This is a genomic window from Pedobacter nototheniae (genome assembly GCF_032678625.1).
In the GTDB taxonomy this organism is placed as follows: Bacteria; Bacteroidota; Bacteroidia; order Sphingobacteriales; family Sphingobacteriaceae; genus Pedobacter; species Pedobacter nototheniae_A.
This window is the reverse complement of sequence record NZ_JAVTSO010000005.1, coordinates 173,015-288,357: the sequence shown is the minus strand read 5'-3', so window position 1 is coordinate 288,357 and position 115,343 is coordinate 173,015. Positions and strand designations below refer to the sequence as shown.

The window sequence follows — 115,343 nt, the reverse complement described above, 5'->3', positions numbered from 1 at the left end:
CCGCCGTTTTTGGAAGGGCGAAATGACAGACGACAAACGTGCTGCTTATGAAACGCTTTATACTTGCTTAGAAACGCTTACACAGTTAATGAGCCCTGTAGCGCCATTCTTTGCCGACTGGTTGTACAGAAACTTAACCGTAACAGATAAACATGCCGAACAATCTGTACATTTAACTTTGTGGAACAATGCAGATGAAAGTTTAATCGATCAGGCTTTGAATGAACGAATGCTTTATGCACAGGATATTTCTTCGATGGTTTTATCCCTGCGTAAAAAATCAGGTATCAATGTTCGCCAGCCATTAGAAAAGATTTTAATTCCTTCTTTAAATGGAGATTTTGAGCAAAAAATATCAAAAGTTGCCGATTACATTTTATCTGAAACAAATGTTAAGCATATTGAGTTTATAACCGATACGCATGGGATTGTTAAGAAAAAATTAAAACCTAACTTTAAATCTTTAGGCAAAAAAGTTGGCAAGGATATGAGCATCGTAAAAGAAGCTTTGGAAAACGCCAGCCAGGACGATATTCAGCGTTTAGAGACTGAAGGTTTTTTAAACGTTACAGGAAGTAATGGTGCAACTTATGTTATCGATTTAAATGATGATGTAGAAGTATTTGCAGAAGACATTCCGGGATGGCAGGTAACAAACATTGGCAATCTTACTGTTGCACTGGATGTTACCATATCGGAAGCACTGAAACAGGAAGGCACTTCGAGAGAACTGGTTAACCGTATTCAGAATTTGCGTAAAGAATTAAACTTTGAAGTGACCGATAGGATTAAAGTTAGGTTACAAAATGATAACTTAGTGGCAGATGCAGTTGCTAAAAACAAAGACTACATTTGCGCGGAAATCTTAGCAGACGAATTTGAATTAACAGATGCTGTAAATGATGCAAACAAAATCGTTATCGATGATGTTGAGTTAAGCATTTCAGTAAATAAAATATAAAGAAATCCATTAATTAGTAAATTAGAGAAACAACATGGAAAACAGTAATAAAACACGCTACTCAGACAGTGAACTACAGGAATTTAAAGAATTAATCCAAGATAAATTACGTGTTGCCAAAGAAGAACTTAACTCGTTAACAACTTCATTAAGCAGCCCTAATGCAAATGGTACTGAAGATACTTCTGGAGCTTACAAAACATTAGAAGATGGTTCTGCCACGATGGAAAAAGAGCAAATCAATCAATTGGCTGCCCGTCAGAAAAAATTTATTGATAACCTTGAAGCTGCCTTAGTACGCATTGAAAACAAAACTTATGGCATTTGCCGCGAAACCGGTAAATTAATCCAAAAAGAACGTTTACGTGCAGTTCCGCATGCAACTTTAAGTATGGAAGCTAAATTAAAGCAAGGTTAATGAAAGGCTATACAAAACCTTTAATTCTGATTTTTCTGGTTTTATTAGCCGATCAGGCGCTTAAAACCTGGATTAAAACACATATGTACCTTGGCCAGGAATTTAATATTATCGGCAAGTGGTTTATCATCCACTTTACCGAAAATAACGGAATGGCCTTTGGAATGGAATTTGGAGGTGAGTTTGGGAAACTGGCGCTATCCTTATTTCGCATTGCAGCCGTAGCCGGTATTGGTTATGGTTTACATTATCTGGTTAAACAAAAATACCATCGCGGTTTAATCTTAAACGTTGCTTTGATTTTTGCCGGTGCTTTAGGCAACATTATTGATTCTGTTTTTTACGGAAAAATATATGGCTACGAAAGCTGGTTTCACGGTCGTGTAGTAGATATGATTTACTTCCCGATTGCACAAGGTCATTTCCCAACCTGGCTACCCATTTGGGGAGGTGAAGAGTTTGTGTTCTTCAGGCCTGTTTTTAACCTTGCTGATGCCGCAATTTCGGTTGGTGTAATACTTATCCTGATCTTTCAGAAAAACTACTTTAAAGAAGACGTGAAGGATGATGTGAGCATTAACAGCGAGATTGTAGAAGATTAATCCTAAAGTTGATGAATTTATTTAGGCCCATTTCTTAACTGAGATGGGCTTTTTTATGGTCACCTTCCCACCTTATTTTCGTTTCGGGCAAAGCCCAGCGGGTTGAGAAACCTATTCAGATAAGATTTCTCTGTTTCGCTATGCTCCTATGTTCGAATAATAAACTTTCCATAGGTTTATTAACTTTACACATTAAACCTTAAATATTGATCAACTTCCTTTATATCACATATCTTCAATCCGGGACAGCAAAGCAGGCAGAAGCATATCATGTTCTAACGGAGCATGGGGTTTTAGAAAAGCTTTCGGCCTACGCCCCTATTTTAGTTGGCACCATTCCAATTAATATCGATATTGAAAGCAGCGATTTAGATATTATTTGCTACGCTAAGGACGAAGAAGAATTTAAAAAAGACTTAAATCATTATTTCAGCAAGGAAAAAGGCTTTTCAATTTCAGAAAATGCACAGCTTCGCGCCATTAAGGCTAACTTCTTTATAGATGGTTTTGAGCTCGAAATTTTTGGACAAAATAGGCCAACCCAGGAACAAAATGCATACCGTCATCTGCTAATTGAATATAAATTACTCTTAGAAAAAGGGGATAAATTCAGACAGGAAGTTATTGACCTAAAAAAACAGGGCTATAAAACTGAACCTGCTTTTGCAAAACTACTGAACATGACAGGAAATCCTTATGAAGCCCTCTTGAAGTTTGGGGAAACAGACTTTTCTTAACTAAACCGTATTGCAGCGGTATCTCCCGATTTCTTCAATCGGGAATTTAGCGGAAAGGCGGGCTGCAGAAAGCGATTAGCAGTAAAATTGCTTTCCAAATTCTTGATCTTTGAACATAAAAAATGCCCCGATTTACATCGGGGCTTTGATATTTTTAGCTGATTATTAAAGACTAAACGCCTAATAATAATCTCGCCGGATCTTCTAACAATTGTTTAACGCGAACTAAGAAACCAACCGACTCACGCCCGTCGATAATTCTATGGTCGTAAGATAAAGCTACGTACATCATCGGACGAATTACAACTTCTCCTTTTTCAGCTACCGGACGCTCAACGATGTTGTGCATACCTAAAATAGCCGATTGTGGTGCATTGATAATTGGAGTAGACATCATTGAACCAAATACACCACCGTTAGTGATTGTGAAAGTTCCACCAGTCATTTCTTCAAGAGTCAATTTACTATCGCGAGCTTTTAAAGCCAGTTCTAATACCGATTTTTCGATTTGCGCAAGGGTCATGCTTTCCGCATTGCGGATAACCGGAACGACTAAACCTTTTGGTGCAGATACTGCTATAGAGATATCAGCAAAGTTATTGTAAACCAATTCTTCGCCTTCAATGCGTCCGTTTACTGCAGGAAAATCTTTTAAAGCTTCAGTTACCGCTTTGGTAAAGAAACTCATAAAACCTAAACCAACACCAAATTTCTCTTTAAACTGATCTTTATACTTTCCGCGTAAATCCATAATTGGTTTCATGTTAACTTCGTTAAACGTAGTTAACATTGCGGTTTCATTTTTAACAGCAACTAAACGTTTTGCTACCGTTCTGCGTAAAGGCGACATTTTTTCACGACGTTCAGTACGGCTTCCTGCTGGTGCAGCAACCGCTGCCGGAGCCGCAGTTTTAGGTGCTTCTGCTTTTTTACCAGCTTCTGCCTTAACTGCATCTTCTTTGGTAATGCGACCATCCACACCTGTGCCTTTTACACTGGCAGCATCAACACCTTTCTCTGCAAGAATTTTACCTGCAGCTGGCGATGGAGTTCCTGTAGCATAACTATCGCCAGAGCGCTCAGCTACCGGAGCAGAAGTTTTATCTTCAGCAACGGCTGCTTTTTCTTCAGCTTTAGGTGCATCTTCTTTTTTAGCTGGAGCAGCGCCACCATCTTCAATTTTACAAACTACTGCACCGATTGGTAAAGTATCACCTTCGGCAGCTATGGTTTTTAAAGTTCCGGCTTGTTCTGCGGTTAATTCAAAAGTAGCTTTATCCGATTCTAATTCGGCAATTACTTCATCCATTTCTACGGCATCGCCATCGTTTTTTATCCAGCGTGATAAAACAACTTCGGTTATCGATTCGCCAACCGGCGGAACTTTTATCTCTAAACTCATATTTTTATTTTTGTAATTTTCTTTTTTATTAATGTTTGAAGGTTTAAATATTAAAGCATAAACCTTCTACTTTTTAGTCTATCTGAACCAGTTTTTTACCCGATTTTTTAGCAATCTCTTTTACTTCTTCGGTTACTTCAACCTCTAAAGCTTTTGCTAAAATATAAGCCTGTTGGTTGGCATGTTGTTTTGCAAAACCTGTTGCCGTACTGCTGCTTTCTTTTCTCGAAATTACATCAATACCTTTTAAAGCCGTTTTATATAACCTGCGGAACAAATACGGCCATGCACCCATGTTTTCCGGCTCTTCCTGAACCCAGAAAATAGATTTAGCATTTTTATATTTCTTCTGGATAGCTTCCATCTGATCAACCGGCGTTGGATACAATTGTTCTACACGAACAATCGCTACATGTTTCAACTGATCTGCTTGTTGTTTCTCCAGTAATTCGTAATATATTTTACCACTACAGAAAACAATGCGGGTTACATCTGCAACTTTAACGTTTACATCATCAATTACCTCTTTAAATCCACCTTCTGTAAAATCAGTTAATGGACTTACGCACTTAGGGTGGCGCAATAAACTCTTAGGTGTAAACACAACTAATGGTTTACGGAAATCGCGTTTAAACTGACGGCGTAAAACATGGAAGAAGTTTGCCGGAGTTGTACAGTTTGTTATCTGCATGTTATAATCAGCACAAAGTTCCATAAAACGCTCAATACGTGCCGATGAATGCTCAGGTCCTTGTCCTTCATAACCATGAGGCAACAACATAACCAAACCATTTTCGCGTTGCCATTTTGTTTCGGCACTTGCAATATACTGATCGACAACAATTTGCGCACCGTTAAAGAAATCACCAAACTGTGCTTCCCAAATGGTTAAAGCATTTGGATTTGCCATGGCATAACCATATTCGAATCCTAAAACACCATATTCTGATAAATGCGAATTGTAAATATCAAATGGTGCCTGCTGATCTGAAATATTTGCTAATGGCACGTATTCTTCTTCACTATCTTCGAGGGTTAAAACTGCGTGACGGTGAGAGAAAGTACCACGTTCTACATCCTGACCACTTAAACGAACACGTTTACCTTCTGATAACAGGGTACCATAGGCAAGTTGCTCACCCATTGCCCAATCAAATACATTGGTATCATTTACCATCTTACGACGTTCGTCAAATAATTTCTCGATTTTTTTGAAGAACTTTTTATTTGACGGTAAAGTGGTTATACGTTTACCAATTTCCAATAAAGTAGATTTTTTAACTGCTGTAACCGGCGAAGTTTCAAAATCCTGAGGAGTAGCAATACGTAAATCAGCCCATGCACCACCAAACTTAACTTCAGCATTGGTAGAAACAAATTCTTTGGCCTCATTTAAACGTTCCTGCAAAATACCGCGGAATTCTTTTTCCATTTCTTTAGCCAAACCAGCTTCCAACTTACCTTCTTTAGTTAATTGCTCAACATAAATTTCTCTGGGGTTAGGGTGTTTCTCAATCGTTTTGTATAATAATGGTTGAGTGAATTTTGGCTCATCAGCCTCATTATGTCCAAAACGACGGTAACATAAAATATCAATAAAAACATCGTTTTTATATTTCTGACGATATTCCATTGCCAAATTAATCGCATAAACCAATGCTTCCGGATCATCTCCGTTTACATGGAAAACAGGCGATAAAGTTACTTTTGCGATATCCGTACAGTAGGTACTGGTACGGGCATCTTTATAGTTTGTGGTAAAACCAATCTGGTTGTTAATCACCAGATGAATGGTTCCTCCGGTTTTATAACCTTCAAGGCCAGCCATCTGAATTACTTCATAAACAATACCCTGTCCTGCAACAGAAGCATCACCATGAATTAATATCGGTGCTAAACGGCTGTTATCACCACCATATTTAAAATCAATTTTAGAACGGCTCATTCCTTCAACCACACCATTCACAGTTTCCAGGTGAGATGGGTTTGGACATAAGCTTAAGTGAACACTTTTACCGGCCACTGTAGTTACATCAGTTGAATAACCCAGGTGATATTTCACATCGCCACCAAAAGGGGTATCTGCATTATAACTTTTACCTTCAAATTCGGCAAAGATATCTTTATACGTTTTTTGCATGATGTTGGCCAACACGTTCAAACGACCGCGGTGTGCCATACCAATTACAAATTCTTCGATTCCTAAATCTGCACCTTTTTCAATTACCGAATCTAATGCCGGGATTAAGGCTTCTGCGCCTTCTAATGAGAAACGTTTCTGACCTAAGAATTTGGTTCCTAAAAAGTTCTCGAAACTTACCGCTTCGTTTAATTTTTTAAGGATACGTTTTTTCTCCTCAATAGAAAAGTTTGGCGTGTTGCGTACACTTTCCATTTTTTGCTGAATCCAGTTCAGCACTTCCGGTGTACGTAAGAATTTAAACTCAGCACCAATTGAGTGTGCATAAGTTTGTTTTAAAACGGCAACAATATCTTTCAGTTTAGCCGCTCCGATGCCAATTTCAACACCTGAGTTGAAAACAGTTTCCAAATCAGCGTCAGACAGGCCGAAGTTTGCCAGATCCAAAGTTGGAAGGTGTTTCCGGCGTTCACGAACCGGATTTGTATGCGTAAATAAGTGACCGCGACTGCGATAGCCATCAATCAGATTTAACACATTAACTTCTTTAAGAAATTGTTCTGGTGTTTCTACGGTTGCTGAAGGAGCTTCAGACCCGCGCCCGAAATCAAAACCTTCAAAAAATTTTTGCCAGCCAAACTCAACCGATTCCGGATCTTGTTGATATGACTGATATAAAGACTCTATATAATCGGCGTTTGCGCCATTAAGATAAGATAATTTATCCATTATTAACTGTTTACTATAAGCATTACAAAATTAGAATTTTACCTTATATAAATGGCAAAAATCTCGATTAAAAATAGAATGATTTAATTTAGAATGATTCAATTTCAGAATGACATAAATAACCACCACAAATGCACAAAAAACACGGCACTTTAACCCCATCAAAATCGACTTATTTAGTCATTACAATTATGATGCCCAGGTTAAAGCATAGTTTCCTTTTGGATCAAGGCTTTTAATGTTCTTATCCAGATCGAAAACACTTTTTGTTTTCTGATCGTTGCCAACACCAGCAATATTTGCCCAGTTGCCCCAGTTACTTGCCGGATTATAATCAATCAGTTTTTCTTCAAAATAAGCAGCACCCAAAACCCAGCTTACTTCCAGGTTATTAATCAGGTATAGTGCCGTAGTTTGGCGCGCAATATTGGTAATATATCCGGTTTTGTTTAACTCGGTCATAACGGCATCAACAACTGCAAATCCGGTTTGGCCGTTCTTCCACTTATTGAAATTTTCTTCTTCATTGGCTGCATCAACAATTCCCTGGCTACCAAATCCATCCGGATTAAAAAATGTATTTCCATACTTTTTAAACATAAAGCGAAAGTAATCTCTCCACAGCAGGCCTAATAAAATATGATTGAACATGGCCTTGGTATTTGGAGTGCTCTCCATTTTTTTAATTTCCCAATAAACTTTACGTGGAGATAAATTACCCATAGCCAACCAGGCCGATAATTTTGAGGCTAAAATTAAATTTTTTGTGCTGGCTGCCTGTTGCATGGCAACAATAATTTTTTGCAAATGGTTTATACCCGCTTGCTCACCGCCAATAAATTCAAACTCTGCACGGTGATCTATAGCTTGCGGTTCAAGGGCAAGATCAGCAAGAACAGGCATTGCGCCCCAATCTATAACTTCGGCTACATTAATCCTGTCAGGGGCAGCAAAGCAGGGCTTAATAATGGCATCACGTTCAATTTTTTTCTTGAACTGATTAAATGCATCAGGAATATCTTTAATTGGAAAAGGTAAATCTTCTTTATTATATAAGGTGTGCCCTATAAAATGTTTTAAGTTAATGCGTAGTTTCCAAAGTCCGTTTTCTACTAATGCAGAAATATGGGTTTCTTCTTCTGCTACTTCGCGATGGTGATACACTTCGGTAATTTCATACTCCTGAACCAGCTGCGGAATAATATCTTCAGGCTGCCCTTCTGCAATTAATAAATTACCACCAATTTGTTTTAAAGAATTTCTTAAGGCTTCTACACTTTCTAAGATAAATTTAGCCCTGATGTTTCCAGTTTTTAAGGTACCGTATTTTGTTTCACCAAAAAGGCGCTTATCAAGAATATAAACTGGCAAAATTGTATCGGATTTAGCAATCGCTTCAACCAGCATTTCATTATCGTGCAGACGAAGATCGTTTCTAAACCAAATTAGAATTTTTTTGGACATCTTTTAAGGAAAAAGGGTATTAAGAACGCAATTACAAATCTATCTTATTTTTCTCTCGGGAACAAAAATGAGTGCCATTCTTTACAAATAGCCAACAAAAAGCACTTTAGTTATGGAAAATCGCCGTCTTATTCATCCTCTTTTTAAAATATTGATTTTCACAACACCATAATAATAAAAATAAATGAAAAAGCTACTATTTACTTTGCTATTCCCCTTGAGTTTGTTTGCACAACAACAGGTAAAATCAAAAGCCATATTGGAAAGTGTAACCATTTATAATAATGGTGCGCAGCTTACACATAAAGGAAGGATCAATCTTCCTTCAGGCACATCAGAAATTGTAATTAACAACTTGTCGGGCAGCGTAAACGAAAACTCGGTGCAGGTTGGGGTTTCTTCCGGTGTTACCATCTTATCCGTACAGTTTAACCGTGATTTTTTAACTACGGATGCAGAAAACCCAACACTAAAAAAATTAACGGACAGTATAAAAATTGTTTCGGCTGAATTGGTTAAAACCAAAAACAGCAAAACCATTGAAGAGCAAACATTGGTATTGTTAGATGAAAACAGAAAATCAGGCGGAACAAATACAGGTACCAACGTTGCCGAACTGATGAAACTTGCCGAATACTACCGCAGTAAAAATGCTGAAGTTAGAAATACAATTGCAGCACTAACCTTGGTTGAGGACAAGCAAAATCAAAAGATACAGGCTTTTCAGCAGCAAATTGCAGAACTTAGAAATAATCCGAACCAGCAACTGGGTCAATTGGTTTTGCAGGTAATGGCCAAAGAAAATACGGATGCCAGTTACAACATTTCTTATGTAACACCCAATGCAAACTGGAAAGCAAGCTACGACATAAAGGCTTTAAATATTTCTAATCCTTTAGCGGTGGTGTATAAAGCTGCAATTACACAAAACACGGGTTTAGACTGGAAAAAGGTAAAACTTTCTTTATCTACCGGAAACCCAAGCTACAACATTACTGCCCCAAATTTAAATCCATGGTTTGTTTCTGCTTATTCTCAAATGCAGCAATCTTTAAAAGGAAGAGTGGCAGGAATGTATGCTGATGAAAAAATGTTGCAGGAAGTGGTTGTTGTACGAGGCTCATCGAGCTTTCAAAAAGTTGCCCAGCCTGCTCCCGCCCCTTCTACAGTCAATAATTATACAACCGTAAACGAAAGCCAACTGGGTGTAACCTTTGATATTGATATTCCTTACGACGTTAACAGCGACAACAAACCGCATACAATAGCTTTTAAAGAATATGAAGTGCCTGCAAAATATAAATACTATGCAGCGCCAAAATTAAGTAGCGATGCCTATTTGCTTGCTGATGTAACCAATTGGGAGAAACTCAATCTGCAGGCTGGCAACGCGAATATCATTTTCGAAAACACGTATACAGGCAAATCTTATATTGACCCGGAGAGCATCAGAGATACGCTAAGTTTAAGTTTGGGTAAGGATAAAAAGATCATTATCAAGAAAGAAAAACTTGCAGATTTTAGCAGCACCAAATTTATTGGCAGCAATAAGAAACAAACGTTTACCTACACCATTACCATTCGCAATACCAAGAAAGAAAGCATAGAACTTTCACTTAAAGATCAGTATCCGCTATCAACAGAAAGTGACATTGAAACTGAATTATTAGAAAGCAATGGTGCCGAAGTAAATAAAGAAACCGGGATGCTTTCCTGGGTACTTAAACTGGCTCCAAACGAAACCAAAATCATAAAATTAAGCTATTCGGTTAAAGCACCAAAGAATAAATTAATTGCAGGACTTTAAAAATAATGCGTAGCACGGGCATGAGGCCAAAAAGACCTTTATGCCCGCTCCTGTAAACCTTTTAGTATCTTTAGTGTTTTAAAATTATGGCTAAAAAGATTCTGATTACTGGCGCGACAGGTTTGGTGGGTACGGCACTTAAAAAGCACCTTTTAAGTTTAGATTATACCGTTAACACTTTATCCAGAAGGAAAGAGAATAACGATCCTAATGTTTTTTTATGGGATGTTTATAAACAGGAAATAGACCCAACGTGCATAGCAGGTGTTGATGCTGTTGTGCATTTGGCTGGCGAAGCTGTTGCAGATCAGAAATGGACCGATGAACGCAAAAAACAGATTATAGATAGCCGTGTAAAATCTACTGAACTGCTTTTCAAAACCATTAGGGCAAATCCCGATCATCAGATAAAATCTTTTATCTCTGCTTCTGCAGTTGGTTATTATGGCGATTGCGGTGATGAAATATTAACGGAAGACAGCCCAAATGGCTATGGTTTTTTAGCCGAATGCTGTAAGCTTTGGGAAGATGCCGTAGATGAAGGAAAAAGATTAAGCTTGAGGATTGTTAAACTCCGCACCGGAATTGTAATTACCAAAGCGGGTGGTGCTTTACCGCAGCTCGATTTACCCGTTCGTTTATTTGCTGGCGCGGCCTTAGGTACCGGCAAACAATGGACACCATGGTTGCATTTAGACGATATGGTTGGAATGTATATGGATGCCATAGAAAATCTTAAAATAGAAGGAAGCTATAATGCTTGTGCACCCAACCCGGTAACCAATACCGGCCTTACTAAAACCATTGCCATAGTATTACACCGCCCATTCTGGCCAATAAAAGTTCCTAAAACTGTTTTAAGTTTAATTCTGGGCGATAGAACTGAAGCGGTATTGATGAGCAACAATACTTCTGCTCAGAAAATATTGGATGCTGGCTTCAAATTTAAGTTTACGCAGTTAAAAGAGGCTTTGGAAGATATTTATAAATCTTAGTTTATTGCTTTGGCTCTATTCTGTTTCCGTTTTCTAATGGTAATACCTGTATAAATTGCCCCACCTCCAAAAAGAAGAATAAAAACAGTAAGCCCTGCCGACCAATAAATAATGTTTAACATATACCTTTTGTAAGAAACGTATTTATCCAGCATATACTGGGTCAAAGGCAATAACCTTCTGTTATCATCTGTAGGATGTGCAGCACTATCTGTATAAAAATCTACCTTATTATTTTGTTTTGAATACCAAACTTTACCTAAAGAATTACTCGTTAAGGTATCGGGTATCATAATCTTTTCAAAATTATCAAACACCTGTTTATTTAAAGGAATTTTAGAAACAACAATCCCTTTCTGATCGCATTCCATCTGTTCGTAATGATTGCCAGCCCAATACATACATTTTTGACTGGCGAGAATCGGGTTAATAGAACGTTTCGTTTGGTCTCCCCAAAACTGAATTATACATATTCCTACAAATGATATTACCACAAAACCGCAGGCTATTATAAATTTCGGAATGGATACCGGAATATTTCCCACCTGCTCATTTATCCCCCCTGGAATTAAAGTGTTAAGTGCACTTTCTTGTCCACCATTTTCACTATTTGAAACACCTCCTCCACCCGAAGTTTCACTTCCAACGTCATCCGCATCTATCGTCTCACCCCTTGGTATTTCTTCTTCTATGATGCTCTGTCCACCCTTATTGTCCGCGTCGCTTCCAGTTGAGTGAGTGGGCATAACTAAAGGAGGTTTTAATGGGGCGTCCTCATTCGTTAATTTTAATTTTTCGGGCTTATCTACAGGCATCCGATCTCTTGATTCAAAATCGATCAACCACGCTATGAGTTTTAGATTTTTGTCTTTAGTATTCCCAGTTGCCCCAACCAAAAAATTTACTAAAGGTCTGAATTTATCAATATCAAATTTTCTAATTTTCTGTATATAATCTTCTGCTTGATCTACCGTACCAAAAAAAGATCTTAATGCAGGAGTGTCTTTGATCATCCCCTTTTCTTCGTAAACGATGAGACACTCATCACGTAAATTTCCAGGAGTTGGTTCTGCTAAATGAATCGAAAGTGAATCTTCTTCCTTTCTTTTTTGATAGTAATCAAATACTTGCTTGGTATAGGTATCTGCCATTTTTAAGGGATTAAAGTGTAAAAATAGACCGGAATTTGCGGAATTTTTACGGTTTTCCGGAATTACTTCGGAATCATACGAATCTACGGAATCGTTTGATATCTAATCACTTGAAGCCCCATACATTTGTTCAACACAATCAGCAAGGGTAACGACTTATGACCGATACCTAAACAAAAGCTGATTAATAATAAGAGTGAAAATCGCGGTGGTTTATAGCCGGTTTGGGAAGCAGTTATAAGCTCCCGCGACAGACACTCACACTTCCCAAAAATTTCAGAAGGCCTTCTGATTTACAACCCGTAGCAACGCCGCGCACGATTCGCGGTGGCCTACCATGTAATTCACTTTTAAATTTTTGAACAATGTTTATACCTTATTTTATAGCGATTCTTTTAGGATTAATTAATCCTTCCAATACCAATCATTCTGGAAATTGCAACGGCACAACAACAGTGAGTGCTGCAAATACTAACCCTGACGATCCAGGTGTACCTGATGATGGCTCAACACCTGGCCCAGGTCCGGGCACGGGTACTGGAGGAGATACAGGACAAAATCCTCCACCAAAAATTAATTAATAGTAAAAATAAGGCGATTACATCGCCTTATTTTTTTTGTAATAACCCATAATTCCCTATAAATTTCAATATTATTAGTTTCCTCACTCAGTATCCTACCAATACAACTGGTTACTTAAAAAACATTATTGTTTATTTTTTTAACTTAGTAGAAAACTAAAACAGTGAAACGCATCTCCCTTTTACTATTCTGCTTAATCTTTTTATCTGCTTGTACCAAACACAAAGCAGAAGTTAAAAAGAAAAAAGAAAACCCTTATTATGATAAAGCATTCGAGTATAGAGAACTTGGAGAAGTTGATAGTGCTTTTAAATATTTCAACTTAGCTAAGGATTTGTTCCTTGAACAAAAAGATAGCTTAGGTACTGGAAAATGTTTGGTAAACATGGGCATCATATCTGAAAACAAAGGTGATTATTTCGGAGCTCAGGAAATCGCTTTAAATGCATTATTTTATTTGAATAAAGCAAAAAAAAATCAACTTACTTTACTCAGTTCAAATTATAACAGCCTTGCAATTGCAACATATAAGTTAAAAGATTACGATAATGCACTAAAATTTTATGATTCTGCTATAAAATTCGCGCAAAACATTGCGGATACACATCTGTACCTTAACAATAAGGCTAAAGCTTACCAGGAACTCAAAAGATATGATGAAGCCTTAAGCATATTCAATCGCATTTTTAATGAAACAAATATACCTCCAAAGGAATATGCGAGGGCCTTAACAAATATTGCTTTTACTAAATGGCTGAAGAATCCAGCTTACAATCCACGTTCTGAGCTTCTAACCGCTCTTAAAATTCGTCAAAAAGAAAATGATAGGTGGGGATTAAATTCCAGCTATGCTAATCTTTCTTATTATTATAGCAAAACAAATAGGGATTCTGCTTTTATCTATGCAGATAAAATGTATCAGGTTGCCAAAAGAATAAATAGCCCCAACGACAAATTGCAGGCATTAAACAAACTCATCAACCTTGGCCCTTCTGAAAAAATCAAACAATATTTTGAACTTTATGATAACTTAAATGACAGTTTGCAAACTTCGAGTAATAGTGCAAAAAATCAATTTGCATTAATCAGGTACGAAGCAGAAAAGAATAAAGCAAACCTTTTAAAAGCTCAAGCTGAAAACATAGAAAAACAAAAAAATATCCTCACTATAGGAACCTTACTTGTTATCGCAATTATACTGTTAATAGGTGGTTATTTCTTTTACAGAAGGCGACAAAAAATACTGAAACAGGAAAAAGAAATTGAGGTAAAAAATACCGAAATAAAATATGTGAAAAAGGTTCATGACCATGTTGCCAACAGGATATACCAGGTAATGGATGAAATAGACAACCGGCCTGAAATGGAAAAAGATGAAGTAGCCGAAAAACTTGATGTAATTTATCACATTTCGAGAGACCTTTCTTACGAAAATATTGATACAAAATATAAACAGGATTTTGCGAAAGCACTTTCAACAATGTTTTCTTCTTATCAATCGGCAAAGGTTCATATTGCTGTAAATGGCAATGAAGAAAAACTTTGGGATACCGTACAGGAAGCGGCCAAATCTGAAGTTTTTGCTGTTCTACAGGAATTGATGACTAATATGAGCAAACACAGTAAGGCTGATTATGTACAATTAGATTTTCAGCACGACAATCAGCGCATCACAATTTTATATATGGATAACGGAAAAGGTATACCACATTTTTCGCCTGGAAACGGATTGAGAAATACGGAAACCCGTATTAAAAGTATTTCGGGCATAATTACTTTTGACACTAAGCCTGATGAGGGGCTAAAAGTTAAATTCTCTTTTCCTATATAATAAAACATCATATGTTCAAAAATGTATTAATCGCCGAAGACCATGAAATGGCGAACCTTTCGCTCCGCAACGTCATCAGCAATCTCGGCATTACGGTAGTTGATAAAGATTATGTATTTCAATGCGATGATGCATTGGCGAGGGTACAAAAAGCCATTCGTGATGGCCAACCTTATGAGTTAATAATCACCGATCTTTCTTTTGACGATGATTATCCAAAACAAAAAATTGCTGGCGGTAAAGAACTAATAAAAGCTGTAAGAGAAATACAGCCAGACATAAAAGTGCTCGTATTTTCAGGTGAAAACCGGGCAATGATTGCCAACTCACTTTTTAAAGAATTAAACATTGATGCTTATGTTCCTAAAGCACGCCATGATGCTAAAGACCTTAAGCTGGCTATAGAAAGCATTTATAAAAACAAAAAATACGTTTCGGCTAACCTCAGACAAAAAGAAGAAAATATTCATCATTTTACTGAATACGACAAAATGATTGTATCGCTGCTTTCAAGTGGGAAAAGCCAAAAAGAAATGCCCGATCTTTTAAAAGAAAAAAAGATGGAACCATCAGGATTAAGCAGCATTGAAAAACGCCTTAACCTGATTAAAACATCCTTGAATATGACCAACAACGGGCAACTAATTGCGCACTGCATTGCAAATAAAATTATCTAACCTAACCGATGTAAATTCACCTTTAATTAAAGATCTGTTTCCCTTCGATTTTTAATCCGATTTTATCAGGCAAACCAATATTTCTGATTTTTCAAAAAACCGCCCACTTTATGGCTTCCCGTAAGGAAAGGATTTTTCTTGTCTATACTTTTGAAATGAATTATGAAACAGCTTTACATAGTCATTTTATTGCTATTGATAACAGGAAGAGCTGACGCTCAAAAAGTTAAAACCTACCAGTTGATGGAACCAAATTTTAACGCTAAATCTATTCATGGAGCCATAAGCGAGGTTTATTATACCCAACGTTTTGGCAAAACCTTTTGGTGGGTAAAAATTGGAAGCGATACCATTATTCACGTTTGGGCTAAAGACCTCGACACCAATACAATGAAAGCTGGAATAACCCGATTATTTACTTCCATAAAATCGCTCGACAATAACTGGTGGCGCAAAGAAAAATCGGAAAAGAAAAGCAAATCCAGTAACGAATAAAAATATAAGCGCTCCAAAAAGAAATGAAGTGGGTTGTTTCCGAATAAAAATGGAGCAACCACTCATTTATCCAGCCTCACCAATCAACTGTTAATCAGTAAATAACATTAAAAAATATTTTCAAGAATAATTTGAAGCTTTACGGTTTCCCGTAAAAAAAGGCTGCCACCTCTGCATAGTTTTGAAGAGTTAAACCAGTAAAAACTAAAAATGGGAAAATTCATAATTACCAAAAGAACCAACGGCGAGTATCAGTTTAATCTAAAAGCCTCAAACGGACAAATCATCTTAACCAGCGAGGGTTATGTAGCAAAAGCTTCGTGCAAAAATGGAATTGAATCCGTAAAAACCAATGCATCAGCGGATGCCCGATACGACAGAAAAATTGCTAAAAATGGCACATATTACTTTAACCTAAAAGCTGGAAACGGCGAAATTATTGGCACCAGTCAAATGTATTCTACAATTAGCGCCAGAGAAGACGGTATAGAATCGGTAAAGACAAATGCTCTCCGCTCGGAAGTTATAGACGACACCATTTAATAAAAGATATGGAATTGAAATTAAAACTCGAGCAGTTGCATCAGCGTGTAAGTGGCTTAAAAGACCAGATTAATACCGAAGAAGCTACAAAAAACGCATTTGTATTACCTTTTATACAAATGTTAGGTTACGATATTTTTAATCCAACAGAGGTTGTCCCGGAACATATCTGCGACATTGGCACTAAAAAAGGTGAAAAAGTAGATTATGTTATCCGTAAAAATGATGAACCCATTATCATTTTTGAATGCAAACATTGGAAAGAAAATGCAGATGCACATAACTCTCAGCTTCACCGGTATTACCATGTTTCCAAAACAAGGTTTGGTGTGTTAACCAATGGAACCATTTACAATTTCTACACCGACCTGGAAAAACCAAACATTATGGATGAGAAGCCTTTTCTTACCATTGATATTGAAGACCTGAAAGATAGTTCTATTAAAATTCTGGAGAGTTTTACCAAAAACGAATATAACCTTGAAAGCATTCTCGACTCTGCTGAAGCTCTAAAATATATCAAAGCCATACGTAAAGAATTTGAGAAGGAAATTGATAACCCATCAGATGAAATAGTTAAACTTTTAGTGAACAGGTTTTTCGACAAGCCTTTAACGGCAAACCGAATGATTGCCTTTAAAGAGTACACCAAAAAAGCATTGGCTATTTCAATTAATGAATCGATTAGCCACCGCTTAAAGTCGGCTTTAAGTATTAACGAAAAAATAGAAAACCGGGAGTCATCAAAGGTTAATCCGGTTGATGAGAATAACGATGTATCCAAAATTATTACCACAGAAGAAGAAGCAGAAGCTTTCCAGATTGTAAAAGCCATTTTACGTGAAAAAATTCCTACAGCGAGAATTTCACCAAGAGATACTCAATCTTACTTCGGTGTTTTACTGGATGATAATAACAGAAAGCCAATTTGTCGATTTCATTTCAATACCGCAAATAAGTACCTGGAAACTTTTCATAATGGAAAAGATGCCGGAGAAAAAAATCAATTAAATAGCCTGGATGAAATATATAATTATAGAAGCCAGTTGCATCAAACCATAGAGAATTACAATTAAAAATGAAAACATTCTTTATTTTCTGCGCGCTGTGCTGTTTTATTGCTGCACTTAACTTCCCTATAGCTTATTACACTTTTTTAAGAGTCCTAATTTCATTAGGCTGCATTTTAGGTATATACAATTTTACAAAACAAAAAAAATATTCGTGGATAGCGGTATTATTCATAATGCTGCTTATTCTATTCAATCCTATCCTACCTATTTATTTACACAGGAAAGGATTTTGGATTCCAATGGACATAATAGCTGGATTGCTGTTTTTACTTATTGGGTTTTACTGTAAAATAGAATCAAAAAAAAATGAAGAAAAGGCACTTGACATTTTACCTATTGAAAAAATATACTCCAGAGACCGGATTGTTTAGGTGAAATAAAAATATAATAATGAAATAATAAATCAAACCAAGAATTTAATATTATGATTTCCCAAATAGAAGACTTTTTCCGTCCAAAGGTAACGGAAGCACCACAAGATGAAAATCTTGAAGTCAAGGAGCCAACTACTGAAGAAGTAGAGGAGGTTAGAAAAAGAACTTATCACGAAGCCGGATTTAGAGATGGATCAAGAAATAATGGTAGTCCATTAGCATTATCAATATGCCTAAATGCAATCTATGCTAAATTTCAAAATGAGGAAAAAGAGCTTGTGGAGAAACAATCAATTGCCAAGGAACCTTATATTAATGAACAGAAAAGCAAAGAAACAGAGATAAAGACCCTTTCGATTAGCAAAGAAAATAAAGAGCAGCAGATTGAGAAAATAGAAACTAACATTAGATCTGTAAAAGATAATATAGAAGAGCTAAAATTCGAGATCAATGATTTAGCAAGAAGTCCTGAAAAATATCATATCAACGCTACAAAAGGTTCTTCAACGAAGTTTTGGATTGGGTTAATTATTCTTTTGCCACTTAGTCTTTATCTATTTACCTTTTATATTTCTACATCTTATTCGGCTTTCTTCAAACCATTTGATGCTAATACTACGATCATCAAGAACGTTCTTGATTCGCAGGCCTTTGAAAAAGCTTGGCATGATGGAACACTCGAAGGTGCTTTCGTAACCTTTATTCCATTTGTATTTTTAGGCTTAGGCTATTTAATACATATGTTTGGTGAGGTTAAAAGCGTTAAAAATTACGTTAAGATAGCAGTACTTTTAGTCACCACCTTTGTTTTCGATGCCATTTTAGCTTACCAGATAGAAGAGAAAATATATAATTCAAACAAAACTTTTGAAGATTCTAAATTTAATGTTGCTGTTGCTTTCGGAGAAATTCAGTTTTGGGGAATTATCTTTGCCGGTTTTGTAGTCTATCTAATCTGGGGTGTAGTATTCGATTTTATAATGAAAGAGCACCGTGAAAAAGACAAAATAAAGTATGAACAACAGCGGAGAAGAAAAGACATCCAGATTCATCAAGATCGGATAACTGATGATGAAATCCAAAAAAACAAGTTGATAGAAGAGCTCAACAATATTAAAAAGTCTTCCATTGAGGCCCAAGGACGAGTTAATACACTCCAAAGAATCATTGATGCGGTTATTATTCCCACCAAAGAATATGTGCTATATGCTTCTGAGTACATGCAAGGATGGATTACTTTCATTAATCAGAAACTTTACATCTCTCAATATGAGAAAAGTGCTCTGCAAAATGAATGCATTACCTGCTACAATGAAAACCTTAAAAATGTAGGTGCTGACGAAGATTCTCAAAATTCTATATACATTTCCAGGTTATAAACGCATTGCTATGAAAACTAAATTATTAAACTCATTGATGTTCTTTTTAATTATCAGCGTTTTTGTGAACAAAAGCAAAGCACAACCGGCTCAAAATCTCAACATAAGTTTTTTGTTGGATTTATCGGATCGGATTGACCCTAAAAAGAATCCTAATCATTATCAACGAGACCTTCAATATATAAGATTGGTAGAAAAGGCATTTGTCAATCATGTAAAAGGAAAAAAGATAATGCTCTTAAAAGATCAGATGCAAATCTTTTTTGATCCCATCCCTGAAATAACAAATATTGATCAACTTAGCCAAGAACTAAAAGTGAGTTTTAATCCAAAAACTAATAAAAAGGATATACTAAACGTTGATAAAGTTTATACAGAAATCCCTCAAAAAATTTATCAACATGCGATTAAAGATGGTCATTATATTGGGTCTGATATATGGAAATTCTTCAAAAATAATGTTCAGCAATACTGTATTAAACCAGAATATAGGAATATTTTAATCATATTAACTGATGGTTATATTTACCATAAAAACAATAAAATTATGGTGGGTAATAAAAGCTCTTATATCACATCTTCCTTTATTGAAGCAAAAAAACTTACTACTGCAGATTATCAATCAATTATAAAAAAAAACAATTTAGGCTTTATTTCTTTTCCTTATAATTTAAAAGAATTGGAAATTATTGTTTTGGGCATTAATCCATCAGATAAAAACCCTTATGAGGAGGATGTGATAAAACAATTTTGGACTGATTGGTTTAAAACAATGAATGTAAAGAAATTCTATTTACAAACGACCGATTTACCTTCTCGGGTTGAACCTGTAATACAACAAATTATTAGAAATTAGATAATTATTATTACTAATTTTCAAGTACAACTATGTCAATATTTTTTTCTTAAAATTATCCTTAAATGAAAACGATCTCTATTTTATTATTTTTATTTATTTATCCCAACTTCAAAGAAACCACTGATGTTTACATCTGCAATAGCGGAAAAGCTCAAAAATATCATTACAAATCCAATTGCAAAGGTTTGAGTAGTTGTGGCTATAAAATTGTTGAAATAACTTTAGAAAATGCCAAAAAAGATGGAAAAACATTATGTGGATGGGAAAAGTAATTCCAATCGTTTTATTTTTAAAATTTAATTCGGCGTTAGTTCAGAAAAAGAATAACGAAAATCCAATCAATTTAAAAAATCAGATTTTCATTGCTAAAGTCATTCGGATTATGGATGGCGATACCATGGAAGTACTTTACAAAAACACTCCTGTTAAAATACGCTTGGCCCATATCGATTGCCCGGAAAAAAGAGGTTCGCAGCCATTTGGCAACCATGCTAAAAAAGCCTTGTCTGATTTATGTTTCGGGCAGCAGATAACGGTTTACGGGCAAAAATATGACCGTTATAAAAGACTGATTGCTGTTGTGCTGAATTACAAAAAACAAAACGTAAATCAGGAGATGATTAAAAGGGGAATGGCCTGGCATTTCAAAAAATACTCTACCGACCCGGTTTATGCGGCATTAGAGGTTGAAGCCAGGGAACACAAAGTGGGATTGTGGTACGACAACAATCCTACTCCACCCTGGGAATGGCGGAAAATGAGACACAACAGGAAGTTTTTAGCAGAACGTTAAGAATTATGCCATTAGAAATAAAACCAGTATTCTGATTCTCTGTTATTACCTTTGAACAATATTTCCGTTTAATAATGAAGAAGACAATTAATATCTGCTGGTTCCGTCGCGATTTACGTTTAGAAGATCATGCTGCATTTTATCATGCTTTAAAAAGTGGTAAGCCTGTACTCCCATTATTTATTTTTGACAAGAACATTTTAGATAAGCTACCAAAAGATGATGCAAGGGTAACTTTTATTCATCAGATTATTGAGCAACTTAAAGCAGAACTGCAAAGGCACGGATCTGATCTATTGGTTAAATATGGTAAACCCGAACAAATATGGTCGCAGGTTTTAGCTGAATATGACGTAAAAGAAGTATACATCAATCACGATTATGAACCTTATGCCCGCGAGCGTGATGATAATATGGCAGAGTTTTTAACCAGTGAAAAAATTGCATTTAAAACGTATAAGGATCAGGTTATTTTTGAGAAAGATGAGATTTTAAAAGCAGATAAAACACCTTATACTGTGTTTACTCCGTTTTATAAACAATGGCACGCTAAATTGAATAGTTTCTACATTAAAGCTTACCCCAATAAAAAATACTTTAAAAACTTATTTAAAACAGTACATCAAAATCTTCCTACTTTAAAAGAAATGGGATTTGAACGTAGCCATTTAGTTTTTCCTAAAATAAGTTACCTAAACAAGCTTGGTGATTATGCCAAAGAAAGAGATTTTCCGGCACTTGAAGGCACCACGCATATTGGTTTACATTTGCGCTTCGGCACCTTAAGCATCCGTAAAGCGGTAACTGATGCTATAGCCGCTAAGTCGAATGTTTGGTTATCCGAATTAGCCTGGCGAGAATTCTATATGTTTATCCTCTGGCACTTCCCCCATTCGGCTTTTGATTCATTTAAAAAACAATACGACAAAATAAAATGGCGCAATAATGAAGAGGAGTTTAAGGCCTGGTGCAATGGAACTACCGGCTATCCGATAGTGGATGCAGGCATGCGGCAGCTAAACGAAACAGGATGGATGCACAACCGCGTTAGAATGATTGTTGCAAGCTTTTTAACCAAACATTTGCTTATTGACTGGCGATGGGGCGAAACTTATTTTGCGGAGAAGTTATTGGATTATGAAATGGCAAGTAATGTTGGCGGCTGGCAATGGGCGGCGGGATCAGGAAATGACGCTGCACCTTATTTCAGGGTTTTTAATCCGGAGTTACAAACGAAAAGATTCGATTCTAAATTTGAATATATAAAGAAATGGGTACCTGAATTTGGGACCAAAAAATATGCCCAACCAATAGTTGAGCATATTTTTGCAAGAGAAAGGGTATTAAAAGTTTTTAAGGAAGCGCTTAATTCGTAACGCTTACAATTTCTATATCAAAATCTGCAGCCCTGCCGCCTGCTAAATCAGATGGAATAAATAATCTGATTTTTCCTCCTGCAGTTAAACGGCCCGGAAGGATTTTTTGCCATCCTTGATACAAGGTACTCAAAACACCACTAAATGCGCCATCTGTAGAGGTTTGAACCACAGTACCATCTAAATATCTTAGGGTATAATTTGCTACAATTGTAGAACTTAAGCTTATAGCGTCAGCACCTGTACCTGGTGTACCCATTATATAATATACACGTGAAGGATCTTTAACAGCGGTTAGTTTATTATCCGTTAAAAAAGTGTTGATGTAAAAATCATCCAACTGCCACTTAGTGGTATACGTATAGGTGTTAACATAAGTATCCAATACTGCATTTGAAGGTACATTATATGTTGTACTTCCGTTTTTACCATAAGCCAGGTTTGATGGAATCAGGATTCTCACCTTAGCCCCAAACCTTTGCCCTTTTAAAGCGCTACCCCACGAGCCACTAAAAGTATTGGTCATATATCCAAAATAGGTACCACTTGCATTGTAAGGAGTTGTATAGGCATATACTGTACCATCAGTAATGGATTTCTCCTCATAGGTAAAGAAAACAGAATCCTGGTTTGCAAATACATTACCTGTACCTGGTGTTACAACTTGATAATAAACACCTGTACCAGCAGGATCTTTTGTCATATTAAGATTATTTTTCTTAATATATGCCTGTATAGCTGCATCATCTACGCTTTGAATAGATTCATAATCCTTTTTACAGGCGGTAAATAATACGGCAGCTGTTAAAAGCGAAAATAAAGCAATAGTATATTTTTTCATTCTATGTTATTGTACGTTTATTAATTGTATGGTAAAATCCAAAGGAGAATTGGCAGGAATAGTACCAACAGCACGGCTTCCGTAACCTAAACCCGGAGGAATAATTAAGCGAATTTCTCCTCCTTTTTGAATTAAAGGAATTCCTATTTGCCAGCCTTCTATTAAATTAGCCAAAGGAAAATTTTGTTCTTGCCCACCGCCATTATCAAATACATTCCCGTTTAATAAACGGCCTTCGTATTTAATGGTAATTTTGGTATTGGAAGGATATGTAAATGTTCCGCTTCCAGGTTTTATAATCTGATAATATAAACCAGATTCGTGTTTAACGGCATTAATATTATTTGCCTTAATAAAGTCTGTCATTTGTTTGTCGTCACTTTCAGTTTTTTTACAGGCAGAGATTGCAATCATACCGATAAAAAGTATTAAAGTTAATTTAATTCTAACCATCATTCGCAAAAATAGGCTTTTAATACGGATGCACCAATTTTTAACCTATTTTAACAAATAAGACTGAGCATAAAAAAGATAGAGACTTGAGAAAAAGCCAATTCTGGTAAAAATTTAAGGCTCAGGTATATCAATACCCAAGCCTTAACCCCACTTCGTCAAAATCCGTTATATCTAAAAAATATATTTATTTGCTTCAATTAATTGCTGCGCAACTCTTTGACGGGCATCTTTTACGTTAAATGGTTCCATTTTTGTAAACCGGCGTAAACCAACCAGCATCATACGTTGTTCATCACCTTCAGCAAAAGCCCAAAGTGCTTCTTTACCTGCTTTGGCAATTCCATCAACAGCCTCAACCAAATAAATACGCAATAAATCCAACTGACCAGCAGTAGCCTCTTCGCCCCTCATGCTTACCAGTTTCTCTGTCCTAAGTAACGCCGATTCGACTACATAAACATAACTGGCCATATCGGCAATGTTCATTAAAATTTCCTGTTCTTTACTTAAAGTCATCATTAACTTTTGAACCGCAGCACCAGCAACCATTAATGTTGCCTTTTTCAGGTTAGCCAATACTTTTTTCTCGGCCGCAAATAAAGTTGTATCCTCCTCACCAAAATCAGGAATACTCATTAATTCTGCAGCTACAGCCGTAGCAGGCGTCATTAAATCCAATTCGCCTTTCATGGCACGTTTCAACATCATATCAACTGTTAATAGGCGATTAATTTCGTTCGTTCCTTCAAAAATCCGGTTGATACGTGCATCACGGTATGCTCTGTCCATTGGTGCATCAGCACTAAAGCCCATTCCTCCATAAATTTGAACGCCTTCATCAACGGTATAATCTAAAGCTTCCGAACCCCAAACTTTTAAAATGGCACATTCCACAGCAAATTGCTCTACTGATTTTAACCTGGCTTTACCAGATTCCATTCCACCGGCAACCAATTGATCGTAGGTATCATCAATATTTTGTCCGGCCCTGTAATTTGCCGCATCAACAGCATATAATTTAGATGCGATTTCTGCAATTTTAAAACGAATTGCTCCATATTTAGAAATCGGACGTCCGAACTGAATGCGTTCGTTTGAATAATTAATTGCCGTATTTAAGGTTGCTTTTGAAGCACCAATTGCTGCTGCAGATAATTTAATACGACCAATATTTAAAATGTTTACTGCGATTTTAAAACCGTTTTCTCTATCGCTCAACATATTTTCTACCGGAACAGGGCAATCGTTAAAGAAAACCTGACGGGTTGAAGAACCTTTAATCCCCATTTTATGTTCTTCGGGGTTCATCGTAATGCCACCGAAATCTTTCTCAACGATAAAAGCGGTTAAATTTTTATCGTCATCAATTTTAGCAAAAACAATAAAAATATCTGCGAAACCACCGTTGGTGATCCACATTTTTTGCCCGGTAATGATGTAGTGTTTACCATCATCGCTAAGTTTAGCTTTGGTTTTTCCGGAATTTGCATCTGAACCTGAATTTGGTTCAGTTAAACAATATGCGGCTTTCCATTCGCCTGATCCTAACTTAGGAATATATTTAGCTTTCTGCGCTTCGTTACCATAATATAAAATGGGTAAGGTTCCAATTCCGGTATGGGCCGAAAGTGCAACCGCAAAAGAATGACCGGCGCCAACCACATCAGCAACCAGCATTGAAGTGTTAAAGTTTTTTCCGAAACCGCCATATGCCTCAGGAACAGAAACACCCAAAATACCCAACTCGCCTGCTTTGGTTAATAGCGACGGCATTAATTCAGGATCTTCCTGTTTGTCTATTTTATCTAAATTGGGATAAACTTCAGAAGCTAAAAAATCACGGCAGGTTTGTGCAATCATCTGCTGTTCTTCATCAAATTCTTCCGGGATAAATACATCCTGATAAACGGTGTCTTTCACTAAAAATTCACCACCTTTAATTGTCTTTTTTTCAGTTGTTTCCATTGTTATGAGATTTGAGAAATGAGATTTGAGATTTGAGGCATGCTCAAGTTCAAATCCATATCATAATGTTTTAATTCATTTTATCGTCTCTGTGAGGCACGAAGTAATCTTGCTACTTTAGGTTAGATTATCTACTATTTTAAGATTGCTTCGTGCCCCGCAGCGATGTTGTATTTATTTACAAAAGCTCAAAAATACCCGCAGCCCCTTGCCCTGTACCTACGCACATGGTTACCATTCCGTATTTTTTGTTTTGTCTTTTTAATTCATTCATAATCTGAACGGTTAATTTAGCACCGGTACATCCCAGTGGGTGCCCCAAAGCAATTGCACCACCGTTAACGTTAATAATCTCTGGATTTAAATCTAAAGTCCTGATTACCGCCAAAGACTGGGAAGCAAAAGCCTCGTTCAACTCAATCAGATCAATATCATCTTGTTTTAAGCCAGCTTGCTTTAATGCTTTCGGAATGGCTTCAATCGGGCCAATGCCCATAATTCTTGGCGGTACGCCTGCAATACCATAACTTACCAACCTGGCAATCGGTTCGGCATTTAATTCTTTCATTTTCTTTTCAGAAACAACCAAAACAAATGCGGCACCATCTGAAGTTTGTGAGGAATTACCGGCTGTAATGCAGCCATTGGCATCAAAAACAGGTCTTAACTTTGCCAGTTTTTCTAAAGTTGTATCTGCCCGAGGCCCTTCATCCGTATCAACCACATAAGAACGGGTTTTCTTTTTCAGATTTGCATCCAGATAATTTTCATTAACTGTAATGGGTAAAACGCCATCTTTTAAATGACCGTTTTTAATGGCATGAACGGCTTTCTCATGAGATTTTAAAGAAAAAGCGTCCTGATCTTCCCTGCTTACATTATATTCTTTAGCCACGGCTTCGGCAGTTAAACCCATTCCCCAGTACCAATCTGGATTTTTTTTAGCAACATCGGCATTTGGCACCAGTTTCCAGCCACCAAAAGGCATTCCGCTCATTACCTCAACGCCGCCTGCAATAATACAATCGGCCATGCCGGCTTTAATTTTTGCAACCGCTGTAGCAATGGTATCTAAACCCGATGCACAATAACGGTTAACTGTTACCCCCGGAACTTTATCCGTATCCAGGCCCATCAGCGAAATCATGCGGGCTATGTTTAAGCCCTGTTCTGCCTCTGGAGTAGCGTTACCTACAATTACATCATCAATTTGTTCATTATCTAAATTCGGAACCGATGCCACCAAAGCTCTAATCACTTCTGCAGCCAAATCATCAGCTCTTGTAAAACGGAATACGCCACGAGGTGCTTTACCTACTGCTGTACGATATCCGGCTATAATATATGCTTCCATTGTTTTAGTATTTTCTATGGCGATAAGCCAATATTATCTTTTATTTAAGTGTTGTACTGCCCTTTGCTGTCATTGCGAAATTAAAGGCAATCTCAAATCACATTCCTAATTCCTCAACGGTTTCCCTTTGGTTATAATAGATTGGATTCTTTCAAGAGATTTTCTTTCCCCGGCGAGTGATAAAAATGCTTCTCTTTCTAAATCCAGTAAATATTGTTCGGTTACTTCTGTTGGGGAAGATAAATCGCCACCACACATAACATACCCTAATTTTTCAGAGATCTTTTTATCATGCTCAGAAATATAATGTCCGGCATACATACTATTGGCACCTGCATAAACAATTCCTAATCCTTGTTTTCCTAAAACCTTGATGTCGTTACGCGGAACAGGTTTGGTGTAACCCGCATCTGCCAGTTCGATTGCTTTGGCTTTTGCATCAGCCAATAAACGATTACGGTTCATAGAAATAGAAAATTTATCTTTTTGCAGATAACCTAATTCGTAAGCCTCATAACCAGAAGTAGATACCTTAGCCATTCCTATAGTTAAGAAACGATCTTTCAAAGCATTTTGAACAATTTGGTCATCTTTAAATTCATCAGAGGCGCGCAAAGCAAATTCTTTTGTTCCGCCACCACCAGGAATTACACCAACACCAAATTCAACAAGGCCCATATAGGTTTCAGCAGATAGCTGAACGTGATCGGCATGTAAGCTAAACTCACAACCACCACCTAAAGTTAAATTATGGGGCGCAACAACCACAGGAATGGAAGAATAACGAATGCGCATAGAGGTATTTTGGAACATCCGGATGGCCATATTTAATTCATCCCACTCTTGCTCCACCGCCATCATAAAGATCATGCCTACGTTGGCACCCGCCGAGAAATTCGCCCCGTCGTTCCCAATTACCAATCCACGGTAGTCTTTTTCGGCCATATCAATGGCTTTATTAATGCCCGATATCACATCTCCCCCGATCGTATTCATTTTGGTATGGAATTCAACATTCAGAATACCATCTCCCAAATCGATAATGGAAACACCAGAATTTTTCCAAAGGGTTTTGTTTTCCCGGATATTATCGAGGATAATAAATTCATCCGTTCCTGGTAAAGCTTTATATGCTTTTGATGGAATATCGTAGTACTTTTTAACACCACCCTCTACTTTATAAAATGAAGTATTTCCTGCATCAAGCATTTCGTGAACCCAGGCAGCAGCTTTATTTCCATATTGCTCCATACCCTCTATAGCTTCTTTTACACCAACCGCATCCCAAAGCTCGAAAGGGCCAAGTTCCCAGCCAAAACCTGCACGCATTGCATCATCAATGCGGTACAATTCGTCAGAAATTTCAGGAATCCGATCGGAAACGTATTCAAATAATCCGAAAGAAGAATGGCGGAATAATTCGCCTGCTTTATCTTTTCCTTTAGCAAAAATCTTCATGCGTTCGCGCAGATTTTCAACCGGTTTTGTCATTTCTAAGGTAGCCGATTTTACTTTTTGCTGAGGTTTGTATTCAAGTGTTTTTAAATCAAGTGCAAGGATTTCCGTTTTTCCTTCCGGTGTTTTGGTTTTCTTGTAGAAACCTTGTTTGGTTTTATCACCCAGCCATTTATTTTCTTCCATTTTTTGCACATACGAAGGAAGTTTAAATAGCTCGTGCGCTTTATCATCAGGGCAATTGTCGTATAAACCTTTTGCAACCTTAATCATGGTATCTAATCCAACCACATCCGAAGTACGGAAAGTAGCAGATTTTGGCCTGCCCAAAGCCGGGCCTGTAAATTTATCAACTTCTTCTACCGTTAAATCAAGCTTATCAACAAGGTGCAAAAGCGCCATGATGGAATAAACACCAACACGATTTGCGATAAATGCCGGAGTATCTTTACATAAAACGGTAGTTTTACCTAAAAACTTATCTCCATAATGCATTAAGAAATCAACAATTTCGGGCTGCGTATGTGGTGTAGGAATAATTTCAAGCAACTTTAAATAGCGCGGTGGATTAAAAAAGTGAGTACCACAGAAATGTGCTTTAAAATCATCGCTTCTTCCTTCGGCCATTAAATGAATGGGAATACCTGAGGTATTAGAAGTAATTAAGGTGCCTGGTTTACGAAACTGCTCAACCTGCTCGAAAACTTTTTTCTTGATGTCTAAATTTTCAACAACAACTTCAATTACCCAATCAAAGCCAGCAATTTTCGACATATCATCGTCGAAGTTTCCTGTTTTGATTTTGTTTAATACTTTTTTAGAATAAACCGGAGATGGATTGGTTTTTACAGCGGTTTGCAAAGCTGTATTTACAATCCGGTTTTTTACCGCCGGGTTATCCAGCGTTAGTCCTTTTGCCTGCTCTTCAGCGCTAAGTTCTTTGGGCGCAATATCCAACAGCAAAACCTCAACACCAATATTAGCGAAGTGGCAAGCTATACGCGAACCCATAATACCCGAGCCTAAAACAGCAACTTTATTTATGCTTCGTTTCATTATAAATTATTATTTAATCAACAGTATATGCTACAGTAATATCATTTAACTTAATTAGCAGATTAATGAATGTTTCTTTTTCCTTTTTAGAGAAGTGCTCATCGAGGTATTCATTAAATTTACGAACAACACCCTTTGCAAGATGTTTTTTTTCTTTTCCGAAATCGGTCAGAAATATTTTTACAGAACGCTTATCGCCGGCAGCTGTTTCCCGATAAATCAGGCTGCTTTCTTCCATATTATTTAACATTCTGGATAAGCTTGTTGCCTTTACACCAAGCAAAGCTGCCAAATTTGAAACTGCAGTACCCTGTTCATCATCAATATTGATCAGCATATAACCAATGGCCTGTGTGATGCCGAAACCGGCAGCCATTTGATTGTATTTATTAAACATATTTTGCCAGGCAAACTTAATGTGATAATCCAGTGTTTGTTGTTGTTTCATTTAGCTAATTTATTATGCTTGCATAACAAAGCTAACGAATGTATTTTGTTAATGCAAGAGGAATGTGCATATTTTTTGTCACAAAAAAAACGCCTCCGATTTGCATCGGAGGCGTTCCATATCTACTAAAAATTGATTAGTATAAAGTAAATTCTACACGACGGTTTTGTTGACGACCAGCTGCAGTTTTGTTTGTTGCAATTGGTTGACCCATTCCGTAACCAGTAGCTTCGATTCTTGATGCGTTAGCACCTTGAGAAACTAAATAAGCTTTTACTGATTCAGCTCTTTCTTTAGATAAACGTAAGTTTAACTGTTTAGAACCTGTGTTATCTGTATGACCAGCTAATTTTAAGCTGAAGTTTTTCTCTACTAATAAAGCAGCAACACGGTTTAAAGTAGCATATGATTTTGCACGAATAGTTGCTTTACCTAAATCAAATTCTAAATCTTTAATCGCATCTTTAACTACTTTACGATCGGCTTCAGTTACAATTACTTTTTCAGTTACTACCGGAGCAGGAACTTTTAAAGGACAACCTGAACCATCAACTACAACACCAGCAGGAGTTCCTGGGCATTTATCTAATTTATCCGCTACACCATCACCATCAGTATCAGTTAATAAGTTGCTCATTTCTGAACGCAATTTAGCGTTTTCAGCTTTTTGTGCATCAAGATCTGATTTTAAACCATCAGCAGTTTGTTTTGCTTTTAAAGCTTCATCATAAGTTAAAGCTACCGGATTGTGGAAAGCCAATTGTTTTCCTTTACCCAACACAAACTCTAAACCTGCATAAGCATAATTATATTTATCATTTCCACCTCTGTAGTAACCATCTAAGTTATCACCATCAACAAAATTGATTGTCCAGCCTAAATCAAAGTTAACTGCATCAGAAATTTTAAATTTAGCACCTACACCTACCGGAATGATTAATTCACTGATTGTTTTATCACCTGCATATAATGAAGTACCTGAAGCAGTAGTAATAGTAGGTTTGTAACCTGCTAAACCAGCACCAGCTGAAGCATATAATTGCAATGCGTTCTCTTTTTTAAACATATCGATGTTAAACAAGTTAACAACTGCGTTTAAAGTTCCTGAATATTCTAATTCCGTAGAAAAAGATTTTACAGGGCTATTATTTACAACACCGCTTTCGTAAGCCTCTGTATTATCACCCTTTAATTTACCTCTAACTCCATCTAAACGTAAAGAGAAGTACGGGGTAAATTGTTTCTTAATGTAAAGACCGTAACCTAAACTTGATTTGTTGTTACTGAAGTCGTTTTTACCTCCAAGTGGAGAAAGGGGAGTTAATATACCTGCATTAACACCAATAGACCAAGATCTTAACGTGGCACTTGTGGTGGCTGGCTCCTGAGCTTGCGCTACTGATCCAATAAATAAACCGGCTAATGCAACCGGTAGTGCTTTAAATAATTTTGATTTCATATTGTTTTATTATAACGTTAATAAGCGTTGCTCTCCTACAACAATCCCCATACCAAAAAGCAGCTATCTAAAAAATATTTATCAACTTATCCACATTAATATCCGATTGCCACATCATCCCCTCTCGGATCTGCACCTCCCTGATAGTAACCCCACTTCGTTTTTAAAATGGCATCAACCCTTCCTATTGGGCCTCGTTGTATAATCTTATACCCTTTATCTTCTAACTTTTTCACTTCCAGACTGTCTAAAGCGTCTTTTTCAACATACACTTCATCTGGCAACCACTGATGATGAAACTTTTTTGCAGCAACGGCTTCCTGCATATTCATCTCAAAATCAATAACATTGATAATGGTTTGAAATACCGAGGTAATGATGGTTGAACCTCCGGGTGTACCAACAACCATAAACAATTTACCATCTTTTTCTACAATACTGGGCGTCATGGAGCTCAGCATTCTTTTATTTGGGGCAATTGCATTTGCCTCGCCGCCTACTAAACCATACATATTTGGCGCTCCGGGCTTTACAGAAAAGTCGTCCATTTCATTATTCAACAAAAACCCTGCTCCTTTAACCACAACAAGCGAACCATAAGAACCATTTAAGGTGGTGGTTATCGATACTGCGTTACCATCATGGTCAACAACAGAAAAGTGGGTGGTTTCTTCGTGTTCTTTTCCATTTACCTCACCTGCTAAAACTGAACTGCTTGGTGTAGCTGCCGCCCAGTTAAAATTAGCCATTCTTTTCTTATTGTATTCAGCACTTAAAAGCTGGCTTTGCGGCACCGCATAAAAATCGGGATCACCTAAATGTGTAGCACGATCTGCATAAACTCTCCTTTCGGCCTCTACAATCAACTGAACTGTAGAATCAGCATTATGACCCCACTTTCTTAATGGATAAGGCTCTACCGACTGCAATAATTGAATCAAAGCAATTCCACCACTTGAGGTTGGAGGCATGGTAATTACCTTATAACCACGGTACTGACCGGTTACCGGCTTACGCCAAACCGCATGATAGTTTTTCAAATCTTCTTTGGTTACCTGCCCTTTGCCTCGTTGCATTTCGGCAACAACCGAATCAGCAACAGCGCCTGTGTAAAAACCATCACGGCCTTTTTGCTGAACAAGTTTTAATGTATTACTCAGTTCCTTTTGTATTAAAAGATCATTTTCTTTCCAGGTACTTTCTAAATTTACAAAGGCAGTTCCTAAAGGATTAAAATCCATAAACTTACGGTGCAAACCATTTAATTCGCCCGCCTGGCGTTTCGTTATTTTAAAACCTTTTTCGGCTAAATCAATTGCAGGTTGCAGCACCTGTGCCCAGCTTAATTTACCATATTTTTTATGGGCTTCAACCATTCCATCTACAGCACCTGGTACACCGGCAGCGAGCTGTCCGTACAAACTTTTATCAACAATCGGATTTCCGGCAGCATCAAGATACATATCTCTTGTTGCTGCTGCAGCAGCCTTTTCCCTGAAATCTAATGCATTAACTTCTCCACTTGCCGAACGGTAAACCATAAAACCGCCGCCACCAATATTTCCGGCATTGGGATAAACAACCGCTAATGCAAACTGAACAGCAACTGCAGCATCAACTGCATTACCCCCTTTTTTTAAAATATTCAGGCCAACCTGTGATGCTTCGGGATGAGCGGAAACAACCATACCGTTTCTATATTCGCCACTATTATTTTTCCCTAACTGGCCACTTGCACAACCATTTAATAATGCTGCAGCAATTAAAAAAAGGCTTAAAATAAGTAAGTTACTGCGGCGCTTTGTAATTTTCAGCATCTTTATAAATCTTTTCTATTATGGTATTATTTTTTTCTGTGATTACTTTTCTTTTTAAACTTAATTTCGGGGTTAATTCTCCGCCATCAATACTCCACTCTTTTGGCAATAACGCAAACCTTTTAACCTGTTCCCACTTACCAAAAGCAGCATTATAACTTTCTATAACCTCGTTATATTTAGTTAAAACCTGCTCATTTTTAACAATTTCCTCATTACTGGTGTAGGTAATGCCTTTTCGGCCAGCCCAGGTTTTTAAAGTTTCGAAATTTGGGACAATTAATGCTGATGGAAATTTTCTGTTTTCACCAAGTACCATAATCTGTTCAATAAATATAGACTCCTTGTACTTATTTTCAAGCATTTGGGGGGCAACGTATTTACCACCAGCGGTTTTAAACATTTCTTTTTTACGGTCTGTAATCCTTAAAAAACGACCATCTGCCAATTCGCCAATATCGCCGGTATGAAACCAGCCTTCTTTATCTACGGCTTCATCGGTTAAATCAGGACGGTTATAATAACCTTTCATAATGTTGTGGCCCCGGGCAAGAACTTCCCCGTCATGCGCAATTTTCACCTCAACACCTTCAATAACCTCCCCAACAGAACCAAACATGGTACCGCCAAAATGGTTGACAGTAATTACAGGCGAAGTTTCTGTTAATCCATATCCTTCAAAAACCGGCATACCGGCGGCCCAAAATATACGGGCCAAACGTGGATTTAATGCTGCGCCTCCGGATACGATAACCACTATTTCTCCACCCAGCGCTTCCTGCCATTTTTTAAAAACAAGTTTACGCGCAATGTCCAATTTAAAGTTATACCACCAACTTGCTTCAAGCGTATATTTCTCGGCAAGGGCTACCGACCAGAAGAAAATTCCTTTTTTGATGCCTGTTAAGGCCTTCCCTCTCTCCATGATTTTATCATATACCTTTTCGAGCAAACGTGGAACAGTAGAAAATGCATTTGGTTTAACGAGTTGAATATCGGCTACGATGGTATCCATGCTTTCTGCATAATACACCGAGGTACGATTATATAAATACAGATAAATAATCATCCGCTCAAAAATATGCGAAAGCGGTAGAAAGCTCAGTCCTTTATTTAATCCTTTAGGAATAACAACAGCAGAATTTATAAAATTTGCAACCAGGTTATGATGCGTAAGCATAACACCTTTAGGCGTACCCGTAGTACCAGAAGTATAAATCAGCGTTAAAACATCTTCCGCATCAATCTTTTCCCGGTATTCATCAAGGTTGGTTGCAGTATCAGCTTTTCCTTCATCTAATAAAACTTTCCAGTTTTCAGCTTCCGGGATTTCGTCAAAGCTGTAAATTTTAACTTCGGGATTTACCGCATCAACGCAGGGTTTTATCTTTTTATAGATTTCTTCGTCAGCCACAAAAATAATGGAGATTTCTGCATCCTTTAAAATGAACTGAATATCGTGCTCGGCAAGTGTAGGATATAAGGGTATTTGATATGCTCCAATTTGATTGGATGCAAAATCAGCAATATTCCATTCGGGCCTGTTATGAGACATAACCGCAACGCGCCCGCCTTTGCCGATTCCTTTTTTAATCAAACCTTTACTTAAAGCATCAACGGTATTGCAAAATTCTTCCGTGCTATAGTTTATCCATTTACCTTTTATTTTTCCGTTAATGAATTCTTTTTGGGGATGCTCAAGGCTATATTTTAAAAGATCAAAAACCCGTTTAATTTCTGCAGCCATATGATTTATATTATTTGGTTAAGTTAAAAAAAAATCAAAACATAAATATGTAATATCTCTATGTCTTTAAATCTAAAACACAATTTTACCTTCCATTACCTGAAAAGTATAAGCGTATAAAATATTTGAATAAACTTAGCAATTCCATAATTACTATGCAAGCATTGTTTTTTATGAATAAAATTTTTGACGTTAAAAACATACAAAATCAACAGGGTGATTGAAAACTTGGAGTTCAGAAAGGCCTATCTCCTATTTAATACCATGCACTGTAACTTCCATTTGACAGAGGCTGTTATACTATAAAATACTTTATGAAAATTAAATTAATAATGATCTTCTTGTTTGCATTAATCAACACCAATATAACTGATGTTGATGATTACGCCTTACAAACCAGAAAGCAGTTTTTTTAGTGAAAATGAATAGCTGATCAATTAAAATGACACTTTAAAAACATTACGGCATAGAAGTTGCTTATAGGAGAATAATTAAAAAATCATTTAAACAACTGCTTTTATGCTTATTCAGGTATACAGAAAGTGGTCAATTTTAACCTAAAAACAATTAACACATGAAAAAATTATTTTTTACTTTTCTTGGATGCGCCTCCTTATTTGCTTTGAGTATTACCGGAGCGAAGGCTCAAAACTATAAAACTGCTTTAGGCCTGGGCTTAGATTTTGGCGACGGAACTACTTTGGTTGGTCCATCGGTTAAACATTTCTTTAGCAGACATGGTGCCGGGCAAGCAGAGGTATTATTTGGTTCTCACTTAACTACTATTAATGCTTTTTATCAGTACAATGATGATATTAAAGGCGCTAAAGGCTTACAATGGTACGCTGGTGGTGGTCCATCATTAAATTTCTTTAGCTATGGCGGTTACAGCAACACTACGTTTGCATTAAAACCAATGGCTGGATTAGATTATAAAATTGCTGGTGCTCCTTTAGATATTGCTTTCGACTGGAGACCAACCCTCTATCTTGGTGATAACGATAGTAATTTTGCTGCAGGCAGATTTGGCTTAGGCTTCAGATTTACTTTCTAAGCTAAAAATTTTAAATAAAAAAATCCCGGCAGTTTTACTGCCGGGATTTTTTTATTTGTGAACTGGGTTAGTTTTTATTTTCCTGTCCATTTTGCAAATACAGCTTTTTGACCAGCTGTTGCATTTTCATTTATACTTGCTTTTAAACGCACACTTGGGTTGGCTTTCAGGGTTAAAGAAAATTCCTTATCCAGCCCGTCTCTTTTCACTTTTACTTTAAGCACATCGCCAATATTCTTTTTCGCTACAACAGGTAAAATATCCAAAGAAACCATTGGGCTACGCAATTTAATTGTAGACAAAGCTTCACTTATAGAAATGCCATCAACTGCAATAATTTCGTCGTTTACATTTAAGCCATCTACCCACGCGGCTGAATTTCTTGTTGTTGAAGTTACCACTAAACCATTGCTGGTTAAAGAACAAGATGCACCTGTAACAGGTCTGTCAGGCGTAGCGTTTTCTGTTGAAACATCAACTCCGGCATAGCCAAAGTATTTTACATAGGCTGCATCCTCTACTCCGTTTACGTATTTAGCCCAGAAACCGGTAAAACTTATTCCTGAGATTTTCTCCACCATTGCTTTAAATTCTGCATCGGTATACCCTCGTTTCAATGTTTTGCATTGCAGGTACATGGCTTTCATTACGTCATCTAAACTCTTGGCGCCTTTTGTGGCGTTAATAATTTCAAGATCCATCAAAATACCAATCACTTCTCCTTTATTATAATAAGAAATGGCGTTGTTTTTTGAGTTTTCGTTTGGACGGTAACCAATAATCCAGGCATCATAGCTTGAAGATGCTGCCGATTGAACTTTTGCGCCAGGTGTATTTAAAACAGTTGCAATACCTGCAGCCAAATCATTTACAAAGCCGTTTGCATCTACAAAACCAGCCCTGTGCATGTATTTATTTTCATAATATGAAGTAAAGCCTTCGGCAACCCACAGGTTGGTGGTATAATTTTCATTATCATAATCAAATGGGCCTAAAGCAACCGGACGTAAGCGCTTAACATTCCAAAGGTGGTGATATTCATGCGCGACTAATGCCAAGAAACCATTGTACCCTTTTTCAGTATTGTAAGCATCGCGGCTTGCGCCTAAAGTTGTTGAGTTTAAGTGCTCTAAACCACCGCCACCGCGTTGAAAATTGTGCACGATAAATACATAATGTTTATTAGGATTTTCGCCGTAAACTGCAGTTTCCTGATCTACAATTTTAGCCATATCAACTTTTAATTTTTCTTTATCATAGTTGCCACCACCGTACATGGCCACTTCATGGCGTACTCCTGATGCGGTAAATTCAAACACATCCTGATTACCAACCTCAATAGGGCTATCATATAAAATATCAAAATCAGTTGCGCGATAGGTAAAATCCTGTCCTGCTACCGGCGTTAAACCTGTAGACACTTTACTCCAGGTATTAAATGGAATAATTTTCACTGTACTCGGTGATTTAATCATGCCATCCGGATGCATAAAAATTCCAGTTGGAGATAAAAACGCATGCGATTCATCAATAAATGGCGTACGAACCGAAATTTCGAAAGCATACACACGATAGTTTATTTTTATATCATTGGCTTTAGCAGCATATATTCTCCAGGCGTTCTTCCTTACCTTCTCTACTCTTAACGCTTTTCCTGATGCTGTAGCTTTAAAATCCTCAACACTTTTTTCAAATTCACGGATCAAATAAGAACCTGGGGTCCATACCGGCATTTTAACATCTACATAATCTTTAGCAAGGCCAGAAATATTCATCTGAACCTCAGCATAGTGAGCCTGCGGTTCTTTAAAGGAAACCTCGAAACCTATTTTTACCTGCGCCTTTGCTGCCATAATACAAGTGAGTATTAAAACTAAACTTAAAACTGATTTTTTATTAAACATAATTTGCGTTTTGCCACAAATTTATATTTTATGTACAGGCTTTAAAATTTAAATTAATATTTGGGCTGTAAAATAATGAATACACGTACAAATTGTTGTTAAACCCAATGCTCTATTCCAAGTCATACTCTTGTCTGAATAATTTTCGCTGTAACTAAAAAAAGGCTGTAACATCCTTAATACAACAATTTTATGGGCAACTAATTGAATATTTTTACGAAATTTTTTTTAGGAATACTTTTATAATCAAGTATTCCAAATGAGCACACACAAACAAAAACATGAAGAAAAGGTATATCGTATATGCTGTTTTGGCACTGGGGCTTGCCTGGTTAGTTTACTACCGGATAAACGCAAACAAGAAACTGGAAGGCAAAGGCGCATCAACAGGAAAAGGAAAAGATGGTAAAGGCAGCAAAGGTGCTCCACCACTAACGGTTGATGGAATTATAGTTAAAGCTGGAACCTTTAATAACGATCTTGAAATTACAGGCGCTATTGATGCCAATGAATCTGTGATCTTAAAAAGTGAAGTCTCGGGCCTTGTAACCGGCATCCATTTTCAGGAAGGCACTACAGTAAATAAGGGCAGTGTACTGGTAAAAATTAACGATAGAGACATTCAGGCACAGCTTAATGAAGCTTTAACCAAACAAAAGTTATCTGCAACGAATGAAAACCGTGCGAAACAATTATTGCAAAAAGGTGCCATTAGCCAGGAAGAGTATGATACTTCCTTAGCCGATCTGAAATCCTTGCAGGCTCAATCGCAATTAATCAGGGCGCAGTTGGCAAAAACAACCATCCTTGCTCCTTTTAGTGGCAAAATTGGCTTGCGCAACATTTCTTCAGGAACTTACATAACACCAGCTACTGTAATTGCCAATCTGGTAAGTACTAATCCTGTAAAAATTACATTTTCTGTTCCCGAAAAATATGCTGGCCAGATAAAAATGGGTTCTGAAATTTCTTTTACAACTGATGGTTCCTCAAAACAAAACACCGGAAAAGTTTACGCTATTGAGCCGGGAATTAACGCCACAACCAGAACTTTGCAAATAAGGGCCTTAGCTCCAAATGCCAGAAATCTACTTTTACCAGGATCTTTCGCAAAAATTAAACTGGCTTTAAATACACTGGAAAATGCAATTCTAATTCCAAATCAGGCCATTGTACCGGTATTGAATGGTAAAATTGTTTATGTAAGCAAAAATGGAAAGGCAAAGGAAACAAAAGTAGAAGCCGGAACTAGAACAGATGAAAATATTGTGATTACCTCGGGTTTAAAAGTTGGCGATACTGTTTTAACTACAGGCTCAATGGCACTTAAAAAAGATGCCCCGGTAAAAGTTCATCTCGTTAAAGAATAACCTATGAGTATTTCAACAACGAGTATAAAAAGACCGGTTCTTGCTATTGTAATGAACCTCTTAATTGTGTTATTTGGGGTAATTGGCTATAACTTCCTGGGGGTTAGAGAATACCCTTCTATTGACCCTACGGTGGTTTCTGTCAGAACCTCTTATCCGGGGGCCAATTCAGATATTATTGAATCACAGATTACAGAGCCGCTGGAAAAATCGATCAATGCTATTGATGGTATTCGTAATATTTCATCATCCAGTAACCAGGGTACCAGTAACATTACAATCGAGTTTAACCTTGATAAGAACATTGAAGAGGCAGCAAACGATGTGCGTGATAAAGTATCGCAGGCCGCCAGAACCTTACCGAAAGATATTGATGGCTTGCCCGTGGTAAGTAAAGCGGATGCAAATTCGGATGCAATTTTATCCATGACCATTCAGAGCGACAAAAGAAGCACCCTGGATTTAAGTGATTTTGCTGAAAACGTAATTGCAGACAGGATTCAAACCATCCCGGGGGTAAGTAGTGTACAAATTCAAGGGCAACGAAAGTATGCAATGAGAATCCGCATCGACCCAAATAAACTGGCGGCATACGGATTAACCTCACAGGATATTGTGACCGCTCTTGACAACGAAAATGTAGAACTTCCTTCGGGTAAAATTACAGGTGCTACCACAGAGCTTACTGTAAAAACCCTTGGAAAATTAACCACGGCCAATGAGTTTAATAACCTGATCCTTAAAAACGACAGCACCAATGTTGTTAAACTTCAGGATGTTGGTTATGCCGAAATTGGCTCTGAAAACGAAGAAACCATTTTACGTGAATCAGGCAGGCCCATGGTTGCGGTGGCAATTATCCCCCAGCCGGGAGCAAACTACCTCGACATTAGTAAAGAATTTTATAAACGTTTCGACAAATTAAAAGCGGATATCCCTCAGGATATTAAACTCAAAGTTGCCCTTGATAATACGTTATTTATCAAACGATCTGTAACGGAAGTGGCAGAAACCATCGGTCTATCGCTGGTACTCGTAATTCTAATTATTTATCTTTTCTTCAGAGACTGGGCTATTGCTTTCAGACCATTGATTGATATTCCTGTATCCTTAATTTTTACATTTTTTGTAATGTATGCTTTCGGGTTCTCCATAAATGTATTGAGCCTATTGGCCATTGTACTGGCAACGGGTTTGGTGGTGGATGATGGTATTGTGGTAACTGAAAATATATTCAAGAAAGTAGAAGAAGGCATGTCGCCTTTTGAAGCAGCCATAAAAGGATCGAATGAAATCTTTTTTGCTGTAATTTCTATTTCAATTACGCTGGCTGCTGTTTTTCTTCCTGTAATTTTTTTACAGGGTTTTGTTGGCCGTTTATTTAGGGAATTTGGTATTGTAATTGGCGCAGCCGTTTTAATTTCGGCTTTTGTATCGCTTACCTTAACCCCAATGCTTAATGCTTATTTAATGAAAAAAGGCGGGCACAAACCTTCGCGGTTTTATAATTTTACTGAACCTTATTTTATTAAGCTAAACGATGCATACCAATCTAATTTAAATAAATTTTTAAACAAGAGGTGGCTGTCTGTACCCATTATAGTCGTTTGTTTGGGCTTAATTTTCTTATTCTGGAAAATACTACCAAAAGAAACTGCACCTTACGATGATAGAAGCGCAATTAATATTAACGTTACTACGCCAGAGGGATCATCTTATGCCTATACAGATAAGTTTATCATGAAACTGAATCAAATGGTTATTGATTCGGTTCCAGAAAAAAATGTAAACATAACCATTACCTCACCGGGTTTTGGAGGTTCAGGTTCTGTAAACTCCGGGCTTCTGAGAATTGGACTCGTTAACCCCGAAGATCGCGAACGTACTCAAAAGGAAATTGCCGATCAGCTGACTAAAATCACCAAAAAATACAGCGAGGGTAAAACCATCGTAAACCAGCAACCAACTATTTCTGTAGGCCGTCGTGGTGGTTTGCCAATCAGTTATATTATCCAGGCACAAAATTTTGAGAAATTAAGGGAAAAAGTGCCCCTATTTATGGATGAGGTAGCGAAAGACCCAACCTTTACCGTGTCGGACGTGAATCTTAAATTTAATAAACCAGAAATTAACCTCACCATAGATCGCGATAAGGCAAAAAACCTGGGTGTTTCTATTTCGGCAATTGCACAAACCCTAAACCTGGGTTTAAGTGGGCAACGTTTTTCTTATTTCTTTATGAATGGAAAGCAATACCAGGTTATTGGTCAGTTTGATCAGGTTGACCGTAAAGAACCATTGGATTTAAGCTCGGTTTATGTTCGGAATGATAAAGGAGATTTAATTCAGCTCGACAATTTAGTTAAAGCTAAAGAAGAAAGCAGCCCGCCACAATTGTACCGTAACAATCGTTTTATTGCCGCTACGGTTTCGGCCGGATTAGCACCAGGCAAAAGCATTGGAGAAGGTATTGATGCTATGGATGCTATTTCTAAAAAAGTTTTAGACGAAAGTTTTTCAACGGATTTAAGTGGCGAATCGAGGGATTTTAAAGAAAGTTCTTCAAACACTTTCTTTGCTTTTGGCTTAGCTTTATTATTGGTTTACCTGATCCTTTCTGCACAATTTGAAAGCTTTAAAGATCCCATTATTATCATTTTAACTGTACCAATGGCTGTTGCAGGTGCATTTTTATCCCTATGGCTATGCGGGCAAAGCTGGAATATCTTTAGCCAGATTGGTACCATTATGCTAATTGGTTTGGTAACCAAAAACGGTATTTTAATTGTCGAATTTGCCAATCAGCTTAAAGAAAAGGGCATCCCTATTCCTGAGGCCATCCGCGAAGCGGCAGTTTCTCGTCTACGTCCAATTTTAATGACAAGTTTAGCAATTGCAATTGGTGCCTTGCCTATAGCATTGGCCTTAGGTGCAGCTGCAAAAAGCAGAATGAGCATGGGTACTGTAATTGTTGGCGGAACATTGTTCTCCTTAGTTTTAACCCTATTTGTAATCCCTGCGATTTACTCTTACTGGGCAAAACCTTACAAACCAAATAAAGAATTGAAAAACGCAGAACGTTTTGAACAGGAAGCTTTGAAACCATCAGAAGAATAAAATGAGCAAGAGATTAAACCTGATTATCGCATTACTGAGCTTATGTTCCTTTTCACTTTTGGCACAGGAAAAACTTAGTTTACAGGAGGCAATAACTATTGCGCTTCAAAATAATTACGATATAAAAATCAGCAAAAACAATATTAATATAGCCAAAAACAATGCAAATATTGGAAATGCAGGTATGCTCCCAAAAGTAGACGGAACCTACTCCAATGGCGGTAGCGTTCAAAATACCAGGCAAACACCTGCAACCGGACCAGACCGTGTTATTACGGGTGCTAAAAGTACCAGCAACAACCTTGGAGCAGATTTGAACTGGACTATTTTTGATGGATTTACGATGTTTGCCAATTACGACAGGCTTAAGGAACTTCAAAAACAGGGAGAGCTAAACTCAAGGTTGACTATCTTAACGACCATTGCGGATGTAATTGCAGCTTATTACGACGTAGTAAGGCAGCAACAATTGGTTATTGCCGCAGATAGTGCTATGGATGTTTCGGTTTTAAGAACAACCATAGCTAAAACAAAACTGCAGCTTGGCCGTGGCTCCAAACTTGATGTACTTACTGCACAGGTAGATTATAATGCAGATACATCGGCCTATTTGCAACAAAAAAATGCTTTGCAAGTTGCCAAGGTTCGTTTAAACCAATTGATGGTTAGAGAAATAGGCACAGCTTTTTCGGTTGAAGATCAAATTAATGTAGATGCGGCTTTGGTGTATAATCAATTGGCCGAACTGGCAGAAAAGCAAAATCCTAATGTTCAGAATGCTTTTATAAACCAAAGAATTGCTTCCTTAAATCTAAAAGCTGTCCGTGGTGCCCGCTATCCTGCCGTAAGTTTAAATTCGGGTTATAGCAGGGCAAACAGCACCAGCCCAACCGGATTTAATCAAAAATTTGCAGCCAATGGTTTTACCTATGGCGTTACAGCCAGCATTAATATTTTTAATGGTTTTTTACAAAGACAACAGGAAAGAAACGCAAAAATAGAAATTGACAACTCTGCACTTAATTTCAATAAAACCAAACTCGATGTTAATGCACAATTGCTTACAGCGTATGAAAATTACATTACTTACCTTGATTTGGTTAAATTAGAGCAAAAAAACCTGGAAATCGCAAAAGAAAACCTGGATATTACTTTGGCCAAATACCGGCTGGGGAGTATTGCTCCTTTAGAATTAAGGGAAGCGCAAAGAAACGCAATAGATGTTCAAAACCGTTTTATTGAAATGCAGTACCAGGCAAAACTTGCAGAAATCACTTTAAAAGAAATTAGTGGAAATATAGATTTGAGCAATTAGTTCATTTATTCCCTGGTTCATTACTCATTGATTTATTTGGCGCAGAAAATTGTTCTGTGCCTTTGCAGATTATGGTGAAGATTCATCTATTCTATCATCTTTTACAACGGGAAGTATAATCAGCTATTTTTAATAGAAAGTTGATTACCCCAATGATTTGTTCATTATTATTTGTCTTTTCTTTTTCTTATCCTTAACTTAAAGTTGGCTTACGTATATTGTTGATCCATCCCCCAAATTAATAAACGTAAGCAGTAGTTTAAAGCCCAAATCCCTGTTGAGCAATTATCAATTATTGTTTTACTATGGAAAACGGTTTATTGAACACATTTAACATGCGTTTTGCAATATTGCAGAGCGAGCCATTAACTGGCGGAATCGTTGCGAAAAACCTGCGTATTACCGATAATGGCAGCGGTGAACTGAGTTTATATGGCGATTTTACCATTACCCTAAAAGTATTAGATTTAACCACCAATGGCGCGCCAAATTTAAATGGCTTAATGACTTTTACCCAACAGGTAATTACCAGTAAACCAAGAGGTGGCGGGTATAAAAGCAGGGTAAATATTTTGAAGTACAACCCTATAAAAAGAGCATTTGATAAAAGTAAAAGCTGGATTTACTCTATAAGATATAACTTTAATTTTACTGTAAATGTTATACAAATTCATATGTTAAATCAGCTTAAGGGTAATGATTTTGTATTAGCCGTGGTAGATGGTATTGGATATCAGTATGCAGATCAATATGGACGACGCCAAACCTCAGCAGGACTTACTCAAGGTGATGGTGGACCAGCAATAGTTAGCTATAATGAGTGGCAAAAGAACAGATATTTTGGTGTTCATGAGTTTTTTCATACCCTGGGTTTGGATGATATTGAAGACAATAGTAAAAAGAACAGATTAATGTATCATTTGGGTGATAATAATGGTCAGTTTATATCTGATACTGAAAGAGGAAATATGCTAAATTTTATCATGACTAATATTAATGATATGACAAAAAGTAATAGCACAAATATAAATTTCAATACATTAAACAGATTAAGAACATTTTTAAATAATCCTACAAATGGTTTCAAATACAATAAAGCTAAGTTTAGGTAGCTCATTATTTTGCATACTACTATTTGCATGTCAAAATGAAAATAATGATATCAATACAAAATCTGCAAATACATGTAAGTTCTCTCGATATGAAGCAGGTGAGATTATATCCAACTTGGGTTGTAAAAATTGTCATATTACTTCGATTAAAGAAAAAATTGATACCAAAGGTTCTATCTCATTTATAGGTTTGGCAGCAATGGACAGCTTAAAGTTAATTGATTATACTTTTACTAAAAAACATAAGGGTTGGTACAGTAAAAATGGCACTCTCAAAGCTACTAGAATGGATACTTTAAGCGATTGTGAAATAAAAAATGTAATTAGATACATTAAAGATTCTGGTAGAGATATCCCAATGCCAAGCCGATAATTACTATGGCTTCAAATACAATAAAGCTAAGTTTAGGTAGTATATTACTCTGTTTGTTTTTTGCATGTACAATTGAACCTCGAAGCAATAAAAGTGTTTTCCAAAAAAAAAATGTGACTGACACCTGCGGCTATTCCAAATATAATGCTCGACAAATAATGACCGGTTTGGGTTGTGATAACTGCCACACCAAATTAGGATCTGCCAAATTCAGAGATATACCTACATTTAGTGATATTTCAACGTTTGATAGTCTTAAAATGATAGATTTTGCTTTTATAAAAAGACACAACGGCTGGTATAATAAAAACCTTAAAGCATCGAGAATGGATACATTGACAAATTGTGAAATAAAAAGTGTTATTCGATATATTAAAGACTTTGGCAGAGATGTACCGTTACCCAACCAATAATGTGAATGTTTTCAAATACAGCCAGGTTAAAAAACTGTCTTTCAATTAAATGAACAGAAGTATTGCTCAAACAAAATTAAACCAGGGCGATAAAGTTTTCAATAGCTATTTTAATGGTTGTTTAATACAGGTAACTAAATCATTGCAAGTATAAATTTATCTAATTAATTTTTATATTTATTGCATGATACTTGTTGCAGACAGCGGCTCATCTAAAACAGATTGGATGGGTTATTTTAATGGTGAGGTAATAAAGTTTAATACACCTGGAATTAACCCTTATTTTTTAAATGAGCAGGACATCAACAAACTGATTTTAAAAAATGAAGATTTAGTTCAGTATGCCCAGGCGGTTAAAGAAATTTACTTTTTCGGTGCTGGTTGCTCCTCTCCTGATAAACACGAAGTTGTATCAAATGGTTTATCGTCTGTCTTCCGAAATGCCTATATTTCAGCCGATCATGACCTTTTAGGATCGGTTTATGCCACCTGTGGTGATGAAGAAGGCCTAAACTGCATCCTGGGCACAGGTTCGAATATTTGCCATTTCGATGGAAAAAAAATACAGGAAGGCCACCATGGATTGGGTTATGTTTTGGGTGATGAAGGTTCAGGAACTTTTTTTGGGAAAAAAGTATTGTTAAGCTATCTATACAAAAAAATGCCTCAGGATTTATCTTCAGAATTTAAAAAAGCATTTCCTGCCGAAAAAGAACAAATCATCACCAATGTTTATCAAAAACCCTTTCCAAACATTTACTTAGCAGGGTTTAGCCGTTTTATGGCAACCCAAAAAGAACATCCTTTTATACAGAATATTTTAAAAACCGGTTTTCAGGAATTTGTTGATACCAATATTAAAGATTATCCCCGCTATAAAAATATTCCATGCCACTTTGTTGGCTCCATAGCCTATTACTACCAGGATGAATTAAAGGCAGTATTGGAAGACAATGGCATTCCCGTTGGAAAAATTCTTCAGAAACCCATTGAAGAACTTTTTAATTTTATTTTACGTAAAGAAGGGGTTGTAAAACAGGCCATTTAACGTACATATAAATTTATTGTTAAAATCTTTTTAAGATTGTAAACAGAAACCACAAACTAATTGTTAATATTTACAGCAACATACAAATTGCTTAAACATATGAAGAGAATACTGGTAGTAGACGATGACATTGAGGTTTTAGAAACCATACAATTAATACTGGAAATAGGTGGATTTAAAGTATCAGCCTTAAGTGATGGTGAAAAAGTATTTGACAGGATAGAAAGTTTTAAACCGGATTTGATTTTACTTGATATATCTTTAGGTCATATTGATGGGCGTGTACTTTGCGAACAATTAAAATCAATTGAAAGCACTTCGCTAATTCCTATTCTATTAATTTCTGGTTTATATGATCCAAAAGATTTTACAACACTGAATTACGGACAAGACGATTTCTTATCTAAACCTTTCCAAATGGATGTATTACTGAAAAAAATCAGTAAAATCCTTTCTCTTGAAGAAGACAAGCCCACTTTTCATTTAAACTAAATCAGCTTACCTATAATATTTTAGCCAGAAAGAATAAAATTTTTCTGGCTTTTTATTTATCGTTGCTGAAGGAAGTCCATTAACGGCAATTGATTAATGCTTATTTCTTGTTAATTAGAGAATTTGAAAATTTTATACTCAAGAAAACAATATTGAGTTTAATCTCTGTCATTTTGGCAAATAAAACCCTTTGGAACAGCGCTTGTTATGCAGCATATGGATTAAACAATTTATTTACATATGAGCATACAGGAAAAAGGAAATATCTCAATACATACCGAGAATATTTTCCCGATAATTAAAAAGTTTTTATACTCTGATAACGAGATTTTTCTTCGCGAACTTGTTTCTAACGCTGTTGATGCGGTTCAGAAAATTAAAAGACTGGGTTCATTAGGTCAGTTTAAAGGCGAAGTGGGTGCACCCTTGGTTGAGGTGGCGGTTGATAAAGATAAAAAAACCATTACCATTAGCGATAATGGCTTGGGTATGACTGCTGAGGAAATTAAAAAATACATTAACCAGGTTGCATTTTCTGGCGCAAGCGAATTTGTCGAAAAGTTTAAAGACGCTAAAGATGCCAACGAAATCATTGGTAAATTCGGATTAGGATTCTATTCAGCCTTTATGGTGGCCGATTTAGTTGAAATTAATACTTTATCTTACCAGGACGGATCAGAACCTGCACGTTGGGTTTGTGATGGAAGTACAGAGTTCGAAATTACGGAAGGTACAAGAACAACCCGTGGTACCGATATTATTTTACATGTTAATAAAGATTCAGAAGAATTTTTAGAAGAATCGAAACTTCAGGCCATACTGGATAAATATGCTAAATTTTTACCTGTTCCAATCAAATTTGGCACTAAAACCGAATCGGAAGAAGATGGTGAGGACGAAGAAGGTAAAAAGAAATACATTGACGTGGTAGTTGATAACATCATCAACACAACCAATCCAATCTGGACCAAAGCACCTGCAGAATTGTCAGATGAAGATTATTTAAATTTCTACCGCGAATTATATCCATTCTCTGAAGAGCCGCTTTTCTGGATCCATTTAAATGTAGATTATCCTTTTAACTTAACCGGTGTATTGTATTTCCCGAAATTGAAAAATGATTTCGAAATGCAACGCAACAAGATTAAACTTTACTCTCGTCAGGTATTTATTACAGATGAGGTTAAAGACATCGTTCCTGAGTTTTTAATGTTATTACATGGTGTAATCGATTCTCCCGACATTCCATTAAATGTTTCCCGTAGTTTCTTACAGGCAGATAGCAATGTTAAAAAAATCAACAATTACATTACTAAAAAAGTTGCTGATAAATTAGGTGAATTATTTGCTAAAGACCGTAAAGCCTACGAGGATAAGTGGAAAGACATTGGTCTTTTTGTAAAATACGGAATGATTAGTGAAGAGAAATTCTACGATAAAGCTAAAGATTTTGCTTTAGTGGGTAACACCAAAAATGAGCTTTTTACCCTCCCTGAATACAAAGAGAAAGTAGCACCATTACAAACAGATAAAAACGGTACGGTGGTTTACCTTTACACAAACGATGCCTCTAAACAAGATGCTTTCATTCAATCGGCCAACAAAAAGGATTATGATGTATTAGTATTGGATTCGCCAATTGACAATCATTTTATTAACCAGTTAGAGCAAAAACTGGAAAAAACATCCATAAAACGTGTTGATTCCAGTGTGGCAGACAAGTTAATCGAGAAAGATGAGGTTAATGAACATGTTTTAAGTGAAGACCAGGTTAAAGAGGTAACAACCATTTTCGAAAAAGCGATTACAAAACCAGGCATGCAGGTTGAGATTGTAGCTTTAAATCCGGATGAATTACCTGTAACCATTACCATGGATGAGTTTATGCGCCGTATGAAAGATATGGCTGCTATGGGCGGTGGAATGGGTTTTTATGGCCAAATGCCCGATAGTTATAAAGTTGCCATTAATGGCAACCATAAGTTAATCAGCAAAATATTAAAATCTGATGCTGATGAACAAAATACTTTAGCTAAGCAAGCCGTTGATTTGGCTTTATTGGCACAGGGCATGCTAACCGGGGCAGAGCTAACTGCTTTTGTAAGCAGAAGTGTTGAACTAATTTAACACAACATGCGCCCACTATAGGAGTATAATTTAAGCGTGTTGAAGGTATTGTGCAATTAAGCAAATACTTTTAACACGTTTAGTACTTACAAACAACTATGCTTTAGTACAAGAAAACCCCTTCCGATTTTACATCTGAAGGGGTTTTCTATATTGGGTTAGAATATGTATTTTAATTAGCTAGCTAAAGCAGGTTGCTTGTGCGCAACATTGAAATAATCTTTATGCTCTTCAATTAATCTTGCAATAGTTGCAGCTTTAGTATCAGTAATTTTAAATTCGAATAAAGGCTCAGAGCTTTTTTTGCTTCTTACCATTTTCTCTGTATAAAAACGGTACACTAAACCATTTGTTAGCAAACCATATTTGGCTTTTGTTTTACGAAAGTATTTGGATAAACGAGAATCGTGAATATCTAAATTATCGTTATGGTGCTTGCATTCTACTAAAATAGCTGGCTCACCATCTTTCATAATGGTATAATCAACTTTTTTGCTTTTTTTAACACCAAAATCTAAAACAGCTTCACTTTGTACTTCTGAAGGATCAAAGCCCAATATCTGAATGAAAGGCATAACTAATGCATTTCTCGTTAAGTCTTCAGATTGAACTTGAGGAAGCATTTTCTTAATTCTTACGGCAAATTGCCCGATTTCATCTTTAAGTTCCATTTTAATAGCTGTTAAATGTATATTTTTTAAGGTAGTATCTTATCTGTTTTTGTTCCCCTATCAAAACCCAATATTGTATGGCCTGTTTCTGAGTTTCCTGTACACAGGCTACACAAGGTTGGGTAGGTAGATGTTTAAATTTAACCAAAGCCTTATTAATCATATTGCTATTGATTATTTGTTTTTGGCAAACAGTTTAAAGATTATAAAAATATGATCACGGGTTAAGTTTTTTACATGAACCCCGTAGTATTTTACACGAAACCCCGATTTTTACAGGATGAAAACAGATAAGATTTTTTCAATGTGATGATCAAAGCAATTCTTTTTTTATTTATCTTGCATAGAAATCATTCCAAACACACATATCGAATATCATGAATTTAAAATGCGTTGTAATTGACGACGAACAACATGCAATAGAAGTTTTAACGGATCATATATCAGAAATGCCGGGGTTAACGGTATTTAAAACATTTACGAGTCCGGTACAAGCACTTACGGAGATAACTGTCGAAGATGAGATAGACTTGCTATTTATGGATATCGATATGCCAGGCATTAACGGCATTGAATTGGCTAAAAACATCAGGGAAAAAGCAAAATACCTGATTTTTACAACTGCGCATCCTGATTATGCGTTACAGGCTTTTGATGTACAATCGGATCAATATCTTTTGAAGCCAATTTCTTTTGCGAAATTTGCTTTAGGTATCGACAGAATTCTGAAAAAGGAAGCCGCAAATGCTAAAAGTGCTACAAGGGAAGCTGATCAGGTTGCCGCTTTATACATTAAAGGCGATCACAAATATGCCTTTTCTAATATTGCTATAGATGATATTTTATACATCAAAGCCCTTCAGAACTATATTCAGATTATTACAAAATCAGAAACACATACAACTTATTTAACCTTAAAAGAGATTGAAAAAGCTTTAGAAAACCATGCATTTATCCGGGTAAATAAATCGAACATTGTTGCTAAGGCTTCAATTAAGAAAGTAGATGGCAATATAATACGATTGGTTAACAACGAAATGATCCAGATTGGCGAAGGTTATAAGGAAGCCTTTTTTGCCTATGTTCAAAGTAGTTTACTTAAATCGACCAGAAACCAATAACTATTTTCTAAAAAAAATATCGAAAATATCAAAGATATCAAAAGTCAAAAGTGTTTTTGCCGTAGCGGTTGATGGATCAGTACGAAAATCATTTTGGTCTTTGGCACCTTTATAAATAAATGCGGTCTTTTTAACCAATTTGTTTACCTGTTGAACTTTCATACGACTTATTTATTAAAAGAAATGTCAAAAATATCAAAAGTCAATAGCGTTTTTGCTGTAGCAGTTGACGGATCAGTCCGGAAATCATTTTGATCTTTGGCACTTTTATAAATAAATATAGTTTTTTTAACCAGTTTGTTTGTGTGTTGTGCTTTCATGCTGATTATTTATTAAAAGAAATGTCAAGAATATCAAAGGTTAAAAGTGTTTTTGCCGTAGCGGTTGATGGATCAGTATTGAAACTATTTTGATCTTTAATATTTTTATAAACAAATACCGTTTTTTTAACCAGTTTGCTTGTGTGTTGTGCTTTCATACTGATTATTTATTAAAAGAGATGTCAAAAATATCAAAGGTCAAAAGTGTTTTTGCAGTTGCAGTTGATGGATCAGTACGGAAGTCATTTTGATCTTTTGAACTTTTATAAACGAATACCGTTTTTTTAACCAGTTTATTTGTGTCTTGAGCTTTCATACTGATTATTTATTAAAAGAGATGTCGAAAATGTCAAAAGTTAAAAGTGTTTTTGCAGTTGCAGTTGATGGATCCGTACGGAAATCATTTTGATCTTTTGAACTTTTATAAATGAATACAGTCTTTTTAGCCAGTTTGTTTGTGTGTTGTGCTTTCATATTATGATATATTTTATAATCGTTGTTATTAATTTCTGTAAAGGTGCAACACAAAAACCAATGACACTACTTTTTTACACAAACACCCCTTTTTAAGGGTATAAAAGCCCTTTTTTATTAAAAAATGAATCAAAAAATGAGTTTTTCAAACATTAAAAACTATTTCAAAAATTATAAGATACATCTTATTGTATGGAGTATTTATATCATTTATGAAGTTTTTATAACGGGTATAATAAATAATTCTTTCGGACAGGTCGCAAGCTATATCCTTTTCTATTCTTTGAACATTGCCCTGTTTTACGTTCATGCAAACCTTTATAACAGAGTATTAAAAACTAAAACCTTAAAATTTATTTCTGTTCCGGTATTCTTCCTGATTGAAATCGCGATTTATGTGCTTACGGCATATTTATTACAAACCATATTTGTTTACCTGCATTTCATAAATCGTTCGGAGCCTATATTGTTTAACAGAGATTATATTGTGAGGTCTGTTTGGCGCTCTCTATACGTTATCGGTTTTTCTACGGGTTACGTTTACATTTTAAAATCTTTCGAAGACCGTAAAAGAGTAGAAGCCCTTGAACGACAAAGCTTAGTTACCCAAATAGAAAAACAGGCTTTAGAAAATGATCTGGTAAATTCTCAGAATAATTACCTGCGAAGTCAGATTAACCCGCATTTTCTATTTAACACTTTAAACTTTATTTATAACGACGCACGTAAAAAAGCGCCAATGGCTGCCGATGCCATTATGAACCTTGCTGAAATGATGCGTTATGCACTGAAAAGGCCCGAAGCTTCTGAAATGGTTCCCCTTAGTGAGGAAGTTGAGCAGATTGAGCATTTAATTAATTTACACCGGCTTAGAACAGCGAATACGATTAATTTAGAGCTTGAAATTAAGGGGGATTTATTTGGCCTTAGGTTTCCTCCTTTAATTTTATTAACCTTAATAGAGAATATATTTAAGCATGGCAATGTATCTCATTCTACCCAACCGGCGTTGATTAAGATTAATTACGAGCATAATCATTTAAGCATCAAAACCATCAATATGATTAATGATGTTAAAAGCAAAGCAAGCGACAGCCACCATGTAGGGGTAGAAAATATTGGCAAGCGCTTACATAATTTTTATAAAGATGCCTGCGAATTTAAGTTCTATCAGGATCCTTTAAACCGCTATGTTACTGAAATTAATGTAGATGTTGTTAATCCATTAGCGAAACTCAATACAACAGGCTTAGGTTTAACCTAAGCTGTTGCTTTTTTTCTTTGCAATTCTTTCAACAAGAAATAATACATAACCATTTCATGGCTTCGCTGATCTTTAACAAACATGCGGTTAATATGCATGTGAATTAAATCGCTGAATAGCTTTATCCGCCTCTCTAAAGGGCAAGCTTGCAACAGGTGAATAAAAGATGCAACAAAGGCTTTAAAATTCCTGACTTGTTCTTTATTTATAGCGGGCGTGTTCTCTTTACGATAAAGCTGGTAATGAGCGTTCATCTTTTTAAAATCTGCAGGTTCTAAATGATGTTCTTCGTTAAAGGTATTCGACATGATTTTCACGACCTCTATAAATGTACCTGCTTCAAATATCCCTGCCGCCTGGATTTGATAGGCCAGGGCAACACACAAAGCATATTTGTTAAAGTTAGAAAACTGGCTTTCAAGGAGAGATAGCACAAACTGACTGTCTGTACAAAAATGTGCTTCGGCTATTTCGATCAGATTATTACCATAACGTTCCAGTTCGCGTTTATATGTTTTTATTTGAATATCAGACACCAGACCGTTTAAAACATCCTGCTCGAGATAACTACTGAGTGCTGCTGTTAGTTTATGGCTGTTTTCCAGGTTATGCAGCAGTACTCTAAATCTTAAATGATCTCCATTTTCATTATAGCGGATAAAAAACCACTGTTTAATCTCTTGCTGATGTATATCCAAGAAGTGAGCTATGGGACCTGAAAGAATTTGATCGGACCTTTGCTGATGGCAAAAAATTTCGAAATACAGCCATTCTGTTCCCGGCAGAAAAATTTGTTTGACCTTTTCGGGTTTTTTCAATCCAGTGCGGATTACTTCATCATAAACTTTTTCGCTATGGAACAAGCTTACCACAAACTGTCCTAAATATGGCTTTGAATTTTGGTCTTTAACCAAGCTCTCCTTAGGCAGACTCACTTCTTCCAAAAATAAATCCTTTTGCTTTTGTGCATATTGAATAAATGCAACCAAATCATCATCACTTTTTAAGCTAAAACATAAAGTTTGATCAGACAATCCTGTTTTAAAATAGTTGCTTACGCCAAGTTCCTCAAGATAGGTTCTGCATTGAAAAACAGTAGGTTCGCTATTTTTATCCTTAAATAGGTTTTCCTTCTTAAATTTCCACTTCGCCTGGCTTAAAACAATATTTTTATATTGAAAACGGGGATAATAATCTAAATTGGGGAATAAGGCTTCCAATGAAATATTAAGGTTAGTTTGAACTGCGTGGTGTTGTAAATCGCAAAGCAACCTAAATACCGACAGATCTGAGCGGGTATAATTATAGGCAGAAGCCATTTTAGGTATGATTCTTTTACCTAATTTTTCGGATCTTAAAATGATCTCGTCGCCCTGAACCGAAACCATAATATCGCGAAGACTTAATGGATCTTTTGAAGTATCGTAGTTTAAAATAGAAAGCTGATGGTCATAAATAATTTTTCGCCTGTTGATGTTATCAACATTTGCCTCAATCATATAAGCTACATCAAAAAACAAAACTCCGGGGTTAGCCTCCTGCTCGATTTGGGCAATATTGATACAATTTTCTAAAACATCCTGCCCCACTAGGGTAAAGCGTCCGCTTAGCGCGTTGGCTGTTGCCCCTCCTATTTGCTCTACATGCACAAATTCGTCGCATATGCCCATCATAAAGCTAAATGAATTTGGAATGGGCTTTAATTTTTCATTTAATTTAAAAAGTGTTGTATTCAGGAAAAGTGTTTTACCTTTTTCAAAATTTTCGGCATTAAGCTCCTTTCCCAGTACGGCTTTCAATTCGATTCCAATTTTTTTAGGGGCAGGTTTTTGCTTAAACCCGGCAACAAAATCATCTTGTTCTCCTGCATGTTCAAGTTCATCATAACCAATTCCCATTTCCGGATCTAAAGCGAGTAGCAATGGAACTTCTTTTTGCTCAAACTTCTTTTTGAAGCGGCCAATAAAATTGGTTAAAGCACCTTTTTCTACATGCGGAACAACTTTATGTAAAAACTGAACCAACTCAGGAATGTGTTGTACTAAATTTTCATCAATATGACCTGAGATTTGTTTACGTTCTGCGATCAAATATTCAGGTAAATTATTCCCGGGCTGTAGGTTTAAGCGCTGAAAATAATCTTCGCCAATAATATTAGGATCATAACTTGTAAAAACGAGTTGCAAAGCATGCATATCTTCCAGTAAAGCAAATAAAGAAAGTTTTTCCTGCTCGTCGGATTTAAGTTGCTCAATTAATTCACTGATTCTGATAGGTGTTAAACAAGCATCTAAAACCTGCTTAACTAAAGGGTTGTCGTCAATTTCGGCCAGTTCAAATACGCCTTCGGTGCAGGCAATGTAACGAATACTGGCTGAGATGTGGTAATAGCTACTGTTACTAAAAATAAAACAGTTTTTCGCCAATAAATCGGGTAGGCTAAATGGAAGATTGTTTTTATAAGGCCAGTCTATAAACCGATGAACCTGTTGCAATTCGTTGATTACGATGGTTTCGCCGTAAGCTTTTATGGCATCTTTTAAAAGGGCAAAACTGGCAAATGTTCCATAGGGTGTAGAGCGGTATTTTGCCCGGTTAAAGTATTTCCAAATGGTAAAAAATATCCTGGAAGGTAATTCGCTTAGTTCTTCGGCCTTAACCTCTTTTATGGTTTGGTAAAAAGCGTCGGATGATATGGCAATATCCTCTTTAAGCTCATTCCAGAAGGTTGATAAATTAGCCTGGTGTGAAAATTTCGGTGTTCTTAAAATTACAGTTGGGTGGATATTTAATTTCATCAGCTTTAATGGACAGCGAAAATTACAAAGATTATGTTAATTAAAGCGATTTCGCGATAAGAATATACATTTAAGATGGCAACACCGAATGTGGAGCAAGATTATTAAATAAAAACAGCACTACGACATTGCGCTAAACTTACGCCGCTGATTAAAGTAATAGGTTAAAATACAAAAAAGCCATCTCTTTTGAAGATGGCTTTAGGATATTAAGGATATCGAAGCTTATTTTTTGGTTACTTTAAACTCTGTTCTTCTGTTTTTTGCCCTGCCTTCAGGATTATCTTTGCCATTTTTAAATGTGTTAGGTGCTATAGGCATTTTTTTACCATAGCCTTTAGCAGTCATTCTGTTGGCTGCAATATCTTTGCTGATTAAATAGTCAACACAAGATTGTGCTCTTTTTTCTGATAAGGTTTGGTTGTACTCATCCGTACCAATTCCATCTGTATGGGCGCCTAACTCTATTTCCATTTCAGGATTATCGGCCATAATGGTTACCAGTGCATCTAAAACTTTTTTAGATGGTTCAGTCAAATCGGCACTATTAAATTCATAGTACACGTTATCCAGCACAATTGGAATATTAATTCTGAATGGGCTTATACAATAATCTTTGGCAATTAAAGTATCGGCTTTTGCCATTTCTTCATAAACATAACTTTTGTTTATTGAGAAATAATTTTCTTTTGAGAATTGTAATTTAACAGGTCTTTTGGCATCAACTTTAAGTAAGTATTTACCATCATTACCGGTAATCATTTTTTGCTCTCCTTCATAGTTTGAAACTAAAACCGTTGCACCTGCTACAGGTTTATTCGTTTTACAATCTGTAAGCAGACCGGTTATAGAAAAAAATTCCCTTTTGACCTCAAAAACCTCTAAACAGCAGGAAGATTCCCTGTCGGAACTGATATAACCACGTTCGCCCTGTGCATCAATGGCCGAAAAATAAACGTCATCTTTTGAAGAATTAAATGGATAACCCATGTTTTTAGGCTCAGACCAGGTAATTAAATCGCCTTCTGATTCAAAGAAATCCAAACCACCTAAACCAATTCTTCCATCGGTACTAAAAAGCAATTTTTTGTTTAATACATTATAGTATGGTGCTTTTTCATCATTCTCGGTATTAATAACCGGCCCCAGGTTAACCGCTTGCCCTAAAGAGCCATCTGTTCGAATGGAACAATACCAGATATCGAATTTTCCATAACCTCCTGAACGATCGGAAGAGAAAAGGAGAAATTTCCCGTCAGCAGTTACAAAAGGTTGTGCTGAATTGAAATCTTTGCTATTAACCTGAAAACCTAATGGTTGCGGATCAGACCATTTATCGCCCGTTCTGGTTGAGCTGTAGATGGCGTACTTTTCTTTATCACGCCATGCCGTAAAATAAACTACATTACCGGCTGGGTTAAAGGTAGAAGCTGCAATTTCCATATCTCTTGGAAAATTGATATCAAATGCTTTTACAGAAATTTCTGCCTGTGTATTTAGCGGGCCTTTGGTAGAGTAAATATTATTAACAAATGGGTTGGCTTTTGTTGATATCTGCACACTTCCGGCATCTGTTTTCACAATATCTCTTTTAGAACCAACTGCAATAGGTCTTGAGGAGGTGAAGTAAAATTCGTTGTTAATTTTAACCGCAGCATAATTAGAGCCCAAACCATTTACATTATTTGGCATTTTTCTAATCTGCATCATGCGTGGGTAACGCATTTCTTCCATGGCAAATTTGCAGGAAAGGATTTCACGCGCTGCAGTTTTCACAAACAAATCGTTGGGATTATTATTAATAAACGATTCAAAAGCTGTTATGGCTTCAGGAAATTTTTTATTTGCCCTTAAACTTTCTCCATAATAAAAAATAGCTTTTCTATATTTTGTATTGGTAAAAGTACTGGCTACACTATAATATTTTTCGGCTTCAGAGAACTCTCTGTACATACGGCTTGATTCTGCCAGGTTATAAATTGAACCTTCATAATCTTCAATTACTTTATCTTCTTTAATCGGCCGTTTATCCTTGCCGTAAGGAATGATGGCTTGTGCGCTATCTCCTTCAATTTTTAAAGCCTTTTTGTAGAATGTAGATGCCGCATAATAATCCTTGTTCTGAAAATAGGTATCAGCAACTTTTTTATAATCTACTACATATTGGGCGTTTGCAGCGCCCGCATATACGAATAAAAGGAATAGGAATATTTTTTTCATTTGATTGTTGATTATAATCGTGGACAGAAGAAGTTAGGGCCAATAATTCCATTACGACCAATTAAAGTTATTGATAGCTCCAACCCGCCATTACTATTTGATGCCCTTTGGAAAGTTGATGTATTCACATCATAGCTTAAGCCGAAAACCATATTTTTAAGCTGCAAACCAACAAATGCAATTGCGGCATCTTTAATTCTGTAGTTACCCCCGAACAGGATATTTGAAGAATTATTAATGGTAAGCTGGCCATAAGCGCCTAACGAAACCTCATTGGTGTTTCCCTGGTACATTACTAAAGCATTGGGTACAATATCCAGCATTTCGGAAGCCCTGATTCTGGCTCCTCCATGAGCGGTGAAACGAATTGGAGTACGTTCGCTTGTGCCAGAGAAACGCTCAACCGGCCGATTTAAATGTGCAGCACTTGCGCCAACAAATACATTTACAGACTGGTTGGGATTTCCATCAAAATACATTACCCCGGCATTTATATCGGGTACAAAAGAGGAGCTTGAAGATAATGTTTCGCCACTGCCAACTCCGCCATCATAACCAGAAACGGGATTAAACTGATCTCCAAACCGGGCTTTCGAGAAATCGAAGCTTCTGTTTACAAAACCCGCCTGTAAACCAAAACTAATCATTTGCAAACCTTCTACACCAAACCTTAACCGGTAAGAACCAGAAATTAAAGCACTTAAATAGTTAAAATCCAAATCTCCGGCCCTTTGGTTTAAGACCGTTGCACCAAACGCAAAGTTCTTTTTAGGGGCTAAGTCAAATGATGCTCCTCCCGTTAAAAAAGAATTGTTTAGTCCGCCCCATTGCTGTTTAAAATTAACAGATGCTCTGTAATCTCCATCTATAACACCCGTTAATGCCGGGTTTAACCATAGTGGATAAGCATAATATTGGGAAAAGTGCGGATCTGTTTGGGCAAAAGATTTAGCAGTAAGAAGCACCAAACCCAGTACTGCATATATTTTTAAAGCCGATAGTATTTTCATAATATTCAATTTTGTCTTTTTATAAATTATCCTGCTTATCATTATCTGATTAAGGTTATGGTACCCTTCTGTACGGATGTGGTTCCATCATTAAAAGTAACTTCGACCATATATACATAAACTCCTGAAGTTTGGTTAACACCTTTGTAGGTTCCATCCCATCCGTTTGAAACAGAATTAGACTGGAATATTAATTGCCCCCACTGTGTATACACGTACATTTTTGCGCTGGCAATAGCGGTACCATAAATCAGGAATACATCATTTTTACCATCATTATTAGGTGTAAATGCATTAGGAATGTACACTGTATTTCCAAGCGGGTTGGTTGCCTTACCGGTAAATGGATTTGAATTTGCACTGGTTTGGCAATCAATCTGACCTTTAGCCCTTACAATTATTGTTACAGCCTGATCTGGTTTTAAACCTGCAATGAAATAGGTTGTGCCTGACGTTCCATTGGTTGGAGCTATCCATGTTAAACCATTATCTAAAGAAACTTCATATCCTGTTGCTCCATTTACGGCCGCCCAGCCAAAGGTTATACTTCCTGCATCTGAGGTTCGTAAAACAACAACTGGTTTTTCCAGTACTGGCAGTACATTTATAGTTACGGCTGTTCTTGTTGCACTTGCACAGCCACCAGTAGCAACGCTTTCTACATAATATGTGGTACTGGCTGTTAAGGCAGGTGTAGTAAAGGTTATGCCTTCTGCCAAAACAGTGCCGCCTGAGCTTGAAGCATACCATCTGTAAATTAATCCCGTTACCGGATTGTTAACCGTTAATATTGTCGTACTTCCAGCGCATAAAGTTCCGTTTGCAGGCGTTGCCGATGCTGGTGCAACGGGTACAGGCAATGGCGTCACATTAACAGCGGTTCTTGATGCTGAGGTACACGAGCCAGCCATTCCTTCAACATAGTAAGTAGTATTAGCAATTACTGCAGGTGTTGAGAATGAATTTCCTGTTCCTATAGCAGTTCCCCCGGTTGCATTTGTATACCAGTTGTATGTTACATTTGCCTGTGGATTCGAAACAGACAGTACAGCCGAACTTCCCGAACATACACTAACTGATGAAGAAGCAACCGAAGGCACAGTTGGTTTAGGATTTACGGTTACTGTAACTTTCACCCTTCCTCCATTATTGTTACAACCGCCGGTACCGATGGCTAAAATATAGTAATCAGTTGATGCGGCAAGCATTCCAGTGGTATAAGAAGTACCTGTGAATAGCAAACTACCGCCTGTTGCCGCACTATACCACTCGTAAGTGACACCTGTTTGCGCGTTCGAAATATTTAATGTTGTAGCATCACCTGCACATATATTGGTTCCGGTATTTGAAACAACCGGGTTATTTGGCAATGCATTAACGACGATATTTACTGTATTTGCAGTTCCCGCTGTATTTTCACATCTGTTATCACCTTTTACCGTTACATAATAAGTGGTATTTGTGGTGAGCGTTGGTGTTGTAAATACCGCACCCACAAAAGCTACACTGGTTAAGGCCGCATCATTATACCAGGTAAATACTGGATTGGTTACGGTTGTGCTGCTCGCCGTTAAATTGGCGGTGGCGCTTGCACAAATTGCTGTAGAACCTGTTACTGTAACATCCGAGGCTGTTGCAGCCGGATTAACCTTAACCGTAACCACTTTTGCATTTGCAGCTGTGTTTTCACACCTGTTGGTTCCTTTAACCGTTACATAATAAGTAGTGGTTGTGCTTAAAACCGGAGTTGTAAATATTGGTCCAACAAAAGCTACACTTGTTAATGAAGCATCATTATACCAGGTAAATACTGGATTGTTAACTGTAGTTGAACTTGCGTTAATTACAACGGTTCCTGTTCCGCAAATGGTATTAGGAGTTGTTAAAGTAATGTCATCTGCTGTAGCGCCCGTGTTCACATTTACGGTTACCGCTTTGGCCGTTGAAGGTGAGCTTTCGCATCTATTGTCTCCTTTAACGGTTACATAGTACTTAGTGGTAGTGGTTAATGGGTCGGTGTTAAATGATCCGCCAACAAAAGCAACTGTGGTTAAAGCGGCATCACTATACCAGGTAAATACCGGGTTGGTTACCGTAGTAGAGCTTGCAACCAGCGCGGCAGAAGAACCGGCACAAATAGTTGCATCAGCAGCGGTAATATCTGCTAAAGATGCAACGGGATTAACAACGAGGTTAACCGATTTTGCATTGGCAGCCGTATTTTCGCATTTATTATCCCCTTTTACAGTTACATAATAACTGGCATTAGCGGTTAATACAGGCGTTGTAAATACTGCACCTACATAGGCTACATTTGTTAAAGCGGCATCACTATACCAGGTAAATACTGGGTTAGTTACCGTAGTACTGCTTGCGGTAAGCACTGCAGTAGAATTTGCACAAACGCTGGTTGAACCATTTACAGTTATATCAGCTGCTGTAGCGAATGGATTCACAATAACCGTTACAGCGCTGGCATTTGCGGCAGCGGTTTCGCACCGGTTTGCACCTTTCACGGTAACATAATAAGTAGTGGTTGCCGTTAATGTTGGTGTTGTAAAAATTGGACCAACGAAAGCCACACTTGTTAATGAAGCATCGTTATACCAGGTAAATACCGGACTGGTTACTGTAGTTGAACTTGCATTAATTACAGCACCTCCTGTTCCACAGATTTTAGCAGGTGTAGAAACGGTTACATCAGCAGCTGTGGCAGCCATATTTACATTTACAGTAACCACTTTTGCGGTAAGTGGCGAATTTTCACATACGTTATCCCCTTTTACCGTTACATAGAATTTAGTTATGGCATTTAACGGGTCTGTTGTATAGGTAGCCCCAACAAATGCAACTGTAGTTAAAGCCGCATCACTATACCAGGTAAATACCGGATTGGTTACTGTGGTCGAACTGGCAATCAGCGTTGCGGAAGTTCCTGCACAGATGGTTGCATCGGCTGCAATAATATCAGACGATGTTGCAACTGGTTTAACAATTATATTAATTGATTTAGCTGTACCTGGAGCGTTTTCACATTTATTATCGCCTTTAACCGTTACATAATAAGTGGTATTGGCAGATAGAGCCGGCGTTACGAAATTGGCCCCGACATAGCTTAGATTTGTTAAAGCTGCGTCGCTATACCAGGTAAATATTGGATTGGTTACTGTTGGTGATGTTGCTGTAAGCGTTGCAGAGGCACCACCGCAGGCAACTGTACTTCCATTAACAATAATATCTGTCATTGTAGCCAGTGGATTAACCGTAACCGTTACCACTTTAGCATCGGCGGCACCATTCTCACATTTATTGGTTCCCTTAACTGTTACATAATAAGTAGTGGTGGTGGTTAATGAAGGGATAGTAAAGGTTGGCCCCGTAAATACTACGCTGGTTAACGAAGCATCGCTATACCAGGTAAATACAGGTTGAGTTACGGTTAAGCTTGATGCCATAAGCACCACAGATGATCCTGAACAAATATTTGCATTGTTCACTGTAATATCTGCCGCTGTTGCGTAATCTTTTACAGTTACGTTAACAACCATGGCATTGGTTTTATTTTCACACCTGTTATCTCCTCTTACTGTTACATAATAGGTGGTATTGGCCGTTAAAATCCCTGTTGTAAAAGTTGCGCCTGTATAAGCAACCGTTGTTAGTGCAGCATCGCTGTACCAGGTAAACACCGGATTGGTAACTGAAGTAGTTGTTGCAGACAAGGTTGCTGAAGAGCCTTTGCATATAGATGTTATACCGCTAATGGCGATATCTGCATCGGTTGCAATTGGGTTAACCGTAATGGTAATTGATTTAGCCGTTGCTGCTGTATTTTCGCACTTGTTAACTCCCTTAACGGTAACATAAAAAGTTGTATTTGCATTTAAAACGCCTGTGGTAAAGGTTGCACCTTCAAATTCTTTGGTGGTTAAAGCGGCATCACTATACCAGGTAAATATCGGATTGGTAACCGTAGTACTGCTTGCGGTAAGGGTTACTGTAGAACCACCACAAACTGTACTTGTACCTGATAAGCTAATATCAGCAGCAGTGGCTACTGGATTAACCGTTATCGTTACCTCTTCTGCACTGCCTGGCGCATTTGCACATTTATTTGTTCCACTCACGGTTACATAAAATTTAGTCGTTACCGTAATTGGTGATGTTATGAATTGAGCTGAATTAGAAACAACATTTGTTAAAGCTGCATCACTATACCAGGTAAACACCGGATTAGTTACAGTAGTGGTACTGGCTGTAAGTGTTGCTATTCCAGAAGCACATAATGATGTATTTCCGGTAACGGTAATATCATTTGCTGTTGATGATGGATTTACAGTAATACTAACTTTAGTGCGTGTAGGGTTAACGCAGCTGCTGCCACTTACTGCTTCTACATAGTAATCGTAAGTACCCGGCGCTAAAGAAGCAGAAGTAATAAAACTACTATTATTGCTCACTAAAAGATTTCCTCCGGTGGCAGCATCATACCAATTATAAGTAACACCTGTTACCGCAACCACACTTAAAGTTGCTGGTGTATTTACGCAGGTTGTGGTTGGATTGGTTGGCGATGGAACCGGATTAACAGCCGGAGGTAAGATGGTTACCACAACTTTAGTTGGCTGAGTTTCGCAACCATAAGCAGAAGCCGTTACAAAGAAATCGTAACTACCAGCTGCCAGTGCAGGATCTGTAGTAAAAGTTACTCCATCTTTACCTGCCTGGTAAGTTGTACCCTGGTACCATTTGTATACCGTATTTGCTTTTGGATTAGTAACTGTTAATGTTGCAGCTGTACCCTGACATGCGCTAACTGTAGCAGCGGCAACAGTTGGCAATGTTGTAGTCCGCTGTGCATAATTTAAATTTACAGATGATAATGCGCCCAACAAACCTGAGTTTAACCTTACTTCTACCTGATCAAATGGTAGTGTTGGTACAAATCTGAATGTTGCCTCGCTTCCATCATTTAACAAGTTTAACTCAATAAGTGGATTGGTTACGGCTACGCCATCATTGTTGCTGGTACCGTTATTAAAACTCGTTATGGTTAAATTTGGCAATACGGCTAATGATAATAATTTTCCTGGCGAAGTGATTTTCACAATCAATGTATCGCCAACGTTTGATACGCCACCGGTAAATCCTACTCTTTGATATACTGAAGCGCCCAAGGCACCAACTGGCATAACTAAACTCGATCCGGTGTTAATATCATTATCAACAGCCAGGTTAGGATTAACTACGCTTGCCAGAAGAGCAATTCCGTCTACGCCTGTGGTTACCGCTACGGTAGCCGCTCCGCATGGGGTTGCTATAGGTGTACCATTAGGAATAACAGTTACCGTTACACTTGCTTTGCTAGTTGCAGGACAACCACCGGGAACAGTTGCTTCTACATAATAAGTTGTCGTAACAGTTAAAGGTGGGGTTACAAAAGTTTCTCCTGTAAACACTGGAATGGTAGCCGTTGGACTATCGTACCAGGTAATAATAGCACCCGCTGTACTTGATGTTGCCGTTAATGAGGCAACAGAACCTTCGTTTATGGTTACCGCAGCCGGGGTTATTACCGGAATATCAATTGAACCAACAGTAACGGTTGCTTCAGTTCTTGCTGAGGCAGTACCGCAACCATTAACAGCTTCAACAAAATAACTTGTATTGCCTGTAACAGTTGGCGTAATAAATTTATCTCCGGTAAATAGTATGGTGGTAGAAGTTGAACTGCTATACCAATTATAGGTAGTACCCACCACAGGATTTTTAACCTGGAAGGTTGCCGAAGTAGTCAAACAAGTATTAACATTTGAAGCCAGCAGTTGCGGAACATCGGCCAGCGGATTTATGGTTACGTTTACTACTGTTCTGTAGCTTACGCAGCCCGAAGCAGATACACCCGAAACATAGTATTTGGTATTTGCTGTTAAAGCTGGTGTTGTAAAGGTTGTTCCATCTTTTCCGGTTAAATATGTGCCAGTGGCATCATACCATCTGTAGGTTAGCAATGCCGATGGATTACTAACTTCCAAAAGGGCAGTTTGACCAGCACATGCCGTAACATTTGCAGCTGTAACGGTTGGTGCAACCATTACCCTTTGCGCATAATTAAAGTTAATAGAAGCTAAAGCACCTAATAAACCAGAATTTAACCGCAGTTCTATACCGTCAAATGTAGCTGTTGGCACAAATGTGATTAATGCCTGGCTATCACCACTTAATAATTGGATGTTTAATAAAGTGGTGTTATTTAATAATCTTGTATCGTTATTGCTGGTTGTACCATTATAAGTGGTAACCTGGGAACCATTTAATAAACCTAATGACAATAATTTTCCTGGAGTGGAAACTAACATACGTACGGTATCGCCAACACTTGAAAGTGATGCAAACCGAACGGTTTGATAAGCATAAGCGCCCAATGCACCAACTGGCATAACCAATGAGGATGCCGTTTGCGTATCGTTATCAATTGCAAGCGTTGGGTTAAATACACCTGATAATAAGGCAACTCCTACCACATCGCTGGTTTGACTAACCGGTGCTTCGCATGGTACAGGATTTGAAGACCCACCGCCATCTACCGTAACCGTAACCTGAACACGGCTAACAGATACACAACCCGAAGTATTTGAAACAGACTCTACATAATAAGTGGTGGTTGCTGTTAAAGGTGGGGTTACATAAGTATCGCCTGTATAAACTGCTGTGGTTGCATTTGCAGAAGTATACCATTTAAAACTAATATTAGGATCTGTTGGGCCGGCAGTTAAAATAGCTGTTTGTCCCGGACTTACAGTTGATGCAGATGCGGTAATAACCGGTAAAGCCGGACGAGGAGTTACGGTTACCGCAGCAGCAGTACGTGTAGCACTTGTGCATGTACCTTGTGAAGCTTCCACATAATATGTAGTGCTGGCACTTAAAACAGGAGTTGCAAATACCGAACCGGTAAATACAAGGTTTCCGGCAGTGGCCGCATCATACCAGTTGTACGTAATCGTTGCATCTGGATTGCTAACCGATAAAGTTGTAGAAGCACCCTGGCATGCCGCAACGATTGGCGCCAATACCGGTGCAGTTAATACCGGAGTAACCGTAACGGTTACCGGAATTCTTACAGGGTTTGCACACGTTCCTTTTGATACTTCTATATAATAAGTTGTGGTTGCAGTTAAAGCCGGCGTTGTAAATGTTCCGCCAGAAGTTAATAATGTACCTCCTGTTGCGGCACTGTACCAGCTTAAATTAGTGCCTCCATTTGCAGTAGCTGTTAAAGTAGCCGTATTTCCTGAACAGATGGTTTGATTTCCGGCAATTAATGTTGGATTAGGGTAAATAATTTGAGCACCATATATATCTAAACTCGTTATCGCTGATACCAATGCACCGAATCTTACTTCTACACGATCGTACACGCCACCTGCAAGTAAGGTAGCCGTAAAACGGTTTCCGTTTAAAAGTTTCAGGTCTAATAAAGACGAATTTAACTGGTATGTTTTTACAAGTGTTGTTCCGTTGAGTATATTAACTGTTATGTTTCCTAAAACGCCAAGATCAAGTAATCCTGTTGGCGTTGCTAAATCAAGACGAACGCTGTCAGTAGCCGCGCCTGCCGCTGGAAAAATTAATTGCTGATATCCAACCGATGTTACACCCACAGCAAGGGATATGCGGGTAAAGTTGGTCAAATCTGCATCGGTAGAATTTCCTGGCCCGGTTATACCGCACAATAAACAAAGACCTGTAATACCTGTATTTTGACTGTTTGCTGCATTACAATTTGGATTTCCCGGCCCTGTAAGTACAGTAACCGTTACAGGAACCCTGCTTGCACTTACGCAACCATTGCTATTAACTGTTTCAACATAATAAGTTGTGGTCGTTGTTAATGCCGGTGTTGTATATGAAGTGCCTGTGGCCAGTTGAGTTCCGCCAGTTGCTGCGCTATACCAGTTAATGGTATTTCCAGCATCGGCAGTTGCCGATAAAGTAGTCGTTTGTCCGCTATTTATAACCTGGTTATTGGTTGTAATTACCGCAGGTGTAGCTGCCGGGTTTATAGAAACTGTAACCGCTGTACGGCTACTTAAAGCTGTTCCCGATACGGCTTCTACATAAAATATAGTTTGAGTGCTTACAGCAGGTGTTACAAATACGCCCGTGTTATTGGTTGCTAAAGCTGTATTTCCTGATGATGCGTACCAATTATATGTTACACCAGCTTGCAGATTGCTCACGTTTAATGTAGCCGGGCTACCCGCGCAAACACTTACACCTGCTGCAACAGGGGCTTTTACGGTAACCGATATGATATAATCTGTATTAACCTTATTGTTGTTTGCATCTGTTGCCGTTAAAGAAATGGTATAATTACCTCCAACTGTTGGCGTACCTGTTATTTCTCTTGTAACGGTATTAAAACTCAATCCCGGAGGAAGGTTGGTAGCCAAATAAGTATACGGGGCTGTGCCACCGGTAACTGCTGGCAGTGTTTGTGTTGTATAAACATCTCCAACCACACCATTTGCCAACGTTGCAGATGGTAAAGAAAGTTGTCCGATAATTTTAACAGGATAATTGGTTGTTACGGTTTTGTTTTGACTATCAGTAACGGTTACGGCTACTGAATAATTTCCGGCCTGGGTTGGGGTTCCGGTAATTTCTCTTGTAACCGGATTAAAAGTTAATCCCGGAGGAAGATTCGTTGCCGCATAAGTATATGGTCCTACTCCACCCGTTGCTGAAGGAATTGACTGAGTAGTATAAGCCACACCAACTGTGCCATCTGCCAAAGTAGTAGCAGGAAGAGCCAGCGGATCCGTTACCGCTAAAGGATAACTGGCATTTGTGGTTTTTCCATCGGCATCGGTAACTGTTACAACAACAGTATAATTGCCGGCTTGGGTTGGCGTTCCGGTAATTGCCCTTGTTGTTGGATCAAAGCTTAATCCCGGAGGAAGACCTGTTGCCGAATATGTAAATGGCTCAGATCCACCGGTAGCAGCAGGAATAACCTGTGTATTATAGGTACTTCCTGTAATTCCACCTGCCAGTGTTGTTGCAGGCAAAACCAATGGATCAGTTACTTTAAGTGTATAATTGGAAGTAACCGAATTTCCGTTAGCATCGGTAACGGTAACCGGAATGGTATAAATTCCTTTTAATGTTGGCGTGCCCGAAATTTGTTGTGTAGCCGGATCAAAAGTTAATCCCGGAGGAAGATTAGTTGCACTGTACACATACGGGCCTGTTCCGCCCGTTGCCGGTGGAATGGTTTGCGTAACGTATACAGTCGAGGTAACTCCATTGGCTAATGCGCCAGGTGTTAAAATCAAAGCCGCAGTAACTTTTAAAGTAAATGGCGTGGTTACAGCACATCCTTTACCATCCGTTGCTGTAATTGAAAAAGTATAGTCATTTGCAACAGTAGGTGTTCCTGTAATTAAACCTGCCGGTGATAAACTTAAATTAGCAGGCAATGTGCTGCCCGAAGCCAAAGTATAGGTATAATTTGGTGTACCTCCTGTTGCAACATTGATTTGTTTGGTATATGCAAAGCCAATAGTGGCATTGCTCAATATAGTGGTATTAAAAACAATTGCCGGATTAACGGTTACCACAATGGGCACCCGACCAGATTCGGCAGTACAATTTAATCTTCTGGCCGCTACATAATAGGTTTTTGTTGCAGTTAATGCACCTGTTGGATATGTTCCGTTATAAGCTGTTGTGGCCAGTGCAGTTCCGCCATCAACCACATCATACCACCTTAATTCATTGGCAGCAGTTGTTGTTGCAGATAATGTTGCACCGGTATTATAACAAATAGACACCGCATTGCTTGCTGGTGCTGTAAAAGTTGGCCTTCCGGCTGATCTGGTTAAACCGTAAATAGAAATGCTTTGCGTTAAGTTTACATTCAGCAATGATGACACCGTAACCTTAACCCGATCGAAAGGTAAACCTGGCGAAAATGGTACAGATACAACCTGACCGCTTTGAAGCAGCCCCAATAAATCAAGGTTTAATAAGGTTGATGCAGGCTGGGTAAATACCTGGGTATTGCCATTATATGCCGTTACTGTAATATTATTTAAAAGTCCAGCGTTTAGTAAGGCTGCAGACGTTTGAAATCTTAAATTAAATTCATCCCCTGCGTTAGATAAGGTTTCAAAATAAAAAATCTGACTAATTGAACCTGCTACGCCTAAAGCACCTAAACTCACTTCAGAATAATTGGTTTGATCGGCATCTATAGCCCTTTCAGCGTTTGTTACCCCTGCTTTTCCAAGGCCTAAAACATCCACGGTTAAACCATCTCCTTCATAACCTGTAGCAAAAGCTTGTGCACACGGATCAGTTCCGGAACCGTAGAAGGCATAGTACACTTTACTGCTATTGCTTGTTCCCAGTAACAATGCATTGGTTATATCTTTTACATAAACCCTATCATAAGCTTGTGTAGGTGTAATTTCTACGTAGAAAAACCCATTTGCATCCTTAACAATTCTTAAGCTGGCATTGCTGAAGGCCCCGGTACTCGAACCGCTTAATACAGTTGTTCCTGAAGCATTTCTTGCGCCAACCTCAAACGAATGATTCCCTAAAACAACATTCCCTAATACATCTGCTAAAAGCCCTCCAAGGTTCCCTCCCAGTAATGCGTTTAAAACATCAGGGCTAAAATCTATCCTCACATAAGATGGCGTACCTGCGGGTAAGGTGTTTGGAAACTTCATTTCAAGTTCGCCGGCATAACTGCCCAAACCTACAGCAAGCCCACCATACGAATTTAGGGTTGCAAAATCAGTTAAAGAAGCCGATGTTATGGCGCCCGAACCCGTTACATGATCTTGAATAGTTACCTGATTTGCATAAACTCTGGTTTGTGCATACGATTTTGAGTTTAAGAGCGTTAATAAAGTAATGATCGCAAATACAAGCGCATTGCAGATTCTTCCTTTAAGGAGATGAGAGGTAAAATTTTTCATCATGTCAGCGTTTATTAGGGAAATACTACCATATAGTGAATTTGGCCACACTACTTAGGCATTAAATGATTATGACAAATCTACACCTACACGAATAACCTTATTTATCCATTACTATTCATTCTTAAAATCAGGTGGTTCATTCATTTCATTCATAGAAATGTTTCTTATCAAAATCATTTCAATGATTGTTAAATTATGATGACATTAGCAAAGTCATCCATCTCTATATTTAATGAACGCTAACGAACTCCATCAGGAACTAAGGAAGTTTGTACTTATAAAGTCTGGTCTAAGAAACATAGACCCCGGGCATTGTAAGGTAATTTCTGAATTTGTATTTCAAGAAACTAAAAATTACGTTAGTGAAACGACAATTAAACGTTTTTTTGGATTTGCAAATACATTACATAAATTTTCTTTATTCACGTTAAATAGTCTTTCACAATATATTGGCTACGCTGATTGGGATTCTTTTTGTAAAGACAAGGAAAACCAGGTTTCTTCTGTACAAAGCATATGGCAAAACCTAAAACTTAAAACCCAGGCCATTACTGAAATTTCTTTAATTGCAAAAAAGAATAATTCGGGCGTGCCATTTTCATCTACCGCAAGCAGAAGCTTTTTCTACCCTGATTTTGAATATTTTTTAAAAAATAATTATCAGTTTACAACGGTAAGCGCACAACCCGGGCATGGTAAATCCATCTTATTAGCACATATTGTAGAACATTTCTTTTATTCAGAAACGGCACTTTATAAAAACGACATTGTTTTATTGATCAATTCAACAAGCATAAATACAGTGCTTCAAAATGGCATTACGTTTAAAGATTGGTTTTTAAGAGAGTTTAAGTTTGGAAGCGTTAGTGAATTGATTGCCTACTTTAAGAAAAACCCTGAAAAACGCGAAGGAAGATTTATCATGATTATTGATGGATTGGATGAATACCTTATGAAAAGCAGGTATTTTAAAGTTTTAATTGATTTTTTATGCAGTATAGAAGAAAATAATTTCTTTAAAATTGTTTTTGGTTTAAGAACAAACGCATGGATAAATTTACAGCCCGTAATAACAGGTTCAGCTTTTTTAACCAAAACCTGGTACAACGGATTATTTTATGATTCGGATGTGTTAAGCAATGTTCCTTCTTTAAATACGGAAGAAATACTACATACACTCAGTCATATTGAAGGTAAAACGATCCATAAACACGATATTCACCCAAGCTTACTCAACCAGTTTAAAACACCATTTTGGCTGCAGGTATATTTCAAGTTAAAAAGCGAGGTCCATTTACTCGAACTGTCTAATCCTTTACTGTGTTACGAACTGATTAATTACTTTTTGGAGAAAAAAGTCTTCCTTTCTAAAAAAAGTACAGAGAAAATATTCATCCTGAAGAAAATCAGCGAGTGTTTAACGCAGGGAAATAAAGGATTAAGGGTGGCAAAAGAAGAAATACTGAATTATGCCATTTCTTACCCTGATGCGTACGAAGAACTGATTTTTACCGGCATCATTATCGAAGAAAAAAGGTTGAGTACCTCTATTCCTACAGAAGTTATCCGTTTTTTAAATAACGATATTTATACTTACTTCATCTTTATCCAGATTACCGAGAAATTTCAGTATAAACCGAGCAAAGAATTTTTTGAATACATTTTGAAAAATTTTAGTGACCAGTCAAATTTGAGGGATCACATTTTAAACTGGACAATCAGGTTTTGTATTAACAGAAATAAGATTGCCGAATTAAAAAACATTTTTAAACTTCCATTTGCAAACCTGGAGAAAAACAATTCTTTTGATTTTATATGTTATGTAGCGAAATACGAACTCGGCAAACCCAACTCAAATTTCAATAAACAGAGTATTAATATCGATTTTATTGATATTATGACCATGGGTAGAACCATGGGAAGTTTATACAAGGAAACCATTAAAAGTATATCTGATAATGTTTTTAATGAGGATATGCAGATTATGCTTAACGTAATAGAATGCATAATTTATTTAATTGATATTGACAAGACTGCGCTAAATAACAACATGCAGCTTTTAAAAAGAAATTATAAAAGATTGGGCGAACTTTTCCCTATTAATCCTTACGATCTGATTTTATATTTCAACAATAACCTGAATAATAAACCCAATGAAAGTAAAACTTTAGAGGAGAAAATCATCAAGCTTTGTCGGGAAATAGATAAAAGTAAACCTTTAAAGAATGAAGATCTGACAACAGCTGAATTACTTGCATACAGGCTTGTTTTGCTTACCCTCTTTTCTCAGAAAAATTATGCCGAATGCCACCGGTTTATAATGGCAATATTAAATAAATACCCCAACATCTTTTACATCCGGTCGTCGGTATTCTCCCCTTTCCTGTTGATTATTTTAGGGCAAACATATTTACAGCTTCATTATTTTAAAAAAGCACAAAGGATTATACAATTCCTTGAAAAAATAATAAGCTCTGATTATACCTATCACACACCTTTCGTAATTACTGCATTCCGTGTATTTAAAGCCAATTTTTATAACTATACGGATAATTTTGAGCAGGCTTTAGTTGAAATAAGTGCAGGAATTGAACTCACTTCAAAAAATGAATTCAAAATGTATGAAATATCTTTAATGTTGATCAAAATAGATTGCCTTAAACATACTGACGCAACAGAAGAGGTATCGAACGTAATTAAAGAATTATTGAATTTTTTAACCGTTCATAAAATTTCTATGCCCGATTATGCAAATCTGAATGGAATTGAGTTCGATCATACGTTTAAAATTCTTAAATCTTACAAGCGTAATTAGCAAAATCCATATAAAAAGTAAAGCCCCGGTATTTATACCGGGGCTTTACTTTTTATCACCTAAAATTATTTAATCAGGTTGTACAGCTCGTCTAATTTCGGCGATAATACAATCTCAATTCTTCTGTTTTTACTTCTGCCATCAGCACCAGTATTTGGTCCAAGCGGCTGGAACTCGCCTTTACCCGTAGCCGTCATTCTAACGCCTTCTACTTTTTCACTTTCAGTTAAAAAACGAACAACAGAGGTGGATCTTAAAACACTTAAATCCCAGTTATCTTTAATCTGTCCTAAATTATTTACTTTCTGATTATCCGTATGTCCTTCAACCGCGATATTAATCTCAGGTTGTTCTTTCAAAACCTTTGCAAGCTGCGCTAAGGCTTGTTTTCCTTTTTCATCAATAATAATACTGCCCGAAGGGAATAAAAGCTTATCCATTAAAGAAACATATACTTTTCCATTTCTAATGTCAACGGTTAAACCGCTTTTTGTAAAACCTAATAAAGCCTGTTGCAATTTCTCTTTTAATTGATTTGTGGCTTCATCGCGTTTACGCAGTACTTCTTCTACCTCTTTAAGTCGCTTTTCTCTCGCCGCTAAATCTCCTGATAGTTTAGTAATTTCTGACGAACTGTTGTTTTTAAGCTTTTTATAGTTCGCATCAACACTGTTATAACGACCTTGGATGTCGCGAAGCTCCTCGCCCATTAATGCTGTATCTTTCTTTAATTTTTTTATTTCCCCTTCCAGGTTTTCAATTTTAATTTGGCCTTCGTTAAAAGCGGTGTATAAAGAATCTTTTGTACCCAATAGTGCTTTATATTTTTTGGGCGACATTACCACACAAGAAGTTATGGATGATACGAATAGTAAGATGGCAAACGCAAGGAAGGTATTTTTCATTATCATTATTTTGGTTAATGGTTTATATTTTTATTGATGGCTAATACATAAATTAGGCATCAATGGCATTTCGTAAAAATGCAACTAATGGTTGAACTGTTTGAAAAGAACTTATCAACTTATTAACGAGTGTTGGTTTAAAAAATTCATCATCACTCAACAACATGGATGCTTCAAAACTTTTCAACTTTAAAAATTCTATGTTCGGATCGGCAGGATCATATCCTTTTGGCGCGTTTTTTAATGCACCTGAAGTACCTAATTTAAAGCTTTCCTTAAAATCCTTATGGTTTATAATTTCTTTAAAATCGCCAATGTTATAATCTATTTCCTGACGGATCAATTTTACATGTGGCGCATCCGGCATCCAGTATCCACCGGCAACAAAACTTTGCTTGGGTTGGATGTGTAAGTAATAACCTGGCTCATTACCGCCTTTACTGCGCGAGGAAAACCAAACGCCAAAGTTATTTTTATAAGGATCTTTATTTTTACTGAAACGAACATCGCGATAGATACGCAATAAACATTTCTTGGGATCGATTTCGGAAGATATTAGTGGGTCAATTTTAGCAATTTCAGGAATGAGTAAAGTAACCAGATCCAAAACATCCGCCTTGGCTTCCTCGTATTTGTGCTTATGCTCCGCAAACCATTCGCGGTTGTTGTTCTCAGCAACATCTTTTATAAAATTGAGCGTATCTTTTTTAAGCATAGTTTTTTGATTAACTGATTTAATTGTTCACAGTTAATTGAAAACTGCTAACAGATTAACTTAAGAATCAATTATCGTAATAAGGTTTGTACTTAATGTTTGGAGATAAAACATGTAGTAAAACAATTCTCGAATATCTGTAATTGAACGGGTATAAAAGAAAACACCCTGTAAAAATTACAATAAGATATGTCCAAAAAGTATCATCAGTTAAAGGCCCACAAATTAGATAGGTAATTAAGCTAACCAAAAGCATCTCCATTACATTCATGGCATAACTTACATACATTGCAGCATAAAAATAACCAGGTTCTATCTCAATTCTCTGCGCACAATGACTGCAGATTTCCTTAGTATGCTGAATGTTAAATCCATACATGCTTCCGGTAAAGATATCGCCTCTGCGGCAATGCGGACATTTTGCATGTACCATTGCATATAGCTTCGAGGTTTTATCAGCCATATTTAATTCAGGTTAATCGGCTCGTTCTTCATGTTTAGCTGAATGTTCTTTTTACGGTATTTTTTATACCACACCACACCAACGATAAGCGCCATCAGGTAAGGAATAGACAACAGATAAATAACGCCGGTGTTTAATCCTTCTGCCTGTGTATTCCCATTTTTCACACCCTGCTCGGCATTAATGCTGCACATGGCACACTGTGCGTTAACTTTAGGGCTTATGGCAAAAGTTAAGGCAAATAGAAATAAGATAAATACGACTTTCTTTTTCATTAGGCAAATATACAGATAAAACGTTTGGAGGGGTTTAAAAATTATGTCATAAAAAAACCCCCGATTTACGGGGGCCTTGAGAGCGTTTGAAATAAACAATATTAAGTTGATTATTATAGACTACATTATAAATTCATGGCAACATCGCCTATTATAACCCCGTAAGATTTATAAGATATTTGAAATCCATTTGCATCAAGTACTCTAAATAATTTTGCACCAACAACAGGTTCTAATGAGAAATACTTGCCATATACAAAATCAACATAATCAACTAATCCAACTGGAAGTGTTCCCGCATATGCCAGCAGTTGATCTCGTCTGGTCAATCTATCCTCGGGAATCTCTAATTCTCCATTTGAGTTAGTAAAAATCGCAGCAATAATGGTATTGAAAATTGTTAGTTTATTTCTTGCAATTACATAATCTTGTTCAGTAGACGGCTCAGGCACATCCAATAGAGCCCAATAATATTGCATTAAATCTATTTTAAATGTAGAAGGAACCATGCACGGCAAACACTCTGGTGCTGGGTACATGGGTGGTTTACCCGGCATTGTCAGATTACCTAAAGTATTTCTTCCGGCTAACATATCATCCATACAAGAATCGTAAGCATCATTATCACGATAGCCAGAACTTGATGGATCAGTAAGTCTTATTGCACAACCAATTGTACCTCCAACCTCATATGAATCAAGATTGAAGCCTTGCTGCTTAGCATTTTTATTCAGACTTGTAGGATCAATATCTTTTTGCAAGATTTCATTTTTTTTACAAGAGGGCAATAGTGCAATGAGAGCTATCAAAAGCATTAATATGTTTTTTTTCATTTTTAGTTAATTTAGAATGATAAATACATTAAAGCCCCCGATTTACGGGGGCCTTGAGAGCGCATGTGTTAATTTAATAAAGTTTCTTATTCGGAAAATTTACTGGAATGTTATCCAGCTTCTTGCATCAGCAACGGCAACTAAATCATAAACTTTAGCGTCTGTTTGGATGACGTAAAAACCACCGGTTTTAATAAAGTTATTAGTTACGTTAGTTATAATAGGCGCTATTGAAGCAGGTGCATTGCCATAAGTACCAGCTAATGTATAGGAGATTTTACCATCGGCGCTTACTGTTGGTGTAACAGCTGGACCATAAGCTCCATATGCTGTACCCAACCAAAATCTAACGGCTCCATAAACTTGTCCTGTTATTTTAGGGTAATAATCTATAGAACCGAAATTTGGAATTGTTCCAACTTTATAAGCATCTTTGATCCCATCTACAGTAAATCCGGTATAATTTTCATTATATGTACCATGGACTGGATTTGCTAAAAACCGTGCTGCAACCGTTTGATCATAAGATAGTGGGGCTATTGCCTCTTTAATTTGTAAAGCAGCTCCTCCTGATGCACTTGCATTTATAAAACCAGTTGATGCATCATATGTAACTCCATTAATAGTAGTTAAAGATGTTTTACCGACAACCAATGGGTCATATAAAATAATGGATGTTCCAGCCACAAAGTAGTAGCTGCTCACAGATTTTAAAGTTGTACCATCTAAATAATTAAAACCAAATATTCTGTTCGCTGGATCCAGTTTAACCTCACCTTCAATACCGCCAATCGTTGTACGTTTAAAATAAGTTCTTAATTTGCTCAGCATTGCTGTCATATCGTCTACTGCTGTAAAAGCTGTAGTATTATCAACAGCAGACTTTGAACGTACCAAAATCAACTTACTTTTATTAAAGGTTCCTTCTAATTTAATCGTATCTGCACTCGATGAAAGGAAAGCAAATTCGAAATCTGAGTAATAACCATCTCCCGTATCTCCACCAATTATATTTGGATTTGGATCTGCTATTAAGTGTAAGGTAGAATAGGTATCGAAAAGCAAGGTTGGTCTTTGCAATGCTTTTAAACGATATGAGCTTTCTTTAGGGGTAGCTGCATAATCTGCAGCCATAGTTACCCTGTTTTTATCTGTGAAATTAAAAAGAAACGTTGCAGAAACTTTTGAATCTGTTAACAGATAACCTTTCCAGCCAAACTGAGCGCCTGCCAACTGGGTTTGATATCCTGTAAGGACTGCATTCAGTCGCTCATCCGGGTTGCCCAATTCAGCTGCGGTTTTATCCTTTTTACAAGCTGTAAAAGCAATTGATATCAATAAAAAATATAATAAATACTTTTTCATTATTTCGATTTTAAATAATTTATAATGTTCCAAATAAATACGAAGTCGCATCTGTTGTTTTTACAAAACCACCAAAAATGCTCTTAGATTGCGGAATGATATCATCTACCCAACGTACATTAAATGACTGGTTATTGAAATAAGCCAATAATACTGGCAAATATGCTTCAATAGCTCTGGCATTAGCATTTGTTGGTTGAGGGTTGGTATAGGTTAATGTAAGTACACCATTTACGTTAGTAGTTGTATAGTTAAAATCTGCATTTGAACCATTACCAACTGTAGCCGCAGGGTTTAAATAATTTACCCTAAGTGTCATTCTGTTTGTAGCGGTAAAAATCATAGAAATATTATCTATATATAAAGGAGTTGGAGCAGCAAGCATGGCATTATTAGCGGTGTTAAAGGCCGTTAAAAATTTAGGCGATAATCCTGTTAATTTTTGAGGATTAATGGTTACAGTACCATACGTTTTGCTTGGCCCTAATAAACTGTTAAAATCTGCTGTAGGTGAGTTTGCTTCAATAGCTGCCTGAGTTTTAACTTGTAAATCGGTTAAATTTATGCCCCAGCTATCTTTCATATAAGCCACTACAATATTTTTCTTTTTAGTAAGCTTTGCTCTTGCATCCGTATTTTGTTCGTAAACGCCTTTTCCGTTTCTTTTAATAAAAGATCCGTCATAAACAAAAAGATTGTTTACAATATTGTCGAAATTAGCTTGTCCGCCCTCTAATAAGGTTGCTAACACTTCTACAAAATCATCATCTTTATTTGATCTTGAATAAGGTGTAATAAAACCCTTGCCCCAAAAATCAGCCTCATACATAATTTTATCTAAAACGGCATTTGAAGAATATGCGCCTCTAAAAATATTAAACCACGTTGCGGTGTAATCAGAAGGCGTAATTCTTTGATAATCAGGAGTTACTGCAATATTCTGATTAAGAATGTGACCAAACTCATGGTGCATGGTGTGCAAAATTTGCTTAACCGCCGCTTTATTGTTCGGATCGAAAGTATTCAAATCAAGTAATACAATTTTTCTACCTGCTTCTGCAGTACCTAAAGTAATTGTACCGTTACTATTATAAGATGGACTTCCTGCTAAATAAAACTGTTTCTGACAGTATTTTTTCATAAAGTCTTCACCCTTTATAGCCGCATAAGGCTCAATCCAGGTTTTCTTTATAATACTCATTACCGGTATTACAAGTTCTTCTTTAATTGGGATCACGTTTTTATAAATCTCCGGTAGTTCAGATCTGTCCCACTTGTACTTAACTTCAATATTGTAAGGGGTAGTGTAATTTGTACTAATCCACTCATCAATCGGGCCTTTTGCCCAGGTGTCGCCACCTAACCCAACTGGTACCTGAGATAAATCATCTTTTTTACTGCAAGATGCGAGCATAATGGTTGTAATTGCAACCAGCGATATTTTAAATATTTTACTTTTCATAACTTTTATATTTATGATTATTATCTTGGGTTAGCTGCTAATCCAGATGCAACTGCATCTTGTGGTATTTGAACTACTCTTCTCGGATCGTCTGCGTTTAACGTAATAACTGTTTTGGCATCAAATGAAGTATGAACAACCGTTTTCTTTAATCTTATAAGGTCTAACCATCTTAATCCCTCGTGCATATATTCCATGCGTTTAAAGTTTAAAACAGTCTCCACAAGGGCATCACGAATAGGCATATTTGGAAAGAATGTTGTGGCTTTAGCTTCCGTAAATTTATCAGCAGTTGCACTATAACTCACAATTCTTTTAGATAAATAAGCATCGAAGTCAGCGATAGTTTGGCTATTATTACCCAGCATCGCATTGGCTTCAGCACGGTTAAACAGAACCTCTTCACTGGTAAATAAAGGAACCATATTATAGCCATCACCAAAATTGGCACTGATGGTTTCTTTTACAAAATGTTCTCTGAATTTTGGAATGTTATAAACAACTTCGGTACCTCCATAGATTTTATTACTCATGGCAAGCGCTTTTTTACTTGGATTATTTGCGGCATTAAAAATGGGTAGTACAGAAGAACTTAAACCATAATTGTAACCACCGTAACTTCTGCCCCAATAAGAAGCTGCTTCCTGTAATAACAAATTTGCAGGTTCAGTTGAGTTTGTGTAGATAGCCTGAAGCTCGTAATAACCAAGCGCATTATAGGTTGTGTTCCATGGCCTTAAGTTATCAGCAACTGTTACTCCTGGAAATACAGTATTTGCATGATCAATTACTTTCTGGTAATCTTTCTTAAATAAATAAAAACGAGTTGCAAAAGCGTGGGCAGCCTGCGTGGTAAAATGATATTTCGGAACACGATACGTATTATTCTGAATTAAAGGTAAACCTTCTTCCAGGTCTTTTTGAATAGCATCGTAAACTGAAGCCACAGTACCTCTGGTATAAACACCTTCTACCGTTTTTTGTGCTGCAGTAACATAAGGAATACCGGGATCTGAAGCAGAAGTAGCAGGATCGTAAGGTTTTGCAAAAAATGTAACCAACATAAAATGAACATACGCTCTGGCTACTAAGGCCTCTCCTCTGCTGGCTGCATAATCGGCAGTATTACCTGCTTTATCAATCGTTTCTAAAGCATAGTTTGCTGCTGCAATTGCTTTGTAGCAAGAGTTCCAGTAAAATTGGGGTGTATCTTCCGAATTTGCATCAACCTGATCCTTAAAGTTCCATGGAGATGAATTTTGTAAATCTCTATTAGGTGTTCCCTTATCACCTGCATTATCACTCATGGATTCAGCAAACGTAATGTAATTGCCATGGGGATACGCATTAGCCAATAGCTCGGCAACTTTAACTGGAGAATTTAACTCCGTCCGGTCATCTGGCTGATGATCCAGAAATTTCTTACATCCCGATGCCAGTACAACGGCAAAGAAAGCTGAGTATAAGAATATAATATTTTTTTTCATTTTCATTTCAGATTAAATTAGAAGCCAACTTTTAAAGACAGTGTGTATTGTTTTGGAATTGGTAATGCCACACCACCAGATGCAAAAAATTCAGGATCTTGTCCCATAAGTTTCTTATCTGAATAAATTAATAAGAAGTTATTCGCAACCAGACTGATTGAAGCGTTATTTGCCCCAATACTTTTGATGATTTTTGGACTTAAAGCATAGGATAATGCTATTTGTTTTAAGCGAATAAAACCACCATCTGCTACTCTAACTGAAGAATAATTATAGGTATTGTATGGATATGTACCTGCAATATTACCTGCAAGTTCAACATCAGGAATAGAAGGGATATTTGTTTTCAACTCATCACCTGGCAATGTCCAGCGATTTTTAAATTCATTAGGCATTGCATCTAAATCCGAATAGTTTGCACCGAAAGCAGGGTTTAAACGAATTTTATTACCAGCAGAAAATGTGAATAACGAACTAAATGTAAAGCCTTTATAACTTACAGTATTGTAAAAACCTCCTGTTAATTTTGGATCTGTAGGACCTTCATATTTAAGGTATTTAGTTTCCAAACTTTGTAAGTATACATCCGTACTTACTTCGCCTTTTTCATTAATAAACTGCGGAACGCCAGTATCATGATTTAAGCCAACAAAATCAATAGAATATAAACCACGGTAAGGATGACCTACCTGAGGGCCCCCATCAGCACCTACCAATGTAAATATGTTTGGTGTACTGGTTAGTTTCGTTACTTTATTTACGTTATAGCCAAAATTAATGTTACTTCTCCAAGACCAGTCTTTAGTTTTAATAATTGGTCCGCTTAAGGTTACCTCAATACCTTTAGTATTCATATCGGCATAGTTTGCGTCAGTAATAAACTGACCTCCAATACCTGAAGTTCTTAAAGGACTGATTAAATCGAACCCATTTCTATTGTATAAATCAACTGTTAAGTTTAACTTATCTTTAAAAAACCCAAGGTCTAAACCAACATTGGTTTCATATTGCTTTTCCCAGGTAAGGTCTTTATTTTCAATATAAATGATATTCATTACTGATTCTATCTCGTTTGGATAAGGTCTTAATGCGCTTGAGTTCTTTAAAACCAAAGCAGAGTTTGTAGCACTTCCTAAACTGGCTGTTAATCCGTAAGTTGCTCTAACGGTAGCACGATTAAGAACGTTAGTTATACTCTCCTTTTCAAAAAAGTTTTCCTTATCAATATTCCATGCTCCAGAAATGTTCCAGGTTGGTAACCAGCGGGCTGTTGCAGAACTACCCAACTGATTTGATCCATCATATCTACCGGTAGCATTAAATGAATATTTTCCTTTATATGAATAAGCACCCCTAACCATAAAGGCAGCAAAGCGGTCGTACTTATGACCCATTGAATAATAATTCAGGTTATTCAGCGTGGCTTGCTTTATGATATTTGGATCAACAAACGGTACACCCCCTTTATCAAACTGATAACCATAGCCAATATTTGATCTGGTTTGACGGTTAGCCAGTCTTGTTTCCTGAACAGCATAAATATTAATCAGGTGATCTTCATTAATGGTGTTATCATATTCAACAGAGTTTCTGACCATATAAGATTTCAAGAAATCATCTGTAGTATCATAAAAACCTCCATAAGGCAGTACAACTACCGGCTGCAATTCAGAATGTTCAGGATCGCGGAATAAGAACCTGTTGTTATCCTGTATAAATGAATCGCCATTAGCTCTGTAAGCCGCAGCCATGTTAGAGTTTTCCCTTACTTTATGCTCGTTGCCGCTTTTAACATAACGCATTGAAGCTAAGAAGTCATATTTAAAATGTTTACTAAATTTATAATTTAAGCCACCTTGCAATTTAAAATCAAGCATGCTCAATTCTAAAGTGTTATTGTCTAACTCATTTAAAATGTTAAAATCGGCAAAGTTTCTGCTAAAATTCTCTCTGTTTCCATTTAAGTCATAAGCAGTAAGGGTTCTGCTTGTATTTAAAGCATAACTAAAAGGATTGATGTCAAAATCTCTCGAGTACTTTCCTTCAACCGGATTACTTACACGGCCTAATGTACCAGGTGCCAATTGATTACGAATAGATCCTGTAGTAATGAAGTTAAGTGTTAATTTATCTGACAGGTTGAATACCGCATTTACATTGGCTGTATAGCGTTCTACTTTATTTCCGGCCGCCCAACCATTATCGTTTAAATAACTGGTAGAGAAATACAATTGCGATTTTTCAGTACCTGAAGATACACTGATTGCATGTTCTTGTTGAAGCGAGTTTTTAAATAAAACGTCAAACCAATCTGTATTTGCAGTAGTATAGCGACTTAAAAATGCATTTCTTGCTTCAGGCGTGTTGGCTAAACCAAATTGACCTGATGTTGCATCATAAGTATTAATTAACTGGTACATTTTTGTAAAAACACCACCATCTGCTGCTCTTGATGCTGAAGAATGGTTTAACCAACCTTTGCGGGCTAACTCAGAATAAATAGACATTTGATCTGCAGAGTTCATGATGTTATAATCATCATAAGTTGGTTTTAGGTATGTAGAGAAGTTACCTGTATAGGAAACCAAGGTTTTACCAATACGTCCTTTTTTAGTCGTAATTACCACAACACCGTTCATTGCACGAGCACCATACTGTGCTGTTGCAGCAGCATCCTTCAAAATATTAAAACTTTCAATATCGTCGGCATTAATACCTGCAACCGAAGATCCGATAAGCGTGCTTACATCACCTGATGATAATTGCTCATTGGAAATGTTTACCACATCTTCCAAAATTACTCCGTCAACCACCCATAAAGGTTTATTATCACCTGTAATTGAAGTTGCACCACGAACACGAATTTTTGGCGCAGCACCAAAAGTTCCGGATACGTTTTGAACCGAAACCCCCGCAACACGGCCTTCAAGCATACGACTTACGTCGGTGATACCATCTTGTTTAACATCCGAGCCTTTTAAAGCAGTTGCTGATCCGGTAAATAATTTTTTGTTTAAGTTCTGATATCCAGTAGATACTACATCAACCGTTTTTAAATCATTAACATTTTCTTTAATGCTAACATTAATTGTAGTACGTCCGTTTACAGCAGTTTCTACTGTGTTATAACCTACGTAACTGAAAACCAAAGTTGCTTTTTCATCAACTCTAATGGTATATTCACCATTCGAATTGGTTGTTGCAGAATTGTTTATGCCTTTTTCGCGGATGCTCACACCCGGCATACCTGTTCCATCTTCACCTAAAACTTTACCTTTAACTTCTATAACAGCAAAATAGCCTACAATTTTATCGAAGATGGTTTTATCTTTTGGTTTAATTAAAATGGTTTTATCTTCTATCGAATAAGTTAAATCCTTACCTGATAGAATTTTATCCATAATAACTTCTATAGTGGCATTGTTAAAATCAGCATTAACCAGTGTTGTACTTTTGATTTTATTAGTGGATAATAAAACGTCATACCCTGATTGTGTTCTGATTTCTTTAAATAGTTTTTCTAATGTTACGTTTTTTTCTTTCAACGTAACCAGTTGACCAAAAGAAGCGGCGCTTACTTGCATAAGCGAGGCGAGCAATATGACCGTAACTAACTTCATCATTAATAATAATTTAGGTATGTAGCCAGGAGGCATACACAAAATTCTGGTATAAATTTTATACATTTGATAGTCTGTTTTTTGTGCGAAACACTGATTTGTTTAAGCGCTAAAAAGCGTTTCGCGGTTAATCCAAGAAATAATTGATTTTTTTGATCGATGTCCGGTGTATACCGGTTGGTTAACAGATACACAGAAATAGGGGTGTTACTTCAATAACACTCCTGTTTTGTTTCTATATAACCTGTAATCTAAGTTTTTAGTGTGATTTTCTTCATGTTTGTTCGGTTAAGTTTGTTGATTAATAATTAGTATGGTACGCTTTTAATGTTATAACAAAGGCTGGTTAGTCCTTCAACATTTATTTTTTATTATCTTCTTTGTAAACGATAATTTTATTGTCTTTAATCTCAAACCGAACTTCTCCGGTTTGTTCAAGTTTTCTTAATACCTGCGATACTTTTCCAAAACGACCTACAGTTCCGTAATACATCACTTCTTTTGCATCAGTATCCGCATATTCAATTTCCACATTATACCATCTGGAAATTTTACGCATTACACTTTCTTGCTTCTCGTTATTAAACATAAAGTAGCCGTTTTTCCAGGCTATTGCTTCTTCTACATCAATCCCTTTTATGTTAATACCTGTATTTGATAAAACCGATTGCTCTCCTGGTTTTAATATTTCTGTATCATGCGTGGCATTATGCGATACGCGAACACTCCCCTCAAGTAAGGTTGTTTTAGTTACATATTCATCTGCATAGCAGTTTATATTGAAATGAGTGCCTAAAACTTCAACTTCCTGCTTGGCTGTACGAACAATAAATGGATGTAATTTATCCTTTGCGACTTCAAAATAAGCCTCCCCCGTTAGCTCAACCACACGCTGTTTAGCAGAAGCAAAACTTAAAGGATAAGTTAAAGAAGAAGCTGCATTTAACCATACAACAGACCCATCAGGCAATTGCACTTGCCATTGCCCTCCTCTGGGTGTGGAAATGGTATTTATTTTTGAATCATCAGTTTCGTTAGCACCTTCTGATACCTTATAAATTAATTGCCCATCTGCGGTTTTGGTTATGGACAAACCCGCTTGTTTTGCAATATTTCCCGTAACAGCATCTGTTAACGATATTTTTTTACCGTCTGCTAATGTCAAAACAGCTTTATTTCCTCCAGGTAAAACATCCTGAATAAAAACATGTGCTTCTGGTGTTTTATCAATGCGATACAAATAGGAAGCTACACCGATTGAAATGAGTACAATAGCGGCTGATGCCCACTTTAAAACAGGCAGTAATTTTCTTCTTTTTATTTTGTGTGGTTTATCAGAAGCCAAAATATTTTGAAGTACAGTTTCCCATTTATCATTAGCACCCGCAGGTGTTGCGGACGCTTCTCCCTCCGTAATCATATGAACAAGCTCATCACTAATTCCCTCTTTATCAGCAGACACAAGTTCTAAAAGCTCCTGTTTTTCAACAGAACTAAGCTTACCTTCCTGAAATTGATTTAATAAATGGCTAATTCTTTTTTCCATACGATTCTTATACTAAGAAGCCGCACAGGAAATTTAGGACTATCGGATATTAATATATTTTTTATTTATTAAAACAAATTGGCAATCAATGTTGTTTCGGGCAGATTTGGAGCGACATTATTTCAAAAAAAAATACCTTACCGAAAAGCCAATGCTTAGAAGCACATTTAAAGTAATTCCATGTTGCTCTAAATTTGCCCTTATCGTTTTTAATGCAATTACTAAGGCATTTTTAACTGTGCTTGGCGATAAATTAAGGATTTCCGCTATTTCTGGAATAGTTTTGCCTTCCTGCCTACTTAACTCATAGATTTTTTTTCGTTGGCCAGGTAAATCACCAATAGCTGTATTGATTATTTTGTTAACCTCATTAAGATGGATGGTTTCAACAGTATCATTACTATGATCGGAATGCGTGTTTTTAAAATTATCAATGGTTTTGGTTTGTCTAAGTGTTTTTCTTAAATAACTTAAACATTCGTTAGAAACATACTTGTATAAATAAGCCTTAACATTTTCAACCGTTTCTAACTTGTCGCGGTTAAGCCAGATTTTTAAAAAACTGTCCTGGATAATTTCTTCTGTTGCGTGGTCAGACTTGGTAAACTTTAGGGCAAAAGATTGTAAAACTGGAAGGTACTGATAAAATAAAACAGCAAAGGCTTTTTCGTCCCCTTCGGCTATTTTCTTTAACAATTCCAGATTATCTTCATTTTTCTTATTCAAAACAAGCCCTTTTAAATCCTCTTTTATCTTTTACCGCTGCCATGGGGGATGGTATATCAATAATAGATAATTATTTTGGTTCTTGAGTCAAAAATTAATGAAATATATCAACAAAGATATTTTTTCTATTCAAAATTACGCTAAGGCCTTAAATAGTCATTGGCAGCTTCTATAAAATTGATATAAAACAATAAAGCCTCACTTTTTAGGGTAAGGCTTTGAATTAGGAATTGATAATAAATAGTTTCGTTATTGAAAAAATGCTAAATGAGTTGCAGGATCAAATGTTTCTAAGGCTCTATATAGATCAAGGTCAATGACAGTAGCAACTAAAACAACTTTCCCATCTACAACCTCCCTATATTTTTGAGAAGAATTAGAGATATTCATATCCTCAGTTAGAATATAAAAGCCATCTGGTAAAATTTTAGTGAACAATGCGTCTTTATAATATCTTGAATCTGATGAGTTATAATAAATGTGTGTTAACGGTTTAGCTATGTTACTTCCACTTGTACCTAAATAATTACCTAAATGAGTATAGTATTTTGTAAAAAATACATTATCATTATAATTTAAGGGAAACATCATTTGGGCATTGTCATCAACTAAGTCATTTCTAAGCATGCTCCCTTCGGGTATATCAGGCTTATTATTTGGATCTGTTGCTTCACTTCCAGTTAGCATGCAAAGGCTAAAATCATATACAAAAAATGTTAATGCTAATCCACCACCACCAAACATTTGTCCAGCCCTTGTAGCAAGAACCTTGACTACAGACTTTTTAGCACCATAACTTAAAGCATTAAATCCAGCTCTAAATCCACCGCTAATTAACAGATCTCGAGCCTCTCCTTGAAAAAAGTCCATGATTGTACATGGAATTAAAGACTGAACTATGCACTTTATTACTTTACTATCAGAATTACACCCTGGGATTGACCATCCTCCTTCAGCATCAATTGCCCGGAGCTGAAAAGCAACATATGCAATTTGGTAATTATTTAATGATGAGAACTCATCAATTAAATCAAAACTAGACAAACCAGCATCATAAAAATATTGTCTAGAGTTAGTCATCAACGGCGCAACCAAAACAGATGCATCATATTCATTATTAGGTAACTGAACAGACGAAAACTCATACCCTGCGAAAAGCTCCATTGTTTGCAATTCTAAAGGTTTATTCGGATCAATAGACACGAGTTCTCCATTCGGACCAGTTAAATATTTAGATGTTTTTAATAGATCATTAGATTTTTTATCGTTACTAATAAATTCAGACTTTTTACAGGCAACTACAATTATGCCTACAAGCATAGCAATTGACAATAGCATTTTGATTTTCTTCATGTTAATTTAGATTAAAGAGTTAAATTATTGTTGTTATTTTAATAGATAAGTACTGAGAGTATTGCTTTCAAAAGCTAAAATTCTGTTAAAAGTTTTTTATTATAAAAAACCCCAATTTTTAGGCTGGGGTCTCTTTGAGAGCGGATTGAATTTATAAATTACCTGTAAAGCTGAATGCTGGGTTTTGAACACTTGTAAATATTGCCATTAGAGCGCCAGTAGTACTATTAATCATATAATCTACAGTAAAAGTGTCTACATTTAAACGCTGTGCCAATAATGGTGCACAGTAAGTATTAACTAAGTCTCCATTGGTCCCATAATCAACATATGTAAATTTATATACACCATTACTCGTTTTTGTGTATGTATAATTTAGCGTACCTACATATTGTGTTATGGCTCCTGTTGTTGTATTTGTTTGTGGAATGTTAACCGTTAAAGTAAGTTTTTTAAAGCTCTCATTAAAAGTGTAAACCATATTTTCGACATGAATTTTATATGCTGCAAAAAAAGCGGCATCAGACGCTGCTCTTCTGGCAACATAATCTGCACCCCAACCTTGGTAAGTTGCTGCATTTGGTAATGAAACTACAGTATAAGCCGAGCCTAATAATATAAATAACGGTGTAACCGGGCTTGGGCTATTTTTAACAATATATTCTTTCCCAGTTGAATCGTAAAAAGCTAAAGTAGTTGCGTCTTTCCAGCTAAATTTCACGAAGCTAATGCCACCGTAAGTTAGGCCAGCATTTAAGATATCTCCTCCATCCAATGAGAAAGAGAATTTCCCAACACCACTTGTGGCTGTAACTCCATCCGCCAATACACCCGTCAATGTTATCCTTTTACCGGATGTTAAATTATTTGTGGTATTAAATGCAATTCCGGCTTTTAAAACTGAAGAGCCTGATGGAATTTCCAGGTATGGAAATTTATTTGTAGTAATAAAGTTTTGAACCCTATCAATGGCTGTTTTAAAACCACCAGCTTCGTAAATGGCCTTTTGGGCTGCAGTTGCTTTAACTAATTTAAAAGGTTGCCTGTACTTTTTACCGATAAATATAATGCTATCAGCCGATGATCGGTCGTAAATAAAGTCAATATCACTACTGTAACCAACTTTACTGGCGCCGCCTAAAACATCAGAGTTTGGATCATCGAGCATTGAGATGTAGTTGTAACTATCAAAAACCAAATCAGTACCCAAATCTTGCTTTATCCTATAATAGGATTTAGCGCCAGTTGCCGCGCTTGTATTCGTCATATCGCTATACATCACCACATTTTGATTATTATCAAAAGTCATATAAAAAGAATAACCGCCTCCTGCCTGCGTAGGCAAAGTTGCTATCCATCCGTTTGGTGCTGAAGTTAAAGTAGTAGATACCAATGCAATCTGCTCTCCAGCGCGTTCTTGAGGTGTTTTATCAAACGCTGGCACGTAAGAACTCTTCTTACAGCCCGAGATCACAATGATTAGGACTGAAATATAAAATAATATTTTTTTCATATTCTTCATATTATTAATAAGCTAATTGACCATAAAAATAATTACCAGGTGTTGCTTTTAAATAAAACCCTCCATACTTCATGTAATTATCGCCGTTAATATTAGCGGGTAACCAATCTGCCACAAATGTGTTATTAAGTAAATAATCAAGGAAAACCTGAACCCCCGGTTTTATTGTATTAGCATTAGCAACCCATGGAGCATCAGTGCCTCCGGCAGTGCCGTTAGTAAATTTAACTTCTCCTGTTGTTTGATTTATAGCAACATTGAAGGCATATTTAGCGTCAGATACACTTCCTGCAGTACTGGTATAATTAACATTTACAGCCATAGTGGTTGCTGTAGGAAAATCTAATCTGATGTAATTTAGACGGCGATTAGCATTACCTACAGCTGCAACTCCTGTTCTAACGCCTTCATAAACGGTAGTAAAATCAGTAGAGATGCCATAAGTTTTATAAACATCCTCATCTAAATTGATCATTATAGAAGAATAAAGCTTTTGACCTAACCAATACGAAAACCGAGACTCATTTAAATTCAATTTATTTTTCATGTACAATTGAACTTCTTTTTGCAAATCTTTAAAGTTTATGCCTAAGCTTTTATAGTAGTTTATAACATTTAATTCTTTTTGAATTAATCTATTTTTACCTTCTGCTGATGATGTATTTGCCCAATAGTCATACCATGCCTGACCATTAATTAGCGCCCAGCTTATTGTTTCAGCATAGTCTTCAGTTGGCTGTCCGCTGGCGTAGCTGGTTACAAAACCATTAGCATGCGCCGTTGCAATTGGGGTATCTTTATAAGGCTGTTTGTATAATCCTTTCGAAATAGCCTCCCAATCGGTTGGAATTGGAATAATTTGATTTAAAATATGTCCAAACTCATGGTGCATAATTCTATGTCTATCCCATGCATAAAATTGGCCTGCTGGTAAAGGCTGGTAATCATTTAATCCATAAAGGGTAATTCTTCTTCCTGCTGCTGCTGTACCTGCAACACCTGGATCATTTGCGTCTGCATAAGAATAAGAACCAAATAAAACCCATTCTTTTGGCATATAGGTTTTGGTAAAATTATTGCCTGCAACTTTTAGGTATGGGCTAATAAATCCATCTAAAACAATTTGCATGGTAGGCTGTATATTATTCAGATTACTTGGAACCACATTTGCCGTATTGCCATGATAGTATCTGTTATATCTATATATTACCTCAATATTGTATGGATCTAAAAAACTTGATTTCAACCATTGGTCTAAAAGCGTATTTGTGGTTGGATTGTCAGGGTTAAATTTGGATAAATCAGCCTCAACAGTTTCTGTTTTTCTACAGGAAATTGTCAGTACAAGTACTGCTATAAACCCTATTAATTTATATAATGTTTTCATATTCTTATTATCTTGGATTAAGTTCAATACCAGACAAGTTTACTTCTAAAGGCAATTGGAAAAGCCTGCGAGGATCATTTGGTGCTAACTCTACAAATGTTTCTGATGTTGTTGTAAAAATATTATGAACAACCGTTAATCTCCGTCTAACAATATCAAACCACCTGATGCCTTCTTGTAAAAACTCTGCTTTCTTCGCATCTAAAATGGTCTTGATTAAACCTTCTTTGGGATCATCAATTAAATAAAAAGCTTTAATTTTAGCTAATGTAACTGCATCAGTTGATGGGTTAAATCCAGTAATTCTAACACTCATAAAATCATTAATATCCTTTAATGCTTTATCGAACTGATTTGCTTCAACGTAAGCTTCTGCTCTGTTCATCAAAGCCTCATCAACTGTTAATAATGGTGTATAGCATAAATTGTAACCAATACCTGGTCCGGTATTAAAAAAGTAACCTTTGTATTTATACGTGGTATAATCATTTGAAGTATAGGATAAAACTCTATTTGCCAACACTTTTCCTGTTACATTTTTTTGTGTAAACATTTTTACCAGTTTTGGTCCATAACCATGTCTTGGCGAAGAACCAAAAGAAAAATAGGTAGAGTAACAATTGGCGATTAATAGATTATATTTTTGTGCACTACCATTAAAATTTGTTCTAAACTCTTCATTTGTTATACTTTTCAAGTCGGTGGTGTACCTTCTCATATTATTTACAAAATCGTTACCCGGTACTGTTAATGAAGCTGCATCTATTGCTTTCTGCCAGTCTCCTATAAAAAGATAAAATCTGGAAGCAAAGGCATTGGCCGCGGCAGGTGTAAAATGGAATTTAGGCGATTTGTAGGCGGAAACTGATAATAGCTTAATTCCATCTTCTAAATCTTTTTGAATTTGCGCATACGTTGATTGAACCGTACCTCTGCTATAATTAACCAAAACTTTAGTTTCAGGCGTGGTTATATAGGGAATACCAGGAGAATTATTAGCGCCTCCTTTCTCGTATGGTTTTGCAAAAAATATGGACAGCATAAAGTGTGCATAGGCTCTTGCAACTAAGGCCTCTCCCTTATACGGCAAGGCCGCTGCACCAAGGTTTTCTTTCTCAATTGACGCCAGTGCCTGATTAGCTGCTGCTATCGATTCATAAGATGCATTCCAATACCCAGATGGACGGTCAGAATCAGAACCCAGAAGATCGGCCCAAGAATAAGGTACGTCTGTTCTCTCATCGAGATTTCCTATACCTACGCCTTTATCTTCTGCATTATCTGAAGCCGATTCTGCAAAGGCTACATAATCATAAGTTGGATATGCAGTTGCTAATAACTGAGATACTTTTTCTATTGTATTTATTTCTGTTCTATTATCAGGTGCAGTTTCCAGGTATTTCTTACAAGAAGCTGTAAGAACTAAAACAGAACCTAATATTACAAACTTTGATATTTTAAATATTTTCATAACTAATTAAATTAAAAACCAATTTTTAATGATAGGGTAAACTGTCTGGCTACAGGTAAAGCAACCCCTCCCGAAGTATAAAATTCCGGATCCTGACCATTCAGACGTTTATCGGCATATATTAACCAAAGATTGTTTCCTACGATAGACAACGATGCATTGGTCATTTTCAATTTCGAATAAATACTTTTCGGAATATTATAGCCGAAAGACACTTGTCTTAGTTTAATATAATCGCCTTTAACAACCCTTTCAGTTGAATAGTTGTATAGATTATACGGATACCTTGAGTCAACTGATCCTCCATCGGCATTTACTATTTTAGCAGCCGAAAGCGGGTCTAAGATCGCTGGAATTGAAGTAAATTTCTCGTCGCCAGGCATAACCCATCTATTTAATATATCCCTGGTCATCGATGTCATATCATCATAACTATTTTTGATAGTTGGGTTAAGACGTAGAACATTACCTGCAGAAAACCCTATTAATGCCGATAGAGTAAAGCTTTTATATGTAAATTGATTATAAAAACCACCGGCAAACGTTGCATCTATTGGTCCTTCATATTTTAAATAAGTTAAATTATTACTCTGTAAATTAACATAGGTGGTTTTTCTTCCATCTAAACCAATAAATGTCGGGTATCCATAATCATGATCTAATCCGGCAAATTGCACGGAGAATAAACTTCTCGAAGAATATCCCACTACAGGAGAGCCATTTGAAGAAACTGATCTCCAAACACTTGGATTTATATCCAGCTTAGTGATTTTATTTGTGTTGTATCCAAAATTAAAATTGGTTCTCCATTTAAAGGAATCGTTCTGTATTACATTTCCAGAAATTGCAAATTCTAAACCCTGCCCTTTCATTTTACCATAATTGGCCATTTTGGTGTATTCACCACCGATACCAGAAGTTTGTATTGAACCAATTAAATCATATATATTTCTTTTATAAACATCAATGGAAACATTTACCCTATCCTTTAATAAGGATAAGTCTAATCCAATATTCAAATCTTTCGTTTTTTCCCAGGTTAAATCCTGATTTTCCAGGTTTGAAATGAATGTTTGTACTTCCTGATCAAAAACATTATTTCGGTAAGAGTTTCTATTATAAAATACAGCGGCAGAATTTGTTGCGCTTCCAATACTGGCAACTAAACCGTAAGATGCTCTTAGTTTTGCTCCTGTTAAGATATCGCTTTTAGGAAAGAAGCTTTCTTCATTAATATTCCAGCTTCCTGATACATTCCAGGTTGGTAACCATCTTGCCTGAGCACTTTTCCCCATTAAATTGGATCCATCATAACGGCCAGACAATTTCAAAGTATACTTTTCTTTATAGGTATAACTTCCATTGGCCATGTAAGCAACATACCTGTCGAAACCATTCCCCATTCCAAAATATGGCTTTCCTGTTTCAGTAGCTTGTTTAAAGTAATTGTAATTTGAAGTTACCAATCCTCCATTACCAAATTGATACCCAACGCCATCAAAAAACTCATCTTGCCTATCGGCAAACCTAACCTCCATACCTCCATATCCTGCAATATTATGGTCTTTATTAAAGGTTTGGTTGTATTGTAACGACTGTCTGAAATAGTATGACTTTAGGTTGTTGGTAGAGATTTTATAAAAACCTCCTTTGGGCACTACGCTAATAGGCAAACTGTTTGGAATATCCGGATCTGTGTATAGATTTCCATTCGCTGCAGCAGATGTTGCATCATCGATTGTTCTAAAGGATGTTGCCATATTAGAATTCTCCAAAATTGAGATCTGGCTTTCGGTTTTAGTAAACCTGTAAGCACCATTAACAGAATAGGTTAAACTTGGAATAATTTTATAGTTTACATTACCCTGAACTTTAAAATCAATCATACCAAGAGACAAAGAATTTGTATTAACCTCATTAATGATGTTGAAAGGAGCACTATTTTGTCTAAAGTATTCTAAATTTCCATTCTCATCATAAGCCGTTGTAATTCTACTTGTACCCAATGCATAACTATAAGGGTTGATGTCAAAATTTCTATAATAATTTCCATAAACCGGATCTGATTGTAGCGATGTAGCACCAGGTGTTTTCTGGTTTCTAATCGATCCGTTAGATAACAATTCTGCACTTAATTTATCACTAAGTTTAAAATTGGCTCTATAATTTCCTGTAAACCGGTTCACACTATTACCTATCGTTACTCCTGCATCATTTAAAAATGAAGTTGAGGCATAACTCTGAAATTTTTCGGTACCCGAACTTACACTTAATGAATGTTCCTGCTGTAATGAATTTTTAAACAAAACATCAAACCAGTCTGTATTGGCATTAGCATACCTCGATAGGAAATTGGTTTTACTTGCATTATCATTTTTCAATGCATAAGTATCACTAACTGGGTCATAGTTATATAACAGATTATACATTTTATAAAATACACCTCCAGAAGTTCCCCTGGAAGCATTTGGGATCTGATAATAACCCTTATTTTGCATTTCTATCATTACAGCCATCTGATCTGCTGAATTTAAGATATCGAAATCTGAATAAACTGGTTTAGAGTAAGTTGTGAAATTTCCAGAATAGGTTATTCTCGGGGCACCCTCAGTTTGTCTACCTTTTTTAGTTGTAACAACAATTACCCCATTCATAGCCCTTGCGCCATACATACCGGTGGCGGCAGCATCTTTTAATATATTAAAGGATTCAATGTCGTCAGGGTTTAATCCGGCAACGGAAGATCCGATTAAAGTATTCGCATCCCCTGTCGTTAGTGCTTCATTAGAAATATTGACCACATCTTCCAGGATAATCCCATCAACAACCCAAAGAGGCTTATTATCACCCGAAAAAGAAGTTGCACCACGAACTCTAATTTTTGGCGCAGCTCCAAATGTACCCGACACGTTTTGTACAGTTACCCCAGCCACTTGTCCTTCAAGCATTCTGCTTATATCTGTAACACCAGCTCTTTCAGCATCTTGCGCTTTAACTAAGGTAGACGAGCCCGTGAAGGTTTTCTTTTCTAATGTTTGATAACCTGTAGATACCACATTAACTTCTTTCAACTGAGCAGCATCTTCTTCAAGAGAAATATCAATTGTTGTTCTCCCATTTATAGCAATTTCAAGTGTTTTATAGCCAATGGATGAAAAAATTAATATCCCACCTTCTTTAACTTTAATCTGATACTCTCCTGATGAGTTGGTTGAACTGGCATTTTTTGTGCCCCTCTCTCGAACGCTTACACCAGGTAAAGTGGTTCCATCCTTTTTATCGCGAACTTTACCTTTTACAATAACTTCTTTAGTTTGTATTTCTGCCGATGGTTGAAACCTTAAAATAACTTGTTTGCCTATTAGTTTGTAAGCAATGTTATTTTCGGTTAAAGGATCCAGTGCCTGTGTAATAGAGGTAAATTTCTCAGGCACATTAATTATTGCGCTTTTATTAATTTTATCGGCATCATATACAAAATTTACTTTGTAAGCCAATTCAACTTTTTTTAGATAATTATCCAATCTTTCAGGCATTAATTTCGCTTGTCTTGCATCAGCTTGAGCTGTTATGCCCCACAAGATTGCGCACAGCAGCAGCACCATTCGGTGCAACTTGGTTCCAGCATGTCTTTTGTAGAGATTTTTCTCCATAGTTTATTAGTTTATAATTTAATTGATTAGTGGTTGGTTGTTTAAGTAGTTTTGGTTTTCTTTTTTTTAATGGGGTTTAATGATTATTCGATTATTTTCTCTTTTAATTTTTACCCGGTATGCTTCCTTTAGTGCGACCAGTACTTCATTTAAACTGATGTTATTAAAACTTGCGTTAAATTTTTCATATACACCCTTATCATCCTCTAAAACAAAATCAATTTTGTAATAGGTACTGAGTTGCCTGCAAACTTCTTTAAGTGGTGTATCTACAAATTTCAATTCTCGGGTAATCCAGGCATCTCCATTTTGCGATAGCATTGCAGCAAGTTGTTTTGTATTTAAATCATAGTTAATATTCTGCCCCGCGATTAAAATAGATGATACAGCACCATTAAATGGCGTAAACATTACTCGTCCGGTTTTTACAGTTAAATTAATGGCAACAGGAGAATACCCTATATTGAAAGAGGTACCTAATACCTGAATGTGCGAGGCGCCCATGTGTACCTGAAACGGATGTTTCTCATCTCTGAAAACCTTAAAAAAGGCCTCACCTTTATTTAACGATATAATCCGTTTATCTTTTTTAAATTTTTCAGGATAGGAAATGGAAGTATTGCTGGCCAGGATTATTTTAGAACCGTCAGAAAGCACCACAGAGTCAATTTGATCTTTAGTTGTTTTAACAATTAAATGCTCTTCGTTATTTAAGGCATAAAACCAATAGCCCATCGCAATAACCAAACAAGCAGCGGCAGCTGATAAGATCCAGCTTAAAGGCCTTATGCGGGCAGGTGTTATTTTTCTTATATCATTTTTGAAACGTTTTTGAGATGTCTCAATGTCAACAAGATTTAAACGCCCTGCTTTAGCAGCGTTATTCCAAATTTGTTCAATCTTCAGAAAATATAAATTATTTTCAGCTGATTCAGCTCTAAAATCCTGTATTTGCTTTTTCAGGGTAGGATTTTCCGCATCATTAAAATACCGGATGATTAAATCCAGCGAATTTGGTTCAGAAAGCATGTAGTTTGTTTAGGTTACATGCAAGACAATAAAAAATGAAAAAACCCCTAGTGTATTTCTTCTTTTTTTTAAAAAAAATAAAAATAATTATGAAACAGTCACTAAAAGCTTTTAGATAGCCTTAGATAAACGACTAATAAAGAAAAAGAGTCATAAATTTAACAACCTCTCCAGGTTTTAAATTTGTTTGTTTAGCCGCTTCTGAGAGTCGTACTTTTAGTACTTTAAGCGCTGCCCGAAGATGATTTTCTACTGTACGTTCTGAAATATTTAATTTCAATGCAATTTCTTTGTATTTTAAAAGTTCAAAACGACTCATTTTAAATACTTTTTTACATTGTTCGGGCAATTTATCGATCTCCTGATATAGCAAAACAATTAGAGAATTTTCCCGGTCTAAAGCATCCAGATCTTCCTCAGTTATTTGCTCCGGCATGTGTTCTTCGTACACAAGGATGTTTTTTTGTTTCCCAATATAATTAATGGATGCATTTATGGTGCTTTTATATAAATAAGATTTTAAAGATCTTACCTCAGCAAGTTTATATGGATTTTCCCATATTTTTATGAAAACATCATGGACAATTTCTTCAGCAACAGGCATTTCATGAACATATTTATCACAGATTAATAAAAGTTTCTGAAAATATTGGTTATAAAAAAGAGCGAAACGGTTAGCATCTTTCCTTTCGAAAAGGTTAATTAAATCCTGGCCAGTCTCAATTACATCGAATTTCATACAGGGTATATCCGTTACGAAATTCAATTATACAAAAACTGACGCACAAAAATTTAATTTCCTAAATATTAACTTTTGAATCAGAGTATAAAATCATTAATAAAGAGCAACAATTAAATTTCTTTATTAATAAATATAATAAGGAGAAATCATCAGGTAAACCACTACTCCGGTAATGGCTACATAAAGCCATAAAGGAAAAGTTATTCTGGCTATTTTACGATGCCTGTCAAATCTTTCGGCCAATGCCCTTACATAGGTAATTAATACCAACGGGATAATGGCTATTGAAAGCAGGATATGTGTTAATAAAATAAAGAAATAAACATATTTAACAGCGCCATCGCCCCCAAATTTTGTAGAAGGTGTAGTCATATGGTAGGCAATATACATGACCAAAAACAATAATGAACAGCCGATAGCTGTTTTCATTAAGTTTTGATGCAGGGTAATTTTACCATTCTTAATTGCCCAAACTGCAACAATTAATAAAACAGCTGTAATCCCATTAATGGTTGCATAAATTGGTGGCAGAAAAGGTAAAGGCTTAGCGTTGGGTATTTTCACAAAAAACAATACGGCTACTGCAACGGGTATAACAATAGAAAGTAAAATGATCCATTTGCTGTATTGCTTTTCAATCGGACTGTTGTTCATGGGGGGTATTTTTAAATATTATCTGCCGTCTTTTATATTTCTCAGATCTTCGGCAACAAGAACTTTTATTTCGTCATCAAGCTTGGCTAAAGCGTCAGGATTTGTCGCTTCATAATAACCTCTTATGCGATGTTGATTATCCAACAGCACAATTTGGTTTCCATAAATAAATTTATCCTTATCTGTATCACCATGGGCAATTACGTCCAAGCGTAAACCTTTTCTAATAAAAGGATAAATCTGGCTTGTATCTCCAGAAAGGAAATTCCATTTATCGGCTTTTGCACTTAATGATGTGCTGTAGGATTTAAGTTTGTCTACTCCGTCGGTTGGATCAACTGATATACTCAAAAACCGGATTAAAGGATTTCTTTCATAGTTTTCAACTATTTGCTTAACGTTATTGCTAACTTCTTTAACGGTAGTATTGGTATAAAATAAATTTAACACCACAATCTTATTCTCTAAAGATTTCCAGCTAATGGAATCATTGTTTTGATTGATGAACTTAAAATCAGGAACAACATGATAAATGGTATCTGGAATATTTTTACCCTTTACAGTATGAAAGGTGCTTGCTACAATCTTTTCGCCGTATATGGGCAGGCTTTTATAGCGGTTCTTGGCAAAATGGGGCAATAAGTAAAAAAATAAAAATCCCGGTATAGCTAATATGCTTACCAGGATTAATACCTTCTTTATAGGGTTTCTTTTCATTAATGATTGAAGAACATATTTGCATTTAAATGGTTTCCTTCTATCAGCATTAGCACAATAAAGTAAATAATGAATATAAATGAAACGGTTAATGCAAGCTGTAAGCCCAGTTTTTCAAATTTCAAGTGCATAAAATAAGCAACAATATAAAATGCCTTTACCAAGGTTAAAGCAATATAAATATAGTTTCCAATATGCTGAGGAATATGTCCGCCAGGTATAGCCCAAAGCGCTATAATAAATTCGATACCGGTAATTAGAGATAAAATACCTGCTACTTTCCAGATTTTGGATTTATTCATTCCTGCGTGTTCGCCATGTTCGTGGCCTTCTGTTGTATGTGCGTGCTCTGACATAAAAATATTTTTATAAAATGATCAATTAAACCAAATAGAAGAATGTAAATACAAACACCCATACTAAATCTACAAAGTGCCAGTACAATCCAACTTTTTCTACCATTAAATAATGACCTCTTCTTTCAAAAGTTCCGTTAATGGTCATTATCAATAAAATGATATTAATTAAAACACCGGTAAATACGTGAAAACCGTGAAAACCTGTAATGGTAAAGAATAAGTTAGAAAACTGCTGCGCAGCAACTAAAGATACATCGCCATTAAACAAATGGTGTAATTTTTCCATTGTAGGAATTTTACCCCATCCAAAACCTTCATGGAATAAGTGTGTCCACTCTAAAGCCTGACAGCCTAAGAACATGAAACCTCCAATAATGGTTGCAACCATCCACCAGATTACTTCTTTTTTAGCACGGCGGTGCCCAGCTTCAACAGCCATAACCATAGTTACCGAACTAAGAATTAATATAAAGGTCATGATACCCACGAAAACTAATGGTGCACCACTCTCTTTTAGACCTGGGATGGATTGGAAAACCAAATCCGGATCTGGCCACGTTGCTTTAGAAAAACGCTGCGCGCCATAATAGATCAATAAAGATGAAAAGGTGAAAGCATCTGACAAAAGGAAAAACCACATCATGATTTTACCATATTCTACCGACCACGGAGAACGACCACCATTCCATGGTCCGGTTTTAACTTGATCTAATTGTGATACTGAATTCATTTGGAAATAGTATAATAGTTTGTTAACAAATTTAACGGTTCAAAAGTAAAAAAACATACAGATATATCCATAATATATCTATAAAATGCCAAAAAATAGAAGCAATTTCCATTCTGTACTTGCCTTTGGCGGGCGTAATATTTTTATAACTGCCTATTAAAGCGCTGGTAATAAGTGCAACACCGGCAATAATGTGCAATAAGTGCATTCCGGAAACGACATAGATAAATGAAATGGCTGCGTTGTTACCAACCATTGTGGCACCACTTCTAACCATACTTCCCCATGCATTAAACTGCATTACACCAAAAACAACAGCTAAAATTACCGTTATCCAAAGCATTGAGCGTTGTAAGCTAAAGTTAAGGTTTCTTAACGCTCTTGAGGCTAACATTAATGTTATACTGCTTGCTATAATAACCAAACTGCTGTAAATAAAGGCATCTGGCAGTACTAATCCATGGCCTTTGCCTTTTGATGCTGCAAATACCAGATAATAGCTGGTAAAGCCGCCAAACATAATTGTAGATGATACGACAAAAAGCCAGACAATAAACTTTCTGGGTTTTGGGTCAAATGTATCCTGGGTATTTTCCATTGTTATAACCATAAAAATTATTTTGCTATAAAATCAAATAATAACACCAACTGTACGGCTGGTATGTAAAAAAAAGAACAGAACATCACCTTTTTCGCATCCACGAGTTCTCTGTTCAATAAAAGTTTAAAGGCAAGCCAGCAAAAAATAATACCTGCGATTAAAGATAACCCTGCGATATAATAACCGCCAAAGCCATAAAAAGTTGGCAATAAGCTTACCGGAATTAAAATTAATGTACCTAAAAAGGTCATCAATGCCGAAATCTTATCTCTTTTTTTTGTTGGCAACAATCTAAATCCGGCTTTTTTATAATCATCATCCAAAACCCAGGCAATGGCCCAAAAATGTGGGAATTGCCAAACAAACTGGATTAAGAATAATACCACGGCAATTTTGTAATCTATATCTAAAAACAACTCGGCCTTTAAACTGCCAAATGCGGCTAAATAACCAATAAGTGGAGGTAATGCACCTGGAATGGCACCTACAAAAACCGCTATTGGCGATTTTCTTTTTAATGGTGTATAGGCAAATGCATATAACAAAATTGAGAATACAGATAATAAACCTGTTTCCAGATTTAACCTGCCCAGTAACCATGTGCCAAAAAATGCCATAAACAGGCCTAAAATTAAGCCCTGTCCGGTGGTCATTCTGCCTGCAGGCATTGGACGGTCTTTTGTTCTGCTCATTAATTTATCAAGATCCTTTTCAATGATCTCATTAAAGCAATTTGCTGCTGCTGTTACCAAAAAGCCTCCTGCAATCAGGATTAGCCAGTTACCCCAGTCAATTGAAGGAATATGCCCTCTTCCTATTTGCATTTTCTGACCAATTAAAAATGAAATGGATGCAGAAAACACAACTGTAAAGGACAGCCTGAATTTTATGAGTTTAGAAAAATCTGAAAAAAATTGTTTCAATTTCCTTAAATATTATTGTTTATAAGTGCTTGTACGGTAAACCAACAAATACAAATAAAACTGTAAACTAAATAACAGCGTAGAGAATAAAATGTGTATTGCCTGTGCTGCCGGTGGAAATGCGATGTATGCCAATGCAAAACCACTTAATAACTGGATTAAAAGCGTAATGATAATAAACCTTGCGGTTAACAATGGTGCAGCTTTTCCGCTAAAACGATCGATAACCATTTTATAAACTACTCCATTTGCGATTACAACCAGTATGGCTAAATCTCTGTGATAAGAAAAAATACTGCCTACTTTGCCTATCCAGCTGGCCCTGCTATGCAAAAGTGATTTTGCAATCACATCTACTGTTTCTCTTACTTCGGTACCCAACACAATTTGTGCTATGCTTAAAACAACGGTAAAAAACAAAAAGCCTTTTAACCACAATATCCGATACATGATAACTGAAGGCGTTTTATTCAGTTGTTTAGCGTAGTTGTAGGTATAAATTGATATTGCTAAAATAACCAGCGCCAACAACATATGAACAGTTACCACCCATTGTGCTAAGTTGGTGGATACCACTATTGAACCCAACCAGGCCTGATAACCGACTACAAAAATGTTTAAAATGCTCAGTACAATAATTCGTTTTGCTGTTTTTTTATAGGTAAACGAATAAATTGCGGTTAGCAGTAAAAATATTCCAGCCAAAACGCCTGCTAATCTATTCAGGTATTCTGTCCAGGTTTTTGCCGGATTAAACTCTTCCGGTATGGTTATACTTTTATCGTGTCTGATCTGATCTGCCAGTTCAGTTTTACCCATACTTTCAAGATACTTAGCAAACTTCTCGTTCTTTTTAAGTCTGCCGGCAACGTATTTCTCTTTGTAATTCGCTGGAAGCTGCGATACATCAGTTGGCGGAATGTATCTATCGAAACACTTCGGCCAATCTGGACAGCCCATTCCTGAGCCGGTACTGCGTACAATACCGCCAGCCAGTATAACCAATAAAGTAACGATTATGGTTATAAAATTAATTCTGATAAAACGCTGTTCTGATCTGCTGATCATATCTCTATTAAGATGAAAAGGGTATCCGGATAAGCAGAAACTTAATCAGATACCCCTTTAATTTTGTGTAAAGCTAAAAATTAGCCTTTATTTTCTGCAACTGGATTTGCCAATTCCCAATCTTGCTGTATTTTTTCTGCTTCTGCATTTCCTTCAAAATCGTGAGGCAAGTTAGAGCTCATGGTTTGAGAGAAAGGTACTGTTTGAGGAATAAAATCTTCATCATGACCTGGTTTGCTATAGTCATATGGCCATCTGTATACTGTAGGGATTTCTCCTGGCCAGTTTCCGTGGATATGTTCTACAGGAGCAGTCCATTCTAATGTATTAGATTCCCAAGGATTTTGAGTTGCTTTTTTACCTCTGTAAATTGAATAGAAAAAGTTAAATAAGAACGCTACTTGAGCCAAAGCGGCTAAAATAGCAGCCCAGGTTACAAATACGTTAACAGTTAACCATTTCTTCATAAACTCAAACTCTGTAAAGGCATAGTAACGACGTGGAACGCCATCTAAACCTAAAAAGTGTAATGGGAAGAAAACCAAGTAAGCTGCAATGAAAGTTAACCAGAAATGCAGGTAACCTAATTTAGCGTTCATCATACGGCCAAACATTTTAGGATACCAGTGATAAACACCCGCAAGCATACCAAAGATTGCTGCTGAACCCATTACCAGGTGGAAGTGGGCAACTACAAAGTAAGTATCGTGTAAGTTAATATCTAAGGAAGCGTTACCTAAGAAGATACCGGTTAAACCACCTGAGATAAAGAATGAAACTAAACCAATAGCGAATAACATTGCCGGCGTAAAGCGGATATTACCTCTCCACAATGTGGCTAAGTAGTTAAATGTTTTTACGGCTGATGGTACTGCAATAATCAAAGTAGTGATCATAAATACACCACCCAATAATGGATTCATACCCGTTACAAACATATGGTGCCCCCATACGATGAATGAAAGTACCGTAATACCGATTAGAGAGTAAACCATGGCGTGGTAACCGAAAATTGGTTTACGTGCATTTACGGAGATAACTTCTGATGAGATACCCAATGCCGGCATAATTACGATGTATACCTCAGGGTGACCTAAGAACCAGAATAAGTGTTGCCATAAAATTGGAGAACCACCTTCATTTGGTAAAATGTTTGTACCCATAACAATGTCAGAAAGGTAGAAACTTGTTCCAAAACTACGGTCGAATACTAATAATACCACACCTGCAACTAATACAGGGAATGATAAGATACCCAGAATAGCCGTTAAGAAGAATGCCCAAATGGTTAGTGGCATTTTCCAAAGGTCCATACCTTTAGTACGCATATTTAAAATTGTACTTACATAGTTAATACCACCCATTAAAGATGATGCTACGAAAAGTACCATACTGACTAACCAAAGTGTCATACCGCCTGCTGAACCTGGTATTGCTGTAGGAATAGCAGATAATGGCGGATAAACTGTCCAACCTCCGGATGCTGGTCCTGTTTGAATAAAGAATGAAGACATCATGATCACACAAGCCATAAAGAAGAACCAGTATGAAAGCATGTTTAAGAAAGGCGATGCCATATCTCGTGCTCCAATTTGTAATGGAATTAATAAGTTACTAAATGTACCACTAAGCCCGGCTGTTAGTACAAAGAAAACCATGATGGTACCGTGAATGGTTACCAGTGCTAAATAGAAATCGGGTTTGATACGACCGCCTTCAGCCCATTTGCCTAAAAATGTTTCTAAGAATGGGAAATTTTTATCTGGCCAAGCCAATTGGATACGGAATAAAATGGATAAGCCCATTGCTATAACCGCCATAATAATACCGGTTATTAGAAATTGCTTTGCAATCATTTTATGGTCCATACTGAAGATGTACTTCGAAATTAAAGTCTCCTTATGGTGTCCGTGATCGTGGTGATCGTGATTGTGATCGTCGTGTATTGCTATTGTTGACATAATTCTTTCGCTCTGCGGTAATATTATTTATTTAAAGCCACTTGGTTAGTTTTCACTCCTGCTGAATCTTTAGCTGTTGAATCGGCTACAGATTTTACTGGTGCAGGTGCCACTGGCAAATTAAATTCTTTTCTTAAATCATCGTTTAAGTAGGTTTTCTGTTTAGCTATCCATTCTGCATATTCTTTTTCAGAAACAACACGAACGTTTTTTTGCATATTCCAGTGACCTGAACCGCAAATTTTAGCGCAATAGAAAAGATATTTAAAGTTAGGATCATTTGTTTTCTCCTGCATCTCGCGAGTGGTAATGGTTGGAGTAAATTCAAATATTGTTCTCATGCCCGGTACCGTATTTAATTGTACTCTGAAGTGTGGCATGTAAAAACTGTGGATTACATCCTTACTGGTTAAGATTAGTTTTACTGGTTTATTAACCGGAATTACCATCTCATCTGCCATCTCATCATCACGAGAGTTTAAATCTTTAAAATCGATTCCTAAAGGATTGGTTGCAGTAGTTAATTTATAATTTTTGTTACCTACAACACCGTCAGCTCCAGGGTAACGGATAGACCATTTAAACTGCTCTGAAGTGATTTCGATTTGTAAAGGTTTGTTGTTTGGATCTTCTACTTTGAAGAAAATCGATCTCCAGGTTAAGAAACCCATTAACACCAATACTGTTAAAACTAAAGCTGGTACAATGGTCCAGATTTTTTCGATTGTATTGTTGTGAGGATAGTAATATGCTTTTCTTTTAGCTGAATATTTATACACATAAGAAAATCCGAATAATAAGATGTGTGTTACCACAAATACGATTGTAGTGATGATTAATGTTAAATTAAACATTTTATCAATACGTTCTCCGTGGATCGAAGCTGCATCTGGCAATAACATTGCGCCATGCACTGTATATTCCCAATACACACCATATAAACCTAAAACAAGGAATAATGCAAATAAACTTGCATGTACTCTGTTCCAGTTAATACCTACTGGTTTGCCTTGTGCTTCGCGGCTTAATTCATATACCCTTATGGCTTTACCCACAATAGCAATGAATAAACATATAGCCAGGAAAACCAGAACGTAAAAAATTACTGATTTATAAACCTCGCCCATATCAACAGCTTTCGGTGCCGCCGCTGCTGCTGCATCTTGTGCAAATGCGCTCGTGTTTGCAAAAACAGTAAGTAATACTGCTAAAGCTGCGGTCGTTTTATTCGTGATAAACTTTCTTAAACTCATTTTCTTAAAAGTAGTACGCTGTACTGCTAATTATAATAATAATTAAATATTTGCTCTTATAAAATCATCGGCTAAAGCTGATGATGCAAACTTTCTTGTAATAAAGGGTGATTTTTTGCGATTAAAGGCTTTTTGCTTAAGGCCGATAAAACTGTAAAGGTAAACAATCCTACGAAACCTACAGCAGTACCAATTTCAACAATTCCAAAACCGTTGTGACCATCTTCTACTGCTCCTGGCATAATCATTTGGTAGTAATCTACCCAGTGACCTAATAATACCACGATTGAAACGAATAATAGTTTTATATCTGTTCTCTTATTATCTCTGTCCATTAATAATAATACTGGCGCTAAGAAGTTCATTGCAAGGTTTAAGAAGAACCAGAACTTGTAATATTCAAAACGTTTGTAAAAATAAATAGTTTCCTCAGGCATGTTGGCATAGTAGATTAATAAGAACTGTGCAAACCATACGTAAGTCCAGAAGATAGAGAAACCAAAAATAAACTGGCCTAAGTTATGTAAGTGGCTATTGTTAACCCATTGCATGTAACCTGCTCTTCTTAAAAGAATAATGATTATGGCAATTGTAGCTAAACTGCTTACCCACATTGCGGCAAAGTTATACCAGCCAAACATGGTAGAGAACCAGTGTGCTTCTAATGACATTACCGTATCAAAAGCAAAAATTGGTGTGGTAAAACCATAAATTACTAAGAAGATACATGCATTTTTAAAACTCTTTCTGTATGAGTTTAATCCTCCGGCTAAATCTTCGTTATAAGAAAACTTAACAAAAAGCATAGAGAATATACTATATACACCTAAGAATACAACCTGACGACCTAAAAAGAAAGGAACGTTTAAGAATACCGATTTACCTGCAATTAGCGAATCGTAATTAGGGCTATTCGGATCTGTTAAACCATCAGCATGCCAGTGGTGATATAAGTTGTGTGTGTACAACCCTGCTGAGATAATAACAACAAGTATTACAGCAGCTATAGGCAAAGTTTTAGCCATAGCTTGAGGTACACGTAAAATTGATGCAGACCAACCAGCCTGAGCAACGTATTGAACAGCAAGGAAAAATGTACCTGACATACAAACGCATGCAAAATAATATCCCATAAGTAACAGGTTGGCAAAAGTGCGCTCGTGCATCACTTTATCTCCGGCTAAGAAACCATAAGCTACTGCAATTACACCTAATGCAATTCCAATAATGCTTAAAGTTTTTACTTTTCCTGTAAACTCAAATTGTTCACTAAAATTAATATTGTGAGTTCCCATTTATATTCTGCTTTACTTATTGTTCTTTTTGTAATTGTTGAACATACATCACCACTTTCCAACGATCTGTTGGTGAGATTTGTGAAGCATGTGAGCCCATGTTATTTACACCATATGTAATGGTATGGTAGATTTTACCAGCAGTAAGATCTTTCATAGCACCACCTCTTGATGAACTTCCTTCGTGATAAGAAGGTACACCGTTAAATTTCTCAATTTTAACTAAGTGTCCTTGTCCATCTCCTTTTTCTCCATGGCATGGAGCACAGAAAACGATAAATGAATGTTTACCTTCTGCAAGGTTCGTTGTATCTACAGGTAATGGATTAACCATGTTTGCTCCGGCAGCTTCATATCCTTCTTTAGTATTAGGATATTCATCATACTCTTTAAAACCTACTGGTTTAGTATTTGCTGGTGGCAACTGTGCAGTTTTACCATCTTTGAAATTTTTATTTGGCTGATCCGGATTATAAGCAATCGGATCATACATGTTCCTGGCATATTCAAGCCCGGTACTGCGTTTATCTTTACAAGCCGAAAAAGTAGCTGCAAAAGCGATAGCTAAAAACGCGGCATAAACAAATTTATTCTTATTCATAGCTAATGTACTTCCTTTCATTATACTTTACTTCTAAAGCACCGGCATCTTTTAATAAACCATCAATTACGGTGTGTTCTGCATTTTCTTTTGCATCTACTGCAATTACAAAACGATCATCGGTAGCACGCAGGTCCATTACTCGTGGTGCTCTGCCTGGAAAAAGGTGTGTAGAAGCATAGTAAGTTAACACCATACCGAATGCACAGAATAAAACTGTTAATTCGAACATTATCGGAATAAAATCCGGCAATGCAAATGATGGTTTACCACCTATGTTTACTCTCCAATCGATAACTGCGCAAAAATAAATTAAGGCGAAAGCGGCACATGTACCGGTTATACCAAAGCAAAATGCTGCGATATCAATTCTTGATCTTTTAATTCCTAATTTGGCTTCTATTCCGTGTATAGGCATTGGAGTATATACATCATAAATGCTGACGTTATTTTCCTGAAGTTTTTCGATGCCGTGCATCATTTCATCAGGATCACCAAAACTGCCTAAAATATATTTGATATCACTCATTGTTATATTTTTGCGTAATCTTCTTGTTTAACACTATCAAATTTCTCTAAAGATTCTATGTACTCCGCTACATATTCTTTATTCTCATGTCCTTCTTTAATCTGCTTCATTTTAGCCTGCTCACTTGCAGTTTTCAATAATAATTTAACCTCTGCAATCGCAATTGAAGGTAAAACTCTTAAGAATAAAAGGAATAAGGTAAAGAAAAGTCCGATTGAACCTACGAATACACTCACATCAACCCATGTTGGATAAAACATTGCCCAACTTGAAGGAATATAATCACGGTGTAAAGAGGTAACGATAATTACAAAACGCTCAAACCACATACCTACGTTTACTACGATTGATAAGATCCAGGTAGCACGGATGCTTAAGCGGATTTTTTTAAACCATAATAGTTGTGGAGAGATTACGTTACACGTCATCATCATCCAGTAAGCCCACCAGTATGGACCAGTTGAACGGTTAATGAACGCGTATTGCTCATATTCTGAACCAGAATACCATGCAATAAAGAACTCCGTTAAGTAAGCTACACCTACGATTGATCCTGTTAAGATGATGATTTTATTCATCGACTCAATGTGGAACATGGTGATGTAGTTTTCAAGGCCTAATACTTTACGTGCAACCAATAATAAGGTTAACACCATTGCAAAGCCTGAGAAAATTGCACCGGCAACAAAGTAGGGAGGGAAAATGGTGGTGTGCCATCCCGGAATTACTGAAGTTGCAAAGTCCATTGATACAATTGTGTGTACCGAAAGTACAAGCGGTGTAGAAATACCTGCAAGGATTAGAGAAACGGCCTCAAAACGCTGCCATGTTTTTACACTTCCACTCCATCCAAATGAAAAGATAGAATATACTTTCTTACGCATTCCTGTAGCACGGTCGCGGATGGTTGCAATATCTGGTAATAAACCTGTGTACCAGAATAATAAGGATACAGAGAAATAAGTAGAAATTGCAAACATATCCCATACCAATGGTGAGTTAAAGTTTACCCATAGTGAACCGAACTGATTTGGTAATGGTAATACCCAATACGCTAACCACGGACGGCCCATGTGTGATACAACATAAGTTGCCGCACAAATAACCGCAAAGATGGTCATTGCTTCTGCTGAACGGTTAATGGAGTTACGCCAGTTTTGACGGAAAAGTAATAGTACTGCTGAAATAAGTGTTCCAGCGTGACCAATACCAACCCACCATACGAAACCGGTGATGTCCCAAGCCCATCCTACTGTTTTATTTAAACCCCAAGAGCCTATACCATTCCAAAAAGTATAACTCACGGCAACCACCCAAAGTAAAGCGCCTAAAGAGGCAAAGATGAAACCGATCCACCACGCTTTGTTTGGTTTATTCTCTACCGGGCCTAAAATATCATCCGTAATTTTTGCATACGTGATGTTATCGCCGGTAATTAATGGTTCTCTAAGTATTGATTCGTTATGTCCTGACATAATTTGTATTTTCTTTATACTAAAGCTTACGCTTGTACTGTTGTATCTGTGTTTCTAATTTTTGTCATGTATCCGATACCTGGTTTCACGTTGATTTCTTCTAAAACGTAGTAGATACGCTCAGAACGTAATGCTTTTGAAACCTCAGAGTTTGGATCGTTTGAATCACCAAATATGATTGCATTTGCTGAACAAGCTTCCTGACAAGCCATTTTAATATCGCCATCTTTTAATGGACGTTTCTCAATTTTAGCTTGTAATTTGCCACCTTGTATACGTTGAATACACATAGAGCATTTTTCCATAACCCCTCTTGAACGTGTTGTTACATCAGGATTTAAAACTAATTGAGTAAACTCGTTATTTAAATAGTTATCGAAACGAGAATCGTTCCAGTAGTTAAACCAGTTGAAACGACGTACTTTATACGGACAGTTGTTTGCGCAATAACGTGTACCTACACAACGGTTATAAGCCATGTGGTTTAAACCATCTGATGAGTGTACAGTTGCTAATACCGGGCAAACGGTTTCGCAAGGTGCGTGATCACAGTGCTGACATAACATGGGCTGGTGAACAACAGAAACATGGTCTAAATCTTCCAACTTAGCAATTTCTTTTTCTCTTGTTACATCTCCGTCTTTAGTTTCGTAGCTATAATAACGATCAATACGGATCCAGTGCATTTCACGACGGCGGCGAACCTCATCACGACCTACCACAGGAATGTTATTTTCTACGTTACAAGCAACAATACAAGAACCACAACCTGTACAAGCATTCAAATCGATTGCCATAACCCAGTTGTTACCTGGTTTTTCGTATTGATCCCAAAGATCATAGTTTTTATGTCCTTCTTCGCTTTTACCTGTACCTGCACCAGCATCTTTTAAATATGCTGCGAAAGTAGCCTCACGAATTACGTTACGACCTTCGAAAGAGTGGTGAGTTTGTGTTTGAGCCAATTCGTAATGGCCACCTGTTGGAGTGATGGTTACGTTGGTTGCATACTGCATTGTTCCATTTACAAAAGTTGCAAAAGGGAAAGCATTTTTACCAACACCGTTACCTGCTTTACCTACTTTCTCACGTCCGTAACCTAAAGCGATAGATGCTGTTCCTTGTGCCTGTCCTGGCTGGATTAATACCGGAAGATCAACCGAATATCCGTTGCCACCTTTAACGGTTACAACATCAAATTCTTTAACGTTTAATTTTTCAGCAAATTTTGGAGCAAGGGCAACAAAGTTATCCCAGGTTACTTTTGAAACCGGATCAGGTAACTCTTGTAAGAATGCGTTGTTTGCATTTTTACCGTCGCGCATTGCAATGTTTTCGTAAACTTCTAACTCAATATCTTTTGCTAAAGCTTTGCTGCTGTTAGAAATAGAAGCTACAACGGCTGCTAACGATAAACTGAAGCTATAAGTTGCAGCTGGTTTAGCGGCAACAGTGATAACACCTTTATCTAAAACATCTTCCCATTTAATACCTGCTGCTGGTAATACTTTAGTTTCCCAGTTGCTGCGTACAAATTGGTAGTAATCTTTAACCGGTGCATCAGCCCAAACCAATAAACTTTCTTCTGCCTGACGGCTATTGAAAACCGGGTTAATGGTTGGTTGTACAATTGAATAATATCCTTCGTAAGCATTTGCATCACCCCACGATTCTAAATAGTTGTGGTTAATGGCAATGGCATCACAAAGTGAAGCTGTTTCATCAGCACGATCTGCAAATGAAATTTTTGCAGGAACCTTAGCTAATGCTTCGGTAAATGTTTTGTTGTTGATGTAATCGTAAGCCGGGTTGCTGTTTAAGAATAAAACTGCACCAACTTCTCCACGGTTCATTTCGGCAATTAAACCTGCAAATTCTGCATCGTTACCTGCATATAAATGACATGCGTTGTCCAAATCGATAGTAGTACCGTAGCTACCAATAGCAGCGTTGATGGCATTTACTAAAATTTGAGTAGAAACATCATTTGATCCACAAACTACAAGGCCTTTGCCTTTAGCTTGTACTAATTCTTTAGCAACTAATTTAATTACTTTATCTGCAGTAGCATTATTACCTAATGTACCACCGGCTAAAGATTGACCGGTAATTGCATTGTATAAAGCGATTAAAGCAGGACCTTGTTCTGATAATTTAACCGGAACACGTGTATCTGCATTAGTACCTGTTAAGCTCATTCCACTTTCAAACTGAATGTGGCGGCTCATTTTTTTGTTTTCTAATGATTTATAGTTACGGTTAGCTGTGTATTGTGAAGTAAACTCTTCACCGCTAATCCATGTACCTAAGAAATCGGCACCGAAACTTACAATTAAATCTGCTTTATCAAAGTTATATTTTGGTAAAACGGCTTTACCAAAGCTATTTTGATTGGCCTGAATAATACCTGTATAAGAAACAGCATCGTACTGAACCAATTTAGCAGCAGGATATTTAGCAATAAAGCCTGCAATAACTGCATTGGTTGATGGACTGTTTACCGTTGATGAAACGATACGAATCTTTTTGCCCGAAGTTTGTGCTTTGTTTAATTCGCCTTTTACAAATGCATCAATTTTAGCCCAGCTTGTTTCTTCGTTTTTAAGAACTGGTGCTTTTAATTTAGATACATCATATAAATCTAAAACTGAAGCCTGTGCTCTTGCATCGGTACCACAATTAAACTCACCCGCATTTGGGTTTGGTTCAATTTTAATCGGACGGCCTTCTCTTGTTTTAACTAAAATACTCTGGCCATTAAAGCTGGAAGTATAATAGTTAGGAATACCTGGAGTAACCTCTTCAGGTTTTACCAGATACGGAATAGATTTGTGAACAGGAGTGCTTTGACAAGCTGCTAACGTAACTGCACCTAAACCAAAACCTAACGCCTTTAAAAAGTCGCGGCGTGGGGTAACGGTACTTAACCCTGCTTCATTTAAAACATCTTCTATTGGAAGTGGCTCGGCAAATTCGTTTTTGTTATTCTTAACAAAATCGGGTGTATTGTTATACTCCTCTAAGCCTTTCCAGTATTTTTTGTTGCTTTCCATTTAAGCTATATTACTGTTTATTCGAACGTTCTTACTAAACTCTATTTATTAATAGTGGCATTTACCACACTCTAAACCACCCAACAACGCTGGAGTAATTTTTTCGCCTTTTTTAATTTTCTCATGCGCTTCGATAACCTTAGCGTAGAAAGCATTATTTTTCTGACCAGAAATATCAGTTTCTTTGTGGCAGTTGATACACCATTTCATGGTTAATGGAGAATATTGATAAATTTCTTCCATTGTATTAACTGGACCGTGACAAGCGAAACATACTGGCTCAGTTGGCTGTAATCCTTTTGCTTTACGAATCGCATCTTCTGCAACAACTACGTGCTGAGAGTGATTGAAGTAAGCAAAATCAGGTAGATTGTGTACACGTACCCACTCCATTGGTTTTGATTTACTTTCATCGTATTTCTGAGTTTCAGGATCGTAACCTAAAGCATTGTAGATTTTCTTGATCTCAGGAGAAATCTCGCCATCATATTTATCTCTTGCCTGTACTGCTTTATGGCAGTTCATACAAACGTTTAATGATGGAATAGACGCATTTTTAGATTTAAATGCACCTGAGTGACAGTACTGACAATCGATTTGATTGATTCCTGCGTGCAACTCGTGCGAGAATTTAATTGGTTGTACGGGTTGGTAACCTGTATGAACACCTGTGTTCCACATACCCATCCATCCAAATGAACCTAAGCAGATGATTAAACACAAAATAAAGAACATTACAAACTTTTTGTTCTTGAACATTTTGCGAACACCTACCTTTAAAGGTACATCTTCTTCAATTTCAATTCCTTGCTTTTGTAAAATCAGACGTTCCAATAATTTAGAAGCACGTCCTAAAATTACTAAAATCGCTAATGCAACTAAAACAATAGCTACGATACCTGCGATAGACAAACCTGAAGTGGTATCATCTTTTGGAGCAGCAGCACCAGCAGCATCACCAGTTGGTTTTGGCTCACCTTCTTTAATGTAGGCTAAAATGTCTTTAACTTTAGCTTCATCCAATTCAGGGAAGGTAGTCATGGCAACTTTACCGTTGTCATTGAAAAGTTTAACGGCAGCAGGATCACCAGCAGCGATCATTGCAGCGTTATTCGGAATCCACTTTAATAAGAAGGCTTCCGGGTGACGATCACTCACGCCTGTTAAAGCAGGACCGATCAATTTGGCATCCAGGGCGTGACATGAAGCACATTTTGCTTTGAAAAGCGTTCTTCCCTCTTTAGCATCCTGCGCATTAGCGGCAGAAACCGCTATAACAGAAATAGCCGAAAACAAGAATAACGACTTCCAAACACTTTTTAAAATCATCGAGATATCTCTCATAATGAACACTTTATACTTATTTAATTTACTTTTAGATATGAAATTGATGCTTAGACGATAGCCTGCCTATCAAAACTTCAACAAAAGTATAACTTATTAATAAATCCGATGACATAATAATGACTGGAAATACAATTTATAATCATTCTAAACAAATGCAGTTTCAAGCCTCTCAGTCAACAAAAATGGCCAATTACAACAAAATTGTAAGTGGCCATTCAAAATTTTGAATTTTGATTGTCGAAATTTTATTTTATTGTTTTAAAATCCACGCAAACATTAGGGGTGCCACAATTGTAGCATCACTTTCTACAATAAACTTAGGTGTATGGATATCGAGTTTACCCCAGGTAATTTTTTCATTTGGTACAGCGCCAGAATATGATCCGTAAGAAGTTGTTGAATCAGAGATCTGGCAGAAGTAACTCCAGAAAGGAATATTTTCCATTTCCATATCCTGATAAAGCATTGGTACTACACAAATCGGGAAATCGCCGGCAATACCGCCGCCAATCTGAAAAAATCCGATTCCTTTGCCTTCGCTGTTTGCTATATACCAATCGGCCAGCCAACCCATATATTCAATACCGCTTTTCATGGTTACCGCTTTTAACTCTTTTTTCATTACGTAAGAAGCAAAGATATTACCCATGGTAGAATCTTCCCATCCTGGAACCACAATTGGAAGGTTCTTTTCTGCAGCAGCCAGCATCCACGAATTTTTAGGATCAATTTCGTAGTATTGCTCTAAATCACCACTTAAAAGCATTTTATACATGTATTCATGTGGAAAGTAACGCTCGCCAGCTTCATCTGCATCTTTCCAGATTTTATGAATGTGTTTTTGTAAACGACGGAAAGCTTCTTCTTCCGGAATACAAGTATCAGTAACACGGTTGTAATGGTTTTCTAAGAGATCCCATTCATCCTGCGGACTTAAATCGCGATAGTTAGGTACGCGTTTATAGTGTGAGTGTGCAACAAGATTCATAATATCTTCTTCAAGGTTTGCCCCTGTACAAGAAATAATGGCTACCTTATCCTGACGGATCATCTCGGCTAAAGAAATACCAAGCTCTGCAGTACTCATTGCACCAGCAAGCGTAATCATCATTTTACCGCCTTCATCTAAATGCGTTTCATAGCCTTTAGCTGCATCCATCATTGCCGCAGCATTAAAATGGAGGTAATTACGCTCCATAAACTGAGATATCGGTCCTCT

Annotated in this window: 88 protein-coding genes (2 of these 88 running past the window's edge); 30 read left to right on the top strand and 58 right to left on the bottom strand. The window is 36.8% G+C overall.

Going from position 1 to position 115,343, the window contains the following annotated elements; all coding sequences use genetic code 11:
- From ileS to R2Q77_RS16020, 4 genes are all read left to right on the top strand, one after another.
- Nucleotides 1–961: the 3' end of an isoleucine--tRNA ligase gene (gene ileS, locus R2Q77_RS16035; RefSeq protein WP_316804740.1), read on the top strand. Its footprint begins 2,441 nt before the window's first position; the window shows 961 of its 3,402 coding nt (coding positions 2,442–3,402); the start codon falls outside the window, past its left edge; the stop codon is at nt 959–961.
- 34 nt (nt 962–995) lie between these two features.
- Entirely contained in the window at nt 996–1,379 is a 384-nt protein-coding gene (locus tag R2Q77_RS16030) for a TraR/DksA family transcriptional regulator (protein ID WP_316804739.1), read from the top strand.
- Nucleotides 1,379–1,981 carry a lipoprotein signal peptidase gene (locus R2Q77_RS16025; RefSeq protein ID WP_316804738.1) on the top strand — a complete coding sequence of 201 codons (603 nt, stop codon included), beginning with the start codon at nt 1,379–1,381 and terminating at the stop codon, nt 1,979–1,981. Before R2Q77_RS16030 ends, R2Q77_RS16025 begins: the two co-directional genes overlap by 1 nt.
- Before the next feature lie 206 nt (nt 1,982–2,187).
- Complete coding sequence (locus R2Q77_RS16020; protein WP_316804737.1) at nt 2,188–2,718, top strand: DUF4269 domain-containing protein; 531 nt, start codon at nt 2,188–2,190, stop codon at nt 2,716–2,718.
- 172 nt (nt 2,719–2,890) lie between these two features.
- On the opposite strand, the gene odhB is transcribed toward R2Q77_RS16020, so the two are convergent.
- The 3 genes from odhB to R2Q77_RS16005 form a co-directional block, all read right to left on the bottom strand.
- Entirely contained in the window at nt 2,891–4,120 is a 1,230-nt protein-coding gene (gene odhB, locus R2Q77_RS16015; RefSeq protein ID WP_316804736.1) for a 2-oxoglutarate dehydrogenase complex dihydrolipoyllysine-residue succinyltransferase, read from the bottom strand.
- 73 nt (nt 4,121–4,193) lie between these two features.
- Nucleotides 4,194–6,989, bottom strand: coding sequence for a 2-oxoglutarate dehydrogenase E1 component (locus tag R2Q77_RS16010; RefSeq protein WP_316804735.1), 2,796 nt, complete (start codon nt 6,987–6,989; stop codon nt 4,194–4,196).
- Between the two features lie 189 nt (nt 6,990–7,178).
- Nucleotides 7,179–8,453 carry a DASH family cryptochrome gene (locus tag R2Q77_RS16005; RefSeq protein ID WP_316804734.1) on the bottom strand — a complete coding sequence of 425 codons (1,275 nt, stop codon included), beginning with the start codon at nt 8,451–8,453 and terminating at the stop codon, nt 7,179–7,181.
- Nucleotides 8,454–8,637: 184 nt separating this feature from the next.
- On the opposite strand from R2Q77_RS16005, the gene R2Q77_RS16000 reads away from it, so the two are divergent.
- Both R2Q77_RS16000 and R2Q77_RS15995 read left to right on the top strand, forming a co-directional pair.
- Nucleotides 8,638–10,260 (top strand): DUF4139 domain-containing protein, encoded by a 1,623-nt coding sequence (locus R2Q77_RS16000; protein WP_316804733.1) that lies wholly within the window; start codon nt 8,638–8,640, stop codon nt 10,258–10,260.
- An 86-nt stretch (nt 10,261–10,346) separates the two neighbouring features.
- On the top strand, nt 10,347–11,255 hold the full coding sequence (locus R2Q77_RS15995; protein WP_316804732.1) for a TIGR01777 family oxidoreductase: 909 nt from the start codon (nt 10,347–10,349) through the stop codon (nt 11,253–11,255).
- On the opposite strand, the gene R2Q77_RS15990 is transcribed toward R2Q77_RS15995, so the two are convergent.
- Complete coding sequence (locus tag R2Q77_RS15990) at nt 11,252–12,406, bottom strand: hypothetical protein (protein WP_316804731.1); 1,155 nt, start codon at nt 12,404–12,406, stop codon at nt 11,252–11,254. The two genes, R2Q77_RS15995 and R2Q77_RS15990, sit on opposite strands and share 4 nt — an antisense overlap.
- 365 nt (nt 12,407–12,771) lie before the next feature.
- Between R2Q77_RS15990 and R2Q77_RS15985 the strand changes: the two genes are divergently transcribed.
- From R2Q77_RS15985 to R2Q77_RS15930, 12 genes are all read left to right on the top strand, one after another.
- Nucleotides 12,772–12,987, top strand: a complete 216-nt coding sequence (locus tag R2Q77_RS15985) for a hypothetical protein (protein ID WP_316804730.1) — start codon at nt 12,772–12,774, stop codon at nt 12,985–12,987.
- Between the two features lie 164 nt (nt 12,988–13,151).
- Complete coding sequence (locus R2Q77_RS15980) at nt 13,152–14,819, top strand: tetratricopeptide repeat protein (RefSeq protein WP_316804729.1); 1,668 nt, start codon at nt 13,152–13,154, stop codon at nt 14,817–14,819.
- An 11-nt stretch (nt 14,820–14,830) separates the two neighbouring features.
- A complete protein-coding gene (locus R2Q77_RS15975) occupies nt 14,831–15,496 on the top strand; it encodes a response regulator (protein ID WP_316804728.1) in 666 nt (221 codons plus the stop codon).
- A 162-nt stretch (nt 15,497–15,658) separates the two neighbouring features.
- Nucleotides 15,659–15,991 (top strand): hypothetical protein, encoded by a 333-nt coding sequence (locus tag R2Q77_RS15970; protein ID WP_316804727.1) that lies wholly within the window; start codon nt 15,659–15,661, stop codon nt 15,989–15,991.
- Nucleotides 15,992–16,201: 210 nt separating this feature from the next.
- Nucleotides 16,202–16,534, top strand: coding sequence for a YegP family protein (locus R2Q77_RS15965; protein ID WP_316804726.1), 333 nt, complete (start codon nt 16,202–16,204; stop codon nt 16,532–16,534).
- Nucleotides 16,535–16,542: 8 nt separating this feature from the next.
- Nucleotides 16,543–17,610, top strand: a complete 1,068-nt coding sequence (locus tag R2Q77_RS15960) for a type I restriction endonuclease (RefSeq protein ID WP_316804725.1) — start codon at nt 16,543–16,545, stop codon at nt 17,608–17,610.
- A gap of 2 nt (nt 17,611–17,612) precedes the next feature.
- Nucleotides 17,613–17,978, top strand: a complete 366-nt coding sequence (locus tag R2Q77_RS15955; protein ID WP_316804724.1) for a DUF6804 family protein — start codon at nt 17,613–17,615, stop codon at nt 17,976–17,978.
- A 53-nt stretch (nt 17,979–18,031) separates the two neighbouring features.
- On the top strand, nt 18,032–19,360 hold the full coding sequence (locus tag R2Q77_RS15950; protein WP_316804723.1) for a hypothetical protein: 1,329 nt from the start codon (nt 18,032–18,034) through the stop codon (nt 19,358–19,360).
- 10 nt (nt 19,361–19,370) lie between these two features.
- A complete protein-coding gene (locus tag R2Q77_RS15945) occupies nt 19,371–20,216 on the top strand; it encodes a hypothetical protein (RefSeq protein WP_316804722.1) in 846 nt (281 codons plus the stop codon).
- 65 nt (nt 20,217–20,281) lie between these two features.
- A complete protein-coding gene (locus R2Q77_RS15940) occupies nt 20,282–20,491 on the top strand; it encodes a hypothetical protein (protein WP_316804721.1) in 210 nt (69 codons plus the stop codon).
- Nucleotides 20,479–21,012: a thermonuclease family protein gene (locus tag R2Q77_RS15935; protein ID WP_316804720.1), complete on the top strand. Its 534-nt coding sequence runs from the start codon at nt 20,479–20,481 to the stop codon at nt 21,010–21,012. Before R2Q77_RS15940 ends, R2Q77_RS15935 begins: the two co-directional genes overlap by 13 nt.
- A 74-nt stretch (nt 21,013–21,086) precedes the next feature.
- Nucleotides 21,087–22,388, top strand: coding sequence for a deoxyribodipyrimidine photo-lyase (locus R2Q77_RS15930; RefSeq protein WP_316804719.1), 1,302 nt, complete (start codon nt 21,087–21,089; stop codon nt 22,386–22,388).
- On the opposite strand, the gene R2Q77_RS15925 is transcribed toward R2Q77_RS15930, so the two are convergent.
- The 9 genes from R2Q77_RS15925 to R2Q77_RS15885 form a co-directional block, all read right to left on the bottom strand.
- Nucleotides 22,378–23,229 (bottom strand): FKBP-type peptidyl-prolyl cis-trans isomerase, encoded by an 852-nt coding sequence (locus R2Q77_RS15925; protein WP_316804718.1) that lies wholly within the window; start codon nt 23,227–23,229, stop codon nt 22,378–22,380. The genes R2Q77_RS15930 and R2Q77_RS15925 overlap by 11 nt on opposite strands.
- 6 nt (nt 23,230–23,235) lie before the next feature.
- Nucleotides 23,236–23,685, bottom strand: coding sequence for an FKBP-type peptidyl-prolyl cis-trans isomerase (locus tag R2Q77_RS15920; protein WP_316804717.1), 450 nt, complete (start codon nt 23,683–23,685; stop codon nt 23,236–23,238).
- Nucleotides 23,686–23,856: 171 nt separating this feature from the next.
- Nucleotides 23,857–25,650, bottom strand: a complete 1,794-nt coding sequence (locus tag R2Q77_RS15915; protein WP_316804716.1) for an acyl-CoA dehydrogenase family protein — start codon at nt 25,648–25,650, stop codon at nt 23,857–23,859.
- 178 nt (nt 25,651–25,828) lie between these two features.
- Nucleotides 25,829–27,004, bottom strand: a complete 1,176-nt coding sequence (locus R2Q77_RS15910; RefSeq protein WP_316804715.1) for an acetyl-CoA C-acyltransferase — start codon at nt 27,002–27,004, stop codon at nt 25,829–25,831.
- A 105-nt stretch (nt 27,005–27,109) separates the two neighbouring features.
- On the bottom strand, nt 27,110–29,515 hold the full coding sequence (locus R2Q77_RS15905; RefSeq protein ID WP_316804714.1) for a 3-hydroxyacyl-CoA dehydrogenase/enoyl-CoA hydratase family protein: 2,406 nt from the start codon (nt 29,513–29,515) through the stop codon (nt 27,110–27,112).
- A gap of 13 nt (nt 29,516–29,528) precedes the next feature.
- A complete protein-coding gene (locus R2Q77_RS15900) occupies nt 29,529–29,963 on the bottom strand; it encodes a MarR family winged helix-turn-helix transcriptional regulator (RefSeq protein ID WP_316804713.1) in 435 nt (144 codons plus the stop codon).
- Between the two features lie 136 nt (nt 29,964–30,099).
- Nucleotides 30,100–31,422, bottom strand: coding sequence for a DUF6089 family protein (locus R2Q77_RS15895; RefSeq protein ID WP_316804712.1), 1,323 nt, complete (start codon nt 31,420–31,422; stop codon nt 30,100–30,102).
- Between the two features lie 95 nt (nt 31,423–31,517).
- Nucleotides 31,518–33,239, bottom strand: coding sequence for a gamma-glutamyltransferase (gene ggt / locus R2Q77_RS15890; protein WP_316804711.1), 1,722 nt, complete (start codon nt 33,237–33,239; stop codon nt 31,518–31,520).
- The gene (locus R2Q77_RS15885; RefSeq protein ID WP_316804710.1) at nt 33,211–34,986 is read right to left on the bottom strand and encodes a long-chain fatty acid--CoA ligase; all 1,776 of its coding nucleotides are present in this window, start codon (nt 34,984–34,986) and stop codon (nt 33,211–33,213) included. Before R2Q77_RS15885 ends, ggt begins: the two co-directional genes overlap by 29 nt.
- A gap of 574 nt (nt 34,987–35,560) precedes the next feature.
- Between R2Q77_RS15885 and R2Q77_RS15880 the strand changes: the two genes are divergently transcribed.
- Nucleotides 35,561–36,040 carry a hypothetical protein gene (locus R2Q77_RS15880; RefSeq protein ID WP_316804709.1) on the top strand — a complete coding sequence of 160 codons (480 nt, stop codon included), beginning with the start codon at nt 35,561–35,563 and terminating at the stop codon, nt 36,038–36,040.
- A 74-nt stretch (nt 36,041–36,114) separates the two neighbouring features.
- On the opposite strand, the gene R2Q77_RS15875 is transcribed toward R2Q77_RS15880, so the two are convergent.
- Entirely contained in the window at nt 36,115–37,944 is a 1,830-nt protein-coding gene (locus tag R2Q77_RS15875; protein ID WP_316804708.1) for a M61 family metallopeptidase, read from the bottom strand.
- 281 nt (nt 37,945–38,225) lie between these two features.
- Here R2Q77_RS15875 and R2Q77_RS15870 point away from each other — a divergent pair, with 281 nt between their 5' ends.
- The 8 genes from R2Q77_RS15870 (at nt 38,226) to htpG (ending at nt 49,311) form a co-directional block, all read left to right on the top strand.
- On the top strand, nt 38,226–39,314 hold the full coding sequence (locus R2Q77_RS15870) for an efflux RND transporter periplasmic adaptor subunit (RefSeq protein WP_316804707.1): 1,089 nt from the start codon (nt 38,226–38,228) through the stop codon (nt 39,312–39,314).
- Nucleotides 39,315–39,317: 3 nt separating this feature from the next.
- Nucleotides 39,318–42,431: an efflux RND transporter permease subunit gene (locus tag R2Q77_RS15865; RefSeq protein ID WP_316804706.1), complete on the top strand. Its 3,114-nt coding sequence runs from the start codon at nt 39,318–39,320 to the stop codon at nt 42,429–42,431.
- A 1-nt stretch (nt 42,432) separates the two neighbouring features.
- Nucleotides 42,433–43,746 carry a TolC family protein gene (locus R2Q77_RS15860; RefSeq protein ID WP_316804705.1) on the top strand — a complete coding sequence of 438 codons (1,314 nt, stop codon included), beginning with the start codon at nt 42,433–42,435 and terminating at the stop codon, nt 43,744–43,746.
- A gap of 335 nt (nt 43,747–44,081) precedes the next feature.
- The gene (locus R2Q77_RS15855; RefSeq protein ID WP_316804704.1) at nt 44,082–44,858 is read left to right on the top strand and encodes a hypothetical protein; all 777 of its coding nucleotides are present in this window, start codon (nt 44,082–44,084) and stop codon (nt 44,856–44,858) included.
- Nucleotides 44,824–45,231: a hypothetical protein gene (locus tag R2Q77_RS15850; RefSeq protein WP_316804703.1), complete on the top strand. Its 408-nt coding sequence runs from the start codon at nt 44,824–44,826 to the stop codon at nt 45,229–45,231. Before R2Q77_RS15855 ends, R2Q77_RS15850 begins: the two co-directional genes overlap by 35 nt.
- 597 nt (nt 45,232–45,828) lie before the next feature.
- Complete coding sequence (locus R2Q77_RS15845) at nt 45,829–46,692, top strand: N-acetylglucosamine kinase (protein ID WP_316804702.1); 864 nt, start codon at nt 45,829–45,831, stop codon at nt 46,690–46,692.
- Between the two features lie 99 nt (nt 46,693–46,791).
- The gene (locus R2Q77_RS15840) at nt 46,792–47,184 is read left to right on the top strand and encodes a PleD family two-component system response regulator (RefSeq protein ID WP_316804701.1); all 393 of its coding nucleotides are present in this window, start codon (nt 46,792–46,794) and stop codon (nt 47,182–47,184) included.
- Between the two features lie 240 nt (nt 47,185–47,424).
- On the top strand, nt 47,425–49,311 hold the full coding sequence (htpG, locus tag R2Q77_RS15835; protein WP_410479299.1) for a molecular chaperone HtpG: 1,887 nt from the start codon (nt 47,425–47,427) through the stop codon (nt 49,309–49,311).
- A gap of 176 nt (nt 49,312–49,487) precedes the next feature.
- Here the strand turns inward: htpG and R2Q77_RS15830 are convergent, their stop codons facing one another.
- Entirely contained in the window at nt 49,488–49,982 is a 495-nt protein-coding gene (locus R2Q77_RS15830; RefSeq protein ID WP_316804700.1) for a type I restriction enzyme HsdR N-terminal domain-containing protein, read from the bottom strand.
- Nucleotides 49,983–50,359: 377 nt separating this feature from the next.
- Between R2Q77_RS15830 and R2Q77_RS15825 the strand changes: the two genes are divergently transcribed.
- Nucleotides 50,360–51,103 (top strand): LytTR family DNA-binding domain-containing protein, encoded by a 744-nt coding sequence (locus tag R2Q77_RS15825; RefSeq protein ID WP_316804699.1) that lies wholly within the window; start codon nt 50,360–50,362, stop codon nt 51,101–51,103.
- Here R2Q77_RS15825 and R2Q77_RS15820 read toward each other — a convergent pair whose 3' ends face one another.
- From R2Q77_RS15820 to R2Q77_RS15800, 5 genes are read right to left on the bottom strand one after another with little or no spacing between them, the layout of a single operon-like run.
- The gene (locus R2Q77_RS15820) at nt 51,104–51,265 is read right to left on the bottom strand and encodes a hypothetical protein (protein WP_316804698.1); all 162 of its coding nucleotides are present in this window, start codon (nt 51,263–51,265) and stop codon (nt 51,104–51,106) included.
- 5 nt (nt 51,266–51,270) lie between these two features.
- Nucleotides 51,271–51,423, bottom strand: a complete 153-nt coding sequence (locus tag R2Q77_RS15815; RefSeq protein WP_316804697.1) for a hypothetical protein — start codon at nt 51,421–51,423, stop codon at nt 51,271–51,273.
- A gap of 5 nt (nt 51,424–51,428) precedes the next feature.
- Nucleotides 51,429–51,581, bottom strand: coding sequence for a hypothetical protein (locus R2Q77_RS15810; protein WP_316804696.1), 153 nt, complete (start codon nt 51,579–51,581; stop codon nt 51,429–51,431).
- Between the two features lie 5 nt (nt 51,582–51,586).
- Complete coding sequence (locus R2Q77_RS15805; RefSeq protein WP_316804695.1) at nt 51,587–51,739, bottom strand: hypothetical protein; 153 nt, start codon at nt 51,737–51,739, stop codon at nt 51,587–51,589.
- 5 nt (nt 51,740–51,744) lie between these two features.
- Complete coding sequence (locus tag R2Q77_RS15800) at nt 51,745–51,897, bottom strand: hypothetical protein (protein WP_316804694.1); 153 nt, start codon at nt 51,895–51,897, stop codon at nt 51,745–51,747.
- Nucleotides 51,898–52,033: 136 nt separating this feature from the next.
- Here R2Q77_RS15800 and R2Q77_RS15795 point away from each other — a divergent pair, with 136 nt between their 5' ends.
- Nucleotides 52,034–53,161, top strand: coding sequence for a sensor histidine kinase (locus R2Q77_RS15795; protein ID WP_316804693.1), 1,128 nt, complete (start codon nt 52,034–52,036; stop codon nt 53,159–53,161).
- Here the strand turns inward: R2Q77_RS15795 and R2Q77_RS15790 are convergent.
- The 4 genes from R2Q77_RS15790 to R2Q77_RS15775 form a co-directional block, all read right to left on the bottom strand.
- On the bottom strand, nt 53,158–55,959 hold the full coding sequence (locus R2Q77_RS15790) for a thiopeptide-type bacteriocin biosynthesis protein (RefSeq protein ID WP_316804692.1): 2,802 nt from the start codon (nt 55,957–55,959) through the stop codon (nt 53,158–53,160). The genes R2Q77_RS15795 and R2Q77_RS15790 overlap by 4 nt on opposite strands.
- Before the next feature lie 225 nt (nt 55,960–56,184).
- The gene (locus R2Q77_RS15785; RefSeq protein ID WP_316804691.1) at nt 56,185–58,179 is read right to left on the bottom strand and encodes an OmpA family protein; all 1,995 of its coding nucleotides are present in this window, start codon (nt 58,177–58,179) and stop codon (nt 56,185–56,187) included.
- Between the two features lie 11 nt (nt 58,180–58,190).
- The gene (locus R2Q77_RS15780; RefSeq protein WP_316804690.1) at nt 58,191–59,189 is read right to left on the bottom strand and encodes a PorP/SprF family type IX secretion system membrane protein; all 999 of its coding nucleotides are present in this window, start codon (nt 59,187–59,189) and stop codon (nt 58,191–58,193) included.
- A 41-nt stretch (nt 59,190–59,230) separates the two neighbouring features.
- On the bottom strand, nt 59,231–70,189 hold the full coding sequence (locus R2Q77_RS15775; RefSeq protein ID WP_316804689.1) for a putative Ig domain-containing protein: 10,959 nt from the start codon (nt 70,187–70,189) through the stop codon (nt 59,231–59,233).
- A gap of 232 nt (nt 70,190–70,421) precedes the next feature.
- Here R2Q77_RS15775 and R2Q77_RS15770 point away from each other — a divergent pair, with 232 nt between their 5' ends.
- A complete protein-coding gene (locus R2Q77_RS15770; RefSeq protein WP_316804688.1) occupies nt 70,422–73,004 on the top strand; it encodes a hypothetical protein in 2,583 nt (860 codons plus the stop codon).
- Nucleotides 73,005–73,069: 65 nt separating this feature from the next.
- On the opposite strand, the gene R2Q77_RS15765 is transcribed toward R2Q77_RS15770, so the two are convergent.
- From R2Q77_RS15765 to R2Q77_RS15600, 34 genes are all read right to left on the bottom strand, one after another.
- Nucleotides 73,070–73,909 (bottom strand): OmpA family protein, encoded by an 840-nt coding sequence (locus R2Q77_RS15765; protein ID WP_316804687.1) that lies wholly within the window; start codon nt 73,907–73,909, stop codon nt 73,070–73,072.
- A 52-nt stretch (nt 73,910–73,961) separates the two neighbouring features.
- A complete protein-coding gene (locus R2Q77_RS15760) occupies nt 73,962–74,624 on the bottom strand; it encodes a DUF2461 domain-containing protein (RefSeq protein WP_316804686.1) in 663 nt (220 codons plus the stop codon).
- A gap of 67 nt (nt 74,625–74,691) precedes the next feature.
- Nucleotides 74,692–75,087, bottom strand: coding sequence for a DUF983 domain-containing protein (locus tag R2Q77_RS15755; RefSeq protein WP_316804685.1), 396 nt, complete (start codon nt 75,085–75,087; stop codon nt 74,692–74,694).
- Nucleotides 75,088–75,089: 2 nt separating this feature from the next.
- Nucleotides 75,090–75,362, bottom strand: coding sequence for a hypothetical protein (locus R2Q77_RS15750; protein ID WP_316804684.1), 273 nt, complete (start codon nt 75,360–75,362; stop codon nt 75,090–75,092).
- Between the two features lie 125 nt (nt 75,363–75,487).
- Nucleotides 75,488–76,195 (bottom strand): hypothetical protein, encoded by a 708-nt coding sequence (locus R2Q77_RS15745; RefSeq protein WP_316804683.1) that lies wholly within the window; start codon nt 76,193–76,195, stop codon nt 75,488–75,490.
- Between the two features lie 99 nt (nt 76,196–76,294).
- Nucleotides 76,295–77,560, bottom strand: coding sequence for a DUF4302 domain-containing protein (locus R2Q77_RS15740; protein ID WP_316804682.1), 1,266 nt, complete (start codon nt 77,558–77,560; stop codon nt 76,295–76,297).
- A gap of 19 nt (nt 77,561–77,579) precedes the next feature.
- Nucleotides 77,580–79,022: a substrate import-associated zinc metallohydrolase lipoprotein gene (locus R2Q77_RS15735; RefSeq protein WP_316804681.1), complete on the bottom strand. Its 1,443-nt coding sequence runs from the start codon at nt 79,020–79,022 to the stop codon at nt 77,580–77,582.
- A gap of 20 nt (nt 79,023–79,042) precedes the next feature.
- On the bottom strand, nt 79,043–80,509 hold the full coding sequence (locus R2Q77_RS15730; RefSeq protein WP_316804680.1) for a RagB/SusD family nutrient uptake outer membrane protein: 1,467 nt from the start codon (nt 80,507–80,509) through the stop codon (nt 79,043–79,045).
- Between the two features lie 17 nt (nt 80,510–80,526).
- On the bottom strand, nt 80,527–84,132 hold the full coding sequence (locus R2Q77_RS15725; RefSeq protein ID WP_316804679.1) for a SusC/RagA family TonB-linked outer membrane protein: 3,606 nt from the start codon (nt 84,130–84,132) through the stop codon (nt 80,527–80,529).
- Between the two features lie 358 nt (nt 84,133–84,490).
- Nucleotides 84,491–85,675: a FecR family protein gene (locus R2Q77_RS15720; RefSeq protein WP_316804678.1), complete on the bottom strand. Its 1,185-nt coding sequence runs from the start codon at nt 85,673–85,675 to the stop codon at nt 84,491–84,493.
- A gap of 117 nt (nt 85,676–85,792) precedes the next feature.
- The gene (locus tag R2Q77_RS15715) at nt 85,793–86,401 is read right to left on the bottom strand and encodes an RNA polymerase sigma-70 factor (RefSeq protein ID WP_316804677.1); all 609 of its coding nucleotides are present in this window, start codon (nt 86,399–86,401) and stop codon (nt 85,793–85,795) included.
- 249 nt (nt 86,402–86,650) lie between these two features.
- Nucleotides 86,651–87,754, bottom strand: coding sequence for a hypothetical protein (locus R2Q77_RS15710; RefSeq protein WP_316804676.1), 1,104 nt, complete (start codon nt 87,752–87,754; stop codon nt 86,651–86,653).
- Between the two features lie 151 nt (nt 87,755–87,905).
- Nucleotides 87,906–89,267 (bottom strand): DUF4302 domain-containing protein, encoded by a 1,362-nt coding sequence (locus R2Q77_RS15705; RefSeq protein WP_316804675.1) that lies wholly within the window; start codon nt 89,265–89,267, stop codon nt 87,906–87,908.
- Nucleotides 89,268–89,280: 13 nt separating this feature from the next.
- Nucleotides 89,281–90,663: a substrate import-associated zinc metallohydrolase lipoprotein gene (locus R2Q77_RS15700; protein WP_316804674.1), complete on the bottom strand. Its 1,383-nt coding sequence runs from the start codon at nt 90,661–90,663 to the stop codon at nt 89,281–89,283.
- Between the two features lie 7 nt (nt 90,664–90,670).
- The gene (locus tag R2Q77_RS15695; RefSeq protein WP_316804673.1) at nt 90,671–92,134 is read right to left on the bottom strand and encodes a RagB/SusD family nutrient uptake outer membrane protein; all 1,464 of its coding nucleotides are present in this window, start codon (nt 92,132–92,134) and stop codon (nt 90,671–90,673) included.
- Nucleotides 92,135–92,145: 11 nt separating this feature from the next.
- A complete protein-coding gene (locus tag R2Q77_RS15690; RefSeq protein WP_316804672.1) occupies nt 92,146–95,787 on the bottom strand; it encodes a SusC/RagA family TonB-linked outer membrane protein in 3,642 nt (1,213 codons plus the stop codon).
- A gap of 66 nt (nt 95,788–95,853) precedes the next feature.
- Nucleotides 95,854–96,816: a FecR family protein gene (locus R2Q77_RS15685; protein ID WP_316804671.1), complete on the bottom strand. Its 963-nt coding sequence runs from the start codon at nt 96,814–96,816 to the stop codon at nt 95,854–95,856.
- A gap of 133 nt (nt 96,817–96,949) precedes the next feature.
- Nucleotides 96,950–97,555, bottom strand: a complete 606-nt coding sequence (locus R2Q77_RS15680; RefSeq protein ID WP_316804670.1) for an RNA polymerase sigma-70 factor — start codon at nt 97,553–97,555, stop codon at nt 96,950–96,952.
- 126 nt (nt 97,556–97,681) lie between these two features.
- Nucleotides 97,682–98,212, bottom strand: coding sequence for a DUF420 domain-containing protein (locus tag R2Q77_RS15675; protein WP_316804669.1), 531 nt, complete (start codon nt 98,210–98,212; stop codon nt 97,682–97,684).
- Nucleotides 98,213–98,230: 18 nt separating this feature from the next.
- Nucleotides 98,231–98,929 carry an SCO family protein gene (locus tag R2Q77_RS15670; RefSeq protein ID WP_316804668.1) on the bottom strand — a complete coding sequence of 233 codons (699 nt, stop codon included), beginning with the start codon at nt 98,927–98,929 and terminating at the stop codon, nt 98,231–98,233.
- Nucleotides 98,929–99,285, bottom strand: coding sequence for a cytochrome C oxidase subunit IV family protein (locus R2Q77_RS15665; protein WP_316804667.1), 357 nt, complete (start codon nt 99,283–99,285; stop codon nt 98,929–98,931). The genes R2Q77_RS15670 and R2Q77_RS15665 overlap by 1 nt, the downstream gene beginning before the upstream one ends.
- A 25-nt stretch (nt 99,286–99,310) precedes the next feature.
- On the bottom strand, nt 99,311–100,018 hold the full coding sequence (locus R2Q77_RS15660) for a cytochrome c oxidase subunit 3 (RefSeq protein ID WP_316804666.1): 708 nt from the start codon (nt 100,016–100,018) through the stop codon (nt 99,311–99,313).
- A gap of 31 nt (nt 100,019–100,049) precedes the next feature.
- The gene (locus R2Q77_RS15655) at nt 100,050–100,616 is read right to left on the bottom strand and encodes a cytochrome c oxidase subunit 3 (protein ID WP_316804665.1); all 567 of its coding nucleotides are present in this window, start codon (nt 100,614–100,616) and stop codon (nt 100,050–100,052) included.
- A 17-nt stretch (nt 100,617–100,633) separates the two neighbouring features.
- Nucleotides 100,634–101,542, bottom strand: a complete 909-nt coding sequence (gene cyoE, locus R2Q77_RS15650) for a heme o synthase (protein ID WP_316804664.1) — start codon at nt 101,540–101,542, stop codon at nt 100,634–100,636.
- 12 nt (nt 101,543–101,554) lie between these two features.
- Nucleotides 101,555–102,610 carry a COX15/CtaA family protein gene (locus R2Q77_RS15645; RefSeq protein WP_316804663.1) on the bottom strand — a complete coding sequence of 352 codons (1,056 nt, stop codon included), beginning with the start codon at nt 102,608–102,610 and terminating at the stop codon, nt 101,555–101,557.
- 80 nt (nt 102,611–102,690) lie between these two features.
- Nucleotides 102,691–104,571 carry a cbb3-type cytochrome c oxidase subunit I gene (locus tag R2Q77_RS15640; RefSeq protein WP_316804662.1) on the bottom strand — a complete coding sequence of 627 codons (1,881 nt, stop codon included), beginning with the start codon at nt 104,569–104,571 and terminating at the stop codon, nt 102,691–102,693.
- 23 nt (nt 104,572–104,594) lie between these two features.
- Nucleotides 104,595–105,824, bottom strand: coding sequence for a cytochrome c oxidase subunit II transmembrane domain-containing protein (locus R2Q77_RS15635; protein ID WP_316804661.1), 1,230 nt, complete (start codon nt 105,822–105,824; stop codon nt 104,595–104,597).
- 71 nt (nt 105,825–105,895) lie between these two features.
- Entirely contained in the window at nt 105,896–107,119 is a 1,224-nt protein-coding gene (locus R2Q77_RS15630) for a quinol:cytochrome C oxidoreductase (protein ID WP_316804660.1), read from the bottom strand.
- 16 nt (nt 107,120–107,135) lie between these two features.
- A complete protein-coding gene (locus tag R2Q77_RS15625) occupies nt 107,136–107,741 on the bottom strand; it encodes a cytochrome c (RefSeq protein WP_316804659.1) in 606 nt (201 codons plus the stop codon).
- A complete protein-coding gene (locus tag R2Q77_RS15620; protein WP_131539462.1) occupies nt 107,713–108,249 on the bottom strand; it encodes a DUF3341 domain-containing protein in 537 nt (178 codons plus the stop codon). The genes R2Q77_RS15625 and R2Q77_RS15620 overlap by 29 nt, the downstream gene beginning before the upstream one ends.
- A 2-nt stretch (nt 108,250–108,251) precedes the next feature.
- The gene (gene nrfD, locus R2Q77_RS15615) at nt 108,252–109,724 is read right to left on the bottom strand and encodes an NrfD/PsrC family molybdoenzyme membrane anchor subunit (protein ID WP_131539461.1); all 1,473 of its coding nucleotides are present in this window, start codon (nt 109,722–109,724) and stop codon (nt 108,252–108,254) included.
- A 26-nt stretch (nt 109,725–109,750) separates the two neighbouring features.
- Nucleotides 109,751–112,777 (bottom strand): TAT-variant-translocated molybdopterin oxidoreductase, encoded by a 3,027-nt coding sequence (locus R2Q77_RS15610; RefSeq protein WP_316804658.1) that lies wholly within the window; start codon nt 112,775–112,777, stop codon nt 109,751–109,753.
- A 48-nt stretch (nt 112,778–112,825) separates the two neighbouring features.
- On the bottom strand, nt 112,826–114,121 hold the full coding sequence (locus R2Q77_RS15605) for a c-type cytochrome (RefSeq protein WP_316804657.1): 1,296 nt from the start codon (nt 114,119–114,121) through the stop codon (nt 112,826–112,828).
- Nucleotides 114,122–114,374: 253 nt separating this feature from the next.
- Nucleotides 114,375–115,343, bottom strand: partial view of a deoxyhypusine synthase family protein gene (locus R2Q77_RS15600; protein WP_316804656.1) — the 3' portion only. The gene runs 12 nt beyond the window's last position; the window shows 969 of its 981 coding nt (coding positions 13–981); its start codon lies beyond the right edge, outside the window; the stop codon is at nt 114,375–114,377.

Excerpts from the sequence above, each read along its gene's own strand:
- R2Q77_RS15795 (WP_316804693.1), top strand. The coding sequence starts at position 52,034 with ATGAGTTTTTCAAACATTAAAAACTATTTCAAAAATTATAAGATACAT.
- R2Q77_RS15755 (WP_316804685.1), bottom strand. The coding sequence starts at position 75,087 with ATGGCTGATAAAACCTCGAAGCTATATGCAATGGTACATGCAAAATGT.
- R2Q77_RS15660 (WP_316804666.1), bottom strand. The coding sequence starts at position 100,018 with ATGAATTCAGTATCACAATTAGATCAAGTTAAAACCGGACCATGGAAT.
- R2Q77_RS15655 (WP_316804665.1), bottom strand. The coding sequence starts at position 100,616 with ATGGAAAATACCCAGGATACATTTGACCCAAAACCCAGAAAGTTTATT.
- R2Q77_RS15845 (WP_316804702.1), top strand. The coding sequence starts at position 45,829 with ATGATACTTGTTGCAGACAGCGGCTCATCTAAAACAGATTGGATGGGT.
- htpG (WP_410479299.1), top strand. The coding sequence starts at position 47,425 with ATGAGCATACAGGAAAAAGGAAATATCTCAATACATACCGAGAATATT.
- R2Q77_RS16010 (WP_316804735.1), bottom strand. The coding sequence starts at position 6,989 with ATGGATAAATTATCTTATCTTAATGGCGCAAACGCCGATTATATAGAG.
- R2Q77_RS15745 (WP_316804683.1), bottom strand. The coding sequence starts at position 76,195 with ATGAAAAAAAACATATTAATGCTTTTGATAGCTCTCATTGCACTATTG.
- R2Q77_RS15705 (WP_316804675.1), bottom strand. The coding sequence starts at position 89,267 with ATGAAAAAAATATTATTTTATATTTCAGTCCTAATCATTGTGATCTCG.
- R2Q77_RS15800 (WP_316804694.1), bottom strand. The coding sequence starts at position 51,897 with ATGAAAGCACAACACACAAACAAACTGGCTAAAAAGACTGTATTCATT.
- R2Q77_RS15725 (WP_316804679.1), bottom strand. The coding sequence starts at position 84,132 with ATGATGAAGTTAGTTACGGTCATATTGCTCGCCTCGCTTATGCAAGTA.
- R2Q77_RS15695 (WP_316804673.1), bottom strand. The coding sequence starts at position 92,134 with ATGAAAATATTTAAAATATCAAAGTTTGTAATATTAGGTTCTGTTTTA.
- R2Q77_RS15740 (WP_316804682.1), bottom strand. The coding sequence starts at position 77,560 with ATGAAAAAGTATTTATTATATTTTTTATTGATATCAATTGCTTTTACA.
- R2Q77_RS16000 (WP_316804733.1), top strand. The coding sequence starts at position 8,638 with ATGAAAAAGCTACTATTTACTTTGCTATTCCCCTTGAGTTTGTTTGCA.
- R2Q77_RS15945 (WP_316804722.1), top strand. The coding sequence starts at position 19,371 with ATGAAAACTAAATTATTAAACTCATTGATGTTCTTTTTAATTATCAGC.
- R2Q77_RS15760 (WP_316804686.1), bottom strand. The coding sequence starts at position 74,624 with ATGCTTAAAAAAGATACGCTCAATTTTATAAAAGATGTTGCTGAGAAC.
- R2Q77_RS15925 (WP_316804718.1), bottom strand. The coding sequence starts at position 23,229 with ATGAAAAAATATACTATTGCTTTATTTTCGCTTTTAACAGCTGCCGTA.
- R2Q77_RS15910 (WP_316804715.1), bottom strand. The coding sequence starts at position 27,004 with ATGGAAGCATATATTATAGCCGGATATCGTACAGCAGTAGGTAAAGCA.
- R2Q77_RS15700 (WP_316804674.1), bottom strand. The coding sequence starts at position 90,663 with ATGAAAACATTATATAAATTAATAGGGTTTATAGCAGTACTTGTACTG.
- R2Q77_RS15750 (WP_316804684.1), bottom strand. The coding sequence starts at position 75,362 with ATGAAAAAGAAAGTCGTATTTATCTTATTTCTATTTGCCTTAACTTTT.
- R2Q77_RS16025 (WP_316804738.1), top strand. The coding sequence starts at position 1,379 with ATGAAAGGCTATACAAAACCTTTAATTCTGATTTTTCTGGTTTTATTA.
- R2Q77_RS15815 (WP_316804697.1), bottom strand. The coding sequence starts at position 51,423 with ATGAAAGCACAACACACAAACAAACTGGTTAAAAAAACTATATTTATT.
- R2Q77_RS15730 (WP_316804680.1), bottom strand. The coding sequence starts at position 80,509 with ATGAAAAAAAATATTATATTCTTATACTCAGCTTTCTTTGCCGTTGTA.
- R2Q77_RS15920 (WP_316804717.1), bottom strand. The coding sequence starts at position 23,685 with ATGATGGTTAGAATTAAATTAACTTTAATACTTTTTATCGGTATGATT.
- R2Q77_RS15645 (WP_316804663.1), bottom strand. The coding sequence starts at position 102,610 with ATGATCAGCAGATCAGAACAGCGTTTTATCAGAATTAATTTTATAACC.
- R2Q77_RS15950 (WP_316804723.1), top strand. The coding sequence starts at position 18,032 with ATGATTTCCCAAATAGAAGACTTTTTCCGTCCAAAGGTAACGGAAGCA.
- R2Q77_RS15820 (WP_316804698.1), bottom strand. The coding sequence starts at position 51,265 with ATGAAAGTTCAACAGGTAAACAAATTGGTTAAAAAGACCGCATTTATT.
- R2Q77_RS15860 (WP_316804705.1), top strand. The coding sequence starts at position 42,433 with ATGAGCAAGAGATTAAACCTGATTATCGCATTACTGAGCTTATGTTCC.
- R2Q77_RS15680 (WP_316804670.1), bottom strand. The coding sequence starts at position 97,555 with ATGAAATTCGATGTAATTGAGACTGGCCAGGATTTAATTAACCTTTTC.
- R2Q77_RS15905 (WP_316804714.1), bottom strand. The coding sequence starts at position 29,515 with ATGAAACGAAGCATAAATAAAGTTGCTGTTTTAGGCTCGGGTATTATG.
- R2Q77_RS15915 (WP_316804716.1), bottom strand. The coding sequence starts at position 25,650 with ATGGAAACAACTGAAAAAAAGACAATTAAAGGTGGTGAATTTTTAGTG.
- R2Q77_RS15610 (WP_316804658.1), bottom strand. The coding sequence starts at position 112,777 with ATGGAAAGCAACAAAAAATACTGGAAAGGCTTAGAGGAGTATAACAAT.
- R2Q77_RS15965 (WP_316804726.1), top strand. The coding sequence starts at position 16,202 with ATGGGAAAATTCATAATTACCAAAAGAACCAACGGCGAGTATCAGTTT.
- R2Q77_RS15675 (WP_316804669.1), bottom strand. The coding sequence starts at position 98,212 with ATGAACAACAGTCCGATTGAAAAGCAATACAGCAAATGGATCATTTTA.
- R2Q77_RS15785 (WP_316804691.1), bottom strand. The coding sequence starts at position 58,179 with ATGAAAAAAATATTCCTATTCCTTTTATTCGTATATGCGGGCGCTGCA.
- R2Q77_RS15720 (WP_316804678.1), bottom strand. The coding sequence starts at position 85,675 with ATGGAAAAAAGAATTAGCCATTTATTAAATCAATTTCAGGAAGGTAAG.
- R2Q77_RS15930 (WP_316804719.1), top strand. The coding sequence starts at position 21,087 with ATGAAGAAGACAATTAATATCTGCTGGTTCCGTCGCGATTTACGTTTA.
- R2Q77_RS15875 (WP_316804708.1), bottom strand. The coding sequence starts at position 37,944 with ATGTTTAATAAAAAATCAGTTTTAAGTTTAGTTTTAATACTCACTTGT.
- R2Q77_RS15880 (WP_316804709.1), top strand. The coding sequence starts at position 35,561 with ATGAAAAAATTATTTTTTACTTTTCTTGGATGCGCCTCCTTATTTGCT.
- R2Q77_RS15805 (WP_316804695.1), bottom strand. The coding sequence starts at position 51,739 with ATGAAAGCTCAAGACACAAATAAACTGGTTAAAAAAACGGTATTCGTT.
- R2Q77_RS15780 (WP_316804690.1), bottom strand. The coding sequence starts at position 59,189 with ATGAAAATACTATCGGCTTTAAAAATATATGCAGTACTGGGTTTGGTG.
- R2Q77_RS15975 (WP_316804728.1), top strand. The coding sequence starts at position 14,831 with ATGTTCAAAAATGTATTAATCGCCGAAGACCATGAAATGGCGAACCTT.
- ggt (WP_316804711.1), bottom strand. The coding sequence starts at position 33,239 with ATGCTGAAAATTACAAAGCGCCGCAGTAACTTACTTATTTTAAGCCTT.
- R2Q77_RS15885 (WP_316804710.1), bottom strand. The coding sequence starts at position 34,986 with ATGGCTGCAGAAATTAAACGGGTTTTTGATCTTTTAAAATATAGCCTT.
- R2Q77_RS15640 (WP_316804662.1), bottom strand. The coding sequence starts at position 104,571 with ATGTCAACAATAGCAATACACGACGATCACAATCACGATCACCACGAT.
- R2Q77_RS15685 (WP_316804671.1), bottom strand. The coding sequence starts at position 96,816 with ATGCTTTCTGAACCAAATTCGCTGGATTTAATCATCCGGTATTTTAAT.
- R2Q77_RS15840 (WP_316804701.1), top strand. The coding sequence starts at position 46,792 with ATGAAGAGAATACTGGTAGTAGACGATGACATTGAGGTTTTAGAAACC.
- R2Q77_RS15665 (WP_316804667.1), bottom strand. The coding sequence starts at position 99,285 with ATGTCAGAGCACGCACATACAACAGAAGGCCACGAACATGGCGAACAC.
- R2Q77_RS16005 (WP_316804734.1), bottom strand. The coding sequence starts at position 8,453 with ATGTCCAAAAAAATTCTAATTTGGTTTAGAAACGATCTTCGTCTGCAC.
- R2Q77_RS15870 (WP_316804707.1), top strand. The coding sequence starts at position 38,226 with ATGAAGAAAAGGTATATCGTATATGCTGTTTTGGCACTGGGGCTTGCC.
- R2Q77_RS15775 (WP_316804689.1), bottom strand. The coding sequence starts at position 70,189 with ATGATGAAAAATTTTACCTCTCATCTCCTTAAAGGAAGAATCTGCAAT.
- R2Q77_RS15955 (WP_316804724.1), top strand. The coding sequence starts at position 17,613 with ATGAAAACATTCTTTATTTTCTGCGCGCTGTGCTGTTTTATTGCTGCA.
- R2Q77_RS15735 (WP_316804681.1), bottom strand. The coding sequence starts at position 79,022 with ATGAAAAGTAAAATATTTAAAATATCGCTGGTTGCAATTACAACCATT.
- R2Q77_RS15825 (WP_316804699.1), top strand. The coding sequence starts at position 50,360 with ATGAATTTAAAATGCGTTGTAATTGACGACGAACAACATGCAATAGAA.
- R2Q77_RS15970 (WP_316804727.1), top strand. The coding sequence starts at position 15,659 with ATGAAACAGCTTTACATAGTCATTTTATTGCTATTGATAACAGGAAGA.
- R2Q77_RS15790 (WP_316804692.1), bottom strand. The coding sequence starts at position 55,959 with ATGAAATTAAATATCCACCCAACTGTAATTTTAAGAACACCGAAATTT.
- R2Q77_RS15690 (WP_316804672.1), bottom strand. The coding sequence starts at position 95,787 with ATGGAGAAAAATCTCTACAAAAGACATGCTGGAACCAAGTTGCACCGA.
- R2Q77_RS15830 (WP_316804700.1), bottom strand. The coding sequence starts at position 49,982 with ATGGAACTTAAAGATGAAATCGGGCAATTTGCCGTAAGAATTAAGAAA.
- R2Q77_RS15855 (WP_316804704.1), top strand. The coding sequence starts at position 44,082 with ATGCGTTTTGCAATATTGCAGAGCGAGCCATTAACTGGCGGAATCGTT.
- R2Q77_RS15900 (WP_316804713.1), bottom strand. The coding sequence starts at position 29,963 with ATGAAACAACAACAAACACTGGATTATCACATTAAGTTTGCCTGGCAA.
- R2Q77_RS15765 (WP_316804687.1), bottom strand. The coding sequence starts at position 73,909 with ATGAAAAATACCTTCCTTGCGTTTGCCATCTTACTATTCGTATCATCC.
- R2Q77_RS15605 (WP_316804657.1), bottom strand. The coding sequence starts at position 114,121 with ATGAGAGATATCTCGATGATTTTAAAAAGTGTTTGGAAGTCGTTATTC.
- nrfD (WP_131539461.1), bottom strand. The coding sequence starts at position 109,724 with ATGTCAGGACATAACGAATCAATACTTAGAGAACCATTAATTACCGGC.
- R2Q77_RS15995 (WP_316804732.1), top strand. The coding sequence starts at position 10,347 with ATGGCTAAAAAGATTCTGATTACTGGCGCGACAGGTTTGGTGGGTACG.
- R2Q77_RS15810 (WP_316804696.1), bottom strand. The coding sequence starts at position 51,581 with ATGAAAGCACAACACACAAGCAAACTGGTTAAAAAAACGGTATTTGTT.
- odhB (WP_316804736.1), bottom strand. The coding sequence starts at position 4,120 with ATGAGTTTAGAGATAAAAGTTCCGCCGGTTGGCGAATCGATAACCGAA.
- R2Q77_RS15635 (WP_316804661.1), bottom strand. The coding sequence starts at position 105,824 with ATGAGTTTAAGAAAGTTTATCACGAATAAAACGACCGCAGCTTTAGCA.
- R2Q77_RS15710 (WP_316804676.1), bottom strand. The coding sequence starts at position 87,754 with ATGAAGAAAATCAAAATGCTATTGTCAATTGCTATGCTTGTAGGCATA.
- R2Q77_RS15940 (WP_316804721.1), top strand. The coding sequence starts at position 20,282 with ATGAAAACGATCTCTATTTTATTATTTTTATTTATTTATCCCAACTTC.
- R2Q77_RS15625 (WP_316804659.1), bottom strand. The coding sequence starts at position 107,741 with ATGAAAGGAAGTACATTAGCTATGAATAAGAATAAATTTGTTTATGCC.
- R2Q77_RS15630 (WP_316804660.1), bottom strand. The coding sequence starts at position 107,119 with ATGGGAACTCACAATATTAATTTTAGTGAACAATTTGAGTTTACAGGA.
- R2Q77_RS15960 (WP_316804725.1), top strand. The coding sequence starts at position 16,543 with ATGGAATTGAAATTAAAACTCGAGCAGTTGCATCAGCGTGTAAGTGGC.
- R2Q77_RS15985 (WP_316804730.1), top strand. The coding sequence starts at position 12,772 with ATGTTTATACCTTATTTTATAGCGATTCTTTTAGGATTAATTAATCCT.
- R2Q77_RS15865 (WP_316804706.1), top strand. The coding sequence starts at position 39,318 with ATGAGTATTTCAACAACGAGTATAAAAAGACCGGTTCTTGCTATTGTA.
- R2Q77_RS15620 (WP_131539462.1), bottom strand. The coding sequence starts at position 108,249 with ATGAGTGATATCAAATATATTTTAGGCAGTTTTGGTGATCCTGATGAA.
- R2Q77_RS15935 (WP_316804720.1), top strand. The coding sequence starts at position 20,479 with ATGGGAAAAGTAATTCCAATCGTTTTATTTTTAAAATTTAATTCGGCG.
- R2Q77_RS15670 (WP_316804668.1), bottom strand. The coding sequence starts at position 98,929 with ATGAAAAGAAACCCTATAAAGAAGGTATTAATCCTGGTAAGCATATTA.
- R2Q77_RS15850 (WP_316804703.1), top strand. The coding sequence starts at position 44,824 with ATGGTTTCAAATACAATAAAGCTAAGTTTAGGTAGCTCATTATTTTGC.
- R2Q77_RS15770 (WP_316804688.1), top strand. The coding sequence starts at position 70,422 with ATGAACGCTAACGAACTCCATCAGGAACTAAGGAAGTTTGTACTTATA.
- R2Q77_RS16030 (WP_316804739.1), top strand. The coding sequence starts at position 996 with ATGGAAAACAGTAATAAAACACGCTACTCAGACAGTGAACTACAGGAA.
- R2Q77_RS15895 (WP_316804712.1), bottom strand. The coding sequence starts at position 31,422 with ATGAAATCAAAATTATTTAAAGCACTACCGGTTGCATTAGCCGGTTTA.
- R2Q77_RS15990 (WP_316804731.1), bottom strand. The coding sequence starts at position 12,406 with ATGGCAGATACCTATACCAAGCAAGTATTTGATTACTATCAAAAAAGA.